This is a genomic window from Labrys sp. 22185 (assembly GCF_052045555.1).
Classification (GTDB): domain Bacteria; phylum Pseudomonadota; class Alphaproteobacteria; order Rhizobiales; family Labraceae; genus Labrys; species Labrys neptuniae.
In genome coordinates this window covers 162,846-275,411 of record NZ_JBQEPH010000001.1, presented here as the reverse complement: position 1 = coordinate 275,411, position 112,566 = coordinate 162,846, and the positions used below count along the sequence as shown (strand labels likewise).

The following is a 112,566-nucleotide window of genomic DNA, read 5'->3' as shown; positions in this document are numbered from 1 at the left end:
GCGGCTATATCCGCGCGGATTTCGACCGGCCCGGCCTGAAATGGCAATTCCTGGAGGCCGAGGCAACCGATGGCTACGATCTGTTCGGCGATGGCACGCTCAAGATGATCTTCACGCCCGGCCATGCACCGGGTCACCAGTCCTTCCTGGTCACCCTGCCCAAGAGCGGCGCCATCCTGCTGGCTGTCGATGCCGCCTATACGCTCGACCATTGGAACGAGAAGGCCCTGCCCGGCTTCCTTGCCTCGACGGTCGATACGGTGCGCTCCGTGCAGAAGCTGCGGTCCCTGGCGGCGAAGACAGATGCCAAGGTGGTCACCGGCCACGACCCCGACGCCTGGCCGAGCTTCAAGCAGTCTCCGGGCTTCTACGACTGAGCCCGAGGGGCGCCTGGACGATCCAGGCGCCTCGCCAAGCTCGTCAAAAAGCGCGACAGCGATAGAATTGCATGTAGCGCCGCCGACGACCGCAATGATATTGGCGATCTTGCCCAATGGGTCCGTCGGGAGTTGCTGCCGTGAGCACTGGCAATCCTCTTTCCAGGCCGCCGGCCATCCCCGAACCGGCTTTCGCCGAGTTGCTCGCGGCCTATCGGGACCCGCGCCGGCATTATCATGATCTCGACCACATCGAAGCCATGCTGGCGGGCCTCGAATATTGCCGCGCCTTTCTCCATGATGCCAAGGCCGTGGAGCTGGCAATCTGGTTCCACGATGCGATCTACGACGCCGCGGCCCCGGACAATGAGGAGCGCAGCGCCGACCTCGCCCGGCAGGTTCTCGGGGGGCAGCTCGATCCAGAACGGCTGGAGCGGGTCACGGCGCTGATCCTGGCAACCCGGAAGCATGAACTCGCCGACCAGGGCAGAACACAGGAGCCGGCCCGCCAGGAACGATCGGACATGGCCTATTTCCTCGATCTCGACCTGCAGATCCTCGGCGCGGAGGCGGCGCGCTTCGATGCCTATGAGGCGGCGGTGCGGCGCGAATATGTGCATGTGACCGAAGCAGCCTGGCGCATCGGGCGGGCGGCCGTGCTGCGGCGCTTCATGGCCCGGCCGCGGCTCTATTTCAGCAACCTTTTCGCCGAAAGGCTGGAGGAAAGAGCGCGCGCCAATCTCGCGCGCTCCCTCGCAAAGTTGTCGGAAGGCAAGCCGCCTCAGGCCAGCGTGTAGCTGGTCTTCACCGTGGTGTAGAACTCGGCAGCGTAGCGGCCCTGCTCGCGCGGGCCGTAGCTCGAACCCTTTCGCCCGCCGAACGGCACGTGATAGTCGACCCCCGCCGTCGGCAGATTGACCATCACCATGCCGGCCTGGACATTGCGCTTGAAATGCGTGGCGTATTTCAAGCTGGTGGTGGCGATGCCGGCGGAAAGGCCGAATTCGGTGTCGTTGGCGGCAGCCAGCGCCTCGTCGTAATCCTTGACGCGCACCACGGCGGCGACCGGCCCGAAGATCTCCTCGCGAGCGATGCGCATGTCGTTGCTGGCACCGGTGAACAAGGCCGGCGTCAGATAGAAGCCGGGTGCCTCGCGCTTCACCAGATCGCCGCCGAAGGCGAGCTTGGCGCCCTCGTCCTTGCCGATCTTGATGTAGTTCAGGTCCTGGTCGAGCTGGCTCTGGTCAACCACCGGGCCGATATGGGTGCCGGCCTTCATAGCATCATCGACGGTGATGCCCTTGAGACGCTCGACGAGGGCGGCAACGAAGGCATCGTGGATGCCGTCGGTGACGATCAGGCGCGAGGAGGCCGTGCAGCGTTGGCCGGTCGAGAAGAAGGCACCGTTGACGGCGGCTTCCACCGCCACCTTGACGTCGGCATCATCGAGCACGACGAAGGGGTTCTTGCCGCCCATTTCGAGCTGCACCTTCTTCATCGGCGAAGAGGCGACGCAGGTCGCGGCGATCTTGCGGCCGGTACTGACCGAGCCGGTGAAGGAGATCGCATCGACGTCGGGTGAGGACAACAGCGCCTCGCCGACCACCGAGCCGCGGCCCATCACTAAGTTGAACACACCGGCCGGCAGGCCGGAGCGGGCGATGATCTCGCCCAGCGCATGCGCGGTGGCCGGCACCAGGTCGGCCGGCTTCAGCACCACGGTGTTGCCGTAGCAGAGCGCCGGGGCGATCTTCCAGGCCGGAATGGCGGCGGGGAAGTTCCAGGGCGTGATCAGGCCGACCACGCCGATGCCTTCGCGCGTCACCTCGACGCCGACGCCGGGACGGACCGAGCCAATGATCTCGCCGGCCAGGCGCAAGGCTTCACCGGCAAAGAAGCCGAAGATCTGGCCGGCCCGCGCCACCTCGCCGATACCTTCGGGCAGGGTCTTGCCTTCCTCGCGCGACAGGATGGCGCCGAGTTCCTCCTTGCGTGCCAGGATCTCGTCGCTGATGCGCTTGAGCACGTCATGGCGCTCCTGCAGGGTCGAGCGGCTCCAGCCGGGGAACGCAGCCTTGGCGGCAGCAATGGCCTTTTCGGCTTCGGCCTTGGTCGCCCGGGGGAAGTGCCCGACGATCTCGGCGGTGTTGGAGGGATTCACGTCCGGCGCGAGATCGGACGAGGCGACCCATTCGCCGGCGATGAAGTTACGGGCATGCAGTGTCATCGGGAAGATCCTAGAGATAACGAAACCGGCCGGACATTAGTCTAACAAATGCCCGGCGCAAACCGGCAGCTTGACGCGGCCGGCAATTTTCTGGCAGCGGCGGTCAGGCAGCCGCGACTGCCGTCACGCGCTGGCGCACGATCAGGAGGGCGATCAGCGCCGCCACGATACCGGTGAGGCCCGAGAAGAGGAAGGCCTCGACATAGCTTCCCTGCAGCACCCGCATATAGCCGGCCAGGGCCGCTGCGCTGGCAGCGCCGATCTGGTGGCCCGCCGCGATCCAGCCGAACACCACGGGGGCGTCGCGATCACCGAAGGCTTCGTTGGTCAGGCGTACGGTCGGCGGCACGGTGGCAATCCAGTCGAGGCCGTAGAACACGCCGAAAATGGTGAGCGTATAGATGTTGAAGCCGCTGAAGGGCAGATAGATCAGGGCGATGCCGCGCAGGCCGTAGTAGATGAAGAGCAGCTTGCGCGGATCGTAGCGATCGGTCAGCCAGCCCGAGAAAGTGGTGCCGAAGAGGTCGAAGATGCCCATCATCGCCATCAGGCCGGCGGCCTGCACTTCCGGGATGCCCATGTCGCCGCAGAAGGAAATCAGGTGCATGCCCACCAGGCCGTTGGTGGTGAAGCCGCAGATGAAGAAGGTGGCGAACAGGTACCAGAAGGTGCGCGTGCGGGCTGCCCGCACCAGCGCGCCGAGCGAGGCATCGATGAGGCCAGTCTGGGCCTGTGGCGGCTCGATCGGCGCGGAGGGATCGGCGCCATAGGGGCGCTGGCCGATGTCACTGGGATGGTTGGGCACCAGGAAGAAGGCAAGCGGAATCAGGACGGCACAGGCAATCGCCACGGCCGCGACCACCAATTGCCAGCCGCCGATCTCGGAAAGCTTGGCAAGACCAGGCTGGAAGATCAGCGTGCCCGTTGCAGCACTGGCCGCCATCAGCCCCATGATCAGGCCGCGATTGGTCTTGAACCAGCGATTGGCGACGGTGGCACCCAGCACCATAGCGACGCAGCCCGACCCTAGCCCGGAGAGCACGCCCCAGGTCGCGATCAACTGCCAGGACTGCGTCATCAGAAGGCTAAGGCCGATCGAGGCGGCCATCAGCGTCAGAGCGATGACCAGCACCCGGCGGATGCCGAACTTGTTCATCAGGGCGGCGGCGAAGGGGCCGACCAGGCCATAGAGCAGGATGCCGATCGACCCCGAAAGCGAGATCGTGTCGATACCCCAGCCGAATGCCTTGTGCAGGGGCTGGAGCAGCAGCCCGGGCGCGGCACGCACACCGGCCGCCACCAGCAGGGAAAGGAAGATGACGGCGACGACGACGAATGCATAATTCTGGCCGAAGGGCCGGCGGCTGACGCGCTGCATCGGGAGACCTGTAGGATGTCGAGATTGACTTGATACGTACCGGTCTGTAACATCGTTGTCGGAAATTGGAAAGAGGCAAATGACCGGATCCGCAAACGCCGCTTCGCCACCGCAGCCACGCGCGGCGGAACGCATCCTCAAGACTGCGCGCGAACTCTTCTACAAGGAGGGAATCCGGGCTGTCGGCGTCGATACCATCGCCTCGGAAGCCGGCGTGACCAAGCCGACGCTCTATCGCTGCTTCAATTCGAAGGATGAACTGGCGGCCGCCTATGTCCGGGTCTACGACGCCGAGTTCTGGGCCCGCTTCGAGGGTGCGGGCGTCGGCTTCGAGAACGACCCGCGCACCCATCTGCGCAACTACCTGGCAGGCCTCGGCGAAAGGGCAACCCTGGCCGGCTACCGCGGCTGCGGGCTGAGTAACGCCGCCGTGGAATATCCGGAGGAGGACAATCCCGCCCGCATGGTCGCCGAGGGCGGCAAGGTGTTGCTGCGCGAACGCCTGGAAGGCATGGCCGAGCGCATGGGCGCCAGGAATCCGGGCTTGCTCGCCGACGGGCTGCTGCTGTTGATCGAAGGCGCTTTCGTCAGCGGCCAGATCTTCCACGAGGGCGGGCCGGCCGGTTCGGTCGCGGTAATCGCCGACATGCTGATCGAGGCAAGCCTGAAGGATTGAGCCGGAGCGCGCGGGACGAAAGGCGCCCAATCGATTGCCGGCCTTCCTCGCGATGCTTCCGAGCTTTCACTGCGCCGGTATTGCTGCCTGCAGCTCAGCCTTGGCCTTGGCATGTCCCTGGTCCGCAGCCTTGCCAAACCAGAACAAAGCCTGCTGCTTGTCGCGGGCAACGCCCAGCCCCCGCGCATATAGGGTGCCGAGCGCATATTGCGCGCTGGCACGCCCCTGATCGGCCGCCTTGCGCAAGAGGTCCGCAGCCATGACGTAATCCTGCGGCACGCCCCAACCATTGGCATAAAGCGTGCCAAGGCCATCCAACCCGGCGGCGTCACCCTGCTCGGCCGCCTTGCCGAGCCAGAAGGCAGCCTGGAAATAGTCCTGCGGCATGCCCTGACCGTTGGCATAGAGGGCGGCGAGATTGACCTGCGCGGTGACATGGCCCTGGACGGCCGCCTTACGGTAGAACGCTGCAGCCGTGGCTTGGTCCTGCACTACGCCCTGACCCTTGGCATAGAGCGCGCCGAGGTCGTTCTGTGCATTGGCGTCGCCCTGATCGGCAGCCTTGCGATAGAGCGCCACGGCCTCGACATAGTCCTGCCTCACCCCCTGCCCGTTGGCACAAAGGCGACCGAGATTGAATTGTGCCTGGGCATTGCCTCGGTCAGCAGCCTTACGGAAGAGAGCCGCGGCCTTGATATAATCTTGCGCCACGCCCCAGCCATTGGCGTAAAGCACGCCTTGGGCGTTCAGAGCGTGGAGATCGCCTTGGTCGGCGGCCTTGCGAAACCAGAGGGCGGCCTCATCCTGGCGTTGTGCGACGCCCTTGCCCTGCAGATAAGCCGTGCCGAGATTGAACTGCGCCTTGGCATTGCCCTGTTCGGCGGCTTTGCGGTAGAGCGCGGTCGCCTGTCCCAGGTCCAGTGTGACACCCCAGCCATTCGCATGGAGCATGCCCAGGCTGTTCTGCGCGTCGGCATCACCCTGCTCGGCCGCCTTGCCATAAAGGCCACCGGCCAAGACATAATCGCGCGGCACGCCGCGACCGTTCTCATAGAGATCACCGAGATAGTATTGTGCCCTGGCCAGGCCCTGCGCGGCGGCTTTACGTTTACGATAGAGCTCCCTGGCTCGGGCATAATCTTGCTTCACCCCCCAGCCATTGGCATGAAGCACGCCCAGGTCCACCAGAGCGTTGAGATCATTCTGATCCGCAGCCTTGCTCAGCCAAAAGGCTGCCTGGGCATAGTCTCGTGCCATCCCCTGGTCATTGGCGTAGAGAATGCCGAGGTTGTACTGCGCCCTGGCAAAGCCTCGATCAGCGGCCTTGCGATAGAGTTCGGCAGCCTTGGCATGGTCCTGTGGCACACCGTACCCGAGGGCATGGAAAGAACCCAGTTCGTTCAACGCCCCCGCATCCCCTTGATCCGCGGCCTTGCGAAACCAGAACGCGGCCTGCCCATAATCCTGGGTGAGACCTAGCCCCTTTTCATAGAGGAAGCCGAGATTGTATTGCGCTCCGGCGTGTCCCCGTTCGGCGATCTTACGGAGAATGTCGGCCGCCCGACCATAGTCCCGCTTGACGCCCTGGCCCTCGACATAGAGGGCAGCGAGGCTGTTCTGGCCATCGGCATCCCCCTGGGCCGCCGCCTTGCCGAGCCAGGCTGCCGCCTGCTCGTAATCCCGGGCCACGCCCTGGCCGTTTCGATAGAGCAGACCGAGATTGGTTTGGGCACCAGCATGGCCCTGATCCGCGGCCTTGCGATACCACAAGGAGGCTTGGCCGTAGTCCAGGGGCATGCCCAGTCCCCTGGCATATTGGAGCCCGAGATTGAACTGCGCCTCGACATGGCCCTGCTCGGCCGCCTTGCGGAATAGGGCGGCCGATTGGGTATAATCGCGCGGCCCGCCCAGCCCCTCGGCAAAGAGAACGGCGAGATTGTTCTGCGCCAAGGCATCTCCCTGAGCGGCTGCTTTGCGATACAGCTCGATAGCTTGGCCGTAATCCTGGGCGACACCCCGGCCGTCGGCGTAGAGCAGGCCAAGATTGTACTGTCCGCCGGCATGGCCTTGAGCAGCCGCTTTGCGATAAAGGGCGGCAGCTTGCGCAATTTCCTGCAACACGCCCCGACCACTGGCGTAGAGGGAACCTAGGCTGTTCTGCGCAGCGGCATTGCCCTGGTCTGCCGCCTTGCGGAACCAATCGGCGGCTTGGCTGGCACTTTGCGTGACGCCTTTGCCTTGAAGATACATCTGGCCGAGACCGTATTGCGCCTCGGCGTTGCCCTGGTTGGCAGCTCGGCGGAACCAGAAGGCGGCCTGGCCATAATCTTGAGCCAAATCCTGCCGTCCCTCAGCGTAAATGGTGCCGAGGGCAATCTGCGCCTTGACATGCTCCCGCTCGGCCGCGCTACGGAAAAGGGCTACTGCCTGGGCATTGTTTTGTACCACGCCTTGGCCGCGTTCATAGAGGATGCCGAGATTATACTGGGCCTCGCTATCCCCCCGCGCCAGTGCCTTGCGAAACAATATGACGGCCTGACCGAAATCCTGCGGCATGCCCCAGCCTTTGGCATGGAGAAAGCCGAGAGCATTCTGCGCTCCGGCATGTCCCAGGTCAGCAGCCTTGCGATACCAAAAAGCTGCCTGCCCATAATCCTGGGGCACCCCTTCTCCCTTGAGGTAGAGGGAAGCAAGATTGTATTGCGCGTTGGCATTGCCTTGATCGGCCGCCTTGCGCATCCAGGCGGCGGCCTGAACGTCGTCTCGCGCAACGCCCCGACCTTCATGCAGCATCACGGCGATCTTGAGCTGGGCACTCGCATCGCCTGTTTCGGCTTGCGCCTTATAAAGCCTGAAAGCCTCGGCATGATTGCCTTGGGCATAGATATCGTCCGCGATACCAGCTTGGGCCGGATCAAGCAGAGTCCAGAAAAGCAATCCGCAGATCAGAACGCCGATCCTGCGCATGGCCAATCCCCCGAGCAAAATCCCAACGACTTTCGCAGCAATCTTGATAGTTGAAAAATACCCTGCAAGTGTGCCTTGAATTACACTTGTCGGACACGACGGCCCCCCGGCTCACGCCGCGCCGAAGCGGCGGCGATAATCGCCCGGGGTCAATCCCATCGTCCGCACGAAGATCTTGCGGAAGGAAACCGGATCGCCATAGCCGACATTCCAGGCGATGCGGTCGAAGGAAAGCCGCGTCGTCTCCAGCATGTCGCGGGCCTTGGCAACACGCAATTGCTGGCAATATTCGATGGGCCTCAGGCCCGTGGCCTTGCCGAAACGGCGCAGGAAGGTGCGCCTTTCCAACCCGGCCCTGGCCGCCATGGCGTTGACGTCGACGTCGCCGGCATAGGCCTGCTGGAGCCAGTGCTGAACCGCGAGGATCGCTCCGTCGCCGTGGTTGAGCCGCGGCGAGAACACGCTGTAATGGCGCTGCTCGCGCCCCTGCGGATCCACCAGCATGGCGCGTCCCGTCGCCACCATCACGCTGGTTCCGAGCAATTTCTCCACCAGTTTCAGGCCGAGATCGGTCCAGGACATCAATCCGGCGGCAGTGATGATGTCGCCGTCGTCGATCACGATCTTGGCCGAATCCACCCTGACCTTGCCGAAGCGCTCGGCGAGATCATCGGCGTAGCTCCAGTGGGTGGTCGCCTCGCGCCCGTCGAGCAATCCGGTTTCCGCGAGCAGGAAAGCGCCGATGCAAACCGAGGCCAGCACACTGCCGCGACCATGACAGTTGCGCAGGAATTCGGCGAGGTTGGAGGTCCAGGCGTCGCTCGGCGGCTTTGCCAAGCTCGGCGGCAGGATGATCATGCTTGGGATCGCGTCGTCCGCGCCGTCGCGATTGCGGATCTGGCCGCCGGCATCACACTCCCAATGGCTCACTCGCAGCAGGGGGCCACTGCCTTCCCTGCGCTCCCGCGCGATTCTGTCGGCGATGGCGAAGAGGTCGGTCAGACCATAGAGCGCGGCCAGTTGAACGTCGGGATAGGCCAGCAGGCCGATCTCGGAGGGAGCCGAGGTCATTTGTCACTTTCGCCCTGATTTTTGTCACATGTGCCAATCGGCATTCTGCCCCGCGCGTCCTATTTCAGCAATCACGACATCCTTTGAAACTGGAGAAACACCCCATGTCCAAGCGTGCCTTGATCCTCGTCGATATCCAGAACGACTATTTCCCGGGAGGCAAATGGACCCTGTCCGGCATCGAGGCGGCCACCGCCAATGCCGCGCGCCTGCTGGAGGCGGCCCGGACGAAGAACGACCTCGTGGTGCATGTGCGCCATGAAGCGGCCAAGGCGGATGCCCCCTTCTTCGTGGCCGGCACGCCGGGCGCCGAGATCAACCCGGGTGTCGCCAACCGCGCCGGCGAAGAGGTCGTCGTCAAGAACTTCCCCAACTCCTTCAGGGACACCAACCTCAAGAAGCTGCTCGACGATGCCGGCGTCACCGACCTCCTGGTCGCCGGCGCGATGAGCCATATGTGCATCGAGGCGACGACCCGGGCGGCAGCCGATTTCGGCTATGCGGTCACCGTTGCCCATGATGCCGCGGCCACACGGGACCTGGAATTCGGCGGAGTCACCGTACCGGCGGCGCAGGTCCATGCCGCCGCCATGGCATCGCTCGCCTTCGGCTACGCCAAGCTTGCTTCGACGGATGAACTGCTGGCGGGTTGAGGCAGCAAGAAAAGACGCAATGACGGATGAGGGATGTTGGCGCATATCTCGGGGACGGTCTTGTGTCACCCCTCATCCGCCCCTTTGGGGCACCTTCTCCCGCAGGGGGAGAAGGAAGATTGCGTCTTATTCGTCTGGACCAAAAGCTGCTGGCCCCGCGGCACCCGACAAGCCCACGCCCCTCACATACCCCAGCGCAGGGCCGGGGTATGCACTGGCGCATCCCACAGCGCCTTAGCCTGGTCGTCCAGCACCGAGAGCGTCAGCGAGCAGCCGGCCATGTCGAGCGAAGTGACATAGGAGCCCGTCAGCGAGCGGGCGACCTTGATGCCCTTGCCGTCGAGCCATTTGCGGGCCCTATCCTGCATCAGATAAAGCTCCATCAACGGCGTACCGCCGAAGCCGTTGACGAAGAGCAGGACCTCGGTGGCCGAGGTCAGCGAGAGGTCGCCGACGATGGCGCCCAGCATCTCGTCGACGATGGCATCGGCGGAAGCCAGCTTGACGCGGCGACGGCCCGGTTCGCCATGGATGCCGACGCCCATCTCCATCTCGTCCTCGCCGAGGCTGAAAGTCGGCTTGCCGGCGGCCGGCACCGTGCAGGAGGTCAGCGCTACGCCCATCGAGCGCGTATGGCTGTTGACGCGCGCACCCAGGGCCTTGAGGCTCGCGAGGTCGTCGCCACGCTCGGCCGCGGCGCCCAGGATCTTCTCGACGATCAGCGTACCGGCAACGCCGCGCCGGCCGGTGGTCCAGGTCGAATTCTCAACGGCGACGTCGTCGTCGAGGATCAGGCTTTCGACGGGGCCGGAGGCCATCTCCGCCGCCATGGCGAAGTTCATCACGTCGCCCTCGTAGTTCTTGACGATATAGAGCGTGCCCGCACCGCCATCGACGGCCTCGGCCGCCGCCATCATCTGGTCGGGCGTGGGCGAGGTGAAGACCTGGCCCGGACAGGCGGCATCGAGCATGCCGAAGCCGACGAAGCCGGCATGCAGCGGCTCATGACCGGACCCACCGCCGGAGATGAGGGCCACCTTGCCGGGCTTGACCTGGCGGCGGCGCACGAATTTGCGCTCCTCGCCCAGGGTGACGATGTCGGCGTGCGCGGCCGCGAATCCGTCCAGGCTCTGCGCCAGCACGTCGTCGACAGCATTGATGAGCTTCTTCATTCCATGGGCCTCCATATTGTTCGTGGTTAGATCGGGCCGCTGCAGGAACCGATATTCGGACTCAACTCCGAACCTGGCTTTCTCCAGGCTAATCCGGAACCGGTTCCTCCTCCCCCTTGGCCTTGCGATCGAGTGCGCGCGTGTAGTGGACGAGGCTGGCGACGAAATCGAGAATGGCCTTGTCCATCGCCTGGTTGCGTCTGACATCGCCAAGATCCGGCAAGGTGAGTGTCAGGCTGCGCCCTTGGGCCGGCTTGCCCTGGGCCTGCGTCCGCCCCGGATGGGCGGTCTGATAGGCCTTGAGGAACTCCGCCCTCTCCGTCGGGGCGAGGTGGCAGACCTCGAAAATGACATCGAGGTGCTGGGCCGGAATCGGAATGGGATAACCGGGATTGGTGATCTGCGAAATGAAGGACCTGTTGGTGCCGAGGGCGGCTGCCAGTTTCAACCTCGTGCCCGAGGGGCGATTGTCCAGCGCGCGTCGCAGCAGCGCCTTATAGGCCGCTATCGAACGCGTGCTGACATCCCGGGCGTCAGACATGTTTGAAATCCACGATCGCGGCCTTGACGGCGCCCACCAAAGCGGGGGGTACGGATAGGCAGGTCAGGCCGACGCCGATGAGCTTGGGCACCAGGCGCACCTCGCCCGCGGCATCCCCACAGATCGAGACCGGAACCTTGCGCGCCTTGCCGGCACCCACGGCGCGAGCCATCAATTCGAGCACGGCCGGATCGCCAGCGTCGTTGAGGCCGGCGACGTCGGCGATGTCGCGCGCCGCTGCCATGGTGTATTGCGTGAGATCGTTGGAGCCGATCGAATAGAAATCCGCCGGGAAGCGCAGGGCGCCGAGGGCTGCCGCGGGAACCTCGACCATGATTCCAAGCGGCGGCCGGCGGCAGGGCGTGCCTTCGGCGATGAGGGAAGCCACCACCTCGTCGAGCAGGGCGGACGCCTCGGCCAGTTCTCCCGGCACCGTCACCATCGGCAGCATGATGCGGATCTCGTGATGCAGGCTGGCCCGCGCCAGGGCCCTGAGTTGGACGCGGAAGGTTTCCGGGCGAGCCAGGGACAGCCGCAATCCGCGCAGCCCAAGGAAAGGATTGGATTCGCCGTCGCTAGTGACGCCGGCGATCGGCTTGTCGCCGCCGGCATCGAGGGTCCGGATCGTCACCGGCCGCCCATCGGCCCAGGCGGCGATGGCGACATAGGCGGCATATTGCGCTTCCTCGTCCGGCAGGGGCCGGCCAGGCTCGAATAGGAACTCGGTGCGCACCAGGCCGATACCGTCGCAGATCTCCGGCGAGATGCCCTTGAGATCGTCCGGCGAGGCGACGTTGATCATGATGTCGACCCGCGTGCCGTTGGGCAGGAACACCGGCTCGGCCTTCATGGTCTCCGCGCGGGCATCGGCTTCGTGCCGGCGTGCGAGGGCAGGGCCGAAATCGGCGAGCGAGGCACTGTCGGGATCGAAGGTCACAGTTCCAGCCGCCCCGTCGACAATGGCCTGGCTCGCTTCCTCGAGCGCTCCGAGCCCGGTCACCATCGGTACGCGGCGACTGCGGGCGAGCATGGCGACATGGGAGGATGGCGAACCGGCGCCCAGGGCAATCGCGCCGCCCTTGCTCCAGTCGACCGACAGGAACAAAGACGGCGGCAGGTCTTCGCCCACCAGCACGGAACCGGGCGGCACCTTCTCGCTTTCGGCCGCACCGGTGAGATGGGCGAGCACGCGGTCGCGGATATCGGCAAGGTCGGTGCCGCGGGCACGGAAATAGGCATCCTCGCTGCGTTCGTAATCGGCGATCTCCGCATCGAGGGCCGAGCGCCAGGCGTGGACGGGGGGAACGCCGGCGGCGATCGCGTCGAAGGCCCCCTCCGACAGGGCCTCGTCCTCGAGCATGGCGATCTGGAAGCCGATAATGTCGGCTCCCTCTTCATCGACGGCCTCGACCAGGGACACCAGATCGACCAAGGCCGAATCGATGGCGGTGCGCAAGGCGGCGTCGCCATCTTCCTGCGCCGGTGCCTTCCTTTCGGTCCGCGGCTTCGGCTTGCCGATCGTGAAGACGGGGCCGGAGGCGAGCCCCGGCGAGGCTGGACGTCCCGATATCCGCCGCTCAGTCATGGCCGCCCCCTGCTCGGGAGAAAATCGCGATTTCCCCAAAACGCAATTCTTCCACCTCTTTGTTTCGGTGCATTTTCTTAGGCGAAAAGCTGGTCAACTTTTCTCGAAAATGCCCCCCGCATCGTCACTCTTCCCCGAACTTTTCCTCGATCAGTCCCAGAATGGCTGACAGCGCCGCCTCGGCGTCGGGCCCGTCCGCCATAAAATGCAGCACGGTGCCCTTGGGCGCCTTCACCCGCATCACCTTGACCGGGCTCTTGGCGTCGACCCAGGGCCCCGCCGCATCGGTGGCCAGCTCGATGCTCGATTGGAAGCTCTTGGCGAGCTGGGTGAGCTTCACGCTCGGCCTGGCATGCAGCCCGATAGCGTTGGTCAGCTCGGCCTTGCCCGTCAGTGCTCCATTCATATCCGGCATATCAATCCTATCCATAGAGATCTTCGGCGGCGGAGCGGACCGCGGCCAGGGAGGAATTGCCGGAGGCCTCGGTCGCGGCGATCACCGCTCCCTCGACCACCGGCGCATTGCAGATGACCACAAGGTCGCGCTTATGCTCGTCGAGCATCTCGACGGCCATTTCGGCATTGGTCTCGGCACCGCCGAGGTCGACGAGGACCGCGACGCCCTCTTCGGACCAGACGCTATCGATGGCGGTGATGATCTTGACGACATCGGTGCCGAGCCCGCCCCCGGGATCGCCCCCCGTCCAGGCGACGCGCACGCTCTCGCCCACCATCTGCCTGACCATGTCGGCCGCGCCTTCGGCGACCTTGGGCGAATGCGATACGATCACCAGACTCACGGTCATGACATCAGGCCCTGTTTGTTGAGTTCGTCTGCCACCGTGGCGATGATCAGCGAGGAGGAGCGAGCGCCCGGATCCATGTGGCCGACGGAGCGTTCGCCCAGGAAGGAAGCGCGCCCGCGGATCGCCTGCATCGGCACCGTCCTGTCGGCGGCGGCGATGGCTTCCGCCTTGAGCGTGGCGGCATCGGCACCGGCTGCCAGGGCGGCCTGGACGGGGACGAGGACGTCGAGCAGCGTCTTCTGCCCGGCCTCCGAACGGCCGCGCGCCTTGACGGCCTCGACGGCCTTGGCGAAGGCGGCGATCACCGCTGTCCGATCGGGTTCGCCACCCACCGTCTTGCCCAGTTCCATGAAGAAGGTGCCGAAAAGCGGGCCGGACGCGCCGCCGACCTTCATCACCATCGCCATACCGGCCGCCTTGAGCAGGTCCGGCCAGGGTTTTTCGGCAAGACCGGGCAATTCGGCAGTGACAGCCTCGAAGCCCCGCTTGAGATTCAGCCCATGGTCGCCGTCACCGATCGCCTGATCGAGCGCGGTGAGCTCTTCGGAATGTTGGATTATGGTTGCCGCAACCGCGCGAATGAGCTGCTCTCTTGCTTGGCTGTCCATCGCCCCGCCTCCGCCCCGCACTCTTGCGACGGCCGGCACTGCCGGCTCGCAGTTTGCTTATTTGTTTAGTTGATCACCTAATCCTAAACATTGCAAGCCAAATTGTCGCTTGTTCTACGGGGCGCAGGCATTGGCAATGCTGCACCGCACTGAACATCGATCGGAGGGTTGCCTGACAGGGCTCCAGCCCCCGCAACAGGCATGCCCGGCCCGGCATTCCGTCATATTGCTGTGTCCGCCGCCGCCTAATGAGATGCCTATCTTAAGGTCAGTATTGGTGCCATATCGCCATTGACGAAGCTTGCCCGGACGGCCAAGACTAGAACCAAGCAAGATTTAGAAGCGCCAGGGGAAACGCTCCGCTTGATGGCAACAGATACAGTCCTGAAAGCCGAAGGCCTGACCAAGGATTTCAGGGGATTCCGGGCCGTCGACGGCGTCGATCTCTCGGTCATGCGCGGAACGGTCCATGCTTTGATCGGTCCGAACGGCGCCGGCAAGACCACTTGTTTCAATCTCTTGACCAAGTTCCTGTCTCCGTCGGCCGGACGCATCACCTATAAGGGGCATGACATTACCGGCATGAAGCCCGCCGCCGTGGCCAGGCTCGGCCTCGTCCGGTCCTTTCAGATCTCGGCCGTGTTCGGCGAAATGAGCGTGAACGACAATATCCGCATCGCCCTGCAGCGCCGCCGAGGCCACTCCTATGATTTCTGGCGCTCGCAGCGTGTTCTCGACGGCCTGAACCCCGAAGCCGCCGAACTCGCCGACAGCGTCGGCCTGTCATCCTTTCTCGCAACGCCGGCCAAGGAACTCTCCTACGGCCGCAAGCGCGCTTTGGAGCTCGCGACGACCCTGGCGCTCGATCCCGAAATGCTGCTGCTGGACGAACCGATGGCCGGCATGGGTCACGAGGATGTCGAGCGCACCACCGAGCTGATCCGCAAGATCGCGGCGAGCCGCACCATCCTGATGGTCGAGCACAATCTTTCCGTGGTCGCCACCCTCTCCAACACCATCACCGTGCTGGCGCGCGGCAAGGTGCTGGCGCAGGGCGACTACAAAACCGTTTCCGGCGACCCGCGCGTGGTCGAGGCCTATATCGGGAGTGGCCATGCCTGACCCCGTGAAAAAGCCTGATCCCCTGCTGCGGGTCCGAGGCCTCGAGGCCTGGTATGGCGAGTCCCATGTGCTGCATGGCATCGATTTCGACGTCAATCCCGGCGAGGTCGTGACCCTGCTCGGCCGCAACGGCGCCGGCAAGACCACCACGATGAAATCCATCATCGGCGTGATGGCCAAGCGCAAGGGCTCGATCCGTTTCGGCGGCCGGGAGACCATCGGTCTCGGCTCCCGCCACGTCGCCCGCCTGGGTATCGGCTATTGCCCGGAGGAGCGCGGCATCTTCGCCAGCCTGTCGGTGAAGGAAAATCTCGAACTGCCGCCGGTGGTGAAGCCCGGCGGCCTCAGCGTGGACGAGATCTTCACCCTGTTTCCCAATCTCAAGCAGCGCCTCACCAGCCAGGGTACCAAGCTCTCGGGTGGCGAGCAGCAGATGCTGGCCATCGGCCGCATCCTGCGCACCGGCGCCAATCTCCTGCTGCTCGACGAACCGACCGAAGGCCTCGCACCGGTCATCGTCGAGCAGATCGGGCACACCATCGCCAGCCTCAAGCAGCGCGGCTTCACTATCATCCTGGTCGAACAGAATTTCCGCTTCGCCTCGACCGTGGCGGACCGCCACTATGTCGTCGAGCAGGGCAAGGTGATCGACATGATCCCCAATGCCGAGCTGGAAGCCAACAGCGACAAGTTGCACGCCTATCTGGGCGTGTGACGCCAATGATGCCAAATCTCCGATTTGGCGAAAATCGTTAGAGAGAACCGAGAGGTATTGAAAATTCCTCTCGGTGTAAAAAGCTGAACGGGAGACGCTTATGATTTCAAAACGGACCCTGCTCGCAGCAGCAGCCCTCGCCGCGGTATTCGCAGGCTCGGCGCTGGGGCCGGCAAGCGCCGAGGATATCGCAGTCAAGCTCGGCATCCTCAACGACCGTTCCGGCGTCTATGCCGACCTGTCCGGCGAAGGCTCGGTGATCGCCGCCAAGATGGCGGTTGAGGACTTCAAGGCCGCCGAAAAGGGCCTGAAAGTCGAGATCGTTTCGGCCGACCACCAGAACAAGCCCGATATCGGCGCCGGCATCGCCCGGCAATGGTACGACCAGGATGGCGTCGATGCCATCTTCGACGTGCCGACCTCCTCGGTGGCGCTCGCCGTCAGCCAGGTCACCAAGGAAAAGAACAAGATCTTCATCGATTCCGGCGCCGGTTCCACCGAGATCGCCGGCAAGCAATGCACGCCCAACACGCTGATGTGGACCTATGACACCTATGCCCTGGCCAAGGGCACGGGTGGCGCCATGGTCAAGCAGGGCGGCGACAGCTGGTTCTTCATCACCGCCGACTATGCCTTCGGCAAGTCGCTGGAGGAGAATGCCACCGCTATCGTCACGGCCGCGGGCGGCAAGGTGCTCGGTTCGATCAAGGCTCCTTTCCCGACCTCTGACTTCTCCTCCTTCCTGTTACAGGCCCAGTCCTCCGGCGCCAAGGTGATCGGCCTTGCCAATGCCGGCGGCGACACCGTCAACGCCATCAAGCAGGCCGCCGAATTCGGCATCACCCAGGGCGGCCAGAGCCTGGCCGGCCTGTTGATCTTCATCTCCGACGTGCATGCGCTCGGCCTGCAGGCGGCCCAGGGCCTCGTGCTGACGGAAGCCTTCTATTGGGACCTCAACGACGGCACCCGTGCCTGGTCCAAGCGCTTCGCCGAACAGAGCGGCGGCAAGATGCCGACCATGGTGCATGCCGGCGTCTATGCCGGTGTCCTGCACTATCTCAAGGCGATCGAGGCGGCCAAGTCCAAGGATGCCGGCAAGGTCATGGCCCAGATGAAGGCGACGCCGACCGACGACCCCCTGTTCGGCAAGGGCGAGGTCCGCAAGGACGGCCGCGTCACCCACGACATGTACCTGTTCCAGGTCAAGAAGCCCGACGAATCCAAGGGGCCGTGGGATTATTACAAGCTGCTCGCCACCATTCCGGCGGGTGAGGCCTTCCAGCCCATGGCCGAGGCCGGCTGCCCGCTGGCGAAGTAACTAGTAACTAAAGAGCCGCTCGGCGCGTGGCGAAGCGTGCCACGCGCCTTCGGCCCCATCTCGCCGATGACGAAGCAGACGATGGTGAAGGACCCATAAGGTGACCACGATTTTCGGCATTCCCCTGCAGGGCATCATGGCCCAGCTCGCGCTGGGCCTGATCAATGGCTCCTTCTACGCCTTGCTCAGCCTCGGCCTTGCCATCATCTTCGGCCTGCTCAACGTCATCAATTTCGCCCATGGCGCCCTCTACATGATGGGTGCCTTCGCGGCATGGATGCTGCTCAACTATGCCGGCATCGGCTTCTGGCCGGCCCTCATCCTGGCACCACTGGGCGTCGGCCTGGTCGGCATCGCCATCGAGCGGCTCTTCATCTCCAGGCTCTACCAGCTCGACCATCTCTACGGCCTGCTGCTCACCTTCGGCCTGGCGCTGATCATCCAGGGCCTGTTCCGCAATTATTACGGCGTCTCCGGCGTGCCCTATACCCTGCCGCCTGCGCTGACGGGGCCGGTCAATCTCGGCTTCATGGTGCTGCCGAAGAGCCGTGTCTTCGTGATCGCCTTCTCGCTCGCCATCTGCCTCGCCACCTGGCTGGTGATCGAGAAGACGCGTCTCGGGGCCTATCTGCGTGCGGCGACCGAAAACCCCAGGCTGGTCGAGGCCTTCGGTATCAACGTGCCGATGCTGCGCATGCTGACCTATGGCTTCGGTGTCGGTCTCGCCGGGCTGGCCGGCGTGCTGGCGGCGACCACGTCCAACGTCAATCCCAATATGGGCTCCGACCTCATCATCGTGGTCTTCGCGGTGGTGGTGATCGGCGGCATGGGCTCGATCCTCGGCTCGGTGGTGACAGGCTTCGGCCTTGGCCTGATCGAGGGCATCGTCAAGAATTTCTACCAGCAGGGCTCGGCCACCGTGGTCTTCGTGGTGATGGTCATCGTGCTGCTCGTCCGGCCTGCCGGCCTGTTCGGGAGGGCTTCCTGATGGCAGCCTCGATCCAACCGGCCGCCGCAATCCGCGGTGCACCCCTGCTGGGCGACCGCGGCGTGATGCTGCTGATCGTCGTGCTGATCGCCATCGCCCCCTTCGTCGCCTATCCCGTCTTCGTGATGAAGGTGCTGTGCTTCGGCCTGTTCGCCTGCGCCTTCAACCTCCTGCTCGGCTATGGCGGCCTGCTCTCCTTCGGCCATGCCGCCTTCTTCGGCATGGCGAGCTATGCCAGTGCCCACGCGGCCAAGGTCTGGGGCCTGACGCCCGAGCTGGCGATCCTGTGCGGGGGCGCCGTCGCCGCCGTTCTCGGCCTCGTGGTCGGCTCGCTCGCCATCCGGCGCCAAGGCATCTATTTCGCCATGATCACCCTGGCGCTGGCCCAGATGGTGTATTTCTTCGCCCTGCAGGCGCCCTTCACCGGCGGCGAGGACGGCATTCAGGCGGTGCCGCGCGGCAAGCTTTTCGGCCTCCTCGACCTTTCCGACGACAAGGCGCTCTATGTCCTGGTTGCCGTGATCGTGCTGCTGGGCCTGTTCGTCATCCACCGTATCGTGCATTCACCCTTCGGCCAGGTGATGAAGGCGATCCGCGACAACGAGCCCCGCGCTTTGTCGCTGGGTTATGATGCCGAACGTTTCAAACTGCTGATGTTCACCCTGTCGGCCACGCTGGCCGGCATCGCCGGCGCCACCAAGGCGCTGGTGTTCCAGCTTGCCTCGCTCACAGACGTACACTGGTCGATGTCGGGCGAGGTCGTGCTGATGGCCCTTGTCGGCGGCACCGGCACGCTGTTCGGGCCGATGCTCGGCGCCTTGTTGGTGGTGGCGATGGAGACCTATCTCGCACCGCTCGGCTCCTGGGTGACGGTAGCCCAGGGCGCCGTGTTCGTCATCTGCGTGCTCGCCTTCCGCGATGGCATTGCGGGCACTTTGGGCAAACTCTTGCGCAGGAGCAGCTAGCGCAAAGTGCGATTTCCTTGAATCGCACTTTCTCCCTATCTCTTTGTTTTGACGCGTTTTCTTAATCGAAAAGTCTAGCAACTTTTCTGGAAAACGCTCTAAACGCTATCGCCGCCCTCCTCAGTCAGGAGAGCGGTGTTCGAGCCGTTCCGTGGCGAAGGCGGCCAGCCCGGCGATGCCGAGCGCGGCGCCAGTCGCGGCCGTGACCATCCAGCCACCGGCATGGTAGGTCAGCGTACCCAGCACCGACCCGAGGGCCCCGCCGACGAACACCGTCGTCATGTAGAGGGCATTGATACGGCCGCGGACCGCCGGAGCCGTCGAGAAGATGGTGCGCTGGCTGACGATCTGGTTGGTCTGGACCGCCGCATCGATCACCAGCGTCGCCACGATCAGCACCAGAAGAGACAGGATGTGCTCGCCGAGAACCGTTGCGAGAAAGGCGAGCGCCAAAGAGGCCATCGCACCATAGGTCGCCATGCGGCCATGCCCGTGATCGGCAAGGCGACCCGCCAGCGGTGCTGCCAGCGCGCCGCCCGCCCCGGCGAGGGCGAAGAGCCCGATCGCATAGTCGGACATGCCGAAACGTTCCGTCAGCATCAAGGGCGCAGCGGTCCAGAACAGGTTGAAGGCGCAGAACAGCAGCATCTGATAGAGGGCGCGGCGACGCAGGATCGGCGTATTCCGCACGAGGCCGGGCAGCGAGGCCAGCACCGCCCCGTAATGGCTCGTGCCAGACGGCTGGTAGCGCGGCATCATGCGCCACAGGACGGCGCCGATCGCGATCATCAGCACGGCGGATGCCAGGAAGACTGCCCGCCAATTCAGATAGGCCGCCATGAAAAGGGCGGCCGGCCTTGCCAGCATGATGCCGGTGATCAGGCCCGCCATCACCAGGCCGACCGCGCGTCCGCGCCGCTCGGGCGGAACGAAATGGGTGATGAAGGGCACCAGGATCTGGGCACCGGCCGAGAATATGCCGATGGCGAGCGAGGCGAACAGGAAAGCCACGACACCTTGCGCGCCAGCCGCCAGGAGCAGGCTGGCGGCCGCACAAACGAGCGTCGCCAGGGCCAGGACCTTGTTCTCGATGAGATCGGCCAAGGGCACCAGCAGGATGAGCCCGAGGCCGTAGCCGATCTGGGTGAGGCTGACGATGGCGCCAGCCAGGTCCGGGCCGATGCCGATCTCGGGCGCGATCTTGGCCACCAGCGGCTGGGCATAATAGAGATTGCCGACGATGGCCCCAGTTGCGACTGCCAGGGTCAGGACCAAAGCGGGAGCAGCCTGCCGGATGACGGCGGAGGCGGTGTTTTCCATCTGATGCATGTGATTCACGGCAGGCGGTTTCACGGCGCGTATTTGCCGACTAATGAAACGATACGTATCGTTATGATTGAATAAAACGATACGTTTCGTTATGTCAAGATGGGGAGGCACCGCATGGAGACGAAAGCCACGCAGCCAAGGCGCCGCTCGATCGGCGCCCGGCGCAATCCGCAGACCGAGACCGCTATCATCGAGGCCGCACGACAGCTTCTGGCGGATCGGGGCTATGCCGGATTTTCCATCGAGGAGGCTGCACGGCGTGCCGGCGCCGGCAAGGCCACCGTCTATCGCTGGTGGCCGACCAAGGCCGATCTGTTCATGGCAGCCTATGGAGCCGAAAAGGCTCGGGCGATCAGCCTGCCTGACACCGGCAGCCTGATCGAGGATCTGGTGCAGCACACCGCCGATCTCTGGCGTTTCTGGCGGACACCGCCCGGCGGTGCCTTCAGGGCGCTGCTCGCCGAGGCGCAAGCGAGCGAGGCAGCGGGCTCGCGACTGCGCAACGAGTTCCTGCCCGTGCTGTTCCGGCCAGTGCGCCATCTCTTCGAGCGGGCAGCAGCGCGCGGCGAATTTCCCGCCCAACTGATCGATGAACGCATCGCATTGTGGGCAGGGTTCAACTGGTATCACCTACTGACCTGGCAGATCGACGCCGACGAGGCACTCCTGCGCCGGGTCGAGACGCTCGTTGTCTCTACCGAGATCCGAGCCGGATAGGCGGTCCGCTTTCCTACAGCTTCACCCAGACGCCGCCCTTCTTGGAGGATTTCACCGCCGCCTCGATGAAGGCCATGCCGGCAATGCCGTCGTCGATACCGGGGAAGAGCACGGCCGGATCGAGCGCCTCGCCACTGCGGGCGGCCCGGATGGCGCGGGCGATTTCGGTATAGATATTGGCGAAGCCTTCGAGATAGCCTTCGGGGTGGCCCGGCGGCACGCGCGTCACCCGCGCCGCATCCTCGCCGGCCGCGGCCGAGCCGCGAGTGATGATGCGGGTCGGTTCGCCATGCGGGGTGAAATAGAGATAATTCGGGTTGTCCTGGCGCCAGTGGAACCCGGCCTTCTCGCCATAGACGCGCAGCATCAGGCCATTCTCGTTGCCGGGCGCCACCTGGCTCGCCCACAGCGCCCCGCGCGCGCCATTGGCATAGCGCAGCAGGATCTGGACGTTGTCGTCGAGAGCCCTTCCCGGCACGAAGGATGTGAGTTCGGCCAGCAATTCCGAAACCTCCAGACCGCCGACAAACTGGGCCAGGTTGAAGGCATGGGTTCCGATGTCGCCAATGGCGCCGCCGGCGCCGGACCGCTTCGGATCGGTGCGCCAATCGGCCTGTTTCTGGCCGGTGTGCTCGATCGGCGTGGTGAGCCAGTCCTGCGGATATTCGACCTGGATCAGGCGGATGGCACCGAGCTCACCCGACTTCACCATCTCGCGCGCAGCGCGGATGAGAGGGTAGCCGGTGTAATTGTGGGTCACCGCGAAGATCACGCCCTTGTCGGCGGCGAGCTTCTTCAGGCGCAGGGCGTCCTTCAGCGTCGTCGTCACCGGCTTGTCGCAGATGACATGGATGCCGGCCTTGATGAAGGCCTCGGCCGCCGGTGCATGCATGTGGTTGGGCGTGACGATGGAAACGGCCTCGATGCCGTCCTTGCGCCGCTTTTCCTTGCGCGCCATCGTCTCGAAGTCGGGATAGATCCGGCTCGGATCGAGGCCGAGCGCCTCGCCCGAACGCTGGGCCTTCTCGGGCGTGGACGACAGGGCGCCCGCCACCAGCACATAATCATCGTCCATGCGGGCGGCGAGGCGATGCACGGCGCCGATGAAAGCGCCCTCCCCGCCGCCGACCATGCCATAGCGCACGCGCCCGCCTGCCTTGCTGTCCGAACGGCCCTCGATCGCCATCTGTTGTCTCCCTGATTGCAACACCCTCCCCTGGATGTCCGCAACTCAAGTGAGTTGCGGACATCCAGGGGAGGGTAAAACTCGCGCCTCGCAGGCCTAAGCTGATGCTTGCCTGCCTACCTGCCCAGGCCGAGCATGCGCCGCACCGCCTTGCGATCGGTACCGCCGCCGGCGAAATCGTCGAAGGCCTTCTCCGTCACCCGGATGATGTGGGCGGCGATGAAGGGCGCCCCTTCCGCCGCGCCGTCTTCGGGATGCTTGAGGCAGCATTCCCATTCGAGCACGGCCCAGGAAGCGTAGTCGTATTGGGCGAGCTTGGAAAAGACGCCGGTGAAGTCGACCTGGCCGTCGCCCAGCGAACGGAAGCGCCCCGCCCTCTCCGTCCAGGAGGCATACCCCGAATAGACGCCCTGGCGGCCCGTCGGATTGAACTCGGCATCCTTGGCATGAAAGGCCTTGATGCGCTCGTGATAGATGTCGATGAAGGCAAGATAATCGAGCTGCTGCAGCACGAAATGCGATGGATCGTAATTGATGTTGGCGCGCTTGTGCCCCTTCAGCCTGTCAACGAAGCGCTCGAAGGTGGCACCATCGAACAGGTCCTCGCCCGGATGCAGCTCGTAGCAGACGTCGACGCCGACCTCGTCATAGGCGTCGAGGATCGGCTTCCAGCGCTTTGCGAGTTCGCCGAACGCCTCATCGATCAGGCCGGCCGGCCGCTGCGGCCAGGGATAAGCGAAAGGCCAGGCCAGGGCGCCGGAGAAGCTGACGCTGGCATCGAGGCCGAGATGGCGAGAGGCTGTCGCGGCAGCCTTCAGCTGCTCCACGGCCCAGGCCTGCCGCTCTCTGGGCTTGCCGCGCACTTCCGGCGGCGCAAACCCGTCGAAGGCCTCGTTATAGGCCGGATGCACGGCAACCAGCTGGCCCTGCAGATGGGTCGACAATTCGGTGATGGCGAGGCCGTGCTTGGCGACCACACCGGCAATCTCGTCGCAATAGGTCTTCGACTCCGCCGCCTTCTTGAGATCGAACAGACGGCCGTCCCAGCTCGGGATCTGCACGCCCCTGTAGCCGAGCGAGGCGGCCCATTTGCAGATGGAATCGAGGGAATTGAAGGGCGCGGCATCGCCCGCGAACTGGGCGAGAAAGATCGCCGGTCCCTTGATCGTGGCCGCCATGCTGCGTCTCCTAAGGTGATGCCTTCGGGCCGCAGAGTCCGGAGCCGCTCTAGGTGCCGGCTCGCCCCCTCGGCCTGGGACCATTTGTCTGACCTGTCCCTCGGCTTGCCTCACCATGGCAAATCCTTCCGGACTGTGCAACGGCGATTTGATGTACGTACACCAGGGAAGGCCGAGACTATCTACGACCTCCCTTCAGACGCGCCGGCAGGCTGGGTCTAGCCCACAAGACAAAGGCCGGACATGAAGCCCGGCCTTGCTCAAACACAGCGATAGGCGAAATCGACGTCCGCTCAGGCTTCCGACATGCCGGGGCCGAGGACGACCACGCGGCCACCGAGAGGGGCGCGGCTGTAGAGGTCGATCGCGTCCTGGACGATCATGCGGATGCAGCCCGAGGAGGCGTTGTGCCCGATGCTGTAGGGCTCGTTGGTGCCATGGATACGGAAGAGCGTATCCTTGTTGTTCTGCCACAGATACATCGCGCGTCCGGTGATCGGATTGCGCGGTCCGCCGCGTACGCCGACACCGCTCTGCAACTGGGTGAGGCTCGGCTTGAGATCGGGACGGCGGGCGATCATTTCCTTGGGCGGATACCAATCGGGCCACTCGCGCTTGTAGCGGATTTCCGCGGTGCCCGACCAGCCGAAGCCCTGCTTGCCGACGCCGACGCCGTAGCGCATCGCCCGTCCGCCACCCATGACGTAGTAGAGGTAGTGCGCCCTGGGATCGACGATAATGGTGCCCGCCTGCTCGCTGGTCGGATAATCGACCTCGGCGCGCAAGAATTGCGGGCCGATACGCTTGGTATCCACGGCCGGCACGACGAATTTACCGTCGGTCTTCTGACCATAGATCGCCTTGTAGTCATAGGTGCCCTCAGGCGTAAGGGGCTGTTCGGGCTGCGTGATCTCATCAGTCGGCCGGCCATCTACCGGCACCGCCGGCAGCGTTGCCGGATCGGCCGAAGCCACGACGACCGGCTTGATTGCGGCTGAATCGGTCACGCAACTGGCCAGGCCAAGGCCCAGCCCAGTCAGCGAAGCGCCCATGAGAAAGACGCGGCGGGAGAGAGACGACATTACACATCCTACTGGGATCGGGAGAACCGGCACTTACAATAAGCAAGACTTCCGTGTTCGGCTGTGCCTTTGCTGCAACGTTCCGAATTTCTTTATATCGCGTTCTCGTGAACGTACCGCCGTTCACATTGGCTTCATCTACGCCTTCCAGATTACGTGGGGTGTGCCTTTGAGCACATGGCGCCCCCAATGAAGGCTTGACCCATCTCTCGCCCGCCTGCACAAGGCGCGCATGGCCCCTCCCCTGCTCTTCCTGCGCGATGTCCAACTGACCTTTGGCGGCACCCCGACCCTCGAGGGAGCCGATCTGTCGATCGCGCCCGGCGAGAGGCTCTGCCTCGTTGGCCGCAATGGCTCCGGCAAGTCGACCTTGCTCAAGATCGCTGCCGGCCTGATCGAGGCCGATCGCGGCGAGCGTTTCGTGCATCCCGGCGCCACGGTGCGCTATCTGCCGCAGGAGCCGGATTTAAGCGGCTTTGCCACCACGCTCGCCTATGTGGAGGCCGGCCTTGGGCCGGGTGATGACGATTACCGCGCGCTCTATCTGCTCAATGAGCTCGGCCTGACGGGCGAAGAGAGCCCCGACAATCTCTCCGGCGGCGAGGCCCGGCGCACGGCGCTGGCCCGCGCACTCGCCCCCGAGCCGGACATCCTGCTGCTCGACGAGCCCACCAACCATCTCGACCTGCCGGCCATCGAGTGGCTGGAAAAGGAAATCGGCTCGTTGCGCTCGGCCCTGGTGCTGATCAGCCACGACCGGCGCTTCCTCGAAAACCTGTCGCGCGCCACCGTCTGGCTCGACCGTGGCCAGACCCGGCGCACGGACCGCGGCTTTGCCTTCTTCGAGGAGTGGCGCGACCAGGTGCTGGAAGAAGAAGAGCGCGACCGCCAGAAGCTCGACCGCAAGATCGTGGCGGAAGAGCATTGGGTGCGCTATGGCGTGACCGCCCGCCGCAAGCGCAATGTCCGCCGCATGGCCAATCTCGCCGCCCTCAGGCAGGAGCGCCGCGATGCCCGCCGTGTCACCGGCGCGGTGAAGCTGACGATGACCGAAGGCGAGGAAAGCGGCAAGCTCGTCGTCGAGGCAATCGGCGTGAACAAGAACTGGGGCGGTCCGCCGATCGTCAAGGATTTCTCCATCCGCATCGCCCGCGGTGACAGGATCGGCATTGTCGGCCCCAACGGCGCCGGCAAGACCACTTTGCTCAACCTCCTGACCGGTGCCATCCCGCCCGACAGCGGCGTGGTGAAGCTCGGGGCCAGCCTGCGGATGGTGACGCTGGACCAGCGCCGCGAGAGCCTGGACCCGCAGACGACCCTCAGCGACACGCTCACCGGCGGCGGGTCGGACTATGTCGAGGTCGGCGGCGAGCGAAAGCACGTCATCGGCTATATGCGCGATTTCCTGTTTCCGCCCGAGCAGGCGCGCACGCCGGTTTCGGTGCTGTCGGGCGGCGAACGCGGCCGGCTGATGCTGGCGCGCGCCCTGGCCAAGCCCTCCAATTTCCTCGTCCTCGACGAACCCACCAACGATCTCGACCTGGAAACACTCGATCTCCTGCAGGAGATGATCGGGGACTATCAGGGCACCGTCATCGTCATCAGCCATGACCGTGACTTCCTCGACCGGGTCTCGACCTCGATCCTGATGAGCGAAGGCGACGGGCGCTGGACGGAATATGCCGGCGGCTATAGCGACATGGTGGCCCAGCGCGGCGGAGGCGTCGCCCGCAAACCGGCCGAGAAGGCGGAAACGCCCAAGCCGGCCGTCGCGGATCAGGCAGCGGCCGGTTCGGCGCCAGAGCGCAGCGGCAAACGCAAACTCTCGTTCAAGGAGAAGCACGCCCTCGAGACCCTGCCCGGCAAGATCGACCAGCTTGCCGCCAAGGCAGCGAGCCTGCAGGAGCGGCTTGCCGACCCCGACCTCTTCGCCAAGGATTCGAAAAAATTCGCGGAGCTCAGCCAGCAGCTTGCCAAACTCGAAGCCGAGAAGGCGCATGCCGAGGAGGAATGGCTGGCACTGGAGATGCTGCGGGAGGAAATCGAGGGATGAGTGGGCTTCGCAACAAGCCCCGATAAGAACTATTCCATAGTAATATCAAAAGCTTGCAATCTCTCTGGAAAGGCAACAAGGGTGTGTTCCCCGGAGCAAGGCGCGTTCAGATGGAGACGCTGTTTTGCCCGATCCCGTTGGTTCGCCGCGTCTTTGCGATTCTGGGCGATTTCTCCAGACGGCAAAACGCCTTAGCTTTCCGGAACGACCCATGTCTGCCTTCCGACGTCTTGCACTGATCCTGGCTTTGCTCGGAGCGCCCCAGGGAGCGCTTTTGGCGGTCTCGCCCGCCTGGGCCCAGTCCAAGCCGGCTCCCGCCGCTGCGCCGATCACCGATGCCAAGAGCTGGCACGCTGCCCTGCTCCGGCAGGTGGGGGCCAATACCCTGTTTCCGAACCTGCCCCAACCACCCGTGAAGGAAGGCGAGACGCCGCCACCCCTGCCATCGGCGCAGGTCACGGTCCAGTTTGTCCTCGATCGCAACGGCCAGGTGCTGTCGGCAACGGTGGTCCAGGGCTCCGGCAAGAGCGAGTTCGACCAGGCCGCGCTCGACGCGCTCAAGCGGGCCGCGCCCTTTCCCAAACCGCCGGCCAATGTGAGCGGAGAGACCTTTCCGCTCCGGCTTCCAATTCAATTCAGGGGCGGACCGCAGCCCCAGAACCCGCCCAAGGCCAAGCCGCCCCGCCCGAATTGAGTGCGAATCCCCTGCATCGGGGTTGTCCGCAGTTGCAGCGGAACCAGCTGAAGGATCGGCGCCGGGCCTTTCGTGATGCCCTTTTTGCGCAGCGCCTTGCCGAGATCGCGTTCCAGGTCGGCGACAAGGCCCGGGACGAGACCTTCGTCATTCTTGACAAACGCCATCGGCAGCTTTTCTGCTGACTGTGACCGATATCGATCGAGATCACGCTGCCGTCATCTTTCCTCCCTAGAGCGTTTTGCGATTTGGCGGGATGGCCAATTCCTCACTCCCTTGTCGCAGGGCCCGTCATGATCACCACACATCGCTTGTGCCCGACGACCAAGGACAGGCTGCTGCCCCACACACTGCAGCCAGGTGAGCCCCTCACGGGGGATGTCCTGTGGATCGACCTGCTCAACCCGACGCGCGAGGAAGACCAGCAGGTCGAGGCGCTGCTCGGCATCTCCATCCCCACCCATGAGGATATGGACGATATCGAACCCTCCGAGCTGATCTGGTCGGAGAACGGCACGCGCTACATGACCACCCGCCTCCTGGTGAACGTCAACACCAGCGAGCCGGACATTTCGGCGGTGACCTTCATCCTCACGGCCAGCGTCCTGGTGACGGTGCGCTACAGCGAACCGAAATCCTTCACCACCTATACGGGCCATGCGGTCAAGGCCGGCGGCTGCGGAGGCAGTCCCGAGGCGATCATGGCCGGGCTGATCGATGCCGTCATCGACCGCGCGGCCGAGGTGCTGCAGGACACCGGCGAGCGCCTCGACGCGCTCTCGCGCGGCGTGTTCAAGGAATCCGTCAAGCAAGGCAATCGCAACGCCACCCTGCAGCGCACCTTGCAGGCGCTCGGCCGTCATGGCGACCTCGTCTCGAAATCGCGTGAAAGCCTGGTCTCGATCGAGCGGGTACTGTTGTGGTTTTCGGCGGGCCTCAAAGCCGCCAAGGTGCCCTCGGAGCTGCGCGAGGAAGTCAAGATGACGTTGCGCGACCTGCAATCACTCGAGGAACACGCGACCTTTCAGTCCGGCAAGATCCAGTTCCTGCTCGACGCCACGCTCGGCCTCGTCAATCTCGAACAGAACAACATCATCAAGCTCTTTTCGGTGATGGCCGTGATCTTCATGCCACCGACATTGGTGGCCTCGGTCTACGGCATGAATTTCGAGAACATGCCGGAACTCAAATGGGCGCATGGCTACCCAATGGCCCTGATCCTGATGGTGGTGGTCGCCATCGCCCCCTATGTGTTGTTCCGCTGGAAGAACTGGCTGTAGGCCCCCATCATCCAGCGGCGGGGCGGACTACCTTTTCGCTGCAGGCCGTGCCAGGGCGGCCCGGCCGCGCGAGGTGAGGCAATAGCCGATGGCCCGGTAGCCCGCCTTGATCACCGCGATCGAATCCATCTGGCTGGGCAATTCCGATCGCGTTTTCTGCGAGCCGTCGGGCAAATGGAAGACGGCCTCGCACCAACCGAACTTCCGGCACATATGGCCGGCCTGCCCGCTGATCGACGGTCTCAGTTCGCCCGCTTCTAGAGCCGCCAGATAGGCTCGTTCACGAGGGGTCGGATCACGGTCCGGCAAGGGCATGAAGTTCATGACGGTCCCTATCGTCGCTTTCGATGATGCCGGCACCTGCCGAGCCGTGAAGACTTGAGAATGACCAGCGCCCTGACAGGGGCACCGGTGCTGTGTCCAAAGCAGTTGAAAGGCATTGGATGTTTCCGCTCTATTCCGCCGCCGCAGCCGTTCCCCTGCTGCCGTGGCCGTTCTCCAGCGCGGCGGGCACGCCGGCCTTCCCCGTCTCGTCCTTCGGCCCCACGAGGGGACCGAAGAGGAAGGAAATGCCACGCGTGAGATCATCCATGACCGCATAGAAGGACGGTACGAAGATCAGCGACAGCAGGGTCGAGACGATCAGGCCGCCGATCACGGCAATCGCCATCGGTGCCCGGAACTCGCCGCCATCCCCATGTCCCAGCGCCGTCGGCACCATGCCGGCCACCATGGCGATGGTGGTCATCACGATCGGCCGCGCGCGTTTGCGCCCGGCATCGATGATGGCGTCATGGCGGTGCATGCCATGCTTGACCCGCTCCACCGCGAAGTCGACCAGCATGATGGCGTTCTTGGTGACGATGCCCATCAGCATCAGGATGCCGATCACCACCGGCATCGAGATCGAGTTGTGGGTGGCGAGCAGCGCCAGGACCACGCCGAGCATCGACAGCGGCAGCGAGAGCAGGATGGTAATGGCGTGGAAGGGGCTGCCGAGCAGCAGCACCAGCACGCCCGCGACCATCAGAAGGCCCGTCCCCATCGCCATGGCAAAGCCCGAGAACACCTCGGCCATCACTTCGGCGTCTCCGGTGGGCGCGAAGACCACGCCCTTGGGCAAGTTCTTGGCCTCGGGCAAGGCCATGGCCAGTTCCAGCGCCTCGCCGATCTCGAGCCCCTTGCGCAGGTCGGCGCCGATCTTGACCTGCCGCTCGCGGTCGTTGCGCTCGATCGAGGTCGGCCCCTGGCCGAACTCGACATCCGCCACCGCCGAGAGCGGCACGCTGCCGCCCGAGGCCGTGGTCAGGCTGAGCGCTTCGATCAGGCCGAGATTGCCGCGGGATTCCTCGGTCAACTGCACGCGGATCGGCACCAGCCGGTCCCCGGCATTGAACTTGGCCAGATTGGCGTCGATGTCGCCGATGGTCGCCACGCGCACAGCCTCCGAGATCTGCTCGGTGGTGATGCCATAACGCGCGGCATCGTCGGTTCGCGGCAGGATGCGCACTTCCGGCCGTTCAAGACCGGTATTGGCAGCGACATTGTTGAAGCCGGGCACATGGCGCATGGCGCCTTCCAGGCGCGACGACGCCAAGGCGAGGGCCTTCGGATCATTGCTCTTCAACGCCAGGTTGACGTCGCGCTCGCCATTGTCGTTGACGCGCCAGGCCCGCATGTCGGGAATGGCGGTGAGGATGCGCGCAATGTCGTCCTGGATGGCGAGCTGGTGGCGTGCGCGTGTCTCACGCTTGGTGAGCTTGACGTAGATCGCCGCGCGCCGCGGGTCGAGCTGCCCGGTCGGCGAAGTGCCGCCGATGACGAAGACCTGCTCGACTTCCGGGATCTTGCGGATGGCGGCGACCACCTCGTCGGTCTTGGCCTGGGTATTCTCGAGCTTGCCGCCCGGCGGAATCTCAGCGGAGATGACGACGCGGGCATTGTCCTCCGGCGGAATGAAGCCCTGGGGCAGGAGGCCCATCAGACCGAAGGTCACGATCAGGAGCCCGAAACCGGCCACGATGGTCAGATAGGGCGAGAACCAGCGCGCCAGCGTCATTTCCAGGAAGCGGGTATAGGCCCGCATGATCACGCCGTCGCGCGCCTCGACATGGGCATGAGGCCTGAGGAAATAGGCCGTCATCATCGGTGTGATCAGGCGAGCGACAAGCAGCGAGAAGAACACCGCCACCGCCACGGTCAGGCCGAACTGCTTGAAATATTGGCCGACGATGCCGCCCATGAAACTCACGGGCGCGAAGATGGCGATGATCGTCATGGTGATCGCCATCACGGCGAGGCCGATCTCGTCCGCCGCCTCGATGGAGGCGCGGTAGGGCGACTTGCCCATCTTCATGTGCCGGACGATGTTCTCGATCTCGACGATGGCGTCATCGACCAGGATACCCGTGACCAGCGTGATGGCGAGCAGGCTGACGAGATTGAGCGAAAAGCCCATCATGCTCATCGCCCAGAAGGTCGGAATCGCCGAGAGCGGCAAGGCGATCGCGGCGATCAGCGTGGCCCGCCAGTCGCGCAGGAAGATCAGCACGACGATGACGGCGAGAATGGCGCCTTCCACCAAAGTCTGCATCGCCGCTTCGAAATTGCCATAGGTCGAGGCGACGCCATCGTCCACCACCGCATAGCTGACCTCGGGATGGGCCTGGTGCAGCGCCTGGATCTTGGCGGCGACGGCCGCCGCGACCGTGGTGTCGCTGGCGCCCTTGGAGCGGAAGACAGAGAAGGCGACGATCGGCGTCGAGCCATTGATGCGCGCAAACGAGGTCTGGTCGGCATAGGCGTCGGTGATGTCGGCGATCTCGTTGAGGCGCACCTGCCGGCCGCCGGGCAGCGTGATCTTGGTCTCCTTGAGTTCGTCGACCGTATGAGCGCCGGCCAGCGTCCGGATGGCCTGTTCGCGATTGCCGACCTCGCCCTTGCCGCCCGACAGGTCGACCGTGGTCGCCTTCAGCACACGGTTGACGTCGGCGGCGGTAATGCCGAGCGAAAGCAGGCGATCGGGATCGACGGCCACCCGGATCTCGCGCGTCACGCCGCCGATGCGGTCGACACGGCCGACGCCACGCAGGCTCTGCAGGTCCCGCTTCACCACATTGTCGACATGCCAGGACAGCTGCTCCAGCGTCATGCCGGGGGCCGTAGCCGAATAGGTCATGATCGACTGCGACTCGATCTCGAGGCGCGCAACCACCGGCTCCTCGATGTCACGGGGCAGCTCGGTACGGATCTTGGTCACCGCATCCTTCACGTCGTTGAGAACGCGGTCGGTGTTGGTGCCCAGCCAGAACTCGATGGCAACCGTCGAGGTGGAGTCGGTGATGGTCGACTGCACATGCTTGACGCCGGCGACACTGGTGACCGCGTCCTCGATCTTGCGCGTCACCTGGGTCTCCAGCTCGGAGGGCGCCGCGCCGACCTGGGTCACCGTCACCGTGATGACGGGGATATCGATATTGGGGAATTTGGTGATCGGCAGATTCTGGAACGAGACCCAGCCAAGCGCCATCAGTACCACGAACAGGACGATCGAAGGCACCGGATTGCGAATGGACCAGGCCGAGACGTTGAAAGACATCGGCGCCTCACTTGGTCTCGGTCGCGGGCTGGGCGACGCCAGCCCCATCGACGGCGCTGACCTTGTCGCCATCGCGCACGAAGGTGCCCGCGGTAGCGATCACCTTGTCGCCGGCCTTGACGCCCTCGACGACCTCGGCCTGCTTTTCGGTACGCAGGCCGAGCTTGACCGGCGTGGTCGCCACGACACCGTCATGCACGATCTGCACCGTGGCGCCGTCCTCGGTATAGAGAACCGCCGATTGCGGTACGAGCACGCCTGTATGGTTGGCCACCGCCACGCTGGCGCGGCCAAAGGCACCGATCGTCAGGCCCGGTGCCTGGTCGATGGCGATGCGCACGCGTCCCAGGCGCGTGACAGAATTGACCTCGGGCGAGACCAGGCGCACGCGAGCCACGAAGGGTTCCTTGCTGCCCGCCGTGGTGACCTCGGCCGTCATGCCGGGCCGGATGCGCGCCAGCGTTGCCTCCGGCACATCCGCTTCGAGCTCGATGTCGCCGTCGCGAATGATACGGAACAGCGGATCGCCGGATGCCGACGCGATCGCGCCGATACGGGCGGCCCTGCGGCTGATCACGCCCGCCGCCGGTGCACGCACCTTGGTATGCTCGAGACGCACCATCAATTCGGAACGCTGGGCATCGGCGAGCTTCTTGTCGGCCCTGGCCACGGTCAGGGCGTGTTCGGCCGATGCCGCACGCGCATCCGCCATCTTGGCGGCGGCTTCGCGCTGGTCGAGCTGCTCAGCCGTGGTGTTGCCGGTCCGGACCAGGGCCTTGGAACGCGCATAAGCGCTGGCGGTCTGGTCCTGATTGGCCTTGGCCTCGGCGATCGCACTCTCGGCCTGGGCAATCGCGGCCTCTGCCCTGGCGGTCTGCGCCTCGTTCTGCGCGAGCGAAGTATCGATGGTGGTGGTCGAGAGCTCGGCCAGCACCTGGCCTTCGCTCACGCGGTCCCCTTCCTCGACCATGATCTTGTCGACGGCATAGCCCTCGATCTGGGGCGAGACCAGGATCTCCTCGCGTGCCACCAGATTGCCGGTCACCACCGCATGCTCGGTGATGGCACCGGTCGTGGCCGGCGTCACCGTGACGGCCGGTGGCTTGGTGATCACCACAGGCGGGGGCGGCGGGTTGAGACGGGCCATCAGAGGCTCGCGATAGGCATAGAGAACCGCGGCCGCGACGATGACGACAAGCATCAGGATGGTGAGCTTGGTGTACCAGGGTGTGCGGCGATATTCGACCGTCTCTCCACGGGATCGGCCGGACAGGCGCACCGCCGTCAGGCTTGCCTCGTCGGCAAAGCCTTCCTCCCGCCGCTGCCGCTCGCCATCGCGCTCGGGCCGGTTCTGCTTTTCAACCGCGGACATGGGGCTTTTCCTCTGAAACGGGCGGAGAGCCCGGAGAATCTGACATCACAGGCAAAGGACGATCGAGCGGGATCTTTCCCGACATCAGTGCGTCCATAACGTTCACCAGCAGCCGGAAGCCGTCCTCGACATCGAAATCCGGCTCCAGGGCGCGACGGGTGAACATGCCGTCTCCCATTGCCGAAAGCACGGTGATCACGGCCGCGCTGTCCACCGATGGGGGGATCTGCCCCGAGGCCTTGGCCGCTTCCAGGATCGCGACCATGAAGTCGTTCACCTCCTTGTCGACGGCCGCACACATCTCTGCAACCTGCGGGTTGCGGCTGGCCTCCGCCCAGATCTCCATGAACTGCACGCAGCGCTCGCGCGGCGTTTCAAGGAAATGCTTGCGTCCCAACGCGACGAAGGAACCCATGACATCGCTGGAACGCGCCACATTCATGAAATCGGCGCTGAAACGTTCGCGATCGCGCTCAATCAGGCCCGACACCAGAGCCTCTTTGGAGGAAAAATAGCGGTAGAGATTGCCGGCGCTCATGCCGGCTTCCCTGGCGACGTCCTGCATGGTGGTGCGGTGGAATCCGGTGCGCTGGATGCACACCTCGAAGGCATCGAGGATGTGATTTCGACGCGCGTCGACTCCCTTTGCAATCGTGGGAGGCGACGGCACCACCCCTGCTTCGATCACCACTATCACAACCCCAAATGAGAATGAACGTTCATTCTCGGTATCAGAGATTGTACAAGAAGCCAAGTCACACTCGTTCGGCCGGGCGGGATCATGCTTCCCATCCAACGGCGGAATTAAGGCGAAAGACGTATACCAGCACGGAAACAGCTGCAAAACCTGCCGAAACCAGCGCCAAAAGCCCCTCCGCAGCGCGAAAGGGCGTCATATTACAGTTAACTAGGAGTTATTGCCTCAGCACGTCACCCAGCCAGACCGAGTGTCCGGCCGGAGGCGGGACGGCGCGAACGCGCGATCAGGCCTCGAAGTCGAGCACCAGCAGACCGTCGACACCACCCTGCGTCGCGGCCACGAGAGCCTGTGCTACCGTGGCGTGATGCGGATGGGGCAGGTAGGCGTCGCGGGCCGCCGCGTCGACAAAGTCCACGGTGAAGGCGTGGCCATAACCGCGCGCCAGGCCCTCGGGGCTGTTGTCGCTGCCGATCTCTATCTGCAGGATTCCCGGAATCTTGGTCTTCATGCCCCGAATGGCAGTCAGCAACGTCTCCGTCTCCTGTTTCGACAGGTCCGGGCGCAGGCGGGCGAGAACGATGTGGCGGATCATGGTGTTTCCCTGCTCAGGAGCCGAAATTGACGGCGGGCAGCGGCTGCCTGCCGGCGATGAGATCGGCGCCCTTCTCACCGATCATGATGGTGGGCGCGTTGGTGTTGGAGGAATTGACGATCGGCATGATCGAGGAATCGCAGACACGCAGCCCCTCCAGCCCCCGGACCTTGAGCTCGGGCGTCACCACGGCCATATCGTCGATCCCCATCTTGCAGGTGCCGGCGGGATGGTGATCCGTCTTGCAGGTTCGGAAAGCATAGTCGCTCAGATCCGCCTCGCTGACCTTGTCCGGGCCAGGCATGCGCTCGGCAAGGATGAAAGGCTCCAGCGCCTTCTGGCGCAAGATCTCGCGCGCCATGCGCAGCCCCTCCAGCGACATCGCCTTGTCATAGGGATCGGACCAGTAATTGGGATCGATGAGGGGATGGTCGGCCGGATCGGCGGATTTGAGCCGCACGGTGCCGCGGGAGCGCGGCTGCAGGAAGGCCGAGTTCAAGGTCACGCCGGCATTGCGCAGCCGGGCGACGCCCGCCTCGATGCCCGAACCGGAACCGAGATGGAACTGGATGTCGGGCGAACGGGCGGCCTTGTCGGCATAGGCGAAGCCGCCGGTCTCGAACAGGGTCGAGGCCACCGGCCCCTTCTTGAACAGGAGATATTGCAGCCCGGCCCAGGCCGTGCGGTGGGGCTTGGCGACATTGTCATAGGTGTGGTCGCCCGTGCATTCGGCAATGACATAGAGATCGAGATGATCCTGCAGATTCTCGCCGACGCCGGGCAAGTCATGCACAACCTCGACGCCGACCTCTCTCAAATGGGCGGCCGGGCCGATGCCGGAGAGCATCAGCAGGCGCGGCGAGCCGATGGCGCCGGAGGAGATAATGACCTCGCGCTCGCAGCGTATCTGGCTCCTGCCGCCCTTTCCGGCAATCTCGACGCCGACGGCCCGCCCCTTCTCGATGAGAATACGGGTGACCATGCCGTCGGTGCGGACGGTCAGGTTCGGCCGCTTGCCCTCGATCGGCTTCAGATAGGCGGCCGCGGCGGAAGAACGCCGGGCATTGCGCACCGTGACCTGGTAATGGCCAACCCCCTCCTGGCTGGCGCCGTTGAAATCGGCATTGTAGGGCAGGCCATATTCCTGGCCGGCGCGGATGAAGGCCTCGTTGATCGGCAGGGGATTGATGGGAATGGAGACACCGAGCGGGCCGCCGGCACCATGATAGCTGTCGATGAAGCGCTGATTGTCCTCGGCCCGTTTGAAATATGGCAGGACCTCGGCATAGCTCCAGCCCTGGCAGCGATGCACATAGGCCCAGACGTCGTAGTCGCGCGGATTGCCGCGAGTGTAGATCTGCGCGTTGATGGAAGAACCGCCGCCCAGCACCTTGGCCTGGGTGTACCAGAGCACCCGTCCATCCAAATGTTTCTGCGGCACCGTGGACCAGCCCCAACTGGCGATGCCCTTGGTCATCTTGGCAAAGCCTGCCGGCATGTGGAAGAAAGGGTGGCTGTCGCGCCCGCCCGCCTCGATCAGGAGGACCTTGACCGCCGGATCCTCGCTCAGCCTTGCCGCCAGGGCACAGCCGGCCGGCCCGGCCCCGACGATGATATAGTCTGTCATGTCGAACTCTTTCCGGGTGCGCGGACGTCCCGTCCGCCCTTCCTCTCCGCAAGCACACCGCTTCCAAGAGCGTCCGTCGCGACAATCGGTAAAGCCGATTGCGCGGCTACGTCCGCGCACCCGGGCATCATCACAGCCTCGATATGGAGAGCGCGCCGTCGCAGGCGATGGCGCTGCCGGTGGCGAAGCCGAAGGAACTGCCGGCGAGCGCCAGCGCCATCTGGGCGACATCGGCGCCCTCCCCCCATCGGCGTGCCGGCACCACACCCTGGTCGATCACGGCCTGGTATTTGTCGGCGACCACGGCGGTCATGTCGGTACGGATCACGCCCGGGCGGATCTCAAACACGGGAATGCTGTCCGGCGCCAGCCTGACGGCGAGGTTCTTCACCCACATGGAGAGCGCCGCCTTGGAGACGCAGTAGTCAGCCCGCTCGGGCGAGGCCATTTCGGCGCTGACCGAGGTGATGAACAGGATGGAGCGGTTGCGCACGGGCTTTTGCGGCGGCGGCAGCTTCAGCATGGTGCGGGCCACCGCCTGACTGAGGAACATCGCGCCGCGCATGTTGACGTTCATCACCCGGTCGAAATCGCCCGGTTCGAGGTCGAGGAGATCCCCGCGGACCGGCGAGCCGATGCCGGCATTGGAGACGAAGCAATCGAGCCGACCATAGCTCGACAGGACCTCGTCGACCAGGCTCTGATGGCTGGCGAGATCCGCGACATCGTTCTGGAAGAAAAGCGCCGCGCCGCCCGCCTGGCCGATCGCCAGTTCGGCATCGTCGATGTCGTCATTGTCGATGATGTCGGTGAAGGCGATGTCGTAGCCGCCTTCGGCGAAGGCCACCGCGATGGCAAGGCCGATGCCGCGCCGGGCACCGGTGACGAGGACGACGGGACGGCTCATCGGTTCAACTCCGTTTCACGAATATGCTTGGCTGTCCGCAGGGACAGGGCAGCCACCGTCAGCGACGGGTTGACGGCGGCCGAGGTTACCAGGGTCGAGGCATCGGCGACGAACAAATTGGGATGGTCGAAAGCCCGGCCGAAGGGGTCGAGCGGCGCCTCGCTGGGATCGGCACCGATGCGGATGGTGCCGCATTGGTGCGACGGCGTCTTGCGGTCGAACAGATGGGTGAGCACGATCGGAAAGCCGGCTTGTTTCAGGGCTTGGCGCATCACGACCTTCAGCCCTTCATGCGCGGTCATGTTGGAGCGGCGCCATTCCAGCACGATCTTCTCGCCGTCCAGCCGGACGCGGCTGGCGGGATCCGGCAGGTCCTCGCTCATGATCAGGAAGTCGATGGTCTTGCGGGACACAGCGTTGAGGAGGAATTCGGGCACCTTGCGCAGGTCCGATTTCAGGATGGTACCGGAGACGCGGCCGAGCAGCTGGACATTGCCGAGCGGCGGGCCGCCCTTGCCGTCGCCGAGATAGAAATCATTGAGCGCGAAGGTCTTCTGGTAGATCGAATCGTTGGTGAAGCGCGGATCGACACCGATCATCGCCGACAGATTGTGGTTCATGAAATGCCGGCCCACTAAACCGGAGCCGTTGGCGAGGCCCCCGGGCGCGGAGGCCAGCAGGATCGCCGCCGAGCGCACCGCCCCGGCCGCCAGCACGACGAGCCGCGGCGTGACGCGCTTGAGCTCACCGCCTTCGAGATACTCAACCGCCTCGATACGCCTGCCGTCCGGAGCCGGGATCAGGCGGCGCACCTCGCAATGGTTCTGCAGGCGTACATTGGCATGTTCGAGAGCCGGCAGCAGCGCGCAGGTCTCCGCATCCATCTTGCCGGTGCGCGCATCGGGAAAGGCATCCCATGGCGTGCGGCCGTGCGAGAGCCAGGTGTCGATATCGACGCCGAGCGGCAGGGAGAACGGCTTCAGCCCGATGCGGGTGAGGCGCTCGCGGACCTCGGCGATCGCCGGTTCGTCGGGGACTGGCGGGAAGACGAAGTCGCCGCTGCGAGGCGGCTCCGTCGGGTCCTCTCCTGCCCTTCCGCGTACCTTGAACAGTCGCTCGGCCTCGTCGTAATGGGGAGCCAGCTCGCCGTAGCGGAACGGCCAGGCCGGCGCATCGCCATCGGCATGGGCGATGCCGTCGAAATCCTCGGCGCGGTAGCGCAGCAATACCGCGCCGTAGAATTTCGAATTGCCGCCATTGCAGTAGTAATTGCCCGGGTTGAACGGATTGCCGTCGCTGTCGTACCAGCTCTCTTCAGGGCGGAAGAAACCCCGCTGGAAGATCGCGCGGGCATCCCGGTTCTCCGGCCGGTCCGGCAATTGCCCGCCCTTGTCGAGGATGAGGATCTCCGCCCCGCTCGGCGCCAGGGCGTGGGCAATGGTCGCCCCGCCCATGCCGGCGCCGATGATGACGATGTCAGGCGAAGGCATGAAGGCTCCCCCATGAAAAGAAAGCGGCGGTGCCCCTCGTAACCGAGATGAGCAGGCGCCGAAATCCTTCCCCGACTTCGGGGAAGGTGTCATTTCGTAGAAATGACGGAAGGGGGAGCGTGGTGGTTACCAAGCCGGCAAGACAACAAGTCTGCGCCACTCGCCCCCACCCGACCCGGCTCCGCCGGGCAGCGCACACAACTTGTGTGCGCGACCTCCCCGAAGTCGGGGAGGGATAGTCGTGCCTCAATTGCCAGGTACGGGACTTATCCATGTGCTAGCCGTCAAGCAGAAGCCGACATCGACTGAACCTACAGCCTCTTCCCGCTCGCCGGATCGAACACCACCGCCTTGTCGAGGTTGAAGGCGAAGGGCAGTTCCTGGCCCGGTGCCACCACGGCATCGGAACGCATGCGCGCCGTGACCTCCTTGCCGCCGAGATGGGTGACGACGAAGGTGTCGGCGCCGGCCGGCTCCACCACGTCGACCACCGCGCTGACCGTCTCGATCGCCTTGGAATTGCGGTCGGCGCCGTCATGGTCGGTGATCGCCTCGGGCCGGATACCGAAGATCAACTCGCGGCCATCCTCCAGCGGCACGTCGGCGATATCCGCGGGCACCGGCAGGCTGACGCCGCCGCCACTCTTGTTGAGGATCTTCAAGACCGTCCTGCCATTCTCGCGCGCCGCCTTGGCCTGGATCAGGTTCATGGCGGGCGAGCCCATGAAATCGGCGACGAAGAGGTTGTTGGGTTTGTTGTAGATCTCGGCCGGCGTGCCGACCTGCTGCAGCTCGCCATCCTTGAGCACGGCGATCTTGGTGGCGAGAGTCATCGCCTCGATCTGGTCATGGGTGACATAGACGATGGTCTTGCCGGTGGTGGCATGCAGGCGCTTGATCTCGACGCGCATGTCGACGCGCAGCTTGGCATCGAGATTGGAGAGCGGCTCGTCGAACAGGAAGAGCTTGGGGTCGCGTACCAAAGCACGGCCCATGGCGACGCGCTGGCGCTGGCCGCCCGAGAGCTGCGAGGGCCTGCGGTCGAGCAGATGGCCGATCTGCAAGGTCTTGGCGACCTGGGCAACCGCCGTGTCACGCTCGGGCTTGGGAACACCGCGCATCTCCATGCCGAAGGCGATGTTCTGCCCCACCGTCATGTTGGGATAGAGCGCATAGCTCTGGAACACCATGGCGATGTCGCGCTTGGAAGGATGCAGGTCGTTGATCTTGTTGCTGTCGACCCGGATCTCGCCCTCGGTGATGTTCTCCAGCCCCGCAATGGTGTTGAGCAGGGTCGACTTGCCGCAGCCGGACGGCCCGACCAGCACGAGGAAGCCGCCCTTGTCGAGGTCGAGATTTATGCCCTTGAGGATTTCGACGGCGCCGTAGCGCTTCTTGAGATTGTTGATTTCGAGAAATGCCATGGGGTCAGCCTTTCACAGCGCCCGCCATCAGGCCACGCACGAAATAGCGGCCGGCGACGATATAGACGAAGAGAGTGGGAAGGGCGGCGATCATCGCTGCCGCCATGTTGACGTTGTACTCGACCGCGCCGGTGGTGGTGTTGACCACGTTGTTGAGCGCCGCCGTCATCGGCATCACGTCGCCGGTGCCGGCGAAGGCGGAGGCGAACAGGAAGTCGTTCCAGATGTTGGTGAACTGATAGATCACCGTGACCACGAAGATCGGGATCGAATTGGGCAGGAGGATGCGCCGGAAAATCTGGAAGAAAGAGGCACCATCGACCATCGCCGCCCGCACGAGTTCGTTGGGGAACGCCTCGTAATAGTTGCGGAAGAACAGCGTGGTGAAGCCGAGGCCATAGACCACATGCACGAAGACGAGGTTGAAGGTCGAGGACCCGAAGCCGACCGATGTGCCTATGGTCGACTGCAGGAAGGAGCCCATGCCGCCGAACTTGCCCAGCACCGTCGCCATCGGCAGCAGCACCGACTGGAACGGGATGAAGCAGGCGAACAGCATCATGGCGAAGACGATCTTATGGCCGGGGAAACGCCACTTCGTCAGCACATAGCCGTTGAGCGCGCCGAGGATGGTTGAGATCGCCACCGCCGGCACCACCATCTTGAGCGAGTTCCAGAAATAGCCCTTGATCCCTGCACAAGTGAGGCCGACGCAGGTCTCGTTCCAGGCCTTCAGCCAGGGCTGCACCGTCGGCGAGCTGGGCAAGGCGAGCATGTTGCCGCCCTGGATCTCGTCCATGGTCTTGAACGAGGTGGTCAGCATCACGAAGAGGGGCACGAGATAGACGAAGGCGAAGATCAGCAGCAGGCCGTAGATCACGACGCGGCTGACCCAATTGGAGCCGACCGGCCCCGCAACGTCCCGGGTGGCGGCGCTCATCACTTCTTCTCCCGCAATTCGGAATAGAGATAGGGCACGATGATGGCGCTGATCGTCATCAGCATGATCACGGCGCTGGCCGAGCCGATCGCCATCTGATTGCGCTTGAAGGTGTATTCATACATGAAGTTGGACGGCAGCCAGGCCGAGCCGCCGGGCCCGCCCGATGTCAGGGCAACCACGAGGTCGTAGGACTTGATCGCCATATGGGCGAGCACGATGAAGGCGGACAGGAAGACCGGCCGCAGGATCGGGATGACGATGCGCCAATAGACCTGGAAGGTCGAGGCACCGTCGATCTGGGCGGCCTTCAGCATCTCGCCGTCGACGCCGCGCAGCCCCGCCAGGAACATCGCCATCACGAAGCCGGAGGCCTGCCAGACGCCGGCGATCACCACCGTGTAGATCACCCGGTCCTTGTTCTTGATCCAGTCGAAATGGAAGCTGGTCCAGCCCAGATTGTGCAGGGTCGCCTCGAGGCCGAGGCCGGGGTCGAGAAACCATTTCCAGGCCACGCCGGTGACGATGAAGGACAGCGCCATCGGGTAGAGATAAATCGGCCGCAGGATGCCCTCGCCCCGGATGCGCTGGTCGAGCAGGATGGCGATGAACAGGCCCAGCACCAGGCAGATGCCGACATAGAGCACGCCGAAGATCGCCATGTTGGTGATCGAGTAGTACCAGCTCGATGGCGGGTCGCTCTCGAAAGTCCAGCCCCACAGGCGCTGATAGGCAAGGCCTCCCGTCAGCTCATAGTTCGGGAAGGTCTTGGAATTGGTGAAGGACAGATAGACCGTCCACAGGATGAAGCCGTAGACGAACACCAGGATCGCGGCGAAACTCGGCGCCAGCACGATCTTGGGCAAGGCATCCTGAAGTTTCTCGCGCAAGCCCGGGCGAGGCGGCGCGCTTGTCGTAGCCAATGTCATGAAGGTTCCCCGCTTATTGTTCTTGTGCCCCAGAGAGCCTATCGACCGGGCGCAAAAACGGCGCCCGGTCGGTTCGCTTCTAGTGGAAACGCTCGCTTCAGCGCTTACTTGGCTTCGTCGATGGCCTTGACCAGCTGGGTGACGGCCTCGTCCGAGGTCTTGATCTGGCCGTTGAAGAACTTGTCCACCACGTCCTTGTAGGCGGTGGCGACGGCCGGCGTGGCGCCATAGCCCTGGGCGAGCGAGCCGAACAGCGTGCCGCCGTCATTGGCCTTCTTCAGATCGGCTATGCCCTTCTTGCCGCAAGCGTCGAAGTCGGTGTCCGGCACGTCGGTGCGCGCGGGAACCGAACCCTTGACCACGTTGAAGGACGACTGGAACGACTTGGACAGCGTTGCCTTAGCGAGCGCGAGCTGGGCTTCCTTGCGATCGTCGGGAACCGCGAACATGCCGAACATGTCGGAGTTGTAGACGACGCTGCCATCCGTGCCCGGGAAGCGCATGCAGATATAGTCGGTGCCCGGGGTCTTGCTGGCGGCCTTGAATTCGCCCTTGGCCCAGTCACCCATCACCTGCACCAGGGCATCGCCCTTGATCACCATGGCGGTGGTCAGGTTCCAGTCACGGCCCGAGAAGTTGGGATCGACATAGGCCTTGAGCTTGGCCAGATTGTCGAAGGCCTTCTTCATGGTGTCCGACTTCAGAGAGGCTTCGTCGAGGTCGTTCATCGCCTTCTTGTAGAATTCGGGGCCGCCCGTCGAGAGCACGACCGAGTCGAACATGGTGGCTTCCTGCCAATCCTGGCCGCCGAGGGCGAGCGGCGTCACGCCGGCAGCCTTGGCCTTATCGAGCAGGGCGATGAAGTCGTCGAAGGTCTTCGGCTCGGTGCCGCCGATCTTGTCCATCACGGCCTTGTTGATCCACAGCCAGTTGACCGAGTGGACGTTGACCGGGACGGCGACCCACTTGCCGTCATAGACGGCGAATTTCTGCAGCGGTGCCGGCACGGCCTTGTCCCAGCCTTCCGACTTGGCAAGCTCGGTCAGGTCGCCCATCTTGCCGGCGGCAGCATAGTCGAGCACGGTATAGCCCAGCATCTGGGACGCCGTCGGATTGTTGCCGGCTGCGACCATGGCCTTCAGCGCGGTCATGGCAGCATCGCCGCCGCCGCCCGCGACCGGGACGTCCTTCCAGGCATAGCCTTCCTTGGCCAGATCCTGCTTGAGGACGTTGAGCGCGGCTGCCTCGCCGCCCGACGTCCACCAGTGCAGCATCTGCACTTCCTTGGTCTGTGCCTGCGCTGCCCCCACGAAGCCGAGGCTGGCGGCGGCGAGCGCCACGCCCGCGATCAATTTGGTACGAACGGTCATCTAATCCTCCCATGACCTTATGATGCCGGATACGTTCCGGCGACGTCTCAATCGCCTACCGTGGCAGCCACCAGGCCGTGCGCGGTCCGCAATGAAGATGCATCGTCTTTTCCTCGGTGTAATCCGCCGCGGCATTGCGGCCGAGTTCCCGTCCGATCCCCGATTGCCGGAAGCCGCCGAAGGGCAGTTCGGCGGCGCCGTCCATGAAGGTGTTGGTCCAAACCGTGCCGACCTTGAGGCGCCTGGAGATGCCGACGGCCTTGTCGAAATCCCGGCTCCAGACACTGGCCGACAAACCGTAATCCACGCCATTGGCGATGGAAACGGCTTCGTCGGCGCTGGCGAAACGCATCACCGTCGCCACCGGCCCGAACACTTCGTCGCGGGCGATCGCCATCGAGGCGCGCGCGCCGGCCACCACCGTCGCCGCCATGAACTGGCCGGCCTCGCTTTCCAGGCGGTTTCCTCCCAGCGCGACCTCGGCTCCTTCCGCCCGGGCGTTGGCGACATGCCCCTCGACCTGAGCCAGATGCTGCGGCGAAATCAGCGCACCGACCAGAGTGGCCGGATCCAGCGGGTCGCCGACCACGACCTGGCGGGAGCGCTTGACGAATTCGGCCTCGAATTCGGCTGCGATGTCCTGATGGACCAGCAGGCGACTGCCGGCATTGCAGCATTCACCGGCGTTGAAATAGGAACCGAACACGGCGGCATCGAGCGCGGCGTCGAGATCGGCGTCCGGGAAGATCAGTTGCGGGTTCTTGCCGCCGAGCTCCATCGACAGCTTCTTCAGCGTGCCCGAGGCTGCCGCCATCGCCGCCTTGCCGACCCGGGTCGAACCGGTGAAGGAGACCATGTCGACCCGGCCATCCGTGGTCATCGGCCCGCCGATCTCGGGGCCGTAGCCGGAAAGGATGTTGATCACGCCTTCCGGCAGGCCGGCCTCCGCCAGCAAATGGCCGAGCAGCAGGGTCGAGCCCGATGTCATCTCGCTCGGCTTGACCACGGCGGTGCAGCCGGCGGCAAGCGCGAAAGGCAGCTTCTGGCTGACGATCAGGAAGGGGAAGTTCCAGGGCGTGATGATGGAGACCACCCCGATCGGCTCGCGCATCACCAGGCCGAGCTTGTTGGCACCGATAGTGTTGTAGCTCTCGCCATGCAGGTCGCGGGCGAGGCCCGCCGCATAGCGCCAGATGTCGACGGCGCCGGCCATCTCGCCGCGGGCCTGGCTGATCGGCTTGCCGGCTTCGAGGCTGTCGAGCGTGGCGAAGATCTCGAGCCTTTCCTCGATCAGGTCGGCGACCTTGTGGAGGAAGCGCGAGCGCTCCGCCCCGGTCAATGAGGGCCATGGCCCGTCATCGAAGGCTTTGCGCGCCGCAGCGAGGGCGCGATCGAGATCGGCGGCACCTGCCTGCGGATAAAGGCCCACCCGCTCGCCATGACCGGGGCTGAGGCGTTCGATGGTCCGCCCCTCGGCGGCAGGCCCGAAGGTTCCGGCGATGAAAAGCTGGTGCTCGCGGGGAGTGCCGGCGAGTGCGGCGGCGAAACGGGCCTTGTCGAGGCGGACGGCGATCGTCACGGTCATTGTCCCTTGAACTGGGGCGTGCGCTTCTCGACGAAGCTGGCGACGCCCTCCTTGAGATCGTCGGTGTAGGAAACCAGCGATCCCGCCAGGATTTCGATGGCGGCGGCAGCATCCTCGCCCTCCGCCGCATTGATCATCTGCTTGGCCACGGCATTGGCGATGGGCCCGCGCCCGGCGATCTTGCGCGCAAGCTCGCGCGCCTGCTCAAGCCCCTGGCCCCTTGGCGCGATCTCATCGATCAGACCGAGCTGCAGCGCCCGCTCGGCCGTGACGATCTCACCGGTCAGGGCGAGGCGGCGCACGGCGGCCGCGCCGAAGCGGGTGACGAGGCGCTGCGTGCCGGACCAGCCCGGCACCATACCGATACCGGTTTCCGGCAGGCCGAACTTGGCCTGTTCCTCGGCGATGCGGATGTCGGCCGTCGCTGCCAATTCGAGGCCTCCACCCAGCGCATGTCCATTGATGGCTGCGATCAGGGGCGCACGCAGCCGCGTCAGGCGGTCGAAGACGCGATGGCCATCGCGCACCCAGCGCTGGCCCATATCGAGGGGCGAGAGCTTGCCCCAGGCGGCAATGTCGCCGCCCGCGCAAAAGCCCTTGCCCTCGCCGGTGAGGATGGCGGCACGGACGGAACCGTGGGCGTCGATCCGCTCGGCCGCGATAGCCAGCCCCGATATCATCGCCTCGTCGAGGGCATTGAGTTTTTCGGGACGCGCCAGCGTGATGATGGCGATACCGTCTTCGATGTCGAGACGGACGGGATCAGACATGGCGGTCCCTCGATAGCATTGCTCCAACACCCCTCATCCCCCTGCCGGGACCTTCTCCCGCAAGGGGAGAAGGGAATTGATTTGGTAGGCGAAGTGCAGACCAGTAACCGCTCGAATACGACAACCTCGCCCAGTCAAACCCCTTCTCCCCTTGCGGGAGAAGGTCCCGGCAGGGGGATGAGGGGTGAAGGCACCGACCCATCACGCCTGTCCTCCCCTCAAATCCAGCCCGATCGCTTCCGGCTGGAACAGAGCCGCATCCATCACCCTGAGATCGTCGGCGACACCAAGCGGGAACTCGGCCTGGGCCAGGATGTCGCGCTGGAGGTCGGCGCCGGGCGCAATTTCCGTGACCACGATGCCCTTGTCAGTCAGCTTGAGCACGCAGCGCTCGGTGACATAGGTGATGTCCTGGCCCTGGGCGACGGCGCGGCGACCGGAGAAGGAGACATGCTCCACCGCCTCGACCAGTTTCCTGACCTTGCCTTCCCTGGCGATGACCAGCGCGCCGTTTTCGACGGCAAGGCCGGCGGCGGCGGTGAAGAAGCCGGAGAAGATGATGCGCCTCGCCCGGGCCGTGATGTCGACGAAGCCACCCGCCCCCGCCGTCACATGCGGGCGCACACCGAGCTTGGAGACGTTGACGCTGCCCTCGCGGTCGATCTGCAGGAAAGAGAGCAGCGAGGCATCGAAGCCGGCGCCCTGGAAATAGGTGAACTGATAGGGCGAAGGCATGATCGCCTCGGCGTTGGAGGCACAGCCGAACTGGAAGTCGAGCAACGGCACGCCGCCGACGGCGCCCTGTTCGATCACCCAGGTCACCTCGCCATGCCGGCCCTCCTCGATCAGGATGCGCGGCACATTGGCCGAAATGCCGAAGCCGATATTGACGGCATCGCCGTAACGCAATTCCTGCGCCACCCGGCGGGCGATCACCTTGGAAACGCCGAATTCGGGGATCTCGAAGCTCGACAGCGGCCGGAAGATCTCGCCCGAGATCGCCGGCTCGTAAGGCGTCTGCGTGGTCTGCATCTGGTCCGGCGCGACCACGATGGCATCCACCAGCACGCCCGGCACCAGCACGTTCTGCGGCTTGAGCGTGCCACTCTCGGCGAGGCGCTTCACCTGGGCGATGACGATGCCGCCATTGTTGCGCACGGCGAGTGCCTGGTCGAGCGGGCCGAGATAGCCGCCCTCATGCTCATAGGAAAGATTGCCGCGCTCGTCGGCCGTGGTGGCGCGGATGATGGCGACATCCGGCACGATCGTCCTGAAATAGAGCCAGTCCTGCCCGTCGAACTCGACCTTGCGCACGATCGGCGCCTCCGCCGCCCGCTGGTTCATGGCACAGCCCTCGCGAGCCGGATCGACGAAGGTGTCCATGCCGATCTTGGTGAGCACGCCGGGGCGCTTGGCCGCCGCCTCGCGATGCATGTCGAACAGGATGCCGGAGGGGATGTTGTAGGCGGGGATCTCATTGCCGGTGATCATCTTCCAGATCGCCGGCGGCTCCGCAGACGAGGGACCGGAAGGATAGGAGCCGCCAAGGATACGGGCGAGCAGGCCTGGCCTGGCGATATGATCGACGCCCTTGATGCCCCACATGTCACCAGCTGCGATGGGGTGCAGGGTGGTGAGGTTGCGCGGGTGCCCGGAGGCGTCGAAGCGGCGGCCGATGGCGGCGAGCGTCGCATCCGGACAACCGAGACCGGAGGAGGAAGAGACGGTCACCACGGCATTGTCGGGGATGAGCGCGGCAGCCTGGTCGGCGGAAAGGACTTTCGGGAAGGCCATCGGATCAGAGCCCCGGCTCGACGGCGACTTCGCGGCCCGTTTTGGCCGATTTCAGCACGGCCAGGGCCAGGGCCATCGAGCGGATGCCATCCTCGCCGGTAGCCGACGGCGTTCCCTTGCCGCGCACGGCGTTCTGGAAATTGGCGACGCTGCGGACATAGAGGTTTTCCGGCTCGAAGGGCAGCTTGTGCTCGCCGGACGCATTGCGCAGCACCACTTCGCCGACAGGCTTTTGCGTCATGCAATCGGTGCCGATCAGGGAGCCTTCGCTGCCGTGCACTTCGAAGCCCGTCTTGGCATAGGCGGTGGTGAAGGCATCGTGGAACTGAGCCAGCAATCCGCTCTCGAAACGCACCACGCCCATGACGCCGTCCTCGATGCCTGTGCCGCCCATGCCACCCTGCTGGGTGAAGGCGGTTGCCGCCACCGGCTCCTCGCCGAGCACGAAACGCAGCGTGTCGGCATCGTGTACGGTGATGTCCATCACCACGCCCGAGCCGGCCTTGGCATCCTTGATGCGCCAGCCCTGCAGATGCGGCGGCAGGTAGACGGCGTGGAAGACCCGGGCGAACAGCGGCTTGCCGATCTTGCCGGAGGCGACGGCATCGCGCATGGCACGGAAGGCGGCGGCATTGCGCAGATGGTGGTTGGTAGCCATGACGACGCCGGCTTCCTTGCAGGCGGCGACCATCCGGTGGGCATCGGCCAGCTTGAGGGCCAACGGCTTTTCGCACAGCACGTGAATGCCGGCCTTGGCAGCTGCCAGGGTCTGCGCCTTATGCTTTTCGTTGGTGGTGGCGATGTAGACCGCATCGATATCCTTGGCGAGCAGGGTCGCAAGGCTGCGGGTCGAATGGGGAATGCCGTTCGCCTCGGCGTAGGCCTTGCCGCGCTCCGCGTCGGAAGACATCACGCTGACGACCTCGCCACCCGTCTCGCGAATGGCCCCGATCATCCATTCCCTGGCGATGGTCGTGGCGCCGACGATCCCCCAGCGCAAGCCTCGTTTTGAAGCTGCCACGCTCTTACCCGACGCTGGCTGGGCCATTATGCCGTCTCCTTCAAGATAGTACGTCCATGAGCGCCGCAGGATTCACGCACCACCAGACGGGTCGTGCCGATGAAGGACATCGCTTCCGGATCGGCGCCGTCGATCAGGCCAAGCAGGCTGCGGGCCGCGCGCGTGCCCATGATCCTGGTATCGGCATTGACGGTGGTGAGGGGCGGGGCGTTGTGCTCGGCCTCGACGATGTCGTCGAAGCCGATCACCGCGAAATCGACGCCGACGCGGATGCCGCGCAGGCCGAGGGCGCGGGTCGCCCCCATCGCCACGATGTCGTTGTAGCAGAAGGCTGCCGTCGGCCTGTGGGGGCTCGCCAAGGCCGCCGCGATGGCTTCGGCACCGCCGGCCCGTGTCGGCATGGCCTCGCAGATCAGTTCGTCGGTGAGCGGCAGCCCAGCTGCGATCAGCGCGTCCCGATAGCCGGAAATGCGCTCCTTCTGGGTGGTCATGCTGCCGAAGCCGCCGAGAAAGGCAATGGAGCGGTGGCCGAGCTTGATGAGATGGCTGACGGCCTCGCGGGCGCCGGCACGGTTGTCGGGGCCAATATAGGGCAGGCTGCTGCCCTCGACCCGGCGCATGGTCAGCACCATCGGCAGGGAACGCGGCAGGGTCTCGGCCAGCGACCAGACATCCGTGCCGCGGGCCGGGCTCATGATGATGCCGGCGACGCCGTGCTCGCGCAGGGATTGCAGCACCCGGGTCTGCCGCTCGACATCCTCGTTGGTGTTGGCCAGGATGGGCACGAAGCCCATATTGTGCAGCCCATCCTCGATGCCGACGGCGAGTTCGGTGAAGAAGGGGTTCATGAGATCCGAGATCACCATGCCCACGAAGCTGGAGCGGGCGGTGCGCAGGCTCGCGGCCGAGCGGTTGTAGACATAACCGAGCTGGTCGATGGCCCTGATAACGCGATCCCGCGTGGCCGACTTGACGAGGGGGGAATCCTTGAGCACCAGCGACACGGTCGATTTCGACACACCGGCGGCTCTGGCAATATCGACGATCGTCGTGGCCCGGCTTACGCCGCGCTTGCCTCCGCTCATCCTCGCGCTCCCTCGGCCGACCTCTTGAACCGGGTCAGTAAGCGATATTTTTGGAACGTTCCTATGAATATGTCAATACCGCTTTCGAGTACCCATGAACTCATTGAAATAAAAGAATAAACATTCCCCCGCGTGAAATATTCTTGACTTTGGAACGTTCTAATCGACATGCTTATCCCCAAGGCGCGACGCCTTGGCCTATTTTCACCGGCATCCTGTGACGATCTTGTCGGGGCGCTGCTTTGCAGCCGATTCCCCCGCAAACGCCGGGCATCGGACGAAAAATGGCACGGGCGTCAAAGAAGCCGGATGGGAGAGGAACGAGGAGAGGCCGATGAGCGCACTGATATTGCCTACTGTCGACGGCAGCCTGGAGGCCTATCACTACGGGCCGTCCTCCCCCTACCCGCTCGTCCATACCGGCAATTTTCCGCGCACCCTCTATGCAGCCGCCCATGTCGTGGCCGATCCCCGCCGCCTCGAGGACCCTTGGCGTCGGCCGGCGGTCGACTGGGAGGCGACCTTGCGTTTCCGCCATCATCTATGGGGGCTGGGTTTCAAGATCGCCGAAGCCATGGACACCTCCCAGCGTGGCCAGGGCCTGGACTGGCCTGCCGCCGCCGAACTGATCGAACGCTCGTTGGCCGAGGCCCGCAGCCGGCCGGGCGCGGACCTCGCCTGCGGCGCCGGCACCGACCAGCTCGCCCTCGAAACCGCCACCACGCTCGACGACGTCATCCGGGCCTATGAGGAACAGATCGCCCATGTCGAGAAGCATGGCGGGCGCATCATCCTGATGGCGAGCCGCGCTCTCTGCCGCCTTGCCAAGGGACCCGACGACTATCTCACCGTCTATGGCCGGCTGATCGAGCAGACCCGCGACAAGGTGATCCTGCATTGGCTCGGCGAAGCCTTCGACCCCGCCCTTGCGGGCTATTGGGGCTCGCAGGCGTTCGAGCCGGCCATGCAGACGGTGCTGGAACTGATCCGCAGCCATGCCGGCAAGATCGACGGCATCAAGATCTCCCTGCTCGACGCACAGAAGGAAGTCACCCTGCGCCGGCTGCTGCCGGAGGGCGTGGCGATGTATACCGGCGACGATTTCAACTATGGCGAACTGATCCAGGGCGATTTGCAGGGCTTCTCGCACGGGCTGCTCGGCATCTTCGACCCGATCGCGCCGGCCGCCGCCGCGGCGATGGACCGGCTCGCCGCCGGCAACGAAGAAGGCTATCGCGTCATCCTCGACCCGACCGTGACCCTGGCCCGCCGCCTGTTCGAGGCGCCGACCCAGTTCTACAAATCCGGCGTGGTGTTCCTGGCCTGGCTCAATGGCTTCCAGTCGCATTTCCGCATGGTCGGAGGCGCCGAGTCCGCCCGCGGCATCGTCCATTACGCCGACCTCTTCCGCCTGGCGGACAAGGCCCAGCTTCTGGTCGACCCCGAAAAGGCCGCCCACCGCATGAAGCTGCTCTGTGCCCTGAACGGTATTGGATAACTCCCCAAGCGCCCGTGACGGACCATTACGGCGCTGCGCCCCGTGCTATGCAAAGGGCGATCGATCGGAGTTGTCATCACCATGGTCATGGACATCCTGGCACGGGCGCGGAACCTTTTGCTGTCGCCGTCAGCCGAATGGCGAATTATCGCCGCCGAGGCGACCAGCGTCGAACGCATCTATCGGGACTATGTCCTCCATCTCGCCGCGATCGGTCCGATTGCCGGCTTCATCGGCACCTCGCTGATCGGCATCGACGGCGCCCGCATCGGCTTGGTCAGCGGCCTTGTTCTGGCCGTCCTGCGTTACGTGATCACCCTCGCCATGCTCCATGTCATGGCAATCGTGATCGATCGGCTGGCTCCCCATTTCGGCGGCAGGTCCGACTTCCTCAGCGCCTTCAAGCTTGCCGCCTACAGCATGACGGCGGCCTGGCTCGCCAACATCTTCACGATCGTTCCGGCCCTGGGACTGCTCGCCATCGTCGGCCTCTACAGCGTCTATCTCCTGTTCGTCGGCGCTCCCGCGCTGATGCGGATTCCCGCCATGAAGACGCCGATCTATACGATCGCCGTGGTGCTGATCGGGCTACTTCTCAACTTTCTGGTGGGTTCTGTGTTGGCGGCATTGCTCGTGCCGCCCTTTTTCCCGGGCTGAGGGATTTGGCTCGACAGGAACCGGTAAGCGGGATAGAAAGAGCTTAATTTAGAACTATTCTAATCTAGGTTCACCATGAAACGTTTTTCCGATCTGAACGAGGCCGAGATCCTGGCGCTCGCCATCTCCAACGAGGAGGAGGATGCGCGCATCTATCTGCAATTCGCCAATCGCCTGCGCGCCGATTTTCCCGGTTCCGCCAAGATCTTCGAAGCGATGGCCGAAGAAGAGCGCGGCCATCGCCACCGCTTGCTGGAGACTTATACCGCCAAGTTCGGCGATACCCTGCCCTATATCACCCGACAGGACGTCAGCGGCTTCCTCAAGCGCAACCCAATCTGGCTGCTCGACAATCTGCGCATCGACGCGGTGCGCGAGCAGGCCGAGACCATGGAGCTGGAAGCCGCCAGCTTCTATGCCAAGGCGGCGGAACGGGCCCATGACGTCGAAATCCGCACCCTGCTGGCCGATCTCGCCGAAGAGGAAAAGCGCCACGAAAGCCTGGCCGAGACGCTGGAATCCAAGCTGCCGGCCGACCAAAAGCGCAGCGAGGACGAGACCTCCCGGCGCCTTTTCGTGCTGCAGATCGTGCAGCCCGCCCTGGCCGGGCTGATCGACGGCTCGGTCTCCACCCTCGCCCCGATCTTCGCCGCCGCCTTCGCCACCATGAACTCCTGGGACGCCTTCCTGGTCGGCCTCGCCGCCTCGATCGGCGCCGGCATCAGCATGGGTTTGACCGAAGCCCTGTCGGACGATGGCGAGATCACCGGGCGCGGCCACCCCTGGGTACGCGGTGCGGCCTGCGGCGTGATGACCACGGTGGGCGGCCTCGGCCATACCCTGCCCTATCTCATCCCCGATTTCTGGGTGGCAACCGGCGTCGCCGGCTGCGTGGTCGTCTTGGAACTCATCGCCATCGCCTGGATCCGCACCCGCTTCATGGCCACGCCCTTTACCTCGGCGATCGTGCAGGTCGTCCTCGGTGGCATCCTGGTGCTGCTCACCGGCATCCTGATCGGCAGCCAGTGAGGGGCGCGCTTAGAAACAAGTGTGCTGTCATCCCCGGCGAGGCCGTAGGCCGAGGCAAGGGGATCCAGGAGCCGATAGGGGCAATTTGTGGCCCCTGGATTCCAGTCACAAGCGCAGCTTGTGACGATACCCTCGCCCTCTCTCGCTTCACTCGCGAGCGGCTCCGCCGGGGATGACAGTGCGATCCGAGCAATTATTTTTCCGCGAGTCTCAAGCGCCCCCGCAGATACCCTCACCCCTGTTTCCACATCCAGCGCAGATAGAGATAGAGCAGGAGGCCGCTGACGAATGGGCCGATCCCCGGGATGAGCAGGGGGAAGATCAGGATCGCGGCGATCACGAGCAGGCGCTTGGGCGTAAAGCGCAGCTTCCTGCCGGCCCGTGGGCCTGAAGCCCCCTGTGCCTGTCCCGTCGCCTGGCTTGCCGGCGACGGCGAAGTTTCGGAGGTGGCGCGGCGCAAGGCACTTTGTGCCACGGCCTGCCGAGCGGCCTCCGCCTTCCGCTGCGCCTGTTCGGCCTTTTTGGCCTCTCCGCGCGCGAGAGCCGCCAGCACGGGATCGAGAGCCGGCGCCGGCCTTTCCGCCGGCAGCCAATGATTGCCCGCAGGCGCCCGCCCGGCCGCAGCGGCGGCGCGGAAAGCCGCCGCACCGCCTGGCTGCTTCGACCTCTCAGCTGGCGCGGCATGCGCCGCAGCAAGACGGCGGGCACGTTCCAGCAAACCGGCTCCCTGTTGCGGATCCACCATGGCCGCGAACTGGCCAAAGCCGAGCAAGGAGCGCACCACGTCCTTGCCCGGGCCGAAATGGCGGCCAGCCGGCCCGTGTCGTTCCACCTGCTGCAGCACCGCGCGATAGCGACGCAGGAGGGAACGGGGCACGGCGACCCGTTCATTGACCGTGAGGCCCGTGACCTCCTGATGCCCCGAGCGGCGCATGACGCGGGTCTTGTCGGGATGAATGATGAAACCCTCACCGACGACGATCCCCTGCACCGCCTTCAGCAAGGTCCCGATCTTCCTCGCCGCTTCACCGGACGCCGAGAAAGTGAGGTCGTCGGCATAACGGCTATAGGTATAGCCGAGTGTCCGGGCGAGCCCCTCCAGCCGCCGGTCGAGCCGCCGGCAGACGAGATTGGTAATGGCGGGGCTGGTCGGCGCGCCCTGCGGCAGCAGCCTGGGCCCGTCAGCGACGAAATGGCGTTCGCCGTCCAGTTCCACCTCGTCGACCTTGGGCTCGGTGCAGAGCAAGGCGAGCGGAATCGCGGCCGCCTCGCTATAGCCCAGCGCCTCGAACAGTCCTTTCACGCGCCCATAGGTCAGGCTCGGGAAGAAATCCTTGAGGTCGAGATTGACGACCACGTCCTTGCCGACATGATTGCGCGCATTGGTCAGGATCGAGCGCCCGGGCACGAAGCCATGCGCCGCCTCATGCAGGCCGGCCTTGGCGAGGATGTTGTCGAGCACCCAGTATTGCGCCCGCTTCAAGCGTGGCATCGGCGCCGAGATCAGGCGCTCTCCACCCGTTTTCTTGGGAATGCGGAAGCGCTGATAATGGCTGACGCTCGATACGGCGCGGTTGAAGGTGAGAAAGCGCAATTCGCCGAGAGAAATGCCGATCCGGTCGGCCAGCACCTTGGCATCGGCGATTTCAGGCAGGCCGGGCAATCGAGGCTTCTCGGCTTTCGTGGCGCCCAGCCCGGCGGACACACCCTCCCCCAGATAAAGCACCTCGCGCTGGCGCCTGACGTGCCAGGCCTCGGCCCGGTCCTGGCGCGCCTGGGCATGGCGCCGCCTGGTCTCGGTCCTCCGCGCCAGGGCCTCGGCCTTGCGCCGCTTGTGCATCTCCTTGATCGCCCGCTCCGGATCGCTCCACAGGGCATTCTGGCGCTGAAGCTCACCGAGCTCGCGCATGGCCTCGCCGCGCTCGCGGATCGCCTCGGCCGCAGGGCTCGGTGCGGCCGCACCATCCGGCCAGAAGCCGAGCCGGATCATCTCTTCGAGGATGACCTCGTCCTTGGAGGATTCACGGATGCGGTCATAGAGTTCCTGCCGGGTCAGGGTTCCCGGTGCGACACTCTGGTTCATGCCGCCTCCCGCCATTGGGGACGAAGGAAGGCATCGCCATGGGGAACCGGAAGGGGCGCAGGCCGGGTTGCCTTCGTCTCGTCCAAGGACTGGATCAATCCACTCGAAGCGGGGACGCCTACCGGTGCGCTATTGGGTTCAAGGAACCCAATCTGCAATAGCGCACCGGTAGGCAGTCCCCGCCCAGTGAAGATTGGGCCAGTGATGCGTGCACGGTCATGTTGCAAGGACGGCGATACGCCGCCCGGGTTGCAAGGTCCTGACCGGCCCGCGCCCTTCCGATAAGTGAGGTAAGCGCATCCGCTCACCGATTTCAAGCCAAGGTGCTGTTCCCGGCGGAACACAGGTGAGAAAGTCCCAACATGCCGGCACACCGGCCCTGGCGACGCCTCGGTAAACAAGGGAAGCCTCATGCCGCATCTCCCTTGTCCTGCGCCACGCCCTCGACCTCGGCATGGAAGATGCGCCTGAGCGCCAGCATGTGCTCGCAGGGTCCGCGCATCATCTTGTTGTGTCCGTAGAAGTGACAGCTGCAGCGCGCCTCGACCAAGCGGTCGTCCGCATCGATGGTGAGCGCGACGCTTTCCTTGCGGGCATTGTCGAGCACCGTGCCGGTGACGATGCGCCGGCCCTGATTGCGGTCGACGCCGGCGATGGTGACGAGGTTGGCCTCGACCAGGCGGTCAGCGCTGGCCTCCTGCTCGCTGGCGAAACGCAGCTGCGACAGCGCCAGGGGCTCGCGCGTGAGCTCGCGCCGGCGATAGATGCCCTTGTCGAGGTCGAACATCACCCGCCCTGCCTGGGTATAGGCGGTGAGAGCGGCCTGCACCATGCTTTCCTCCAGGCCGAGATCCCGGGCGAGGTCCCGCGCCGGTGCGGCATGCCGGTCCCCGAGTGCGGCGAATACGCGCTGGGCCGTATCGGCATCCACCTTGTGACGGGGAGCCAGCAGGTCGAACTGGCCGGCCGAGGACCAGTCATTGGCCGTCCAGCCGGAAAGGCCGAGTGTGAAGCGGATGCCGCCGAAATCGACCACGAAGAAGGCAGGAAGCCCCGTGCCGGTGAGATGCACGCGCACGCTGCGGGCAAGCGGCAGCGCCCTTTCCAGGATGGCAAGACGGCGCCGGCCCCAGATCCGGATCTCGCCCCCTTCCCGCCCCCGATAGATCGAGCGCCGGAAGGTGAGGCGTTCGCCCCAGGGCTCGACCACGACCTCGACCGGCGCGTCGGGCTTGAGCAGGAAACGCAGCGAGCGCGGACCGACACGCTCCTTCCTGCGGGCAAGGGTGCCCAGGATATTGGCGAGATCCATCGGATGGAGGTCGAAGACATGAGCCGGCAGGGTCATGGCACTCGAGACCTGCAGGAAGCCGCGCACCCAGCTGTCGGGCAGATCAATCTTTTCTTCGCGAAAGGCGTTGTCGTCGGCGGTCTGCACTTCGAAGCCGGATGGGTCGATGCTCAGCGTGGTGTCGCGATAGGTACGGATCTTCTGGAATTCGTCATAGAGCGCATGGCTGTAGTCGATATTGGTGGTGCCGAACGCCATCTCGCCGAGCTGCTCGAACACGTCATGATCGCAGGACAGGCGCCCATAGCTCGATTCGTCCAGGCTGAAGCACTCGAAGAAGATCTCGTCCGGATGCACGGTGATGACCGGATCGAGCACGATCCAGGCATCGCGATTTTGCTTGTAGAGATAGTTGAAATAGGCCTGCCGCGCCGTGAAGAACGGTTTCATCAGGCGCTGGCTCTCGTCATCGAGCGAGCGTATGCGCTGGCGCAGCGTCTCGATGCGCGGTTTGAGTTCCTCGCGGCGGGCGGCCGCCTCGGCCAGCAACGCTGCCTCGTTCTGCTTCAGCCATTCGAAATAGGCGGTACGATCGCGCGGCTTGAACCGGAGATCCGAGACCACGACATGGTGCAGCGCGGAGATCGCCTCGCGAAAGGCCAGGTGCCGCACAACCTTGCCACTGAAGAAGGCCGGCTGGCGCAGCGTATCGGGCGCGAAGCCGAAAGTGGACGCCGCCGCATCCGCGCTCGCGCGGCTTTCGCCGAGAAAACGATAGACGAAATTCATGCCGCACTCTCCTGCGAGGCGGTACGCATCGCCTGGCGGGCCGGTGCCACCCGGACGGGCAAGGCGATTTCCGGCCACCGGCGAGCGATGTCGGTGAGGATGGCCAGTGCCGGCGCCCGGTCCTTGGCAACGGAGCTGAGAGTTACATCATGCAGGAGGCGCCAGATCGCCTGCGCCCTGTCCTGGCTGCCGAGCGCCTCGCGCCGGAGCGCGGCGAACACGCGGTCCTTGGCGATCCGGCCACGATTGACCTGCATCAGGATGATGCGGGCCTGCGTCAGGAAAGTCGCGAACATTGTCGGATCCGCAAGGCTCTGTCCGGTGATCAGTTCGGTGACGAAGAGATGGAAGCTGCCGGAGGGGTGTTCGAGCACACGCGCGAGCACCATGCCGGCATCGCCCGAATCCAGGCTTCGGCGCAGCAATTGGCGCGCACTCTCCTGCACGGCCGGTGAGGTGGAGTCGGCCATCACCGCCAGCGCTGCGGCCGGCAAGGCTCCATCCGGCCAGTTCAGCAATTGCCGCGTTGCGGGTACGCGAATGTCTTCCCACTCGCTTTCGACCAGCAGCACCGCATCTTCAGGGGCGGCCAGGAAGCGGGCCTGGTCAGCCTCGAAGGCGTTCAGAGCAAAGGCCCGTACCGCCGCGAAGGGATGATTGCCGAGCCGGGCCAGCTGCTTGATGGAAAAGCGCGAAGCGTCGGTTTGCCCGAGCGCCCGAGCACCAAGCAGCCGCGCACCTTTTGCTCGCGCCTGCAACAGGCGCCAGAGCGTCGACATGTCCAAGCCGGCGAGAAAACCGGGCAGGCTCGCGGCAAAAAGCTCGACCATGTCAGCCGCATGCCCGTCGGAGGGTTCGGCACGGAACAGACCATCGATCAGCCGGTCCCTGAGGGCTTCGGCAAAGCCGGGATCATGCGCAGCAAGCCGGGTTATCAGCGGGCGGGCCGCGGCGCGCAGATCCGCATGGGCGCCGGTGGCGGCCGCCAGGATGGTCTGGCCCTGCGCTGCGAGCTCGGTGTCGTCGAGCCGCGCGAGCAGGCGCATCGAGGCGGACCGCACCGGCAGTGATTCGGCTGTGAGGACCGCCTCCCAGAAGGGACGCGGCAGCTCGCCGGGACGAATCGGCGTGACGGCGAGCAGCTCGATCGCGGCCCCCTGCACCACGCTCGCCCTGTGGCCTGTCAGGGCCTCGATGGCGGCCGGAGGCAGCGGGCAGTCATGCGCCGGCCAAAGAGTAGGCAGCAGGGACAGGGCAAAGCGCAGGCTTGCCAGGTGCCGCTCGTCCGGTTCGGCCGGCAGGCCCCCGAGCCAGGCTGCGAAATCCTCGGTCAGGCGGACCCGCTGCTGCCGGCTCGGCGGGCGCTGTTCCAGCCAATCGCGGGTCTCCTGCTGCATGCGTGCCTGCGGGGTGAGCAGGGCAGCCAATGCCAAAGCCGGTTCGGACCAGGGCCATTCGGGACGCCCGCCGATCGCCCGGATCGCCAACATGTGGGCTTCGGTGACGTCGGCCTGCATCAGGGCCGCGATCAGGGTGGCATCAGCCTTGCCCTCGTCGATCAGGCGGCGGGCAAGCGATACCGCCAGGCCAAGCACTTCGGCATAGGGCGAGGTCAACAGATCCGGGATCGCGGCAGCATCCATCGCCACCGGTCGTGCAGGCCCCTCCCGCAGGGCCTGCACGGCAAAGAGCGCCGCGGCCTGGTAGCGTGCCCCTGCGGCTACCCGCAGCAGGCGTTGCGGCTGGGCGTCCCACAAGGCCGGAAACGCCTCCCCGCGCCCATCCGCGCCCGCTTCGTCGGCAACCGAGAAACTCAACCTGTTCGGACGGAAGCGCACACCGGGCTGGTTGCGATGAAGCAGCTGGCCAAGACTCCAGATCCGCCGCAGCGCGGGATGGTAGAGCGTGCGCCGCTGATATCGCCCATCGACCTGCACGAAATATTGCTGCTCATAGGCCTTCTCGCCATCGGCGTCGCCGAAGGCCAGCAACAGGTCGCACGCCATCGCCGTGAAGGCATCCTGACCGAGTTCGCCGCGCTTGCGCAGGCTGCGCCAGGCCCGGCGTTTGAAGTAAAGCAGCGTCTGCTCCGACAGTGCGACGCGCGGCGTGACGCTGGCCTGCTCCTCGCTGAGCTTCACGGGCTTGCGCTGGCCCGGGAGCCAGACCTGGCCGCGATAGGCGTAGCGATACATCGGCGTGGCCAACTCGAACTGGCGGGCCGTTGCCGCAAAGAGCGGACCATCATCGGTGAGATCGGCATATTTGAACAAGCGCCGCAGCACCTGCACGAAGGGAGGCCGGGCGGAAACGACGGCGAGCCCCGCCAGCAGGGCCTTGCGGGCCGTGCCGTCGACAAGCGCGCGATGGGCAAGGGCAATCAGGAACTGGTTGGCGAAGCCAGGCTGCTGCGTCGCAGCGGCAAGCAGCACCTCGACCAGGGCAGGACCGTTGGCAGCAGCGATCGCCGCCTCGATGGCCGCCGCCTGCGCGCATTGTCGGCCCTGGGCAGTACGAGGCGTGGCGGCTGACGGGCCGGGCCGAGGAGATCGCTGGCAAGGGCATAGGCGGCATAGTCTCGCGTCACCGCGCTGACATTGGTCTCGGCGATGCCGGCCAGGAGCCCGGCCGCATCGGCGCCGCCGCAACGCGCCAAGGCATGCACCAGGCTGTAGCTCGCCTGGCTCGGGCCGAGCTTTTCGGCAATGGCGGCGAGCTGCGGCCAAGCGGCCTTCAGGCGGATGACGCCGAGGCGCCAGAACAGGCGATCACGTTCCTTGGCGGGCCAGGGCGAGCGGAGGCAGGAGGCAAGCTGGTTGAGCAACTCGCCATCGCGCCCGCCAACGGGAACCTCGCCCGCCGTTTGGGAGGCCGTAATGGCTGGAACGTCCTCGCCCATGCGGCGATAGCCGTCATTCACCTTTGAAATGACGACACTGTCATAAAGCTTTTCTGCCGACGCCAATACAACCGGAGAAGGTGTCTTCGTACCATCCCGCAGCGTCTTTCCACGCCTGCCATATCGAAAATTGACGAGATAGCGCTCTTCAACTTGTGCGTGTTCGAGATCGACGAGATCCACCTCGTAGATCTTGTCTGATGTCCCCTCCTTCATCCATAGGCGGACAGAACGGACGAGTTTCATTACCACCCCATGGATGCATATTTCGATGAAGGTGTGGCAAGTTCCGCCTCCGGCGTCAATCGGCTGCATGCATCAGGCGATACCGAGGAAACACCGCTGACAGGCCAGCGCGGCATCATGGCCGTTGCCGTCGGCGCGCCGGCACGGGATAAGGGAGCTTTCCATCCCGTGATCGGACAAATGCAATGCCTGATATCGACGTCTATCGCCGCGAACTCGCGGCCGCCTTCCGCCTTGCCGCGAAGTTCGACTTCAACGAGGGCATCTGCAACCATTTCTCGGTGCAGGTCCCCGGCGCCGAAGAGCGGTATCTCTTCAATCCTTATGGGGTTCACTGGTCGGAGATGCGTCCGGCCGACCTTCTCCTCGTCGATGGGCAAGGGCAGATCCTGGAGGGCGAAGGCGAACTGGAGGCGACGGCCCGCAACATCCATATTGCCGGGCATCGCGCCAATCCGCGCCATCTTTGCCTGCTTCATACCCATATGCCCTGGGCCACCAGCCTCACCATGATCGAGGGGGGCCGGCTCGAAATGGCGCACCAGACGGCGGCCCGCTTCTACGGCCGTACCGCCTATAACGACGAATTCGGGGGCTTTGCCTCGGGTGAGAAGGAAGGCGAGCGCATCGCCAGCTCCGCCAAGTCGGACCAGAAGGCCGACATCGTCTTCCTGGCTCATCATGGCGTCATCGTCGGCGGTCCGTCCGTCGCAACGGCCTTCGACGATCTCTATTATCTCGACCGGGCCTGCCGGCAGCAGGTGCTGGCCATGTCGACCGGCCGGCCACTCAAGCTCATTCCCCAACAGGTCATCGAGAGCACCGCGCGCGAATGGATGACCGTGCTCGATCACCAGGCCAAGCTGCATTTCGACGCGCTGATGCGGATCGACGGCCTATGACCACCCTGCGCTGGATCCGGATCCGCCAGAACGCCAGGGCAGAATTGTGGAAGCTCGACAAGCCGCTGCCCGAGGGCGGCGTGGCGACCTTCTATCGCGGCCGGCTCTTCGAACAGAAGGGTGGCGAGCGGATAAAGCTGGACGAGGAAGCCAAGTTCACCGAGGCCGAGCCGGCCTTGGCCTGGTTCGAACGCCAATAGAGCTCCCAAGGCCGTTTGCGCATAGCATGAGCCATGCGCTGAGCGTGGATGACCGGCGGACGCGCCCTGCACGGCCGATGATGTAGTCACTGCCGCCCTTCGCAGGTGCAGCATGGACTGTCCTGCTCTTCTTCACGGAATCGGCTCGAGCAATAATCAAAGAAAAAGCCGCCGGGAACCATCCCGGCGGCTTCGCATTCCGTAACGGACGCTAAGCTCGATTAGCGAGCGGCGCCGCGAGCAATTTCCTCGATACGGCCACGGAAGATGCCGAGATCAGCAAGCTCGCGGTCATCAAGAGCCGAAAGAGCCTGAAGGGTACGGCGATAATTGCGATAGGCCGTGAAACGAGAAGCGATCGAAGAAACAAAACCGAAGAGAACCATGACACTTACTTTCCAGAGAGATTGATTTGTTGCAGTGCATATACTCCTCTTTTGCACCGCACGGTAAAAAATCGCACAGACCGGCGCGTATGCCCGGTATGCGGCGGCTGCATGGATTTTGTGCATAGCGCTTAGCAATGGGGCAACATTCTGCCTCAATCGAATGCCCCCAGCCCGATCCGAGGCGGATTCCGCCTCCGAATTGCCGCAGGGGTAACCAAGCTGATAGGATCACCACCAAAATAAAGCCGGCAACACAAGCCAGCCACAATTGCGCCTTTCCATCGACGAAAGCCCGGTTGGGCTGGGTCGCCGTCAATCAGGGAGCCTGCCCGTGGCCAAGGAGACATCCGACATCCTCGCCATCGACATTGGAGGCACCGGCCTCAAGGCGGCGATCGTCAATCCGAGCGGGCAGATGCAGGGAGAGCGGGTGCGGGTGCCTACGCCCCATCCCTGCCCACCCGATCTGCTGGTCGAGACACTGGTCGAGTTGGTCGCGCCCCTTTCGGCCTATGGCCGCATCTCGGTGGGCTTTCCCGGCCTGGTGCGACATGGCCGCATCCTCACCGCACCGCACCTCGCACCCGAAGGCTGGGACGGCTTTCCACTCGGGCAGAAGCTCGCCGCCCAACTCGGCAACAAGCCGATACGGCTGATCAACGATGCGGAGGTCCAGGGCCTCGGCCTGATCAAAGGCAAGGGTATCGAGCTTGCCTTGACCCTGGGTACAGGCGCCGGCACGGCCGTGTTCCGCGACGGCGAGCTGATGCCGCATATGGAACTGGCTCACCACCCCATCACCCGCACCAAGACCTATGACGACTATATCGGCGAGGCGGCACGGGAGAAGATCGGCAACAAGCGCTGGAACAAGCGGCTGAGGCATGTCATCGACGTGCTCTTCGTGCTATTCCACTATGACCACCTCTATCTCGGCGGCGGCAACACCAAGCATGTGAAGCTCGCGCTGCCGGCCAATGTCACGCTCGGCTCCAATGATGCCGGCCTCGACGGCGGCGCTGCCCTGTGGCGCCTGAAGAATTTCCACGAATCCGAGGAAGCGCCCGAACCGTCTTCCAGGACCAGGACATCGCCCAAGGCCAAGGCGCCCGCCACGGCCAAGCCCGCTGCCACGGCCAAGTCCTCCCGCAAAGCCAAGATAGCCGACAAGGCCACCCCCATCGGCAAGAAGACCAAGGCATGAGCGAGACTGCCTCACCTCCCGGAGCCCCTGGCGTCGAGCCGCGCTGGACCTCGGCGGCCAAGAGCGGCATCGGCACCGCCGGTTCCGCGTCGAGCCGGGTCTGGTTTGCCCTCAGCCATGGCATCCTCAACGAGATCTATTATCCGCGCATCGACCTTGCCTGCATCAGGGATTGCGGCCTCCTCGTCACGGCCGCGGACTATTTTTCTGAAGAAAAGCGCGACGCCGACGGCGATATCCGCATGGAGAGCGACGGCACCCCCGTCTTCGAACTCGTCAACACGGCGCAGGACGGGCGCTACCGCATCCGCAAGACCATCCTGGCCGACCCCTTCCGCGACAGCCTGCTGCAGGACATCCGCTTCGAAGCCCTGAAGGGCGAGGCCGAGGATTACGGCCTGCACGTGCTGCTATCGCCGCATCTGGTCAATCAGGGCAGCCGCAACACCGCCTGGGTCGACGACTACAAGGGGCACGGCCTGCTGATGGCCAGCGGCAGCTATGGCTATTCGCTCGCCCTCGCCGCCTCGGTTCCCTGGCAGGCCCGCTCGGCCGGCTATGTCGGTTTTTCCGATGGCTGGCAGACCCTCAAACGCGGCGAAGGCGTGAATTCCGACTGGCTTCGCGCCGAAGACGGCAATGTCGCGCTGAGCGGCACGCTCGACCTTCGCGGCAGCCAGGGCCGCGTCCTGCTCACCCTCGGCCTCGGCCTGCGACCGGAGGAAGCGGCCCTCAACGCCATCGCCAGCCTGCAGCAGGGGCTCGAGCCCGCACGCCGGCGCGTGCGCGCGATCTGGCAGGGCTGGCAGGCCGGGCTTGAGGATCTCGATCATGTCAGCCCCGCCCGGGGCACCAGCTACCGCACCAGCACCGCCGTGCTCGCCGCCCATCGCACCGGCGCCTTCACGGGCGGCGCCATCGCCAGCCTGTCGACGCCCTGGGGCTACAACAAGGGCGATAACGACCTTGGCGGCTATCATCTGGTCTGGCCGCGCGACCTGGTCGAGACCGCCGGCGGCTTCCTGGCGGCCGGAAGCCCGGCCGACGCGCGCGGCATCCTCGACTATCTGGCCGCCATCCAGGAGGGCGACGGCCATTGGGCCCAAAACAACTGGATCGACGGCCATCCCTATTGGGACGGCATCCAGATGGACGAGACCGCCTTTCCCATCCTGCTCTTCGACATGCTGGTGCGTGCCGGCAGCCTGGATGCGGCGGAGGCCCGTCGCTTCCTGCCGATGGTGGAGCGCGCGGCGAGCTTCGTGCTGCGCAACGGCCCCGTCACCGACGAGGACCGCTGGGAAGAGGACGCCGGCTATTCACCCTTCACGCTTGCTGTCGAGATATCAGCCCTCCTCGCCGCCGCCGACGCCATGGACGCAGCGGATCGCCCGGATGCCGCCACGCTACTGCGGGAGACAGCGGATGAATGGCATGCCGAGATCGATGCCTGGACCTTCGCCAGCGATACCGACCTGGCGCGCACACTGGGCATTCCCGGCTATTATGTCCGCATCGGCCCCGGCGACAGCGAGGATGGCCCGGGCCTCGGCGGCACCGTCGCCATCAAGAACCGCTCCGCCCAGGAAGCCGTGCTCAGCGCCAAGATGCTGCTCAGTCCCGATGCCCTCGCTTTGGTGCGCTTTGGCCTCAGGGCCGCTGACGACCCGCGCATGGTGGCGACCGTGAAGGCGATCGACCATCTCCTGAAAAGAGACCTGCCCAGCGGCCCCTGCTGGTATCGCTACAACAATGACGGCTATGGCGAGCACGAGGACGGCTCGGCCTTCGACGGCACCGGCGTTGGCCGGCTCTGGCCGCTCCTGACCGGTGAAAGGGCGCATTACGAGCTCGCCGCCGGCAGGCCCGAAGAGGCCCGGCGCCTGCTGGCCGCGCTCGAAGCGTCGGCAGGGCCTGGCGGCCAGTTGCCCGAACAGATCTGGGACGGCCCGGACCTGCCGGAGCACGAACTCTTCCTCGGCAAGCCGACCGGCAGCGCCATGCCGCTGGTCTGGGCCCATGGCGAGCATATCAAGCTGCTTCGCTCGCTGCGCGACGGGGCTGTGTTCGACACCCCGCCCCAGACGGTCGAACGCTATCTCAAACGCAAGATCGTCAGCAACCGCCGTTTCTGGCGGCTCAACCACCAGCGCCACACCATCGCCCCCGGCCAGATCCTGCGCATCGAGCTCACCGACCTATCCGCCCTTCGCTGGAGCTTTGACGGATGGGCGAGCCACGACGAGGGCCGAACCCATGACGCGGGCCTGTCCCTCCACGTCCTCGACCTGCCGACCTCGGCCCTGTCCGCCGGCAGCGAGATCCGCTTCCGCCTCGCCCCGATCGGCGGCCCCTGGCTGGAGGCGGATTATCGGGTCACGGTGGGATGAGAAAGTGCGTTCTTCTCGGCTAAGGTCGCGGTGCCCCTCACCCGCACCCTCTCCCCGCGGGCGGGGCGAGGGGACTTTGGCCGCGCATTTCATAGCGCAAGCATCCCATCTCGCCCTGCCGTCGCGCGAGATGAAAGATCTGAGGGTTAGTCGCGACGCTTGCGCCCCCTCGCCCCGTTCTTACGGGGAGAGGATAGCGGTGAGGGGCAGCGCCCCCTGCAAAAGAAGCAAGCAGCCGCCCTACGACCCCGCCCCCGTCAGGGCCGATGCCATCATCCAGACGGCGACCAGAGCCAGCATGAAAGCATAGACGAAGCCCTGGATCCGCATGGCCTGTGGCGAGGAGAAGCGCCAGGCCAGCCACATCGCCCCGAGCGTCCAGACGAAATGCGAGACCAGGCTGAGCACGGTGAGGGCGATGGCGATGATCAGGGCGTTGGCGACCAGGCCTTTATCCGCCAACTGGAACTGGGCGTAGATGATGAGCAGGAGCGTTAGCCCCTTCACGTTCAAGCCCTGTACCAGCATGCCGCCCCAAAACCCCATCGGCGACGCATCGGTGGCTGTCGGCGCGCTCAGTGCCGAACCTCGCGCCATCTCGAAGGCGATATAGAGGACGACCAGCGCCCCGACGAGCTGCGCCATGGTAAGCAGGCCGGGATAGTTGACCAGGAAGCCGGTCACACCCAAGCCCACCACGAAGGCAGGCAGGAACACCATCAGGTCCATGCCGAGGATCATCGGCACCGAGCGCGCCACGCCATGGCGGCTGCCCGAGGCCGCGCAGAGGAAATTCGTGGGCCCGGGACTGAACATCAGCGGGAAGACGAGCAGGAACAGTTTGACGAAGGCTTCGACACTCACCGGACGGCTCCGCCGTCATCCTGCCGAGAGTTCATCGCCGCCCCTTTTTTCCGTTTTACAGCCGCCCGCACCCATACGACAATCAACCTCGTTCAGGCCTGCGGACACCCGGTTCGAACGGATCATACAAACATGTCGGGATTTCCCGAAGTCATCATCATCGGCGGGGGCATAGGCGGACTGGCCGTGGCCAACGCCCTGACGCAGGCGGGCATGAGCTGGGAGATCTACGAGCGCTCGCCGCGCATCGGGCTTGGGGGCACCGGCCTCACGCTCTGGCCCAATGCCCTCAGGGCGCTCGGCCGGCTCGGCCTCGACCACGGCGTCCAGACCCTGGCCGACCCGTTGGAGCTGGGCGAGATCTATGATTGGCGGCAAAGGCCGCTGAAAACCATCCCGCTCACGCCGGTGCGCGAGCGCAGCGGCCTGCCTCTACTCTGCCTGCGCCGGGTCGACCTCTATGCCGAGTTGCTGCGGCCGCTCGATCCCGCCAGGATCCATACCGGTAGCCGCTGCACCGGCTATCGGCGCGAGGCGGAGGGCGCCAGCCTGACCTTCGAGGACGGCACCACGCGCCGCACGCCCCTGGTGGTGGCGGCCGACGGCGTACGCTCCTTCCTGCGCGATGCCATGATCGGCGCCTCGCCCTTGCGCTATGTCGGTTGGATGACCTGGCGCGGCGTCGCCAAGCTGTCGCCCGGCAGCTTTCCGAAAGGCCGCTACCGCGAGTTCTTCGGCCGCGGCAGCCGCTTCGGCGTGTTCTGGATCCGCGACGACTATGTCTACTGGTACGGCACGCTCAACAGCGCCGTGCACGACAAACCCGCCATCCATCCCGCCCACAAGGCCGAGGCCCTGGCGCATTTCGCGGACTGGCCGCCCCTCGCGCATGCCGTGATCGGTGCGACCGATCCGGAGGACCTGGTGCGCACCGGTGTCTATGACACCCTGCCGCTCCCCCGCTGGACCGACGGCGCCCTCACTCTGCTCGGCGATGCCGCCCATCCGATGACGCCCGATCTCGGCCAGGGCGCCTGCCAGGCCATCGAGGATGCCCTCGCTCTGGCGCAATGCCTGAAAGCCGGGCCCGACCTTACCAAGGCTTTGGAGACCTATCAGGCCATCGGGCTGGCGCGCACCACGCCCCTGGTCGCGCGCTCGCGCAAGATCGGCAAGATGCGGCAATGGCAGACGCCGGTAACGGCCACGCTGCGCAACACCATCATGCGGCTGATGCCGCAAGGCGCCATCCTCAAACTGTTCGAAACCTGATGGCCGATGGCAACGGAAACCGAACGGGGCACTGCGATGAATAGAACCGCCGGCATCGTGTGCCTCGTCTGCGCCCTCAGCTATGCGGCGACCGGCGCCACCTTCTTTCTCGACCCGACCTCGCAGTTCAAGACCGGCACGCTCGACTATTGGAACGCGCTGGCGGGCGCGCCGCTCGGGCGCCAGGCCTTCCTGATGGCCTTCGCTTTGGCCGGCCTCACCGCTTTCTGCGCCATGGGTGAAGTGCAGCGCCTGATCGGCCCCACGAGCGGCCTCGCCCGGCTTGCTGCCTCGCTCGGCCAGCTCGGCTTCGGCGTCACCGCCGTCAGCTATATCCGCCTGCTCGGCGGTGAGGCTCAACGCGCGCAGGCCTTTGCGGCAGGTTCGGACGCGGTGCGGCAGTCGATCACCTCCTTCTCCCTCGTCCTCGACCCGCAGGGCTGGCTGATCTTCTTCTTGAGCGGACTGAGCCTCCTGCTGTTCGGCGCGCTAGGCTGGCGGTTCGGTACCCTCCCCAAGGCCCTCGCTGTGCTCGGCATGGCTGGTGGGCTGCTCTATATCGTCGCCTTCATTGCACGCGCCAACCAGCAGATGCTGATCGTCGACGTCGCCGCTGGCCTTGGCGGCGTCATCGTCGGCCCGCTCTGGTGGGCCGGCCTTGCCCTGCGCTTCCTCAGATCCGGCGATCAGGCCTCGGCGAGGCGGTAGGGCTCGAGGCCCTCGCATTCGACCCTGCGCTGCCACTCCCTGAGGGCACGCACATGGTAGAACGGCACGTGGCGGGACCAGAGGTCGCGCCAGTGCGTGAACACCGGCTGGATGCCCCTGATCATCCGCAGCACAGGCTCGTCGCCTGACTTGTCCCATTGCCGGGACACGGTGCAGAAGCCGCCATGGCTGGAAAGCGCCAGATTGAACAGGAGGCGGTAGAGCGGCCTCGGCAGGAGACGGCCGAGATGCCGGCGCCAGGTCGGGCCGGTCGCCGCCCCCGCCCCGTCGGCGAAATCGGTCAGCAGCACTTCCGCCTCGACCCGGATCCGGGCCAGACGCGCAATGCGGACCACGAAGCCCACGCAGCTTTGATCGAGCAGGTCGAAGCCAAGCTCGCCGTCCCCCTTGCCGCGCTGGAGCCCCACGATGCTGGCACAGAGGCCCTCGAAGGCAGGCCGGGACAAGGCGATGCGGGTGATCAGCGGGTTCCAGGCGATGCGGTCATATTTGTCCGGCAGCAGCAGCATGCCCGGCATACGCAGGCCGGGGAAATCATCCGGCTCGACGCCGGTGCTCTCATCCGGAAAGAAGCCGATCGGGCGAACACCGCCCTCTTCGTCGACCAGCCGGATGAAGGCGTGACCGTGATCGCGCACCAGCCCCGGCACCTCCGCCTTGCAGACGGAGACGATCTCCAGGACGGGTGTTCCAGGGCGCTCGGCCTCGGTGAGCCAGCGCACGGGCCGGAGCTCCGTCCACAGGGCCCGCTCGTCGATCGGGCCCCGCTTGCCGAGATCCAGCCGATCGGCCTTGCGCTGCCGCCACAGCATGGCTCATTCCGCGGCAACGGCCCAATCGGCCCGCCGCAAATAGCTGCGGTCGGAAACGACATGCAGGTTGCGCGCCTCGAAGCCGGCGACGAACTCCTCGTGACTGGCGAAGTAATGCATGAACTGCTCGCCCGACATCACCTCCTCGAAGGTCGGCGTCGCCTCGGCAACGCCACGCACCCGCTCGAACATCGTATCGAGTTCCGATTGCTTGAAATCGAGATAGGCGCCCGGCGAGATCTGGACCAGGGTCGAGGTGAAGCAGCAGGCCGTCTCGACGCAGTCGGTCTGGATATCCGGCGGCACACGGCCATTGGCGAAGACCCAGGCCATGCGGTCGGGAAAAGCCAAAAGATAGATGGCGGCGATCAGCTCGAAATTGCCCTGCGTGTCGAAGTCGAACTCGCTGGCGGGGCGGTTGTCGCTCGCCTGGGTCAGGATCGGGTTCCAGGCCGGCATGCCGATGATCAAGGGCTCGACCGCATCGCCGTAATGCTCGATCAGCCGGCGGCCATGCAGGACGACGGAAAGGATATCGGCCTCGGTGACCTTGGACAGGCCGATCATGGCGCCGAGGCCGGCCTGCAGGCCGGCTCGGATGGCCAGTTCCTGGGAGCGCAGCCGGTGCAGGAAGCCGACGGGCTCGTCGGTCTTCTTCTGCAGGCGCAATTGCTCGTCGACGCCCCAGGCTTTCGGCCCGCTCGGGATGTGATAGCCATAGAGCTCGCGGTCATAGGTCTCCTGCCAGGTCAGCACGCAGTCGAGCCCCTCCTGCCGGAGGTCGCGGTAATGCTGCTCATGCATCGGCACCAGGCAGACCGAGACGCGCGCCTCGGGGTTGACCGCCGACGTTTCTTCCTTGAGGCCGCGCACCAACCCCTTGAGGTGCTGCTGCAACAGGGTCAGGTCGTCACCGCCGGCGATCTCGAAATGCGAGAAACCCTTGCGCGCCAGGATGCGCGCCTGCTCGCGGATGGCGGTTTCGGTGATGGAAAGGCGCACCATCTCCTTGTTGTCGGCGCGCCAGCCGCAGAAACGGCAGGTGCTGGCGCAAAAGGAGGTCACCTCGATCGGCACCATCGTCGCCACGCTCTGGCCGAAGGTTCTCCGGCGCTGCATGCGGGCCGCGTCGACAACCATCGTGCGAAGTGCCTGATCCGGTCTTTGACGCACGAGGTGGAGAAGAGTGCCCGTTTCCTCAGGCAATAAACCCGTCAACGGCTCCCTATTCTCCAAGATGTTCGAGATGAGATCAGCGCGCTCAGATGCCGTTATATCGGCAGATATTTCATTCCCTTTAAATAACTTTAGAGAACTATCAAAAATCGAGAGATAGAAAGAAGAAGAAATTGGTTCAATCATCAGATTCCCTCCAATTTCACTAGCCAAGCGAAGATCAAATCATGAATTCGAGCAACATGCAATGTTCTCCCTGCCGCTTCCAGCGCCCACTAGTGTTGTGGCATCAGTAGAAACAGGGATAATAGTACCAGTACAGCCTCTTGGCTCAAGGCCGAGGTACCTCCGAAAACTGAAACAGTCACCATCGTGATGGAAATCCACGCGCCGGACTCTCTGGCGGCCAACCGCTCGCCGACGAATGTCGTCCCCCCGATTCGCGCAACAGGCGAAAAAATACGTCAGCATTATTGACATATTTTTTCGCAGGGAGGATGCTGCACGCAACATGAGCATCGCGCCCTGAAATTGGGCAGGCGATGCGATGGCCATATGACGGCAAGCACCTCGCGGCCGTCTGTCAGGAGAACAGGACCTTGGACTGGGAAGCGATCTTCGCCACGCGGGCGGGACGGATGCGTGCCTCGGAAATCCGCGAACTTTTGAAACTGCTCGAGCAGCCGGACATCATTTCCTTCGCCGGCGGCATTCCCGACCCCGCTCTGTCTCCGAACGAAGCGTTCCGGACGGCCTATGCCAGCGTGCTCGGTGATGTCAGCGCCGGCGCGGCGCTGCAATATTCCACCAGCGAGGGCTTTCCGCCCCTGCGCGACTGGGTGGTCAGGCAGATGCGGCGCATCGGCGTCGCCTGCGGGCCGGACAACATCCTGATCACTTCGGGGTCGCAACAGGCGCTCGACTATCTCGGCAAGCTCTTGCTCTCGCCCGGCGACACTGCCCTCGTCACCTGGCCGACCTATCTCGGCGCGCTGCAGGCCTTCAATGCCTATGAGCCGCGCTACGACAGGCTGGCGCCGGTGGAAGGCAACATGACCCCCTCGGCCTATGCCGATGCCGCCGCAAAGGCAGGCGGCCGGGTGAAGTTCGCCTATCTGACCCCGGATTTCGCCAACCCCACCGGCGAGACACTGGACCGGGCCGGGCGTGAGCGCGTGCTCGACCTCGCGCGCGAACTCGACATCGTGGTGATCGAGGACACAGCCTATCAGTCGCTACGCTATGACGGCGCCGACGTGCCGCCGATCCTGGCGCTCGACATCGCCCGCGAGGGCGGTATCGATGCCACCCGCACCATCTCCTGCGGCAGCTTCTCCAAGACGCTGGCGCCGGGCCTGCGCATGGGCTGGATCTGCGCCGCCGCCGGCGTGATCAAGAAGCTGGTGCTGATGAAGCAGGCTTCCGACCTGCACAGCCCCACCATCAACCAGATGGCGATGCACCACGTGGCCGAGCACGCCTTCCCGGCCCAGGTCGAGAAGATCCGCGGCGCCTATCGCCATCGCCGCGACCGCATGCTGGCGGCGCTGGAACGCCACATGCCCGAGGGCGTGCGCTGGTCGCGCCCCGAAGGCGGCATGTTCGTGTGGGTGACGCTGCCCGATGGCATGGATGGCGCCCGCCTGCTGGCCCGCGCCATCGAGACCGCCCGCATCGCCTTCGTGCCCGGCCGAGCCTTCCATGCCGACGGCTCGGGCGCCAACACGATCAGGCTCTCTTTCTCGCTGGCCAATGACACCGCGATCGACCAGGGCATCGAACGGCTCGGCCGCGTCATCCGCGAAGCTGGCGCGGCCTGATCGCAGCGGCCCTGTTTCCTCTGTTATCAGCTTCGGAATGTGCTTAAATCCGAAGCGGGTACAGTCCACGGAACGGGATCATGACGGCAGAACCGACGAGACCGGCGCTTTCCAATCGCCTGCTGGATTGGACCGGCCTCGGCCTGCTCTATGCCCTGCTCCTGGCTGTCCCGTTTTTCGGCGCGCGCTGGCTCGGTGAGATGCTGCCCTCGATCTTCCATCCGATCGGCCGCATCGTCGCCAATGCCGTGGTGATGCCGTTCTTCTATCTGTGCCTGCATCTCATCCTTCGGCGCTTCGGCGCGCGGGTGCAGAACTTCATCATGCTGGTGGTACTGATCTACGGCATCGCCACCTATATCGAACTCCAGCGAGCTTTGCGGACAGGCGACAACAATGCCTGGTTCAGCGCCTTCGTCGCCGCAGTCTATACACTCGGCTTCGCCGCGCTCACCATCAACAGCCTGATCGCCTGGCGGCGCGAAAAACGCGCCGAGCGCCTGGTGGCAGAGCGTGAAGAGGCGGAACGGCAGGCCGAGGCCTTCGCCAAGGCTCGGCAGATCGGGCCCTGACGCAGCCTGTACAGGCCTGCCGGAGCCAGCGCTCCGGCCTTCGATCCACAGAAGCAAGGCTCGATCCCGCGCGATTCCGCCGGATCGAAAAACCTGCCAGCACAAGAAGAGTGGAATCTGCGGCATCCGGCAGTGCCCGCCGATGTAGGATGTTTCGTCGGGGACGCGCGAACCAGCCCTGGGGGCCGGCCGCAACCTCACAAGCACAACAAACAATCACATCGGGAGGATCTGATGTCACTGAAAGTACTGGCCGGGCGGGTAGCGCGCTGGGGTCTCGGCGCCGGTGCCGCGCTGTGCATGGCGTTCTCGTCTGCACCGTCGCCGGCAGAGGCGGCTCCAAAGACGTTCTACTGGATCTCCCATGGCTCGGCAGCCGACCCGGTCTGGACCTATTTCCTGGCCGGCGCCGAGCAATGGGCCAAGGACACCGGCAACAAGGTCAACACCTCCTTCCACAATGGCGACGTCGCCTCGCAGCAGGAGGCCATCCGGGCGGCGATCGCGGCGGGCGCCGACGGCATCGTCACGGCCAGCCCTGCCGCCGGCAGCCTGGTCAAGCCGGTCGAGGAAGCCAATGCCAAGAACATCCCGGTGATCGCCTTCAACTCCGATGACAAGACGGTCCGCTTTTCCACCTTCGTGGGCGGCGACAACATCAAGGCCGGCGCCGACCATGCCCGCTACCTCGTCGAGAAGGGGCTGGTGAAATCGGGCGACTTCGTCTGGATGCCGGTGGAGGTGCCTGGCGCGACCTATGGCGCCGACCAGGAAAAGGGCATCGCCAGCGTGTTCAAGCCGCTGAACATCAGCTGGGAGGTCACCGATTCGACGCTCGACCAGGCCGACATCATCTCGCGCATGAGCGACTACCTCACGGCCAATCGCAGCAAGATCAAGGCGATCCTTCCGCTCGGCGATCTCGTCTCCGGCTCGATCAAGCGCGTGTTCGACCAGGTCGGCGTGAAGCCCGGCGAAATTCCGGTGGTCGGCTGGGGCAATTCGCTCGATACCGCCAACGAGGTGCAGGACGGCTATGTTCTGGCGGCGGCCTGGCAGGACCCGCAGGCCCAGAGCTATCTCGCCCTCTCGCTCGCCGCCATGCAAGCCGGCGGAATCAAGCCCGGCTTCGACATCACCACCGGCTCGATGTACGAAAAGGACAAGGCCGCCGACTTCATCGCCTTGATGGGCGGCAAGAAGTAGAACCGGCGCAATTCCAGCCGGAAACGGCCTCAAAAGCAAAAAGCGGCCCCGAAGGACCGCTTTTTTGTTTTTCCCCGAAGGGTCCACTGGAGCGGGCGAAGGGATTCGAACCCTCGACCCCAACCTTGGCAAGGTTGTGCTCTACCCCTGAGCTACACCCGCATCCGTGGGCCGCAGATGCTCGTTGCATCGGCGTGGGCGCTCTATGCCAAAGCCCGTGACGGATTGCAACAGGCAAGTTTCAGTTTTTTTGCATTGCGTGATCAATCCACAGGCCATGTGATCATCGCCGGGGGTGACGCGGACGCCGTTTCGTGCCAAAAGCGCGCCAATTCCCGATGATCTCCCCGTTTTCGGGGCTTCAAACTTTTCTGCGGTTCCGCCTTGAACGATCTGTCACACACTTCGGCTCTCACCCCGCTCGCCCGCGAAGTCGAGCGGCGGCGTACCTTCGCCATCATTTCCCATCCGGACGCCGGCAAGACCACGCTGACGGAAAAGCTGCTGCTGTTCGGCGGTGCGATCCAGCTCGCCGGCCAGGTCAAGGCCAAGGCCGAGAAGCGCAATACCCGCTCGGACTGGATGTCGATCGAGCGCGAGCGTGGCATTTCGGTGGTCACCTCGGTGATGACCTTCGAATATGAGGGCCTGGTCTTCAACCTGCTCGACACACCGGGCCATGAGGACTTCTCGGAAGACACCTATCGCACGCTCACGGCCGTCGATTCGGCGGTGATGGTGATCGACGCGGCCAAGGGCATCGAGGCGCGCACACGCAAACTGTTCGAAGTCTGCCGCCTTCGCGACATTCCCATCGTCACCTTCATCAACAAGATGGACCGCGAGGGCCGCGATCCCTTCGAACTGCTCGACGAGATCGAGAAGACCCTGGCGCTCTCCACCGTGCCGATGACCTGGCCGCTCGGCCGCGGCCGTGACTTCGCCGGCACCTATGATCTCCAGGCCAGCCATGTCCGCCTGCTCGACAAGGACACCGCGCCGATCCCGGTCGAGGCTGGCGATGCCGCAGCACTGGCCCGCGCCGTGCCCTCGATCGATGCCGAGGCGGCTTCGGAGGAAATCGCACTGGTGCAGGAAGCCTGCGGCGAATTCGATCTCGCCGCCTTCCGCGAAGGCCATATGACCCCGGTGTTCTTCGGTTCGGCCATCAAGAATTTCGGCGTGGGCGACCTGCTCAAGGGCCTGGGCGACTATGCGCCCCAGCCGCGCGACCAGGCAGCGGCCACCCGCATGGTCGAGGCGACGGAGGACAATCTCTCCGCCTTCGTCTTCAAGATCCAGGCCAACATGGATCCCAATCACCGCGACCGCATCGCCTTCGTGCGGCTGTGCTCGGGCAAGCTGACGCGCGGCATGAAGGTGAAGCAGGTGCGCACCGGCAAGTCGATGAGCCTCAACGCGCCGCAATTCTTCTTTGCCCAGGATCGCGCGCTGGCCGAGGAGGCCTATGCCGGCGACGTGGTCGGCATTCCCAACCACGGCGCATTGCGCATCGGCGACACGCTCACCGAGCGCGAGGAGATCGCCTTTCTCGGCGTGCCGAGTTTCGCCCCGGAAATCCTGCGCCGGGTCCGCCTGCCCGACGCCATGAAGGCCAAGAAGCTCAAGGACGCCCTGCAGGACCTCGCCGAGGAAGGCGTTGTGCAGGTGTTCCGTCCGCGCGACGGCTCGCCGGCCCTGGTCGGCGTGGTCGGCGCCCTGCAGCTCGACGTGCTGCAGGGCCGGCTCGCCGCCGAATATGGGCTTGAGATCCGCTTCGAACCATCCGAATTCGCGCTGGCGCGCTGGATCTCGGCGCCGACGAAGCCCGAACTCGACAGCTTCGTTTCGTCCCACAATTTCTCGATCGCCGACGATCTCGACGGCGATCCGGTGTTCATGGCCAAATCCGCCTTCGACCTGCGCTATCAGGGCGAACGGTCGCCGGCCATCGTGTTCGCCGACATCAAGGACGTGAAGAAGGCGAAGTAAATCTGAGGGGCGGCTCTGCAGAGCCGCCCCGGCTGGTCTCGCTCCATCAATACGCCGATGGAGCTGAGAAGCCTTCCGTCACGCAGGTACTTCTTCCAGCGCCGGATAGTCCGTATAGCCCTCGGCACCCTTGGCATAGAAGGTCGCGGCGTTCCAGGGGGTGAGCGGAGCGCCAAGCGACAGTCGCTTGGGCAGGTCCGGATTGGAAATGAAGAGCTTGCCGAAGGCTGCCGCATCGGCTGCGCCGCTCTCAACCAGGACCTCGGCACTTTCGGCCGTCAGCTTCTCATTGGCGATGAACACGCCCTTGAAATTGCTGCGGATCACCGGGGCGACGCTGGAGCCATCGGAATATTCGCGGGCGCAGATGAAGGCGATCCCGCGGGCATCCAATTGCCGGGCGACATAGCCGAACAGCGCCGGCGCATCGGAATCGCCCATCGAATGCGAATCGCCGCGCGGAGCCAGATGCATGCCGACGCGATCGGCACCCCAGACCGAAATCACCGCGTCGGTGACCTCGAGCATCAGCCGCGCGCGGTTCTCGATCGAACCGCCATAGGCGTCGGTGCGCTTGTTGGTGGAATCCTGCAGGAACTGGTCAAGCAGATAGCCGTTGGCTCCGTGGATCTCGACGCCGTCGAAGCCGGCTTCCTTGGCATTGGCCGCGCCCTGGCGGTAGGCCTCGATGATGGCGGGAATCTCGTCAAGCTCGAGTGCGCGTGGCGTGACATAGGGCTTTTCAGGCCTGATGAGGCTGACATGGCCGTTGGGTGCGATGGCGCTCGGCGCGACCGGCAAGGCCCCGTCGAGGTAGACCGGATCGGAAATGCGACCGACATGCCAGAGCTGCAGGGCGATGCGCCCGCCGGCCTCGTGCACGGCCTTGGTGATGACCTTCCAGCCCTCGACCTGTTCGCGCGACCAGATGCCGGGCGTGTCGGGATAGCCGACGCCCATCGGCGTGACGGCGGTGGCTTCGGTCAGGATCAGGCCGGCCGAGGCGCGCTGGACGTAATAGTCGCGCATCAGCGTATTGGGCACACGACCCTCGCTGGCCCGGGTGCGGGTCAAGGGGGCCATGATGACGCGGTTGGGCAGGTCGAGCGCGCCGATGCGAATAGGGTCGAGCAGCGAGGGCATTGAAAGAAACCTTGTTCCAAATGGCTTTTCTGGGCGATCGATTGACACTCCCGCACCTGGCTTACACAGACTTAAATGGTGGTCGGCTCGCCAAGGCGTTAAAGTTTCAAAGTTCGATGTTCGTCGAATATAGGTAGAAGAACGCATGAAGCAACACCCTCACCCCGATGTGAACGACATCAATCTGATCGGCGTTCTGGCCGCCCTCGGTGATCCGGTGCGATTGCACATCGTCACCACGCTGCTCGCGGAAGGCGAGAAGGGGTCGACGGAATTCGATTGTCAGGTCGCCAACTCGACCCTGAGCCATCACATCAAGCAATTGCGCGAGGCCGGCATCGTCAGCCACCGCAAGGAAGGCACGCGCTGCTTCGTGTCGTTGCGCCCGGACGTCGAGGAAAAGTTCCCGGGATTGCTGCAATCCGTACTGAAGTTTGCCGACTAAATTTCTTGTCCGGAACAGTTATTCCGAGCAGAAGCGCGCCCGGTAGGCAGCAGGGCTGACGCCCACACGGCGCCGGAAATGGTGGCGCATCGTCTCCAGCGAATTGAAGCCGCAGCTTGCGGCAATGTCGCCGAGCGAGGCGCCGAGATTGCGCTCGAGTTGCTCGCGGGCCAGCCGCACGCGCTCGGCCACCAGCCATTCACCCGGCGGCAGCCCCGTCGTCTCCTCAAAGCGGCGCTGGAAGGTACGCTGGCTCATGCCTGAGCGCGCCGCAATCGTCTCGATACGATGGGGGACGGCCAAATTCTGCCGCAGCCAGTCGATCAAGGGAGCCAGCCGGGCGGATTCGCGCTCGCGCGGCACCGGCCGTTCGATGAACTGGGCCTGGCCGCCGTCGCGATGCGGAGGCACCACCAGGCGACGCGCCACCGTGTTGGCGGCATCCGGGCCGAAATCGCGCCGGATCACATGCAGGCAGAGGTCGAGAGCGGCAGCGCTTCCAGCGGCGGTGAGCACATCGCCGAGATCGACATAGAGCCGGTCCGGATCGAGCGCGATGCTGGGATGGCGCGCGCCGATATCGGCCGCATAACGCCAATGCGTCGTCGCCTCCCGACCATCGAGCAGGCCGCAGGCGGCCAGCACGGCAATGCCCGAGCACAGCGACATCAGGCGGGCTCCGCGCCGATGTGCGAGCTTGAGGCTGTCGATGAGGTCCGCTGACACGGGGCTGCCGATACCGCGCCAGCCCGGCACGATGATGAGATCGGCCTCCTCCAGCAGTTCCAGGCCGTGATGCGGCTCGACCGTCAGCCCACCCGCCGCATGAAGCGGCCCCGGCTCGATGCCGCAGGTGGCATAGCGATACCAGGAGGGCCCCATCTCCGGACGCGGCAGGCCGAACACCTCATAGGCCACCCCGAACTCGAAGGTGCAGAGGTCGTCGTAGACGAGCACGGCCACGAGGGGACCGCTGAGGGAAGAGGTGCCTGGCATGATCTTGACGGAATGTGCCAGTCCGGCCACGGCGACGCAAGGGATTGTCGGTTTCAACCTCCTTGGAGGGGCGATCTCCAGATCGACCTCTTAGAAACGCTGAGTATGCGGGTAAAGAGGTCGATCTGGAGACCGACCCTCCGCTACCCCTCAGTCCTGCCGGACTTCGTTGCGGCGCATGCGCTGCTCCAGCCGGCGCACCAGGAGGGTCAGGCCGATGGTCATCGTGAGATAGAAGAAGGCCACCACCGTATAGGTCTCGAAGAAGCGGAAGGTCGAGGCCGTATAGGTCTTGCCGTTCTGGGTGATGTCGGCAATGCCGAGCACGGACACCAGCGAGGAATCCTTCAGCATGGAGACGAGGTCGTTGCCGAGCGGCGGCGTCATCGTCTTGAAGGCCTGTGGCAGCACGATGAGGCGCATGGTCTTGAAGCGCGTCAGGCCGAGGGCCTGGGCCGCCTCGAACTGCCCTGCGGGGATGGACTGGATGCCGCCGCGCACGATCTCGGCGATGAAGGCCGAATAAGCCAGGGTCAGCGCGAAGACCGCCCGCCACTCGAAGCTGAAATCGCGGATGGTGATCTCAGGCATGAAGCCGGCGGCGATGGCCGAGCCGAACAGCGCGACATAGCCTTCGATCAGCGCCGGGCCGACCGCAAAGGCGATGTAATAGAGCAGCACGATCATGGGCACGCCGCGCATGATCTCGACATAGGCCTTGAGCCCCTCGCCCAGCCAGCGCGACTGCGACACCAGCCCGAGCGCGAGAATGGTGCCGAGCACCAGCGAAGCGGCGAAGGCGATCACCGTGACCCGGATGGTGACGAAGAGCCCCTGCCCCACCACGCCGAAGATGATGCGATATTGCTCGCTGGCCAGGCCGCCGATCAGGACGACGGTCCCCAGCACGATGAGGATCACCAGCCACCAGGGCACTTTCGACAGGAAGGAGGGCGGCGGCGGTGGCGCGTGAGACGTCGTCATATGAAGGCAGGAAGATCCGGGAGTAAGGCAGGCGGCTCAAGGGGCGAAGCGACGGACAATTTGGTCATTGCGAGCGGAGCGAAGCAACCCAGGCTTCGCCGCCCGCAGAAAACTGGATTGCTTCGCTCCGCTCGCAATGACGCCATGGCAGAGGGTGGCCGATCCCGGCTCAGTTCGCGGTCTTGTAGTCGAAGAACCACTTCTTATCGAGCGCCTTGGTCGTCCCGTCCGCCTTCATCGCGGCCAGGGCGGCATTGACCGGCCCGATGAGGTCGGAGCCCTGCTTGAGGATGAAGCCGAATTCGTCATGGCCAAGGCCGTTGCCGACGATCTTGAAGCTGTCGGGCGAGGCGGCGATGTTGCCTTCGGCGCCGGCCTTGTCCATCAGCACCGTGTCGACGTCACCCGATTTGAGCGCCTGCACCGAAGCCCCGAAGGTCTCGAACAGCTTGAGGCGCGGGCTCTTATCATTGCCGCCGAGCAGATCGGTGACCGAGACGAAGAAATTGGTCGTGCCGGACTGGGCGCCGACGAACAGCTTGTCGTCAGTCGCGAAGCTCTTGGCGTCGGTGAAGCGCTTCTCGTCGGCCCGCACCAGCATGAACTGCTCGGACACCATATAGGGGTCGGTAAAGGCGATCTGCTTCTTGCGCTCGTCGGTGATGGAGATGCCGTCCATGCCGATGTCGAACTGGCCGTTCTGCACCGCCTGGATCATGGCGTCCCAGGACGAGGTCTTCCATTCGATCTTGGCATTGAGGCGCTTGCCGATCTCGTTGATCGCGTCATATTCCCAGCCGATGCCCTGCCCCGTCTTCGGATCGGTGAAGTTCAGCGGAAAATAGGCGTTCTCGGTGACGGCGACGATGGTGCGGCCCTTCAGGTCGGGCAGCGTCTGGGCCTCGGCCGGTCCCTGGGCCAATCCAAGGGGAACGGCCATGGCGGCGATGGCCCCGAGGGCGAGAAAGGTGCGGCGAAGCATCGGGAAACTCCGGTGTGGCAGGCTCAAGCCGCAACCTTGCCACGCGGGTTTCATGCCGAACAGGGGATTTTCGCGGTCCCCACATGGAAAAGGCGGGAGCGCGGACATCCTGTCCGCCCTTGCGGCGGCTCGTAGGTGAAGGGAAAGAGCGGGCTAGAAGCCCGCGCTCCACTTTTATTCCGCGATCTTGGTGGCAAGCAGCGCCACCGTCTTGCGATAGAGCTCGCTACCGTTCCAGGCCTTGAGGGCATCGAAATTCGGCTCGCCGGGGTTCCAGCCGGCGCCGCGCTGCCAACGGCCAGACAGGAACTTGGCAACCGAGCCGATCACGTCGGCCTGGCTCTTGACCAGATCCTTATGGCCATCGCCGTCGAAATCCACCGCATGCTTGAGATAGGAGGTCGGCATGAACTGAACCTGGCCGATCTCGCCGGCCCAGGCGCCGCGCATTTCGTGCAGCGGCACGTCGCCCTTGTCGACGATGGTGAGGGCAGCAATCAGTTCGGGGCGGAACTTGTCGCCGCGCCGGCAGTCGAAGGAGAGCGTCGCCAGCGAGCGGATGCTCTCGAACTTGCCGACATTGGCGCCAAAATCGGTCTCGAGGGCCCACAGCGAAGCGATGATCGGCGCCTGCACGCCATACTCGGCCTCGGCTTTGTCGAATACCGCCTGGTATTTCTTGATCACCTGCTTGCCGCGCTTGATGCGGTAGGCATTGACCATGCGGCCGGAGAACTCCTCGAAGGTCTGCGAAAAGGTCTTCCGCTGGGCGCGGTCGAGCCCGATGACCTTGGGATCGTAGGTGACGCCGTCCAGCGCGGCCATGCCCTGGGCGCCGATGCCCCTGGCCGCAGCATCCTTCTTGAAGTTGTCGAGCCAGGCCGGGAAGCCGGCGGGATCGGTCGGCGTGGTGCAGGCCTGGACTTGAGGCTGGGGCTGCGGCTGGGCTTGCCCCTGTGGCTGGGCTTGGGGCTGCGGCTGGGCGGCGGGCTGCGCCTCGGGTTGCGGCTGGGCTTGAGGTCCAGGCTGGCCTTGAGGCTGCGGTTGAGCTTGAGGCTGTGGCTGGACCTGAGGCGACGAAGGTTGCGGCTCCGTCTGGGCCAGGGCGGGCGAGGCCATCAGCAACAGGGCAGCAAGCAGGGGGGCAGTGCGCATGAAACCATCTCGGAGGGAAGAAAAGCCACAAAAGCCAAACAAGAATGCGCAAAATGTGGCGGTTGCCGGGAAAGAGCAAGGCCTGCCCGAGATGCGCTTGGAAGGCAGGTTCCTCATGACGGCAATCGCGGCGTGACGCAAGAGGGAAAGCGGCAACCGGCGGAGCGTCGCATTGTTGCGGGCGCGAATCTGTGGCACGGGATGCGTTTTCGGACCTATGGGTCCGTCGCGAGGAGCCATGGCCTATCGTCCCGTTCTGTGTGCAGGGGGTTGCGTCATCGACCGTGTCGGCGAGACCGCCGATGCGAAGGAACGCCTCTACACCTCGAACATCGGCTCGATGCGCGCCAGCCTGGGCGGTGTCGCCCGCAACGTGGCTGAGAATCTCGCGCGCCTGGGCATCGATGTCGGTCTCGTCTCGCTGGTCGGCGACGATCTGGAAGGCCGCCGCGTCGTCGAGGAGAGCAGCCGGGCCGGCATCGACATGAGCGCCGTCACGCTGGACGCCGGAGCCACCACCGCCTCCTACACCGCCATCTTCAGCGGCGAGGGTGAGTTGGTGATCGGTCTCGCCGACATGGCGATCTTCGACCGGATCGAGCCCCAAACCATCGCCGCCCGTATCGCAGCCTTCCCTGCGACAGGGTTCGTTTTCGCCGATGCCAACTTGCCGCCAGCCGTATTGCAGGCAGTGGCGCAGGCGAAGGGACCCCGGCCCCTCGCCTGCGTGCCCGTTTCTGTGCAGAAGCTCGCCAAGCTCGTGCCCATCCTGGCGGCGATCGACATCCTCTTCCTCAATCTCTACGAGGCACGTGCCCTGCTCGGCAGCGCGGAGGAAGCGGAAGCACTGGCTGCAAGGCTCGCGGCAGGCCCGGTGCCACGCGGGTTGCTCACGCTCGGCCCACGCGGAGCCCTCGCCTGGGATGGGGGACAGGTCTCCGCCATCGCTGCGCTTCCATCCCGCCCGACCAACGTCAACGGTGCCGGCGACGCGATGGCCGGCGCCACGCTGGCACGCCTTGCCGCCGGCGACACCTTTCTCGCGGCGGCGCGTTGCGCCATGGCCGCGGCAGCCCTCACGGTCGAATCGCCCCAAACCGTACGCGCCGACCTGTCCATGCAGTCCGTGCTGGCCCGCTACAACCATTCTCAACCAACCGAAACGATAGCACCATGACGTCCATTACCCATTCCGCCGCCGTCGCAGCCGCCCTCAAGGCCGGCAAGCCGGTCGTCGCGCTGGAATCCACCATCATCACCCACGGCATGCCCTGGCCCCAGAATGTCGAGACGGCCCGCAAGGTCGAGGCCGCCGTCAGGGCCGGAGGCGCCGAGCCCGCAACCATCGCCGTGCTCGACGGCGTCATTCATGCCGGGCTCGAAGACAGCCAGCTCGAAGCCATGGGCCAGGCCACGGGCTTCCTGAAGCTCAGCCGTGCCGACCTCGGCTACGCTATCGCCACGGGCAAGAACGGTTCCACCACCGTGGCCGCCACCATGATCGCCGCCGACCGGGCCGGTATCCGCGTCTTCGCAACGGGCGGCATCGGCGGCGTGCATCGCGGCGTCGAGAAGACCTACGACATCTCGGCCGACCTGCAGGAACTGGCGCGCACGCCGGTCTGCGTCGTCTGCGCCGGCGCCAAGGCCATCCTCGATCTTCCGAAGACGCTGGAGACCCTGGAGACGCTCGGCGTGCCGGTCGTCGGCTACGGCTCCGACGAATTCCCCGCCTTCTGGAGCCGCAAGAGCGGCCTGGCGGCACCCATGCGCCTCGACGATCCCGCCGACATTGCCGCCCTGATCCGAGCCCGCGCGGAACTGCGCCTCGACGGCGGCGTGCTGGTGGGCAACCCGATCCCGCTCGCCGACGAGATCGCCGCCAACGAAATCAATCCTGCCATCGAAGCGGCCGTGGACGAAGCCGATGCCATGGGCATTTCCGGCAAGGCTCTCACACCTTTCCTGCTCTCGCGCATGCTCGACCTCACCGAGGGTCGCAGCCTGATCGCCAATATCGCCTTGGTGGAGAACAATGCGCGCCTGGCGGCGAAGATCGCAGCCGCGCTGTAACACCATCCCGGTCCTTGGCGGGAGCGACAAATGCTCCCGTCATTCTACGGCTTGAGCGGCGCGCCGATCGACTAGGTATGGCCGAAGGGATCCTTGAGCTGCCCGTAACGGCTGCCCCAGAACATGTCCTGGATCGGCATGGCGACGGTGGCACCACGATCGAGAGCGCGCTGCCACCATCGGTCGGCGTCGTCGACCTCGATATGGATGGTCACGCCATGCGGCGGCGTGGTGGCCATGCCGAATTCCGGAAACAGGTCCCACATCATCACGTCGCAGCCATTGATGCGGATATGGGCATGCATCAGCCGCTTGCCATCCTCGTGATCGGCGCGGCTGACCTCCTCGGCACCGAAGGTGTCCTTGTAGAAGTCGATGGCGGCCTTGGCACCATCGATGGTCAGGCACGGCACGATGCCGTTCAGCTTGGTCATGGCTCGCTCCTGTAGACGGCCCTCTGCCTTGCCATGCCAGCCATAGCGTCGAAATGCGTTGAGAGCGTGGTCAGCGCGGCCGGGCTTCCTGGCCTGCCTGTGCCGCCTGGTCCTGCGCAGCCGGATCGTTCGCCGCCTGGCGCTCCGGCCCGGGTACCACGCCAACGGCCCGACGGGTTGCCGCCTCGCGGGCGATTTCGGCAGCGACCTGCGCCATTTCGCGACGCAGGAGGCTGTTGTCGGCCTCGATGCGCAGCCAGGATTCATGGGCTTCCTCGCGAAGAGCGGCAAGCTCAGCCTGCAGCCGGGCCCGCTCGATCTTCAGAGCGCCAATTTCTTCCTCGGCGGCGCTCGGTTCCGCACTGCGGCGCAGGCGGTTGAGCTCCGCGATCAGTTCGGCCTCCCGTCCGGCGGCCAGGGCCAGCCGGGCATCGCGTTCGGCCAGCAGGGCATCCTTGCGGCGCAGATCCGCCTCCCAGTCCGAAAGCCGGACCAGGCTGTCAGATCGCTCGGTTTCGGCTGCCTGCCTCTTGCCTGCCATCGCCTGCAATTCGCGCTGCAGCGAGGCTGTCCGCGCCTCGAGTGCGGCGATCGCAGTATCGCGCCGCATCAGCTCGATTGACTGGGTGGCGAGGCGGTCATCCTTACCGGAGGCCAGTTCCAGCGCCTCCTGCAATTCGTGCTGATGCAGAACCGCACTATCCTCCGCCGCATCGAGCTTGGTACGAAGAGCAACCAATTCGATGCGCAGGCCGTCATTGCTTTCCTGCGCCGTGGCAAGCTCGCGGCCGTGATCGAGGGCCTCGTCATCGCGCAGCGCAATGGTCACTCGCGCCGCCGCCAGCTCCGCCTTCAGCGCCGAAACCTCCTGCTGGGCGGCAAGCACGTCGCGCTGGCCATTGGCCGCACCATCTTCCAACTGACCAAGCCTTGCGGCATCGGCTCCGAGCAGGGCCTCGAGCCGGCGCAGCCTTTCACTCTGACGGCCATAATCGGCCATCAGTTGATGCCGCCGGGCCCGCTCATGCTCCGTTTTCTGTTCGAGGCGACGGTGCCGCATGGCCGCTTCCGCCCGAACATGATCCTGGGCAGCCCGCACCTGCGCCATCGACAAGGGCAACGCCGTTTCCATTTCACGACGGATCAAGCGACGCGCACGTCCCCAGATCGCAGGCACCATGGCCAATGCGGCCAAGGCAGCGAGCGCTCCTCCGAGGAAAAAGGCAATCGCATAATCAAGCACGGCAGTGTCTCAGTACGGCGATATCTTCGCCGTACTATACGTCAATTCGACGACAATGCAGGATGAAAACGCACAGCGTGCTTAAAATCGCACTTGGATGTCCGGCCGGCGTCCATTGCGTACGGTTTATATAGATGATCTGACCGCAGCATTGGTATCCGTGTTTCCCTACCGGGACGAGCACAAGAAACTGCCCTCGGATGCCGCACAGTCGTGCGGGATCAGAAGGGGTTCCACGTGGCCGACGGCGTGAATTTGAGATAGCCTAGATTGATGCCGAGACGGGCACCGACGCCGGACTTGATGGGCACCACCATCATATTGCCATCACCCAGCGCGGTCATGCCGAAACCGCCGATGATATAGGCCGAACCGGCAATCCCGGGGAAACGGCTGTAGATCTCGTCGATCCGGTCCATATTGTAGACCAGCATCATGGTGCGCGCGCCGTCGCCGCCGAAATCCCACCCCACGGAGGGGCCCTGCCAGTAGACCTTGCGGTCGCCGACATTGCGCGTGAACATCGTGCCCTCGCCATAGCGAAGCCCGCCGATGAAGGCGCCCGACCCTTCCTGGCCGAGGATGTAGCCATTGGGTTCACCCCAGCGCGCCACGGCCTTCTGGATGGTGAGCGCCAGGTCCCTGGACACGGTGCCGAAGAAACGGTGGCCGGAATTGACGAGTTCGTTGGAGGAGATGCGCTCCGGCCGCTCGGACTGTGCAAGCGCCAGGGAAGGAGAGACGAAGCCGGTCGCGGACAGAGCCATGCCGGCCATCATGGTAAGAGCCTTGCGGCGGGGAAGAATATCGTTCATCGCGAGCCTCGTTGGCTTAGGCCTCTGTAAGCCCTGTTTTGGGCCTCTGTGAGCCCTATTTTGTGGCCTATCAGCGTTAACAAATTGCTTCCAAGAGCAAAGTGCATCCGAATGGCTGCTCTCCTTGCCCTCGTTCTTCGTTTCGACGCGTCCGCGCGGGTCCCGGTGAGGCCACCGGGTCACAAGAGGCCTTGGCGATACGACCACGTGATTCCAGCAGGCAAAACGCCCGGAAACATGGCCGCATCTGCGCGGGATTGAGGCAAGGGAGCGGGTGCTGCAAGGCGGCGGCTCGGCATCGGGCCGAAGCACCGGGCAAGGCCCTGACCATGGTTATCTTCGAGGAGCGTCCTGGCCCCAGGCCACGAAGGCGACATTGCGGAAGCCGGCAGCGGCCTTGCCATAGAGAAAGTCTTCGCCATCGGGCATCAGCACCTGCCCGCCCGCGGCGGAGAGCACGGCATGACCGGCCGCGACATCCCATTCCATGGTCGGCCCGAAGCGCGGATAGACATCGGCGACACCTTCCGCCACTCGGCAGAACTTCAAGGAGGACCCGGCTTCGCGCCGGTCCGCAATGGCATATTCGGCCAGAAAGGCTTCGCTCTTGGCGTCGGGATGAGAACGACTGCACAGCGCCGTCAGCCCCTCGACTGGGTAAGCCCGCGTCGAGATCGTCTCTTCGGCGCCGTCCCGCACGCGCCAGGCGGTATCACCGCCCGCGTAAAGCGTGTCGACCGCCGGTGCGAACACACAACCGGCAACGGGCCTGCCATCTTCGATCAGGGCGATGTTGACGGTGAACTCGCCGTTGCGGTTGAGGAATTCCTTGGTGCCATCGAGCGGATCGACCAGGATGAAGCGCCTGCCGACATCCGGAATCACCCCCTTGGCGGCGCACTCTTCCGCCACCACCGGCACGTCGGGCATGACATCCGCCAGCCGCCGCAGAATGATCGCCTCCGCCACTTCGTCCGCCTCCGTCACCGGCGAGCGGTCGTCCTTGATGCGGGCGTCGCATCCCTTGGCATAGACTTGCATGATCGCGGCGCCCGCCTCACGGGCGATCTCGGCAAAGGCATGCGCAATCGCGTCCGGGCTGGAAAGGGGCGAGGGTGAAGTCTGAGCGGTCTGGGTCAAAAGGGCCTCCGATAGCAGCGGCCTGTTTAGTCCTGATTGGCGTCGTACCGCAAGAATATTGGGTCTGCCGCTCATTTTTGCACCCCCTTCGCCAGCGCGCCTCAGGGTTGCAATCAGGGCGGAACGGGACATGCCGGCACCTCGCGCCTTCACATCCCGCGCCGCAGAGTCTATCTGAAAAACAGGTTCTCGAGACCTGATTCTCTTCCGATTTGCCTTTCTCTCCTGAATTATTCTGGGTGCTGCGATGACCGCTGGTTTTCAACTCGATGCGCTTGATCTGGCCGCCCTGCTCTGCTCTCGCGTCTGCCATGACGTGATCAATCCGGTGGGCGCCATCGTCAACGGGCTCGAAGTCCTCGAGGACGAGGACGATGCCTCGATGAAGGCTTTTGCTCTCGACCTGATCAAGAAGAGCTCCCGGAACGCCTCGGCCCGCCTGCAGTTTGCGCGGATCGCCTTCGGCGCCGCCGGCTCGGCCGGGGCCTCGATCGACCTCGGCGATGCCGAGAACGTCGCCCGCGGCTTCATCCAGGACGAGAAGGTGACGCTGAGTTGGTCGGCGCCGCGCCAGTTCATGCCCAAGAACAAGGTCAAGCTCTTGCTGAACCTGCTCGTGGTCGCCACCACGACCATTCCGCGTGGCGGCTCGATCAATGCCAAGGTCACCGGCGATCCCGAGGCGCCGACCTTCGAGGTCGTCTCGCTTGGCGGCAATTCGCGCATTCCGCCCGGGCTGATCAGCCTTCTGGCGGGCGAGCCCGAAAACGGCACGCTCGATAGCCACCTGATCCAGCCCTATTACACCGGGCTGATTGCCCGTGCCGCCGGCATGTCCGTGGCCATCGAGACGATCGATGGCGGCGTGCGCATCACCGCTGCACCTGTGTGAGGAAGCATCCATGCCCCGCAAACTGATCTCGACCGGGTCCCCGCTCGAACGCAGCGCCGGCTATTCCCGCGCCGTGGTGCAAGGCGACTGGTGCTTCGTCTCGGGCACCACCGGCTATGACTATGCCAGCATGACGTTGCCTGACGACGTTGCCGCCCAGACCGAGAATACGCTTGCGACCATCGAAACAGCGCTGGTCGAGGGTGGTTTTGCCATGAGCCAGGTGGTACGTGCGACCTATTATGTGACCAGCACCGACCATGTGGAGACCGTGATGGCGGTCACCGGCCGGGTCTTTGGGGAGATTCGACCTGCGGCCACCATGCTGATCTGCGACCTGATCAAGCCCGAGATCAAAGTCGAGATCGAGGTCACCGCGTTCCGCGGCTGACGGTATTTTGCTTTAAGTCTTTGTTTTGAAGGCCGATTGCAGGGAGTGTGCCTCAATGCGCAGCGTGCTGATCCGCCTGTGTCTGGCTAGCGCCATACTAACTGTCGGCCAGGAGTGGTCGCAAGCGCAAGACAGCCAGGCCAAGCCGCCGGAGCCTCCTGCTCCCTCCCAGCCCATCGCACCCGACGACCGCGTGCTGTCCTTCGTCGCCGGCAATCCCGATTGCACGGAGATCACCGACGAATGCATCATCTGCGCGGTGGTGAATGGCAAGCCGATGTGTTCGACCCCGGGCATTTCCTGCGTGCGCAAGGATTTGCGCTGCACCAGCACCAAGCCGCCGACGCCCAAGCAGTGAACGGCGGCCCTGCAGTCTCCAAATCCGAGGCTGGCTGGGATTTGCCCACCTCGACTTCCATGGCGTTTTGCGATTTGGCGGAGTCACCTGGATTCGCAAAGGCGCGTCGAAAAAAGAATTAGAGCAAACAACCGTCCAGTCTTGAACGCGCTTGGCTCTATTGGGCAGCGATGCTGCGCTCGCTGGCCTTTTCGCGATCGTCGAGGGTCTCGACCATCTTCAGATCGTCCAGGGCATCGGCGAGCGCACTTCGGGCATCTTCCAGCTTGATCTTTAGATCGTCGGCCGAACCCCGCAGATTATCCCTGCGTGCCGTAGCTGCGCGGGCATAGGTCGGATAGGCGAAATGGCTCGGATCGATGATGCCGGCCTTGGCTTCCTCGGCCTTGATTTCGCGGTCGAGTTCACCCGCCATGCGTTCGAACTCGGCCACCATGGTTTCGATCTGGATGACCTGGCGGCGTCTCTCATCTGCCTGGAAGCGCTTGAGACGAATAAGGGTATCGCGCGACTTCATTACTCACTACTCCATCAGCCGCATCGGCCCGCCGCCCCTACCATGGGGGGCAGGCCGCACAATCGGATCGCCAGACCCATCGGCCCAGCGAAGACCCACACCATCCGGCATGGACGTGAATTCTTCCTTACTCGCCGCAAAAAAGCCGCGAACCAAGGCGGGACAGTCGACCGCCAAGAAAATCGCACGCCATGATTTACCAAGTCGGCACACCACTTCTCCATGCCCCCGCCTCTTTTCTTAAGATTTCTCCTGGGGGCCAATGGTTGCAGCGCGACTACCGAATCCGACCCCAGCTATGCTTCACAGAAGGCGGGGACAGCAAAATTAATACTGCGTTCACTTGTTTCTAACAGCTTGAAGAAGCAGGCGGATTCGATGACGCGGCTCCACCGTGAAGCGTCCAGCCGCTTTCGTCGCCGATGAAGCAGGCACCGCTCCCACTGCACGGGCGGCACGATCGAGGAAAGCTGTTGATTCGCTCTGAATCCCTAAGAAGCTGCCCCGACGGTAACCATTAATTTACCTGCCTCGTTAATGATCCCTAACAACGGTCAACGAACTCACCGCCACGTTTGTCGAAATTCTGCGGCGAATGGGTGAGTCGGTTGAATCGCTTAGGCGAGTTTCTTCATGTGAATGTTGACGCTTGTCGCTCACCGAATCTGTCTTTCAGGCAATGTGTTACAGGGAGTTTTGGACCTTGTTTTCAAGTTTCGCTTGCATGAGAGAATCACAATTTGTTAACCATGCCTGCGTAGCGTCGCGGTTGATCATCGACGAGGTGACTTCACCGTGCCGTCTGCGCATTCGCGACGGCGGTCGACCCTCCGAGGCCGCAGTGGGGGATTGAGATGCGCGTACTTCTAGTCGAAGACGATAGCGCCACGGCGCAAAGCATTGAGCTGATGCTCAAGTCAGAGAGTTTCAACGTCTACACGACGGATCTGGGCGAAGAAGGTGTCGATCTCGGCAAGCTCTATGATTACGACATCATTCTGCTCGACCTGAACCTCCCCGACATGTCGGGCTACGAGGTCCTGCGCTCCCTCAGGGTGGCCAAGGTCAAGACTCCGATCCTGATTCTGTCAGGCCTCGCCGGCATCGAGGACAAGGTGAAGGGCCTCGGCTTCGGCGCCGACGACTACCTGACCAAGCCTTTCCACAAGGATGAGCTGGTTGCCCGCATCCACGCCATCGTTCGCCGCTCCAAGGGCCATGCCCAGTCGGTGATCGCCACCGGCGACCTCGTGGTCAATCTCGACACCAAGACGGTCGAGGTCCATGGTTCGCGCGTGCATCTGACCGGCAAGGAATATCAGATGCTCGAGTTGCTCTCGCTGCGCAAGGGCACCACGCTGACCAAGGAGATGTTCCTCAACCATCTCTATGGCGGCATGGACGAGCCGGAACTGAAGATCATCGACGTCTTCATTTGCAAGCTGCGCAAGAAGCTGGCCAACGCCACCAACGGCACCAACTACATCGAGACCGTCTGGGGCCGCGGCTATGTGCTGCGCGAGCCCAACGAGATCGAAGAGCGCATCGCGGTCTGACGCTGCGCAACCCCACGAGCGAGATGAGATGGCCGGGCTCAGTCCCGGCCTTTCTTTTTGCAAGGCCGGCAACCACCTTGGAATGGCTTGACATCAAGGCGATGAACGAATGGCCTATGGTGTCCGTTCCCGCCTTCGCTGAACCGCCCTGCCCCGGAAGTCCCCATGACAGTTTCTTCTACCGCCCCCCTCGGCATTCTCGTCCCGCTCGCCCAGGAGGCCGAAGCGCTTTTCGCCCTGATGAAGCAGGATGGCGCCACGCAGACGCAGCGCATCGGCGGCAGGGACTATCACAGCGGCCATCTCTTCGGCCGCCCCTGCGTGCTGACGCTCTCGCGGGTCGGTAAGGTCGCAGCCGCCACCGCCGCTGCCGGCCTCATCCATACCTACCAGGTCGGCGCCATTCTCAATGTCGGCGTGGCCGGCGGCGCGGCCCGATCGGTGAAGGTCGGCGATATCGTGGTGGCCGACGCCATGCTCCAGCACGATCTCGACGCGCGGCCGATCTTCCCGCGCTACGAGGTGCCCCTGACAGGCATGTCCCGCTTTAGCGCCAATGCGGCCATCAGCAACAGCCTGTCGGGAGCGATCGAGGCCTTCCTGGCCGAGGATCTGCCGCAGCTTTCCGCAGAGATCCGCGAACGCTTCGCTCTCGCTGCTCCCCGCCTGCATCGTGGCCTGATCATCAGCGGCGATCAGTTCGTCAACGGTCACGCGGCGGTCTCGGCCCTGCGAAACGACATTCCGGACGCCTTTGCCATCGAGATGGAAAGCGGAGCCGTGGCGCAGATCTGCCATGACTACGGCGTTCCCTGCGCCGTGCTGCGCACCATCTCCGACAGCGCCGATGACAATGCCCATGTCGATTTCCCAGCCTTCCTCGCCACGGTCGCCAGTTTCTACTCCCACCACATCCTGCGGCGCTTCCTGCAGCGCACCGACTGGTGACTGGTTCAAAGGGCCTGTGCATAGCGGGCCCGTGGCGGACTGGCCGAAGCTGAACGGCATGCTATAAGGACGCCGTGCATTCAGCGGAGCGTGACGATGGTTGGCAGTCAGTATGGCGTCTGGGCGGCTCGCAGCGCCCTGTTGGCAGGTGTGGTCACCCCGGCGCTCCTTCTCGGCGGCTGCACCAGCAGCATGATTACCGGTGTCTATGGCACGCCGACGGAAACGGCGACACCCACGCAGACCGCCTCCCAGGGGCCGCTGCGGGTGGATTTCGATCCCGACACCGAGTGCCCGCAGATCAACATTCCCACCGGTGCGGCGGCCTATGGCCCTCCCAACGCGCAATTCTCGATCACCAATTTCGCCCGCGAGTGCGATCTTGCCAGCGGCAATACCGTCACCATCAAGATCGGCGTGGAGGGTCATGTCGCCTCGGCCGGAGGCGGCGGCTATTCAGCCCCGGTGCGCATCACCATCCGCGACCGCGACGAGAAGCCCGTCTACACCAAGGTAATCCGCGTCTCCGCCGCAGCAACGCCTGGCGGCGGTCCGGGCAGTTTCCGGGTGGTCGACACCTCGGCACCGATCACCATCGGCCTCGAGCAGCCGCTCAGTTCCTACGACATCGTGATCGGTTTCGACGGCAAGGGCGGCACTGTCACCAAGAAAAAGCGCCGGGGTTGAATTCCTCTGACCTTTTCTGATCGCGCCCCATTCTGTTGGGTTGACGACAGGAAAGGCCAGGGATAGCTTCCCGGCATTCGGCCGATCCCCGCGGAAGAGTTCGGTCTGATTCTCTTGAGGAATCACGGACCGGCGCCGAAGGAGCAACCGCCCCGGAAACTCTCAGGCAACCGGACCGCGGGGGAACGAAACTCTGGAAAGCGGCACGAATGTGCGAGCATTCGGGCTCACCGAAGGGCGTAAGTGGTTCCCCAGGGTGCGGAATCGCGAAATCTCTCAGGTAACCGCGACAGAGGGGGCACAACCGGACATCCGTCCGGCGTGCACCCTTTTGCCGGAGTACCCATGGCCGAGCCTACCGCAAGTCCAGATCAGCAAACGCTCCTGAAGACCCCCCTTCATGCTGAGCATGTCGCCCTCGGCGCGCGCATGGTACCGTTTGCCGGCTACGACATGCCGGTCCAGTACTCCACCGGAATCATCGCCGAGCACAACCACACGCGCAACGCCGCCGGCCTGTTCGACGTATCGCATATGGGGCAGGCCTATCTCATCGCCGACAGCCATGAGGCCGTCGCTGCGGCCCTGGAAACCCTGGTGCCGGCCGATATTCTCAATCTACCGCCCGGCCGCCAGCGCTATACCCAGTTCCTGAACGACGAAGGCGGCACGCTCGACGATTTGATGGTGGCGCGCTCGACCGACCCCGCCGAAGACGGCAAGCTCGGCCTGGTGGTCAATGCCGGCTGCAAGGACGCCGATTTTGCCCTGTTGCGCGACAAGCTCGGCGACAGCGCCCAGTTGGTCGTCGCCGCGGACTACGCCCTGCTCGCGCTGCAGGGGCCTCTCGCTGCCGCCGTGCTGGCCGATCATTGCCCGGACGCTGCAGCCATGCCCTTCATGGCTTCCCATCGCTCGACCTTCGACGGCATTGCCATCGGCCTCTCCCGCTCGGGCTATACCGGCGAGGACGGCTATGAGATCTCGGTTCCCAACGACAAGGCCGTCGCCCTGTGGCGCATGCTGCTGGCCGACGAACGGGTCAAACCGATCGGCCTTGGCGCCCGCGATTCACTGCGCCTGGAGGCGGGCCTGTGCCTCTATGGCCATGAGCTCGATCCGACCATCTCGCCGATCGAGGCCGGCCTGCTCTGGTCGATCCAGAAGCGGCGGCGCGAACAGGGCGGCTTTCCAGGCGCATCCCGCATCCAGCGCGAGATCACTGTCGGCCCGGCGCGCATCCGCGTCGGCCTCAAGCCGGAAGGTCGCGCGCCCGTGCGCGAAGGCGCAGCGCTGAAGAACCAGGCCGGCGAGGCCATCGGTATCGTCACCTCGGGCGGCTTCGGCCCCACCGTGGCCGGGCCCATCGCCATCGGCTACGTGCCCCCCGCTTTGTCGGCCGTAGGTACCGGCCTCACCGTCGAATTGCGCGGCAAGGACGTGCCGATCGAGGTCGCGCCCCTGCCCTTCGCCCCACACCGCTTCCATAGATCGTAAAGGGATTTCAACGTGACCGGTTGCGTTGCCCCTCACCCGTACCCTCTCCCCGCAAACGCGGGGCGAGGAGACGTTGGCGCATTTCATCCTTCTGCACCGTTGATATCTCGCACGACGCCCGAGACACCTCTCGCCCCGTTCTTACGGGGAGAGGGTACGGGTGAGGGGCAGCGCGACGCACCCCACACTGAGTTCATCGATTTTCTTTCCTAGTTCCTGTCAATCGATCCCACCAGAGGACAGTCCTATGCCGACGATCAAATTCACCAGCGACCACGAATATGTGTCCGTCGAGGGCGACGTCGCCACGATCGGCATCACCGACTACGCCCAGTCGCAGCTCGGCGACGTGGTGTTCATCGAGCTTCCCGCCGCCGGCAAGGTGCTCAAGCAGGGCGACGAAGCCGCGGTGGTGGAATCGGTGAAGGCCGCCAGCGAGGTCTATGCGCCGGTATCCGGCGAGGTGCTGGAAGTGAACGAGGCCCTGCCCGATCAGCCTTCCACCGTGAACGAGGATCCGCTCGGCAAGGGCTGGTTCATCAAGATCAAGCTCTCCAACCCGGCCGAACTCGACGCCCTCATGGACGATGCGGCCTACAAGGCCCATATCGGAGCCTGATCCATGCGCTATCTACCCCTGACCGCCGAGGATCGCAGCGCCATGCTGGCGAAGATCGGCGTCAACGGCATCGACGATCTCTTCGCCAGCGTCCCCGCCGACAAGCTCTTGAAGGCGCCGCCGGTGCTACCGAATGCCAAGAGCGAAATGGCGGTCGAGAAGATCATGACCGCCTTCGCCTCGCGCAATGTGACGGCGTCCTCGGTGCCCTTCTTCGTCGGGGCCGGCGCCTACAAGCATCATGTGCCGGCGACCGTCGACCATCTGATCCAGCGCTCGGAATTCCTCACCTCCTACACGCCCTATCAGCCCGAGATCGCCCAGGGCACGCTGCAATATCTCTACGAATTCCAGACCCAGGTCGCGCTGCTGACCGGCATGGAAGTCGCCAATGCCTCGATGTATGACGGCTCGACCGGCACGGCCGAGGCCGTGCTGATGGCCCACCGCATCACCCGACGCTCCAAGGCGATCCTCTCCGGCGGCCTGCATCCGCACTATACCGACGTGGTGCACACCATCTCGAAGATGGCCGGCCACCATGAGGTGGCCATGCCCGCCGATGTGGACGGCAGCGAGAATCTGATCGCCGAGATCGACGGCGAAACCTCCTGCGTGGTGGTGCAGAACCCCGACGTCTTCGGCAATCTGCGCGATCTCACCCCGATCGCACAGGCCTGCCACAAGGCCGGCGCCCTGCTGATCGCGGTGTTCACCGAGGCGGTCTCGCTCGGCCTCGTCAAGTCGCCGGGCGAAATGGGCGCCGATATCGTGGTCGGTGAAGGCCAGTCCATCGGCAATGCCCTCAATTATGGCGGGCCCTATGTCGGCCTGTTCGCCACGCGCCAGAAATATGTGCGCCAGATGCCGGGGCGCCTGTGCGGCCAGACCGTGGACGCCGAGGGCCGGCGCGGTTTCGTGCTGACGCTCTCCACGCGCGAGCAGCATATCCGCCGCGACAAGGCGACCTCGAACATCTGCACCAATTCGGGCCTGTGCGTGCTCGCCTTCACCATCCACATGGCGCTGCTCGGCGAGAAGGGCCTGCGCAGGCTCGCCCGCGTCAACCATGCCAATGCAGTGAAGCTAGCCGACATGCTGGCCAAGGTCGATGGTATCGAGATCATCCAGAAGAGCTTCTTCAACGAGTTCACCATCCGGGTATCAGGCAGTGCTGCCTCGCTGCTGGAGAAGCTGGCAGCCCGGGGCATCCTGGGGGGCGTGCCCTATTCGCGCCTGTCGCCCAATGCCGAGCTGAAGGATCTCCTGATCATTGCCTCCACCGAAGTGAACACCGACGAGGATCGCACCGCCCTCGTGAGCGCCCTGAAGGAGCTGGTCTGATGCTGAACCGTCAGGGACGTCCCTCCTCCCCCGGCGAGGGCGCGGAGGCCATCAATCCCACCTTCACCGGCAATCGCGCCCTCATCATCGAGGAAGCCTTGCTGTTCGAGACCGGCCGCATCGACGTGACCGGCGTCGACGTCGAAGAGGTCGAGGATTTCGAGCCGAGGCTCGGTGCCTTCGAACGCAAGGATCCGATCGGACTGCCCGGCTTCGCCGAACCGGAGGCGATGCGCCATTTCGTGCGCCTGAGCCAGAAGAACTTCGGCATCGACACCGGGCTTTTCCCGCTCGGCTCCTGCACCATGAAGCACAATCCGCGCCTCAACGAGAAGGTGGCGCGGCTGCCGGGCTTTGCCGACATCCATCCGCTGCAGCCGATTTCGACCGTGCCCGGCGCGCTGGCGGTGATCGACCATCTCGCCCATTACCTCAAGACCCTCACCGGCATGCCGGCCGTGGCGATGAGCCCGAAGGCCGGCGCGCATGGCGAGCTCTGCGGCATGATGGCAATCAAGGCGGCCATCGCGGCCAAGGGCGAAGGCGAGACGCGCAAGGTCGTGCTGGTGCCCGACTCGGCCCATGGCACCAATCCGGCCACCGCGGCCCTGATCGGCTTCACGGTGGCATCGATCCCCGTGCGTCCAGACGGCACCGTCGATCCGGCCGAGATCAAGAAGGCGCTGGGGCCGCATGTCGCCGCGATCATGCTGACCAACCCCAACACCTGCGGGCTGTTCGAACGGGACGTGCGCGCCATCGCCGATGTGGTGCATGAGGCCGGCGCCTATTTCTACTGCGACGGCGCCAATTTCAACGCCATCGTCGGCAAGGTCCGCCCCGGCGATCTCGGCGTCGATGCCATGCACATCAATTTGCACAAGACCTTCTCGACGCCTCATGGCGGCGGCGGGCCGGGTGCGGGACCGGTGGTGCTCTCCGACAAGCTCGCGCCCTTTGCGCCCTTCCCCTATGTCGTCAATGCCCGCGTGCTGGTCGAACGGGCCGAGGAAGTGATGAATGGCGAGACGCCCTTCGGCCGCCTCACCGCCTTCCACGGCCAGATGGGCATGTTCACGCGGGCGCTGACCTACATGCTCTCGCATGGCACCGACGGCATGCGGCAGGCCTCGGAGGATGCGGTGCTCTCCGCCAACTATGTCCGCACCGGCCTGGCTGATCTGATGTCGGCCCCCTTCGGCGACCAGCCCTGCATGCACGAGGCGCTGTTCGACGACACCTGGCTCAAGGATACCGGCGTGACCACGCTCGATTTCGCCAAGGCGATGATCGACGAGGGCTATCATCCGATGACGATGTATTTCCCCCTCGTGGTGCATGGCGCCATGCTGATCGAGCCGACGGAGAGCGAATCCAAGGCCTCGCTCGACCTCTTCATCGCCACGCTGCGCGACCTTGCGCTGTCGGCCAAACGCGGCGAGACCGAGCGCTTCTCCGGTGCCCCCTACCACGCCCCGCGCCGGCGCCTGGACGAAACCCGTGCCGCCCGCCAGCCCGTGCTGCGCTGGACGCCGCCGGAGCCGATCAAGGACGCAGCGGAATAGAAAACGATCATGCCCGCCGGGCACAAGCCCGGCGGGATTTTCACATCACCGGGCAAGGCATGGGCTTCTTCCAGCTCTTCATCGACCGCCACCTCGATATCGAGGCGATCCAAGGCGCCATCCGGGACTATTTCGGGCCTGAGCGGGCGATCGCCTATTTCAGTTCCAAGGACGAGATGATTGAGAGCTGGGGAGCGGGTAGCGACACGCCGCTCGACGTCCATGTCGTCGTGGAAGCTCTGAGTGAAACCTATCCACTCTTGATCGAAGTCTGGCAACCCGGCCCGGACTCGCTCGAAGAGGAGCGGCGCTTCGCCATCTATTTTTCGAAAGCCGCGAACTGCCGCTCGATCATCACCGACGAGGAACTGAACCCATATAGCTGGTATTGCGTGCATCCATCCGGGACGGTCGAGACGGTCTACCTCACAGATGCCGATATGGGCGTGAAGGAGTAACAGCAATAAAGCGAGGATGAAGCTATCGTTTTGGTAGGAACGGATGCGGATACATGAAATAAACATGCAAATCCTCTCTTACCAGCATAACAGCCCATAGAATGGCTATCATACAAAGCCCTGTCATAACGATTGCTAACGAACCAGTAAACGCCAAAACAATCGCAACCATCAATGCAATAGGAAGCAATAACAACATATTATATTCTTCCTTTAAGTTCAAATCTATACCTTTTCTAAATATATCCTTTAAGATGAAGCGCGCCCTAATTACACTTACGGTCAAAAGTAAAATATTTGCAACAAGCCCCCACGAGAAAAAATCAAAGAAATCGTAATTTCTATAATATATAGATATAATTAATATGCCGATATTTATACTTACCGCATCCAAGATAAAATCCCAAACTGCGGGCGATATAACGACCCCGAGAAATCTAACCTTTAAAGCTTGCTGCTCCCCACTCACTGGCATCAACGCAGCAAATTCGCGATCGGCTGACTTATCCTGGTTGAATTTCGAAACCATTTCATCTTGTTCTCGGGTCGACGAGTTAAATACAGCGAAAAAGAACCACATAAAATTCGGAGATGGATTTATCTTTTCAGCAAGAAAATAGTCGAGACCGATCATTATGCCTGCGACTATGCCAACACTGACGAAGCGGCGACGGAGTCCGGCCACTGCCTGTCGCCATCCAAAGCCAATGTTGAGATCTCTCCACAAGAGACAGCGCAGTGCTTCCGCGGACGATATCGGCTTTTCTTCCGGAGTTCCGGGCTCAAAGACAAAAGCTGAACCACCCGGCACCGCCTGCTTGCGTTCGGCAGGCTGGATTTGCGCCAGCAGCGCCTTTCCAATGGCCCTGATAAAAGTCTCAACATTGCGTTCAATCGCCTGCGCGGGAACTATTCTTGTCAACGTAGATACCGGCCAATAGAGCCGGGTGGCGACAACGATCAGGCATAATGTCAGTATCAATACAGCCCATTCGAAGAAATACGGAACTCCTGCCTGTCGCCCTACTTCTTCGAGCCCAAACAGGGCTGCAGCGAAACCGACGAAAACACCTGCTGTCACCCTTAGCTGCCTCTTCTTGTCGGAGCCTATTCGCAAGGCGACCAAGCCGCCCGTGACAAAGCAAGCCTGAATGACGCAAGAAACCAGTCCTTCGGTCAAAGAGAGTCGGCACAATCCGATGATCAAGGACGGCAGAGCGATCTGGGCGGCCGCGGAAAGAAGAAGTCCCTCGATGGCATAGCGATCAAGGTGAGGAACGAGCAGGCTCTTTGCCACCTGTAAGCGGCGTCGGGCCACTTCTAAGGCATAGTACCAACACGCTGCAGAACAGATGAGGTAGATGGGTAACACACGGGTGTAAACGTGACCGTCGAGGCGCAGCAAAGGAGATATAATGAAGAGCGCCACACACCAGAACAGATAAGAAAGTGCGGCTGTGGGGTCGCACCCCAGCGTCGATCTCAGCCAGATCTGCTCCCGCTTCATTGCGCAATCTCCACGAAGAGATCCTCGATGCCGAGCGTTCTGACACCCGCCCGGCGAGCGAAATCGGGCCAGTCTTCGGCCGGCGAGCGCCGAAGCAGCAGCGAGATGGCACCATCCGTCAGGGTCCGGCGATGAAGCTCTCCCACAATGGCGCCTTCCGGCAGCGCATGGGAGGGCAGGACCACATGCGCCACGCATTCCTTGAGATCATCCGTCGGAGCATCCAGGATGAGACGCCCTTGATGCAGGAACAAAATACGCGACGCCACACGTTCGAGATCCGACACGATATGCGTCGAGAACAGCACGGTTGTTCCGCCTTCACCGGCGCGGCCCACGATGTCGCGCAAAAGGTCCCGGCGGGCCGCGGGATCGAGCGCGGAGGCGGGCTCGTCCAAGACCAGAAGCTCTGGACGGGTGGCCAGGGCCCGCACCAGTTCGACCTGTTGACGTTCTCCCGGCGAAAGTGCCGAGAGCTTGCGATCAATCGGGATCTGGGCACGCCTCAGTTCCTCGTTCACATAGTCTCGATCCAACCTCGGATAGAGCCGAGCGACGAAGTGCATCATCTGCTTGACCGACATCCATTCGAGTGCAGTCGGGGTCTGTGAAACATAGGCCAGACGTGCCTTGACATCGTCGCCCATCGTCAGTGCCGCTTCGCCGAGGACCCAGGACATGCCGGCCTCGACCTCGATCAGGCCAAGCAAGGCCCGGATCAGCGTCGACTTGCCGGCGCCGTTTCGCCCGACGAGCCCGACGATCTCGCCGGGCTCTATGCGCAGGCCGACATTGCTGAGGGCCTGCTGCGTACCGTAGAACTTGCTCAGCCCGGCCGCTCGTATCGACGTCGCTGCCGGGATCGACTGTATCGACGCAAAACCCGTCATTGTTTCCCCTCCAGCAAGGCCGCAAGCCGCCGCAATATGACGTCGCCGGGCAATTCCAGTTCGCGCGTCTGGCGCACGATTTCTAAGAGATGAGGTTCGATCAACCCGAGGCGCTGGTCGAGCGATGCGGCGCGTGGGGACGACGTCGCGACGATCATGCCCCGCCCCTGCAGACGATCCAGATACCCTTCGGTTTCCAGCAAGGAATAGGCGCGCGATACCGTCATCGGATTGATGGCGTGAAAGGCTGCCACGTCCCGGACGGAGGGTAACGACGCACCCTTCTGCAGTTGGCCGCTCACGATCATCCGGCGCAACTGACCGGCGATCTGCCGATAGATCGGCTCGGCGGCACCGGGCAATATGGTGAGGTCGGAAGCGTCCATGTGTATCAATATAGCAATACACTTGCGGCGTGCAATCGCCATGAAGAGGAATGGTGGCCTCAGCCCCTGTTGTGCTCGCTCACCTTCACCCGCCCCGGGGCGAAATGGGCCTCCAGCACCGGCAAGGCCCGGCGGGGATCGCAGCGCCCGCACATGAAAATATCGAGAGCGGCATAACCGGTCTCGGGCCAGGTGTGGATGCTGATATGGGATTCGGCGAGCAAAGCGACGCCGGTGAGGCCGCCGGTGTCGCCGAAACCGTGCAGCTTGACACCGAGCACCGTGGCGCCGCAGGCGGCCGCGGCCTCGCGCAAGGTATGCTCGATGCCCGCGGCATCGGTGAGGCCCCGGCAGTCCCAGAAATCGATGAGCAGATGCAGGCCGGGGGCAAAGGCCTGCGGCTGGTTTGAGCTTCCCTCCGCCAGCGAGGCCACCCCGGCTCCTGAGGTTTCAGCTTGCGCTTTCAACCGCTTTCCCTTGTGTGCCCACGCCATCATGAAGTCCGCGACCGTTGGTCATCCCGCGCGCGGTGCGGCATGAAATGCTGCGCCGCAGATGCGGGATCGGATGCAAGACGAGCCTCACTGGTCTTGCGATCCCGTGTCTGCGCAGCAATGCTTCGCATTGCGGCGCGCACGGGATGACAACTTTGGATTTGTGTTGTGGAGAGTAGCGCCATCACAGCACCGTTTCGAAGGGATGGCCACTATAGGCCATGGCCTTCTCCGCCGCACGCACGCCATGCGTATAGGCTTCCTCGAAGATGGAAACGCCGCTCATGTCGGAATGGGCGGTGAAGATGGGCGGCCGCTGCTGCAGTCCGGCCCGCCGCTGCCCACCCCAGATGAAACCCGGCACTGGCCGGATCATGGCATGGCCCCAGACCCAGACATCGGCCCGCTCGACATGGCCTTCGAGCTCGGGATGCACGGCCAGGAGTTCCTTCAGGAAGGTCGCCTGCCATTCTTCCAAGGGGCGGGCGAGCGCCTCGCGGCGGGCGTCCTCGGGCGGCAGGTGGCTGATCGGCCAATAATAGGTCAGCACCGTCCTGGTCGGGCGCATTTGCGTGATCTGGTGGGTGGCGACGACATAGCCGAGCAAGGGGCTGTCGAAGACGACATTGTCCCAGCTCAGATTGGCGCCGGTGCCGCCGGGCAGGCGGCTCAGCGTGATGTTGGCGACGGCCCAGGGCGCGTAGGAGAAACCGGCGGCAAGGTTCTGGTCGCGCAGCAGCCGCGCCGTGACGAAGTGCGGTGTCGCCAGGATGGCCGCCTTCGCCACGATGCGGAAGGCCTTGTCTTGAGCCGCGTCCCAGACGTCGACGGCCACCCCATTGCCTTTCGCTTCGACGGCATGGGCGAGCGAGCGCGTCCTTATGCGCGGGCCGAGCGCATCGGCGAGGCGACGCGCCAGATAGCCATTGCCCTCCGGCCAGGTCACCAGGCCCTGGTCCTCGGCATCGGCGCCGCGGCCATTGCGGGCGGCGAAATAATGGATGCCGGCCCAGGCCGAGACGTCGCGCGAGCGCGTGCCGTAGTCGTCGCGGCAGCAATAGTCGACATACCAGGCCAGGGACGGCGAGCGATAACCCTCCCGCTCCATCCAGGCCGCCATGGTAAGGCCGTCGAGCGCCATCAGATCGGCGTCCTGCGAGCTCAGGTCGAGCGGAATGGCGAAGGCGCGCCGGCCGTCGCTGCCGATGCGCTGGCGAAACGCCTTCATCGCCGCAAAGAAACGCTTGCCGTCGGCCTCCTCGTCGGCATCGAGGCCGATGGCGGGCATCAGGCCTTCCTGCCAGCGTCCATAGCGATAGAGCCGCTCCGAAGGATCCGCACAGAGGGCGTATTCGTCATAGATGGCCGTGCCCTTGGCGTCGTAGCCGGTGATGATGCCGAAATCCTGGAACAGCGCCCTGACCGCCCTGGCCTCCTCGGTGAGCAGCGGCACGTAGTGGGCGCCCCAGGGAAAGGAACAGACCTCGTTGCGGCCGCTGGCGGCATTGCCGCCGGGAGCAGCCTCGAGGTCGAGCAGCAGGAAATCGTCATAGCCCGCCTTGGCGAGACGATAGCCCGCGCCGAGGCCCGCTATGCCGCCACCGACGACGAGGATGCCGGTTTTCAGCGTCTCTCCCGGCGCCGGGAAGCCGCCGCTCCGCAGCCTGTGACCGATGCGGGAAGACGCGCCCACCAGATCCCCGGGCACGGAACCGCCCTCGCCGCCGCCCGGCACCCCCTTGCCCGCCAGCAAGTCTCCGCCCACCAGCCCGGCGCCGGCCAGGCCGAGCGAGGCGGCCCCCAAAGCGAGGAATTGCTTGCGGCTGATCCGGATCATGATGAAGCTCGCCCCGAAGGCGGCAAGATCGAAGCCGAATGTCTAATAGATGAGGTAATTGCCCCACTCCTCGTCGAAATAGCGCACCAGCGGCTGGTCATCGAGGCGCTGGATGGCGGTGGCGACATGGGCCATGTCGGGCGGGAACTGGAACATCGCCTGCATGGTCGGCAGATCAAGGAAGCGCAGCCCCTCAGGCAGGCGGTCCGGCGGGCGATAGGGTGAGAAGGAGCCGATGATGAAACCCCATTCCCCGAAGGACGGCACGAAGAGGTGATAGGCCGCTGTCTGGAAGCCGGCCGCTGCCAGCGTGTTGTTGACGCACCAGAAGGATTTACGCGCGACCAGAGGCGAGGTGCTCTGGATCACCACCAGGCCGTCCTGGTTCACCGCCGACTTCAGGAGGCGGTAGAAGGTGAGCGAATAGAGCTTGCCGATCGAGAAATTGGACGGATCGGGCAGGTCGATGATCACGGCGTCGAAGCGCATCTCGGCCGTCTTCCGTTCTCGCAGCCAGAGGAAGGCGTCGGCGTTGATGAGGGTCAGCTTGGGCGAGGACAGCGAGCCGCCATTGAGGCCCGTCATCATCTCGTTGTGCGAGAACAGGCGCGTCACGGCCGGATCGAGATCGACCATGGTGACCGCTTCGACCGCCGGGTATTTCAGGACCTCCCGCAGGGCCAGCCCGTCGCCGCCGCCAATGATCAGCACCTTGCGCGGCGCCTTGAGGGCGCTCATCACCGGATGCACCAGGGCCTCGTGGTAGCGATATTCGTCGAGCGAGGAGAATTGCAGGTTCGAATTGAGGAAGAGGCGGATGTCGCGCTGCTGGCGCGTGACCACGATACGCTGATAGGGCGTGGACTCAGCGTAAACAACCGTGCCCGGATAGGCGCTCGCCTCCGCAATCGACTGGATGCGCTCGGACCAGACGAAGCCGGCGCCGAGCAGGGCCAGGACCACGAAGGCGGCGGCCTTGTGCGCGCCGCGGCGGAGGATGGGCGCCTTGATGGCGTAGAGCACCCAGATCGCCACCAGCGTGTTGAGGATGCCGAACAGGAAGGCCGAGCGGATCAGGCCGAGATAGGGCACCAGCACCAGCGGGAACAGCAGGGAGGCGAAGAGCGCACCGATATAGTCGAAAGTGAAGACCTTGGAGACCAGGTCCTTGAAGGCAAGCCGTCCTTCCAGGATGCGCAGCAGCAGCGGGATCTCGATGCCGACCAGGATGCCGATCACCCCAACCAGCGAATAGAGCCAGAGCCGGAAGGAGGCGACATGGTCGAACAGGATGAAGAGGGCGGCGGCCGAACTGCCGCCGACCGCCCCCACCAGCAGCTCGATGCGGACGAAATGGCCGAGAAGGTCGCGCTCGAGATAGCGTGACAGCCAGGAGCCCACGCCCATGGCGAAGAGATAGGTGCCGATGATGGTGGAGAACTGCGTGACGGAATCGCCGAGGAGATAGCTCGCCAGCGTGCCGGCGATCAGTTCGTAGATCAGCCCGCAGGTCGCGATCACGAAGGCGGAGAAAAGCAGCAGGATTTCCACGTACGCGCCTTACATCAATCTGCGTTGAGACTGCTTCTTCCTCGGACCGCAGGCGTCTCGCCTGCTCTTTCTATCGGCCTGTCGCGACGCTTCCAAGAGCAGGCGAGACGTCTGCGGTCCCAGGAGAATCGACGCCCTCAGCCATGGATGGCCGAGGCGATGATGATTGCGATGCCGAGCGCCACCGCACCCAGGAAGATCGCCATCGCGGTGTTACGTTTCTCGCATAATTCCTTCCACACCTGCACCTTCGGGGTCAGCAGGTCGAGCAGCCAGAAGGCGATGACGAAGACGATGAGGCCGATGCCGGAATAGACCAGCGAGGCCACCACATATTTCAGTTCGATCAGGCCAGAGACATCCATGAAAGCCCCCTATTTATGATATGAATAGCCGCCACCGCCGGAGCTTCTGCCGCCGCCGAAGGAGCCGCCATCGTCGCTGCTCCTGATGCCGCGGCTGGTGGTCTGCTTGCCGTGCCACATATTGGCCAGCGAATAGCCGCCAAAATTGCCGAGAGCCATGCCGAACACGACGGCCCCGGCGAAGATCATCTGAATCCTGCTCACGTGTCCTCGCTGCTGGAACTGCTGCTGGAATCGTCGCTCGATGAGGAACCACCGCTGTCGTCGTCATCGTCACTGCTCGACGACCACCAATTGTCGGTCCCGGAATCGGAGCTGCTGCTGCCGGCGGCGGCAACGAAACCGCCCGCCGCCAGGTTGCCGGACACTGATGGCGCTTCCTCATCGATGCCGCCCTGCTCCCAGCGCGACTGCTCGAAGCGCCGGTCGCGGAAGAAGCCGAAGCCGGCGCCGAGAGCCAAGAGGCCGACGGCACCGAGATAGTTCGACCAGATCGGCACGGCGTGCCGGACCGTGACGGTGAATGTCTCCGAAGGTAGAGGATTGGCGGGCGCAGGGGCAATGGTGGGCTGCGAGGAGGGGAAACTGCCGCCCTGGCCATTGTTGCGCAACCAGGTCTGCAGGTAATCCTCGCGCGCCACCATCGGCACGGTCTCCGCCACCTTGGTGAACAGGCCGGCATTGGTGTCGATCAGCAACTTGTAGGTGCCTGCCGGCACCGGCGACAGCAATTCGCTGGTGCGCTCGGTGACCCGCCCGCTGCTGTAGTTCTCCAGCCCCTGGGAGGCATGATAGCTCTTGTTGGTCTCGACATTGACCAGGGCGACGTCGAGCTCCAGCCAATCGTCTTTCAGTTCGGCGCTGGTCTCGAACTCGACATTACCCCGGCCGTCCAGGCGGAAAGGTTCGGAGGCGAAGGTCTTACCCTTGTCGGCGGAGGTCAGGGTGAAGGTCTGCGAGGCGACCTGACGCCCGGGCGAGAGGGCGAGCGAGCCGAACTGCAACAAGGTCGCCACTCCGAGCGCTGCGAGCGGCACCCTCAGCCAGCGCCGGTGCGGGTTGGGCTGGTTGACGCCGGGCCCGTCGCGCTCGTCCGAGAGCGGCAGCTTGAAGGCCTCGGCCACCAGGCTGGGTTCGAGATAGACGCCTTCGGAGACGATGATCTCCTCGTCATTGCTCTCGACCATCAGCCGGTGAGGCGAGGCGATATAATCAGCCGTCTCGGTGACGTCCGCCGTGGAAGCACGCCAATAGAATTCGCCGGCGACATATTTGGTGAGCGCCTGTCCCTTGCTGAAGAAGGCATAGCGCCGCCCCTCGACCGTAAGGTCGATGGTGCTGCCCGCGGCCGGCACGTCGCGGGTAAGCATCTTCACCAGCGTCCAGTGGCCCTGCTCCCGGACCAGGAAACGATAGCCCCGATAGGGGTTGAACAAGAGATATTCGATCCATTCGTAATATCCCGTGCGATCGCTCCGGCGCATATAGCCGACGACCTCCCACTCGACGTCCTGCAGCCGCCCGCGGGAACCGATGGGAATCTCCGAAGGCTCGAGCGCCGCCTGGGCCTTCTGGATGATGCGCAGATTCTCGTCGGCGACGTCGATCAGCGAGGAACACTGGCTGCAGGTGGCGCTGATCGACTGGCCGACGGCGCGCAAGGTCACCGCCCCACCGCAATTGGGGCAGGCAAAGGTTCGTGGCCGGCCGGGCGGCCTTGGCGCGGGTACGGCCGGCGATGGTGCTGGCGGCGCGAGAGGCTCGTCCATCACCAGCCCTCCAGCGGCCTGAGATTGGAGAAGCGCAAGGCGTCCCATTCGAGATAACGGCCGAGATAGGCACTTGCCTCCTTGCCGTCATGTTCGAGCGTGGCGAATTCGCCATCGGCACCGACGCAATCGATCGACACGGTACGCCGCCCTTTGGGTGCGGCGAAAGGCAGTTCGCCTTCCGAGCCCAGGCAGGTCGCCAGCTTGATGTCGACCGCCCTGAGCTGGACGCCATTTATCGTTACCGAGAAGCCCGGCCTGATGCCGGCGGCACCGGTCTCGTTCCCCTCCAGCAGCGGCCGGCAGCGCTCCAGCGCCTCGCGCACGCCACCCCAGGAGTTCTCCTCTGCCTCCAGGCTCACCGAGAAGAACCCCTGCGCCTCGCCGATCCAGCCCTCCCGCCCGTCATCCATCAGCATGTGCCATTCGTTCCACAACCCGTCGCTCCAGCCGATCTTCAGGCGTCCGATGATGGTGAAGGACTGGCCGTCGAACATACCGCCAGTGCCGAGCTGGAGGGGGCTCATATCGTCGGGCAGCGCCGCCATCACCCCGAGCGAGGTCACGTCGACATCGGTGCGCACCACCATGGACTGGCAATAGGCACAGACGGCATAGACCGACTGCGCCGACCGGAACACGACATCCGCTCCGCAGGAAGGGCAGGCGAATTTACGCATTGGGCCTCGTATGGATCACGGGATTGACCGGCCTGTTCGGCCAAGCAGAGTTTCGCAGCGAGCAGGGCGAAGTCCGGTCTATTTGATCCGGGATAGCAGTTCGGCCTTCTTGGCGTCGAATTCCTGCTGGGTGAGGATGCCCTTGGCCAGTAGTCCGCCGAGTTTTTCGAGGAGCTGGATCGGATCCTCCGCCGGCTGCGGGGGCGCTGCCGGCGCCGAGGGAGCCTGCGCCGGCGCCGCATTGGCAAAGCCCTGGGCCATGGCCCGGCCGATCGCCATGCCGGCGCCGAGCCCTGCCCCTGCTCCTGCCAGGCCCCCCGGATTCTCGGCGGCAAGCGGGATGGATTCGGCCGTCTGGAACTGGGCGTAGCGATTGAGATCGCCCAGCATGTTCATGGAACTGGCCTTGTCGAGGATACGCTGGAGTTCCTCCGGCAGCGACAGGCTCTGGACGTAGAAGCTCTTGACGTCGATGCCATAGTCACGCAGCGCCGGGCGGATGGCTTCCGCCAGCTTCTGGGAGAAAGCCTCCTGGTTGGCGGCCATGTCGATGAAGGCGACATTGCTCTGGCCGAGCGTCGAGGCGATGGCCGTGAGCACGGCACCGCGAAGCTGCCCCTCGATCATCTCGGAGGTGCAGCGCTCGGCCGTACCGACCAGCCGCGACCAGAACGCGCCGACATCGCCGATCGCATAGGAATAATTCCCGAAGGCGCGGATGCGGATCGGGCCATATTCCTTGTCGCGGATGGTGAGGGGCTGGGTGGTGCCCCATTTGCGATCGATCTGGTCCTTGGTGTCGAAGAAATAGACATCCGATTTGAAGGGCGATTCGAAGAACTTGTCCCAGTTCTTCAGATAGGTCAGCACCGGCAGGGTCTGGGTGGTGAGCGTATAGGTGCCGGGGCCGAAGATATCGGCGATCTTGCCTTCGTTGAAGAAGGCCGCCTTCTGCGTCTCGCGCACCACGAGCTGGGCACCGTTCTGGATTTCCATGCCGGACATCGGGAAGCGGTAGGCCAGCAGGCCCGGCTCCTCGGCCGTCCACTGGATGACATCGATAAATTGCTTGGAGATGAAGTCGAGAATGCCCATGCCCGTATGCTCCATACCGACGGATCGCAAGCCGCAGACAGCCTATCCTACCTAGCATGCGTGGCAATGGGAAAGAGTAACCCACGGGACAGTTACAGTCCGCATCAATATAGAAATGCGCAGGACCCGCTCCCCTCGAAGAATGGCGCCGGCCTCCCGCCTCTTTTTGCGGGAGAATATGACAATCAGCGACGGATCAAGGGCATCGTTGCGATCGATATCGTCTTTTCGTGTGTTTCCGCCCGCCGGCCTCCCAAGAATGCTGGCGGGGATGTCGAGTCCTGCCACAGGAGAAGATGCCGTGATCCCGAACCTTGCTGCGGGCCAATGGAACCAGTGTCCCTGCCGAACGTGACATTAACGCACCAATTGGTTACTTAATTTTGGAAACCGTCGCAGCATTGTTTGCACCCATTCCAAAAACGTGAAAAAAGCACGATCACTCCAAGCTCTTTCAAACCACCGGAGACTACTCGATGACCGACAGTGCCGATCTCGGCCCCCGCGAGGCGATGGAATACGATGTCGTCGTGGTCGGCGCCGGACCTGCCGGTCTGGCGGCCGCGATCCATCTCAAGCAGCTCAATCCCGAAACCAGCGTGGTGGTGGTGGAGAAGGGCTCGGAGGTCGGCGCCCATATCCTCTCCGGCGCGGTGATCGATCCGATCGGCCTCGACAAACTGCTGCCGGAATGGCGCGAGGCGGACGATCGCCCGCTGGTGACCGAGGTCACCGAGGACCAGTTCTATTATCTCGGCCCGTCCGGCGCCCTGCGCCTGCCCAATTTCGGCATGCCCAAGCTGATGTCGAACCACGGCAATTTCGTCGGCTCGCTCGGCAATGTCTGCCGCTGGCTGGCGACCCAGGCCGAAGCCCTCGGCGTCGAGATCTATCCCGGCTTTGCCGCCGCTGAAGTGCTCTATGACGATAAGGGCGCGGTGAAGGGCATCGCCACCGGCGACATGGGCATCGGCCGCGACGGCCAGCCCAAATCCGGCTTCACCCGCGGCATGGAACTCCACGGCAAATACACCCTCTTCGCCGAGGGTGCCCGCGGCAGCCTGACCAAGACGCTGATCGCCAAGTTCAATCTCGCCGACGGCCGCGAGCCCCAGAAATACGGCATCGGCATCAAGGAGCTCTGGCAGATCGATCCGGCCAAGCATGTGCCGGGCCGGGTGCAGCATTCCTTCGGCTGGCCGCTGGATTCGAAGACGGGCGGCGGCTCCTTCCTCTATCACCTTGAAAACAACCAGGTGGTGGTGGGTTTCGTCATCCACCTCAACTACACCAATCCCTATCTCTCGCCCTTCGACGAGTTCCAGCGCTTCAAGCACCATCCGCTGATCGCGCCGACCTTCGAGGGCGGCAAGCGCATCGCCTATGGCGCGCGCGCCATCACCGAGGGCGGCTACCAGTCGGTGCCCAAGCTCTCCTTCCCGGGCGGCGCCCTGATCGGCTGCGCGGCCGGCTTCGTCAACGTGCCGCGCATCAAGGGCAGCCACAATGCCGTGCTGTCGGGCATGCTGGCGGCCGAGCACCTCTCCAAGGCGCTGGCCGAGGGCCGTTCGCATGACGAGCCCGCCTCCTATGAGGCCGCCTGGCGCTCCAGCGAGATCGGCCGCGACCTCTACAAGGTGCGCAACGTCAAGCCGCTATGGTCCAAGCTCGGCACCTTCGCCGGCGTGATCCTCGGCGGCATCGACATGCATCTCAACGAAAAGCTCGGCTTCTCCCTGTTCGGCACCCTCAAGCATGGCAAGCCCGACTATGCCACCCTCAAGCCGATCGCCGAGAGCAAGCCGATCGACTATCCCAAGCCGGACGGCAAGCTCTCCTTCGACAAGCTTTCCTCGGTGTTCCTGTCCTCGACCAATCACGAGGAGGACCAGCCGATCCATCTCACGTTGAAGGATCCCAAGGTCCCGATCGAAAAGAACCTGCCGCTCTATGGCGAACCGGCCCGGCTCTATTGCCCGGCGGGTGTCTATGAAGTGGTCTATGGCGACGAGGCGGCCAAGAAGGATCCGCGCTTCGTGATCAACGCGCAGAACTGCGTGCACTGCAAGACCTGCGACATCAAGGATCCGGCCCAGAACATCAACTGGGTGACGCCGGAGGGCGGCGGCGGCCCGAACTATCCGAACATGTAAACGGAGCGTCTACGGGTGAAGGCGCTTCTTTACGCCGGCCTCGGGCTCGTTCTCCTGGGCGTCGGCCTCTATCTGCAGTTCGGCACGGCCGAGGTTTCTCCGGCCGACAGGCTGCGTTGCGAACAGGCGATCGAGAAGGTCTATGGCGACAGCGACGAGGCCAAATATACGCTCCTGCCCAAATGCAACGAGCCCGGCATGGTCGCCATGATGGATACGAGGATCGGCGGCGCCGGCGCCGAGCAGGCCGCCCAGGCGATTGCGTCCGCCAATCGCAGCGATCTCGTCGGCATCCTTATCAATTGCGCCCTGATCGGTGCCGGTATCGGTGCCCTGGGTGCGGCGGCCGCAGCCTTCCGCCAGTCGAAAAAGCAGGCCGCCTGACGGAGGAAAAAATGGGGCGGGTCTTTAGACCCGGCCCCCTGTATTACCTCAAGCATAGATCGCCTTCACGCTGGCCTTGTCGAGCAAATCGCGTGTACGGGGCGTCTCTTCGGTAACCAGCGTATCGATCGCCGACAGCGCAGCGAAATGGTGTGCTGCCGCAGAACCGAACTTATCCGGGGTCGCCACCGCGACGATCTCGGCAGTGGCCTTGATCATCGCGGCCTTGATCGCAGCCTCGTCATAGCCGGCGGTGGTCAGCCCGAACTCCTCATGAATGCCGTGCACGCCGATGAAGCACAGATCGGCATTCACCGCCTGAAGCTGGTCGAGCACGCGCGCACCCAGGACCATCTGGCTGCGCTTGTCGAAGACGCCGCCGAGCAGGATGACCTCCAGATGCGGATGCTCGGTCGTGGCCGTCGCCACCAGTGGACTGTTGGTGACGATGGTCGCCCTCAGATCGCGCGGCAGCTGCCTGGCCACTTCGAGATTGGTGGTGCCGCCGTCGATGAGGACCACCTGATCCGGCAGCACGAGCCCAGCCGCCACCCGGGCCAGGCGCGTCTTCAAGGCCGCCGCGATCTTGTAGCGCCCCTGGAAGGGCAAGCCTCCCGGCGAGACCGGCAGGGCAGCGCCGTGGACGCGCTTGATCAGGCCTTCGGCCGCCATGTCACGGAAATCGCGCCGAATGGTGTCCTCGGATACCTCGAAATGCGCCGAGACCTCCTGCGTCGACAGCCTGCCCTTGGCCTCCAGCTGCGACAGGACAAAAGCCCGCCGTTCGTCAGGCGTGGATTCGATCGGCATGACGATTCCTCAATTGCACGTTTATGACGATATCGGTAGATACATGAACACCTATCACAGCACCAACCGATGGATCCAGCATGAAAGAGCTCCTCCTGAAGGGGAACGTCATCCTCGAAGACGCCATTCACGAAGACGCCGTCATCCGCTGCGTGGACGGCCGGATCGCCACGATCGAGCCTCATGCTCGCGAGCATGAAGGCAAAGGACTGCTCGATTTCAGCGGCCGCTACCTGTCGCCGGGTTTCGTCGACATCCACGTGCATGGCGGCGCCGGCGCCGACTATATGGATGGCACGGTGGAAGCCGTGCGGCGGACCAATATCGCCCATGCCCGGCACGGCACGACCTCGATCTTTCCGACCACGACGACGGGATCCTTTGCCCAGCTCGATGCGATGGTGAAAGCGTGCGAAAACGTGCAGGCCTCGTGGACGCCCGCGGACGGCGCCCGCATCGCCGGCATCCACTTCTACGGCCCCTATTTCGCG

The 112,566-nt window shown here is 64.3% G+C and carries 105 protein-coding genes, 1 tRNA gene, 1 pseudogene and 1 riboswitch (2 of these 108 running past the window's edge); of the genes and pseudogenes, 44 read left to right on the top strand and 63 right to left on the bottom strand.

What is annotated here, in order from left to right:
• On the top strand, positions 1-377 hold the final stretch of the coding sequence (gene attM, locus ACTJKX_RS01285; RefSeq protein ID WP_440724115.1) for an AttM family quorum-quenching N-acyl homoserine lactonase. The gene continues 415 nt to the left of window position 1, outside the view; the window shows 377 of its 792 coding nt (coding positions 416-792); its start codon lies beyond the left edge, outside the window; its stop codon occupies positions 375-377.
• Between the two features lie 140 nt (positions 378-517).
• Positions 518-1,174, top strand: coding sequence for an HD domain-containing protein (locus ACTJKX_RS01280; protein WP_311933634.1), 657 nt, complete (start codon positions 518-520; stop codon positions 1,172-1,174).
• Here the strand turns inward: ACTJKX_RS01280 and ACTJKX_RS01275 are convergent.
• Together ACTJKX_RS01275 and ACTJKX_RS01270 are read right to left on the bottom strand one after the other, a co-directional pair.
• Positions 1,159-2,604, bottom strand: coding sequence for an aldehyde dehydrogenase family protein (locus ACTJKX_RS01275; RefSeq protein ID WP_311933636.1), 1,446 nt, complete (start codon positions 2,602-2,604; stop codon positions 1,159-1,161). The two genes, ACTJKX_RS01280 and ACTJKX_RS01275, sit on opposite strands and share 16 nt — an antisense overlap.
• A gap of 103 nt (positions 2,605-2,707) precedes the next feature.
• Positions 2,708-3,982, bottom strand: a complete 1,275-nt coding sequence (locus ACTJKX_RS01270) for an MFS transporter (RefSeq protein ID WP_311933638.1) — start codon at positions 3,980-3,982, stop codon at positions 2,708-2,710.
• A gap of 79 nt (positions 3,983-4,061) precedes the next feature.
• On the opposite strand from ACTJKX_RS01270, the gene ACTJKX_RS01265 reads away from it, so the two are divergent.
• Entirely contained in the window at positions 4,062-4,658 is a 597-nt protein-coding gene (locus tag ACTJKX_RS01265) for a TetR/AcrR family transcriptional regulator (protein WP_311933641.1), read from the top strand.
• A 66-nt stretch (positions 4,659-4,724) separates the two neighbouring features.
• On the opposite strand, the gene ACTJKX_RS01260 is transcribed toward ACTJKX_RS01265, so the two are convergent.
• The 3 genes and pseudogenes from ACTJKX_RS01260 to ACTJKX_RS01250 form a co-directional block, all read right to left on the bottom strand.
• A complete protein-coding gene (locus ACTJKX_RS01260) occupies positions 4,725-6,995 on the bottom strand; it encodes a tetratricopeptide repeat protein (RefSeq protein ID WP_440724497.1) in 2,271 nt (756 codons plus the stop codon).
• 102 nt (positions 6,996-7,097) lie between these two features.
• Positions 7,098-7,451 (bottom strand): annotated as a pseudogene (locus tag ACTJKX_RS01255) (tetratricopeptide repeat protein); the annotation flags it as partial.
• Positions 7,452-7,736: 285 nt separating this feature from the next.
• Positions 7,737-8,696: a GlxA family transcriptional regulator gene (locus tag ACTJKX_RS01250; RefSeq protein WP_367624179.1), complete on the bottom strand. Its 960-nt coding sequence runs from the start codon at positions 8,694-8,696 to the stop codon at positions 7,737-7,739.
• Between the two features lie 104 nt (positions 8,697-8,800).
• Here ACTJKX_RS01250 and ACTJKX_RS01245 point away from each other — a divergent pair, with 104 nt between their 5' ends.
• Positions 8,801-9,349 (top strand): cysteine hydrolase family protein, encoded by a 549-nt coding sequence (locus tag ACTJKX_RS01245; protein ID WP_367624180.1) that lies wholly within the window; start codon positions 8,801-8,803, stop codon positions 9,347-9,349.
• A 182-nt stretch (positions 9,350-9,531) separates the two neighbouring features.
• Here the strand turns inward: ACTJKX_RS01245 and dhaK are convergent, their stop codons facing one another.
• From dhaK to dhaL, 6 genes are all read right to left on the bottom strand, one after another.
• The gene (dhaK, locus tag ACTJKX_RS01240) at positions 9,532-10,521 is read right to left on the bottom strand and encodes a dihydroxyacetone kinase subunit DhaK (protein ID WP_394310350.1); all 990 of its coding nucleotides are present in this window, start codon (positions 10,519-10,521) and stop codon (positions 9,532-9,534) included.
• 88 nt (positions 10,522-10,609) lie between these two features.
• A complete protein-coding gene (locus tag ACTJKX_RS01235) occupies positions 10,610-11,062 on the bottom strand; it encodes a hypothetical protein (RefSeq protein ID WP_394310352.1) in 453 nt (150 codons plus the stop codon).
• Complete coding sequence (locus ACTJKX_RS01230) at positions 11,055-12,647, bottom strand: putative PEP-binding protein (protein WP_394310353.1); 1,593 nt, start codon at positions 12,645-12,647, stop codon at positions 11,055-11,057. The genes ACTJKX_RS01235 and ACTJKX_RS01230 overlap by 8 nt, the downstream gene beginning before the upstream one ends.
• Positions 12,648-12,771: 124 nt before the next feature.
• The gene (locus ACTJKX_RS01225) at positions 12,772-13,053 is read right to left on the bottom strand and encodes an HPr family phosphocarrier protein (RefSeq protein WP_394310703.1); all 282 of its coding nucleotides are present in this window, start codon (positions 13,051-13,053) and stop codon (positions 12,772-12,774) included.
• 16 nt (positions 13,054-13,069) lie between these two features.
• Positions 13,070-13,453, bottom strand: coding sequence for a dihydroxyacetone kinase phosphoryl donor subunit DhaM (gene dhaM / locus ACTJKX_RS01220; protein WP_440724114.1), 384 nt, complete (start codon positions 13,451-13,453; stop codon positions 13,070-13,072).
• Entirely contained in the window at positions 13,450-14,061 is a 612-nt protein-coding gene (dhaL, locus tag ACTJKX_RS01215) for a dihydroxyacetone kinase subunit DhaL (RefSeq protein ID WP_311933659.1), read from the bottom strand. Before dhaL ends, dhaM begins: the two co-directional genes overlap by 4 nt.
• A gap of 366 nt (positions 14,062-14,427) precedes the next feature.
• Here dhaL and ACTJKX_RS01210 point away from each other — a divergent pair, with 366 nt between their 5' ends.
• The 5 genes from ACTJKX_RS01210 to ACTJKX_RS01190 all read left to right on the top strand — a co-directional run bounded on the left by ACTJKX_RS01210 (position 14,428) and on the right by ACTJKX_RS01190 (position 19,169).
• Positions 14,428-15,183, top strand: coding sequence for an ABC transporter ATP-binding protein (locus ACTJKX_RS01210; RefSeq protein ID WP_394310357.1), 756 nt, complete (start codon positions 14,428-14,430; stop codon positions 15,181-15,183).
• Positions 15,176-15,898, top strand: coding sequence for an ABC transporter ATP-binding protein (locus ACTJKX_RS01205; RefSeq protein WP_367624184.1), 723 nt, complete (start codon positions 15,176-15,178; stop codon positions 15,896-15,898). Before ACTJKX_RS01210 ends, ACTJKX_RS01205 begins: the two co-directional genes overlap by 8 nt.
• 100 nt (positions 15,899-15,998) lie before the next feature.
• Complete coding sequence (locus ACTJKX_RS01200; protein WP_367624185.1) at positions 15,999-17,216, top strand: ABC transporter substrate-binding protein; 1,218 nt, start codon at positions 15,999-16,001, stop codon at positions 17,214-17,216.
• A gap of 100 nt (positions 17,217-17,316) precedes the next feature.
• Positions 17,317-18,204: a branched-chain amino acid ABC transporter permease gene (locus tag ACTJKX_RS01195; RefSeq protein WP_394310361.1), complete on the top strand. Its 888-nt coding sequence runs from the start codon at positions 17,317-17,319 to the stop codon at positions 18,202-18,204.
• Positions 18,204-19,169, top strand: coding sequence for a branched-chain amino acid ABC transporter permease (locus ACTJKX_RS01190; RefSeq protein WP_440724113.1), 966 nt, complete (start codon positions 18,204-18,206; stop codon positions 19,167-19,169). The genes ACTJKX_RS01195 and ACTJKX_RS01190 overlap by 1 nt, the downstream gene beginning before the upstream one ends.
• 120 nt (positions 19,170-19,289) lie before the next feature.
• On the opposite strand, the gene ACTJKX_RS01185 is transcribed toward ACTJKX_RS01190, so the two are convergent.
• Positions 19,290-20,498, bottom strand: a complete 1,209-nt coding sequence (locus tag ACTJKX_RS01185; RefSeq protein ID WP_440724112.1) for an MFS transporter — start codon at positions 20,496-20,498, stop codon at positions 19,290-19,292.
• Between the two features lie 114 nt (positions 20,499-20,612).
• Here ACTJKX_RS01185 and ACTJKX_RS01180 point away from each other — a divergent pair, with 114 nt between their 5' ends.
• A complete protein-coding gene (locus tag ACTJKX_RS01180; RefSeq protein WP_311933673.1) occupies positions 20,613-21,215 on the top strand; it encodes a TetR/AcrR family transcriptional regulator in 603 nt (200 codons plus the stop codon).
• A gap of 13 nt (positions 21,216-21,228) precedes the next feature.
• On the opposite strand, the gene ACTJKX_RS01175 is transcribed toward ACTJKX_RS01180, so the two are convergent.
• The 3 genes from ACTJKX_RS01175 to ACTJKX_RS01165 form a co-directional block, all read right to left on the bottom strand.
• Positions 21,229-22,401, bottom strand: coding sequence for a Gfo/Idh/MocA family protein (locus ACTJKX_RS01175; RefSeq protein WP_367624188.1), 1,173 nt, complete (start codon positions 22,399-22,401; stop codon positions 21,229-21,231).
• 116 nt (positions 22,402-22,517) lie between these two features.
• The gene (locus ACTJKX_RS01170) at positions 22,518-23,579 is read right to left on the bottom strand and encodes a sugar phosphate isomerase/epimerase family protein (RefSeq protein WP_394310368.1); all 1,062 of its coding nucleotides are present in this window, start codon (positions 23,577-23,579) and stop codon (positions 22,518-22,520) included.
• A gap of 293 nt (positions 23,580-23,872) precedes the next feature.
• The gene (locus ACTJKX_RS01165) at positions 23,873-24,661 is read right to left on the bottom strand and encodes a L,D-transpeptidase (RefSeq protein ID WP_311933680.1); all 789 of its coding nucleotides are present in this window, start codon (positions 24,659-24,661) and stop codon (positions 23,873-23,875) included.
• A gap of 232 nt (positions 24,662-24,893) precedes the next feature.
• Between ACTJKX_RS01165 and ACTJKX_RS01160 the strand changes: the two genes are divergently transcribed.
• The 4 genes from ACTJKX_RS01160 (at position 24,894) to ACTJKX_RS01145 (ending at position 28,688) form a co-directional block, all read left to right on the top strand.
• Positions 24,894-26,714, top strand: a complete 1,821-nt coding sequence (locus tag ACTJKX_RS01160) for an ABC-F family ATP-binding cassette domain-containing protein (protein ID WP_440724111.1) — start codon at positions 24,894-24,896, stop codon at positions 26,712-26,714.
• A gap of 211 nt (positions 26,715-26,925) precedes the next feature.
• Entirely contained in the window at positions 26,926-27,408 is a 483-nt protein-coding gene (locus ACTJKX_RS01155; protein ID WP_440724110.1) for an energy transducer TonB family protein, read from the top strand.
• Between the two features lie 32 nt (positions 27,409-27,440).
• Entirely contained in the window at positions 27,441-27,593 is a 153-nt protein-coding gene (locus tag ACTJKX_RS01150) for a hypothetical protein (RefSeq protein ID WP_440724109.1), read from the top strand.
• Positions 27,594-27,701: 108 nt separating this feature from the next.
• Entirely contained in the window at positions 27,702-28,688 is a 987-nt protein-coding gene (locus ACTJKX_RS01145) for a magnesium transporter CorA family protein (protein ID WP_440724108.1), read from the top strand.
• Positions 28,689-28,715: 27 nt separating this feature from the next.
• Here the strand turns inward: ACTJKX_RS01145 and ACTJKX_RS01140 are convergent, their stop codons facing one another.
• From ACTJKX_RS01140 to ACTJKX_RS01060, 17 genes are all read right to left on the bottom strand, one after another.
• Positions 28,716-29,012, bottom strand: coding sequence for a hypothetical protein (locus tag ACTJKX_RS01140; protein WP_440724107.1), 297 nt, complete (start codon positions 29,010-29,012; stop codon positions 28,716-28,718).
• Positions 29,013-29,142: 130 nt separating this feature from the next.
• Entirely contained in the window at positions 29,143-32,286 is a 3,144-nt protein-coding gene (locus ACTJKX_RS01135; protein WP_415083412.1) for an efflux RND transporter permease subunit, read from the bottom strand.
• A 7-nt stretch (positions 32,287-32,293) separates the two neighbouring features.
• Positions 32,294-33,658 (bottom strand): efflux RND transporter periplasmic adaptor subunit, encoded by a 1,365-nt coding sequence (locus tag ACTJKX_RS01130; RefSeq protein WP_415083414.1) that lies wholly within the window; start codon positions 33,656-33,658, stop codon positions 32,294-32,296.
• The gene (locus tag ACTJKX_RS01125) at positions 33,645-34,454 is read right to left on the bottom strand and encodes a TetR/AcrR family transcriptional regulator (RefSeq protein WP_440724106.1); all 810 of its coding nucleotides are present in this window, start codon (positions 34,452-34,454) and stop codon (positions 33,645-33,647) included. Before ACTJKX_RS01125 ends, ACTJKX_RS01130 begins: the two co-directional genes overlap by 14 nt.
• Positions 34,455-34,641: 187 nt before the next feature.
• Positions 34,642-34,950, bottom strand: coding sequence for a Dabb family protein (locus tag ACTJKX_RS01120; protein ID WP_311933698.1), 309 nt, complete (start codon positions 34,948-34,950; stop codon positions 34,642-34,644).
• A 13-nt stretch (positions 34,951-34,963) separates the two neighbouring features.
• Positions 34,964-36,577, bottom strand: a complete 1,614-nt coding sequence (locus ACTJKX_RS01115) for a GMC family oxidoreductase (RefSeq protein ID WP_440724105.1) — start codon at positions 36,575-36,577, stop codon at positions 34,964-34,966.
• A gap of 130 nt (positions 36,578-36,707) precedes the next feature.
• Entirely contained in the window at positions 36,708-37,484 is a 777-nt protein-coding gene (locus ACTJKX_RS01110; protein ID WP_440724104.1) for a 3-ketoacyl-ACP reductase, read from the bottom strand.
• Positions 37,481-38,974, bottom strand: coding sequence for an FAD-dependent oxidoreductase (locus tag ACTJKX_RS01105; RefSeq protein WP_440724103.1), 1,494 nt, complete (start codon positions 38,972-38,974; stop codon positions 37,481-37,483). The genes ACTJKX_RS01110 and ACTJKX_RS01105 overlap by 4 nt, the downstream gene beginning before the upstream one ends.
• 311 nt (positions 38,975-39,285) lie before the next feature.
• Positions 39,286-40,398, bottom strand: a complete 1,113-nt coding sequence (locus ACTJKX_RS01100; protein ID WP_440724102.1) for an ABC transporter ATP-binding protein — start codon at positions 40,396-40,398, stop codon at positions 39,286-39,288.
• A gap of 4 nt (positions 40,399-40,402) precedes the next feature.
• On the bottom strand, positions 40,403-41,338 hold the full coding sequence (locus ACTJKX_RS01095) for a carbohydrate ABC transporter permease (protein WP_440724101.1): 936 nt from the start codon (positions 41,336-41,338) through the stop codon (positions 40,403-40,405).
• Complete coding sequence (locus ACTJKX_RS01090) at positions 41,338-42,267, bottom strand: carbohydrate ABC transporter permease (RefSeq protein ID WP_311933708.1); 930 nt, start codon at positions 42,265-42,267, stop codon at positions 41,338-41,340. Before ACTJKX_RS01090 ends, ACTJKX_RS01095 begins: the two co-directional genes overlap by 1 nt.
• A gap of 104 nt (positions 42,268-42,371) precedes the next feature.
• Entirely contained in the window at positions 42,372-43,637 is a 1,266-nt protein-coding gene (locus tag ACTJKX_RS01085) for an ABC transporter substrate-binding protein (protein ID WP_311933710.1), read from the bottom strand.
• 55 nt (positions 43,638-43,692) lie between these two features.
• On the bottom strand, positions 43,693-45,216 hold the full coding sequence (locus ACTJKX_RS01080) for an aldehyde dehydrogenase family protein (protein WP_440724100.1): 1,524 nt from the start codon (positions 45,214-45,216) through the stop codon (positions 43,693-43,695).
• A gap of 2 nt (positions 45,217-45,218) precedes the next feature.
• Positions 45,219-45,992 (bottom strand): enoyl-CoA hydratase/isomerase family protein, encoded by a 774-nt coding sequence (locus tag ACTJKX_RS01075; RefSeq protein ID WP_440724099.1) that lies wholly within the window; start codon positions 45,990-45,992, stop codon positions 45,219-45,221.
• A gap of 201 nt (positions 45,993-46,193) precedes the next feature.
• The gene (locus tag ACTJKX_RS01070) at positions 46,194-47,786 is read right to left on the bottom strand and encodes an acyl CoA:acetate/3-ketoacid CoA transferase (protein WP_440724098.1); all 1,593 of its coding nucleotides are present in this window, start codon (positions 47,784-47,786) and stop codon (positions 46,194-46,196) included.
• A gap of 4 nt (positions 47,787-47,790) precedes the next feature.
• Entirely contained in the window at positions 47,791-48,834 is a 1,044-nt protein-coding gene (locus tag ACTJKX_RS01065; RefSeq protein ID WP_440724097.1) for a Gfo/Idh/MocA family protein, read from the bottom strand.
• The gene (locus ACTJKX_RS01060; RefSeq protein WP_440724096.1) at positions 48,834-49,892 is read right to left on the bottom strand and encodes a LacI family DNA-binding transcriptional regulator; all 1,059 of its coding nucleotides are present in this window, start codon (positions 49,890-49,892) and stop codon (positions 48,834-48,836) included. The genes ACTJKX_RS01065 and ACTJKX_RS01060 overlap by 1 nt, the downstream gene beginning before the upstream one ends.
• Positions 49,893-50,226: 334 nt before the next feature.
• On the opposite strand from ACTJKX_RS01060, the gene ACTJKX_RS01055 reads away from it, so the two are divergent.
• The 3 genes from ACTJKX_RS01055 to mbfA all read left to right on the top strand — a co-directional run bounded on the left by ACTJKX_RS01055 (position 50,227) and on the right by mbfA (position 53,076).
• Entirely contained in the window at positions 50,227-51,390 is a 1,164-nt protein-coding gene (locus tag ACTJKX_RS01055; protein ID WP_440724095.1) for a dihydrodipicolinate synthase family protein, read from the top strand.
• Positions 51,391-51,471: 81 nt separating this feature from the next.
• Positions 51,472-52,047, top strand: a complete 576-nt coding sequence (locus ACTJKX_RS01050) for a Yip1 family protein (protein ID WP_440724094.1) — start codon at positions 51,472-51,474, stop codon at positions 52,045-52,047.
• 75 nt (positions 52,048-52,122) lie between these two features.
• A complete protein-coding gene (mbfA, locus tag ACTJKX_RS01045) occupies positions 52,123-53,076 on the top strand; it encodes an iron exporter MbfA (protein ID WP_440724093.1) in 954 nt (317 codons plus the stop codon).
• Between the two features lie 232 nt (positions 53,077-53,308).
• On the opposite strand, the gene ACTJKX_RS01040 is transcribed toward mbfA, so the two are convergent.
• The 4 genes from ACTJKX_RS01040 to ACTJKX_RS01025 form a co-directional block, all read right to left on the bottom strand.
• On the bottom strand, positions 53,309-55,159 hold the full coding sequence (locus tag ACTJKX_RS01040; RefSeq protein ID WP_440724092.1) for a reverse transcriptase family protein: 1,851 nt from the start codon (positions 55,157-55,159) through the stop codon (positions 53,309-53,311).
• Between the two features lie 409 nt (positions 55,160-55,568).
• Positions 55,569-57,239, bottom strand: a complete 1,671-nt coding sequence (locus tag ACTJKX_RS01035) for an SWIM zinc finger family protein (RefSeq protein WP_440724091.1) — start codon at positions 57,237-57,239, stop codon at positions 55,569-55,571.
• On the bottom strand, positions 57,236-59,671 hold the full coding sequence (locus ACTJKX_RS01030) for a hypothetical protein (RefSeq protein WP_440724090.1): 2,436 nt from the start codon (positions 59,669-59,671) through the stop codon (positions 57,236-57,238). Before ACTJKX_RS01030 ends, ACTJKX_RS01035 begins: the two co-directional genes overlap by 4 nt.
• Positions 59,620-60,384, bottom strand: coding sequence for a hypothetical protein (locus ACTJKX_RS01025; protein ID WP_440724089.1), 765 nt, complete (start codon positions 60,382-60,384; stop codon positions 59,620-59,622). The genes ACTJKX_RS01030 and ACTJKX_RS01025 overlap by 52 nt, the downstream gene beginning before the upstream one ends.
• Positions 60,385-60,569: 185 nt before the next feature.
• On the opposite strand from ACTJKX_RS01025, the gene ACTJKX_RS01020 reads away from it, so the two are divergent.
• Together ACTJKX_RS01020 and ACTJKX_RS01015 are read left to right on the top strand one after the other, a co-directional pair.
• A complete protein-coding gene (locus tag ACTJKX_RS01020; protein WP_311933729.1) occupies positions 60,570-61,286 on the top strand; it encodes an aldolase in 717 nt (238 codons plus the stop codon).
• Positions 61,283-61,486, top strand: coding sequence for a hypothetical protein (locus tag ACTJKX_RS01015; protein ID WP_367624203.1), 204 nt, complete (start codon positions 61,283-61,285; stop codon positions 61,484-61,486). Before ACTJKX_RS01020 ends, ACTJKX_RS01015 begins: the two co-directional genes overlap by 4 nt.
• A gap of 221 nt (positions 61,487-61,707) precedes the next feature.
• Here the strand turns inward: ACTJKX_RS01015 and ACTJKX_RS01010 are convergent, their stop codons facing one another.
• Positions 61,708-61,872: a DUF1127 domain-containing protein gene (locus ACTJKX_RS01010; RefSeq protein ID WP_082979645.1), complete on the bottom strand. Its 165-nt coding sequence runs from the start codon at positions 61,870-61,872 to the stop codon at positions 61,708-61,710.
• Between the two features lie 334 nt (positions 61,873-62,206).
• On the opposite strand from ACTJKX_RS01010, the gene ACTJKX_RS01005 reads away from it, so the two are divergent.
• Together ACTJKX_RS01005 and ACTJKX_RS01000 are read left to right on the top strand one after the other, a co-directional pair.
• Entirely contained in the window at positions 62,207-63,079 is an 873-nt protein-coding gene (locus ACTJKX_RS01005) for an ROK family protein (protein ID WP_440724088.1), read from the top strand.
• Positions 63,076-65,469 carry a glucan 1,4-alpha-glucosidase gene (locus ACTJKX_RS01000; RefSeq protein WP_440724087.1) on the top strand — a complete coding sequence of 798 codons (2,394 nt, stop codon included), beginning with the start codon at positions 63,076-63,078 and terminating at the stop codon, positions 65,467-65,469. The genes ACTJKX_RS01005 and ACTJKX_RS01000 overlap by 4 nt, the downstream gene beginning before the upstream one ends.
• A gap of 240 nt (positions 65,470-65,709) precedes the next feature.
• Here ACTJKX_RS01000 and ACTJKX_RS00995 read toward each other — a convergent pair whose 3' ends face one another.
• On the bottom strand, positions 65,710-66,333 hold the full coding sequence (locus tag ACTJKX_RS00995) for a LysE family translocator (protein ID WP_440724086.1): 624 nt from the start codon (positions 66,331-66,333) through the stop codon (positions 65,710-65,712).
• Positions 66,334-66,465: 132 nt separating this feature from the next.
• Between ACTJKX_RS00995 and ACTJKX_RS00990 the strand changes: the two genes are divergently transcribed.
• Positions 66,466-67,605, top strand: a complete 1,140-nt coding sequence (locus ACTJKX_RS00990; RefSeq protein WP_440724085.1) for an FAD-dependent monooxygenase — start codon at positions 66,466-66,468, stop codon at positions 67,603-67,605.
• A 36-nt stretch (positions 67,606-67,641) separates the two neighbouring features.
• On the top strand, positions 67,642-68,313 hold the full coding sequence (locus ACTJKX_RS00985) for a DUF4386 family protein (protein WP_440724084.1): 672 nt from the start codon (positions 67,642-67,644) through the stop codon (positions 68,311-68,313).
• Here the strand turns inward: ACTJKX_RS00985 and ACTJKX_RS00980 are convergent.
• Together ACTJKX_RS00980 and ACTJKX_RS00975 are read right to left on the bottom strand one after the other, a co-directional pair.
• On the bottom strand, positions 68,292-69,146 hold the full coding sequence (locus ACTJKX_RS00980; protein ID WP_440724083.1) for a hypothetical protein: 855 nt from the start codon (positions 69,144-69,146) through the stop codon (positions 68,292-68,294). The two genes, ACTJKX_RS00985 and ACTJKX_RS00980, sit on opposite strands and share 22 nt — an antisense overlap.
• 3 nt (positions 69,147-69,149) lie before the next feature.
• On the bottom strand, positions 69,150-70,286 hold the full coding sequence (locus ACTJKX_RS00975) for a radical SAM protein (protein ID WP_367624210.1): 1,137 nt from the start codon (positions 70,284-70,286) through the stop codon (positions 69,150-69,152).
• Positions 70,287-70,960: 674 nt separating this feature from the next.
• On the opposite strand from ACTJKX_RS00975, the gene ACTJKX_RS00970 reads away from it, so the two are divergent.
• From ACTJKX_RS00970 to ACTJKX_RS00960, 3 genes are all read left to right on the top strand, one after another.
• Positions 70,961-72,142: a PLP-dependent aminotransferase family protein gene (locus ACTJKX_RS00970; RefSeq protein ID WP_440724496.1), complete on the top strand. Its 1,182-nt coding sequence runs from the start codon at positions 70,961-70,963 to the stop codon at positions 72,140-72,142.
• An 80-nt stretch (positions 72,143-72,222) separates the two neighbouring features.
• Complete coding sequence (locus ACTJKX_RS00965) at positions 72,223-72,714, top strand: hypothetical protein (protein ID WP_440724082.1); 492 nt, start codon at positions 72,223-72,225, stop codon at positions 72,712-72,714.
• Between the two features lie 300 nt (positions 72,715-73,014).
• Positions 73,015-73,920, top strand: coding sequence for a substrate-binding domain-containing protein (locus ACTJKX_RS00960; protein ID WP_068286440.1), 906 nt, complete (start codon positions 73,015-73,017; stop codon positions 73,918-73,920).
• An 87-nt stretch (positions 73,921-74,007) separates the two neighbouring features.
• On the opposite strand, the gene ACTJKX_RS00955 is transcribed toward ACTJKX_RS00960, so the two are convergent.
• Positions 74,008-74,082, bottom strand: a tRNA-Gly gene (locus ACTJKX_RS00955).
• Between the two features lie 222 nt (positions 74,083-74,304).
• Between ACTJKX_RS00955 and ACTJKX_RS00950 the strand changes: the two genes are divergently transcribed.
• Positions 74,305-75,912: a peptide chain release factor 3 gene (locus tag ACTJKX_RS00950; protein WP_440724081.1), complete on the top strand. Its 1,608-nt coding sequence runs from the start codon at positions 74,305-74,307 to the stop codon at positions 75,910-75,912.
• Between the two features lie 78 nt (positions 75,913-75,990).
• Here ACTJKX_RS00950 and ACTJKX_RS00945 read toward each other — a convergent pair whose 3' ends face one another.
• Complete coding sequence (locus ACTJKX_RS00945; protein WP_440724080.1) at positions 75,991-77,055, bottom strand: alkene reductase; 1,065 nt, start codon at positions 77,053-77,055, stop codon at positions 75,991-75,993.
• 145 nt (positions 77,056-77,200) lie between these two features.
• Between ACTJKX_RS00945 and ACTJKX_RS00940 the strand changes: the two genes are divergently transcribed.
• The gene (locus ACTJKX_RS00940; protein WP_440724079.1) at positions 77,201-77,500 is read left to right on the top strand and encodes an ArsR/SmtB family transcription factor; all 300 of its coding nucleotides are present in this window, start codon (positions 77,201-77,203) and stop codon (positions 77,498-77,500) included.
• Positions 77,501-77,518: 18 nt separating this feature from the next.
• On the opposite strand, the gene ftrA is transcribed toward ACTJKX_RS00940, so the two are convergent.
• From ftrA to ACTJKX_RS00920, 4 genes are all read right to left on the bottom strand, one after another.
• Positions 77,519-78,517 carry a transcriptional regulator FtrA gene (gene ftrA / locus ACTJKX_RS00935; protein ID WP_440724495.1) on the bottom strand — a complete coding sequence of 333 codons (999 nt, stop codon included), beginning with the start codon at positions 78,515-78,517 and terminating at the stop codon, positions 77,519-77,521.
• Positions 78,518-78,646: 129 nt separating this feature from the next.
• On the bottom strand, positions 78,647-79,480 hold the full coding sequence (locus ACTJKX_RS00930; protein WP_440724078.1) for an amino acid ABC transporter permease: 834 nt from the start codon (positions 79,478-79,480) through the stop codon (positions 78,647-78,649).
• Positions 79,481-79,649: 169 nt separating this feature from the next.
• Positions 79,650-80,462, bottom strand: coding sequence for a transporter substrate-binding domain-containing protein (locus tag ACTJKX_RS00925; protein WP_394310408.1), 813 nt, complete (start codon positions 80,460-80,462; stop codon positions 79,650-79,652).
• A 174-nt stretch (positions 80,463-80,636) separates the two neighbouring features.
• Complete coding sequence (locus ACTJKX_RS00920) at positions 80,637-81,617, bottom strand: lytic murein transglycosylase (protein WP_440724077.1); 981 nt, start codon at positions 81,615-81,617, stop codon at positions 80,637-80,639.
• 238 nt (positions 81,618-81,855) lie between these two features.
• Here ACTJKX_RS00920 and ACTJKX_RS00915 point away from each other — a divergent pair, with 238 nt between their 5' ends.
• Both ACTJKX_RS00915 and ACTJKX_RS00910 read left to right on the top strand, forming a co-directional pair.
• Positions 81,856-82,794: a carbohydrate kinase family protein gene (locus ACTJKX_RS00915; protein ID WP_440724076.1), complete on the top strand. Its 939-nt coding sequence runs from the start codon at positions 81,856-81,858 to the stop codon at positions 82,792-82,794.
• Positions 82,791-83,690 (top strand): pseudouridine-5'-phosphate glycosidase, encoded by a 900-nt coding sequence (locus ACTJKX_RS00910; RefSeq protein ID WP_311933766.1) that lies wholly within the window; start codon positions 82,791-82,793, stop codon positions 83,688-83,690. Before ACTJKX_RS00915 ends, ACTJKX_RS00910 begins: the two co-directional genes overlap by 4 nt.
• Before the next feature lie 71 nt (positions 83,691-83,761).
• Here ACTJKX_RS00910 and ACTJKX_RS00905 read toward each other — a convergent pair whose 3' ends face one another.
• The 4 genes from ACTJKX_RS00905 to cysQ all read right to left on the bottom strand — a co-directional run bounded on the left by ACTJKX_RS00905 (position 83,762) and on the right by cysQ (position 87,322).
• Entirely contained in the window at positions 83,762-84,124 is a 363-nt protein-coding gene (locus ACTJKX_RS00905; RefSeq protein WP_440724075.1) for a VOC family protein, read from the bottom strand.
• Positions 84,125-84,194: 70 nt separating this feature from the next.
• Positions 84,195-85,367 (bottom strand): hypothetical protein, encoded by a 1,173-nt coding sequence (locus tag ACTJKX_RS00900; RefSeq protein WP_440724074.1) that lies wholly within the window; start codon positions 85,365-85,367, stop codon positions 84,195-84,197.
• A 221-nt stretch (positions 85,368-85,588) separates the two neighbouring features.
• Positions 85,589-86,182, bottom strand: a complete 594-nt coding sequence (locus tag ACTJKX_RS00895; protein ID WP_068286233.1) for a DUF1134 domain-containing protein — start codon at positions 86,180-86,182, stop codon at positions 85,589-85,591.
• Between the two features lie 333 nt (positions 86,183-86,515).
• Positions 86,516-87,322: a 3'(2'),5'-bisphosphate nucleotidase CysQ gene (gene cysQ / locus ACTJKX_RS00890; protein WP_311933770.1), complete on the bottom strand. Its 807-nt coding sequence runs from the start codon at positions 87,320-87,322 to the stop codon at positions 86,516-86,518.
• A gap of 247 nt (positions 87,323-87,569) precedes the next feature.
• On the opposite strand from cysQ, the gene chpT reads away from it, so the two are divergent.
• From chpT to ACTJKX_RS00875, 3 genes are read left to right on the top strand one after another with little or no spacing between them, the layout of a single operon-like run.
• Positions 87,570-88,214 (top strand): histidine phosphotransferase ChpT, encoded by a 645-nt coding sequence (chpT, locus tag ACTJKX_RS00885; RefSeq protein ID WP_311933772.1) that lies wholly within the window; start codon positions 87,570-87,572, stop codon positions 88,212-88,214.
• A gap of 10 nt (positions 88,215-88,224) precedes the next feature.
• Positions 88,225-88,605, top strand: coding sequence for a RidA family protein (locus ACTJKX_RS00880; RefSeq protein ID WP_440724073.1), 381 nt, complete (start codon positions 88,225-88,227; stop codon positions 88,603-88,605).
• 55 nt (positions 88,606-88,660) lie between these two features.
• Complete coding sequence (locus ACTJKX_RS00875; protein ID WP_311933774.1) at positions 88,661-88,963, top strand: hypothetical protein; 303 nt, start codon at positions 88,661-88,663, stop codon at positions 88,961-88,963.
• A gap of 157 nt (positions 88,964-89,120) precedes the next feature.
• Here ACTJKX_RS00875 and fliJ read toward each other — a convergent pair whose 3' ends face one another.
• Positions 89,121-89,480, bottom strand: a complete 360-nt coding sequence (gene fliJ, locus ACTJKX_RS00870; RefSeq protein ID WP_440724072.1) for a flagellar export protein FliJ — start codon at positions 89,478-89,480, stop codon at positions 89,121-89,123.
• Between the two features lie 854 nt (positions 89,481-90,334).
• On the opposite strand from fliJ, the gene ctrA reads away from it, so the two are divergent.
• From ctrA to ACTJKX_RS00830, 8 genes are all read left to right on the top strand, one after another.
• Complete coding sequence (gene ctrA / locus ACTJKX_RS00865; protein WP_105861513.1) at positions 90,335-91,036, top strand: response regulator transcription factor CtrA; 702 nt, start codon at positions 90,335-90,337, stop codon at positions 91,034-91,036.
• A 165-nt stretch (positions 91,037-91,201) separates the two neighbouring features.
• A complete protein-coding gene (locus ACTJKX_RS00860; protein WP_394310416.1) occupies positions 91,202-91,984 on the top strand; it encodes a 5'-methylthioadenosine/adenosylhomocysteine nucleosidase in 783 nt (260 codons plus the stop codon).
• Positions 91,985-92,080: 96 nt separating this feature from the next.
• Positions 92,081-92,671, top strand: coding sequence for a hypothetical protein (locus ACTJKX_RS00855; protein ID WP_440724071.1), 591 nt, complete (start codon positions 92,081-92,083; stop codon positions 92,669-92,671).
• Positions 92,672-92,752: 81 nt separating this feature from the next.
• Positions 92,753-92,859: riboswitch (glycine riboswitch) on the top strand.
• Positions 92,860-93,016: 157 nt separating this feature from the next.
• Complete coding sequence (gene gcvT / locus ACTJKX_RS00850) at positions 93,017-94,168, top strand: glycine cleavage system aminomethyltransferase GcvT (RefSeq protein ID WP_440724070.1); 1,152 nt, start codon at positions 93,017-93,019, stop codon at positions 94,166-94,168.
• 247 nt (positions 94,169-94,415) lie between these two features.
• Positions 94,416-94,787, top strand: coding sequence for a glycine cleavage system protein GcvH (gene gcvH, locus ACTJKX_RS00845; protein WP_394310420.1), 372 nt, complete (start codon positions 94,416-94,418; stop codon positions 94,785-94,787).
• 3 nt (positions 94,788-94,790) lie between these two features.
• The gene (gene gcvPA / locus ACTJKX_RS00840) at positions 94,791-96,131 is read left to right on the top strand and encodes an aminomethyl-transferring glycine dehydrogenase subunit GcvPA (protein ID WP_440724069.1); all 1,341 of its coding nucleotides are present in this window, start codon (positions 94,791-94,793) and stop codon (positions 96,129-96,131) included.
• A complete protein-coding gene (gcvPB, locus tag ACTJKX_RS00835; RefSeq protein ID WP_440724068.1) occupies positions 96,131-97,696 on the top strand; it encodes an aminomethyl-transferring glycine dehydrogenase subunit GcvPB in 1,566 nt (521 codons plus the stop codon). Before gcvPA ends, gcvPB begins: the two co-directional genes overlap by 1 nt.
• Positions 97,697-97,755: 59 nt before the next feature.
• Positions 97,756-98,154 carry a hypothetical protein gene (locus tag ACTJKX_RS00830; protein ID WP_440724067.1) on the top strand — a complete coding sequence of 133 codons (399 nt, stop codon included), beginning with the start codon at positions 97,756-97,758 and terminating at the stop codon, positions 98,152-98,154.
• A 22-nt stretch (positions 98,155-98,176) separates the two neighbouring features.
• Here ACTJKX_RS00830 and ACTJKX_RS00825 read toward each other — a convergent pair whose 3' ends face one another.
• The 11 genes from ACTJKX_RS00825 to ACTJKX_RS00775 all read right to left on the bottom strand — a co-directional run bounded on the left by ACTJKX_RS00825 (position 98,177) and on the right by ACTJKX_RS00775 (position 108,728).
• A complete protein-coding gene (locus ACTJKX_RS00825) occupies positions 98,177-99,661 on the bottom strand; it encodes a hypothetical protein (RefSeq protein WP_440724066.1) in 1,485 nt (494 codons plus the stop codon).
• Positions 99,658-100,551, bottom strand: coding sequence for an ABC transporter ATP-binding protein (locus ACTJKX_RS00820; protein ID WP_394310429.1), 894 nt, complete (start codon positions 100,549-100,551; stop codon positions 99,658-99,660). Before ACTJKX_RS00820 ends, ACTJKX_RS00825 begins: the two co-directional genes overlap by 4 nt.
• Entirely contained in the window at positions 100,548-100,937 is a 390-nt protein-coding gene (locus tag ACTJKX_RS00815) for a GntR family transcriptional regulator (protein WP_394310430.1), read from the bottom strand. The genes ACTJKX_RS00820 and ACTJKX_RS00815 overlap by 4 nt, the downstream gene beginning before the upstream one ends.
• A 59-nt stretch (positions 100,938-100,996) precedes the next feature.
• Complete coding sequence (speD, locus tag ACTJKX_RS00810) at positions 100,997-101,371, bottom strand: adenosylmethionine decarboxylase (RefSeq protein WP_440724065.1); 375 nt, start codon at positions 101,369-101,371, stop codon at positions 100,997-100,999.
• 244 nt (positions 101,372-101,615) lie between these two features.
• Positions 101,616-103,268 (bottom strand): FAD-dependent oxidoreductase, encoded by a 1,653-nt coding sequence (locus ACTJKX_RS00805; protein ID WP_440724064.1) that lies wholly within the window; start codon positions 103,266-103,268, stop codon positions 101,616-101,618.
• 42 nt (positions 103,269-103,310) lie between these two features.
• Positions 103,311-104,819: a polyamine aminopropyltransferase gene (locus tag ACTJKX_RS00800; RefSeq protein ID WP_440724063.1), complete on the bottom strand. Its 1,509-nt coding sequence runs from the start codon at positions 104,817-104,819 to the stop codon at positions 103,311-103,313.
• 137 nt (positions 104,820-104,956) lie between these two features.
• The gene (locus tag ACTJKX_RS00795) at positions 104,957-105,184 is read right to left on the bottom strand and encodes a DUF350 domain-containing protein (RefSeq protein WP_311933802.1); all 228 of its coding nucleotides are present in this window, start codon (positions 105,182-105,184) and stop codon (positions 104,957-104,959) included.
• 9 nt (positions 105,185-105,193) lie between these two features.
• A complete protein-coding gene (locus ACTJKX_RS00790) occupies positions 105,194-105,388 on the bottom strand; it encodes a hypothetical protein (protein ID WP_440724062.1) in 195 nt (64 codons plus the stop codon).
• A complete protein-coding gene (locus ACTJKX_RS00785) occupies positions 105,385-106,953 on the bottom strand; it encodes a DUF4178 domain-containing protein (protein ID WP_440724061.1) in 1,569 nt (522 codons plus the stop codon). Before ACTJKX_RS00785 ends, ACTJKX_RS00790 begins: the two co-directional genes overlap by 4 nt.
• Positions 106,953-107,633, bottom strand: a complete 681-nt coding sequence (locus tag ACTJKX_RS00780) for a DUF4178 domain-containing protein (RefSeq protein ID WP_367624232.1) — start codon at positions 107,631-107,633, stop codon at positions 106,953-106,955. The genes ACTJKX_RS00785 and ACTJKX_RS00780 overlap by 1 nt, the downstream gene beginning before the upstream one ends.
• A 78-nt stretch (positions 107,634-107,711) precedes the next feature.
• Positions 107,712-108,728, bottom strand: coding sequence for an SPFH domain-containing protein (locus ACTJKX_RS00775; RefSeq protein ID WP_440724060.1), 1,017 nt, complete (start codon positions 108,726-108,728; stop codon positions 107,712-107,714).
• 476 nt (positions 108,729-109,204) lie between these two features.
• Between ACTJKX_RS00775 and ACTJKX_RS00770 the strand changes: the two genes are divergently transcribed.
• The gene (locus ACTJKX_RS00770; protein WP_440724059.1) at positions 109,205-110,881 is read left to right on the top strand and encodes an electron transfer flavoprotein-ubiquinone oxidoreductase; all 1,677 of its coding nucleotides are present in this window, start codon (positions 109,205-109,207) and stop codon (positions 110,879-110,881) included.
• A gap of 15 nt (positions 110,882-110,896) precedes the next feature.
• Entirely contained in the window at positions 110,897-111,265 is a 369-nt protein-coding gene (locus ACTJKX_RS00765) for a hypothetical protein (RefSeq protein WP_440724058.1), read from the top strand.
• Between the two features lie 48 nt (positions 111,266-111,313).
• On the opposite strand, the gene ACTJKX_RS00760 is transcribed toward ACTJKX_RS00765, so the two are convergent.
• The gene (locus ACTJKX_RS00760) at positions 111,314-112,075 is read right to left on the bottom strand and encodes a DeoR/GlpR family DNA-binding transcription regulator (protein WP_440724057.1); all 762 of its coding nucleotides are present in this window, start codon (positions 112,073-112,075) and stop codon (positions 111,314-111,316) included.
• 80 nt (positions 112,076-112,155) lie between these two features.
• Between ACTJKX_RS00760 and ACTJKX_RS00755 the strand changes: the two genes are divergently transcribed.
• Positions 112,156-112,566: the 5' end (the start) of an N-acetylglucosamine-6-phosphate deacetylase gene (locus ACTJKX_RS00755; RefSeq protein WP_440724056.1), read on the top strand. The gene runs 804 nt beyond the window's last position; the window shows 411 of its 1,215 coding nt (coding positions 1-411); its start codon is at positions 112,156-112,158; the stop codon falls past the right edge of the window.

Coding starts and splice junctions, on each gene's coding strand:
- ACTJKX_RS01050 (WP_440724094.1), top strand. CDS start 51,472: ATGGTCATGGACATCCTGGCACGGGCGCGGAACCTTTTGCTGTCGCCG.
- ACTJKX_RS00775 (WP_440724060.1), bottom strand. CDS start 108,728: ATGGGCATTCTCGACTTCATCTCCAAGCAATTTATCGATGTCATCCAG.
- gcvT (WP_440724070.1), top strand. CDS start 93,017: ATGGCCGAGCCTACCGCAAGTCCAGATCAGCAAACGCTCCTGAAGACC.
- ACTJKX_RS01235 (WP_394310352.1), bottom strand. CDS start 11,062: ATGTCTGACGCCCGGGATGTCAGCACGCGTTCGATAGCGGCCTATAAG.
- ACTJKX_RS01020 (WP_311933729.1), top strand. CDS start 60,570: ATGCCTGATATCGACGTCTATCGCCGCGAACTCGCGGCCGCCTTCCGC.
- ACTJKX_RS00855 (WP_440724071.1), top strand. CDS start 92,081: ATGGTTGGCAGTCAGTATGGCGTCTGGGCGGCTCGCAGCGCCCTGTTG.
- ACTJKX_RS00880 (WP_440724073.1), top strand. CDS start 88,225: ATGCCCCGCAAACTGATCTCGACCGGGTCCCCGCTCGAACGCAGCGCC.
- ACTJKX_RS00930 (WP_440724078.1), bottom strand. CDS start 79,480: ATGACGACGTCTCACGCGCCACCGCCGCCGCCCTCCTTCCTGTCGAAA.
- ACTJKX_RS00910 (WP_311933766.1), top strand. CDS start 82,791: ATGACGTCCATTACCCATTCCGCCGCCGTCGCAGCCGCCCTCAAGGCC.
- ACTJKX_RS01145 (WP_440724108.1), top strand. CDS start 27,702: ATGATCACCACACATCGCTTGTGCCCGACGACCAAGGACAGGCTGCTG.
- ACTJKX_RS00875 (WP_311933774.1), top strand. CDS start 88,661: ATGCGCAGCGTGCTGATCCGCCTGTGTCTGGCTAGCGCCATACTAACT.
- gcvPA (WP_440724069.1), top strand. CDS start 94,791: ATGCGCTATCTACCCCTGACCGCCGAGGATCGCAGCGCCATGCTGGCG.
- ACTJKX_RS00945 (WP_440724080.1), bottom strand. CDS start 77,055: ATGCCCTCGCTGCTCGACCCTATTCGCATCGGCGCGCTCGACCTGCCC.
- ACTJKX_RS00770 (WP_440724059.1), top strand. CDS start 109,205: ATGACCGACAGTGCCGATCTCGGCCCCCGCGAGGCGATGGAATACGAT.
- ACTJKX_RS01110 (WP_440724104.1), bottom strand. CDS start 37,484: ATGAGCCGTCCCGTCGTCCTCGTCACCGGTGCCCGGCGCGGCATCGGC.
- ACTJKX_RS00825 (WP_440724066.1), bottom strand. CDS start 99,661: ATGAAGCGGGAGCAGATCTGGCTGAGATCGACGCTGGGGTGCGACCCC.
- ACTJKX_RS00965 (WP_440724082.1), top strand. CDS start 72,223: ATGACGGCAGAACCGACGAGACCGGCGCTTTCCAATCGCCTGCTGGAT.
- ACTJKX_RS01225 (WP_394310703.1), bottom strand. CDS start 13,053: ATGAATGGAGCACTGACGGGCAAGGCCGAGCTGACCAACGCTATCGGG.
- mbfA (WP_440724093.1), top strand. CDS start 52,123: ATGAAACGTTTTTCCGATCTGAACGAGGCCGAGATCCTGGCGCTCGCC.
- ACTJKX_RS00920 (WP_440724077.1), bottom strand. CDS start 81,617: ATGCGCACTGCCCCCCTGCTTGCTGCCCTGTTGCTGATGGCCTCGCCC.
- ACTJKX_RS01085 (WP_311933710.1), bottom strand. CDS start 43,637: ATGACCGTTCGTACCAAATTGATCGCGGGCGTGGCGCTCGCCGCCGCC.
- ACTJKX_RS01060 (WP_440724096.1), bottom strand. CDS start 49,892: ATGAGCGGAGGCAAGCGCGGCGTAAGCCGGGCCACGACGATCGTCGAT.
- ACTJKX_RS01185 (WP_440724112.1), bottom strand. CDS start 20,498: ATGCATCAGATGGAAAACACCGCCTCCGCCGTCATCCGGCAGGCTGCT.
- chpT (WP_311933772.1), top strand. CDS start 87,570: ATGACCGCTGGTTTTCAACTCGATGCGCTTGATCTGGCCGCCCTGCTC.
- ACTJKX_RS00780 (WP_367624232.1), bottom strand. CDS start 107,633: ATGCGTAAATTCGCCTGCCCTTCCTGCGGAGCGGATGTCGTGTTCCGG.
- ACTJKX_RS01035 (WP_440724091.1), bottom strand. CDS start 57,239: ATGAATTTCGTCTATCGTTTTCTCGGCGAAAGCCGCGCGAGCGCGGAT.
- ACTJKX_RS01055 (WP_440724095.1), top strand. CDS start 50,227: ATGAGCGCACTGATATTGCCTACTGTCGACGGCAGCCTGGAGGCCTAT.
- ACTJKX_RS01170 (WP_394310368.1), bottom strand. CDS start 23,579: ATGGCGGCCACGATCAAGGGACCGGCGATCTTTCTCGCCCAGTTCGCG.
- ACTJKX_RS00895 (WP_068286233.1), bottom strand. CDS start 86,182: ATGAACGATATTCTTCCCCGCCGCAAGGCTCTTACCATGATGGCCGGC.
- ACTJKX_RS01090 (WP_311933708.1), bottom strand. CDS start 42,267: ATGACATTGGCTACGACAAGCGCGCCGCCTCGCCCGGGCTTGCGCGAG.
- ACTJKX_RS00990 (WP_440724085.1), top strand. CDS start 66,466: ATGTCGGGATTTCCCGAAGTCATCATCATCGGCGGGGGCATAGGCGGA.
- ACTJKX_RS00760 (WP_440724057.1), bottom strand. CDS start 112,075: ATGCCGATCGAATCCACGCCTGACGAACGGCGGGCTTTTGTCCTGTCG.
- dhaM (WP_440724114.1), bottom strand. CDS start 13,453: ATGACCGTGAGTCTGGTGATCGTATCGCATTCGCCCAAGGTCGCCGAA.
- ACTJKX_RS00785 (WP_440724061.1), bottom strand. CDS start 106,953: ATGGACGAGCCTCTCGCGCCGCCAGCACCATCGCCGGCCGTACCCGCG.
- ACTJKX_RS01065 (WP_440724097.1), bottom strand. CDS start 48,834: ATGGCCCAGCCAGCGTCGGGTAAGAGCGTGGCAGCTTCAAAACGAGGC.
- ACTJKX_RS01155 (WP_440724110.1), top strand. CDS start 26,926: ATGTCTGCCTTCCGACGTCTTGCACTGATCCTGGCTTTGCTCGGAGCG.
- ACTJKX_RS01200 (WP_367624185.1), top strand. CDS start 15,999: ATGATTTCAAAACGGACCCTGCTCGCAGCAGCAGCCCTCGCCGCGGTA.
- ACTJKX_RS01010 (WP_082979645.1), bottom strand. CDS start 61,872: ATGGTTCTCTTCGGTTTTGTTTCTTCGATCGCTTCTCGTTTCACGGCC.
- ACTJKX_RS00980 (WP_440724083.1), bottom strand. CDS start 69,146: ATGCTGTGGCGGCAGCGCAAGGCCGATCGGCTGGATCTCGGCAAGCGG.
- ACTJKX_RS00925 (WP_394310408.1), bottom strand. CDS start 80,462: ATGCTTCGCCGCACCTTTCTCGCCCTCGGGGCCATCGCCGCCATGGCC.
- ACTJKX_RS01265 (WP_311933641.1), top strand. CDS start 4,062: ATGACCGGATCCGCAAACGCCGCTTCGCCACCGCAGCCACGCGCGGCG.
- ACTJKX_RS01095 (WP_440724101.1), bottom strand. CDS start 41,338: ATGAGCGCCGCCACCCGGGACGTTGCGGGGCCGGTCGGCTCCAATTGG.
- ACTJKX_RS01120 (WP_311933698.1), bottom strand. CDS start 34,950: ATGATCCGCCACATCGTTCTCGCCCGCCTGCGCCCGGACCTGTCGAAA.
- ACTJKX_RS01105 (WP_440724103.1), bottom strand. CDS start 38,974: ATGCCTTCGCCTGACATCGTCATCATCGGCGCCGGCATGGGCGGGGCG.
- ACTJKX_RS00960 (WP_068286440.1), top strand. CDS start 73,015: ATGGCGTTCTCGTCTGCACCGTCGCCGGCAGAGGCGGCTCCAAAGACG.
- ACTJKX_RS00975 (WP_367624210.1), bottom strand. CDS start 70,286: ATGGTTGTCGACGCGGCCCGCATGCAGCGCCGGAGAACCTTCGGCCAG.
- ACTJKX_RS01040 (WP_440724092.1), bottom strand. CDS start 55,159: ATGAACCAGAGTGTCGCACCGGGAACCCTGACCCGGCAGGAACTCTAT.
- ACTJKX_RS01175 (WP_367624188.1), bottom strand. CDS start 22,401: ATGGCGATCGAGGGCCGTTCGGACAGCAAGGCAGGCGGGCGCGTGCGC.
- ACTJKX_RS01130 (WP_415083414.1), bottom strand. CDS start 33,658: ATGTCCGCGGTTGAAAAGCAGAACCGGCCCGAGCGCGATGGCGAGCGG.
- ACTJKX_RS00970 (WP_440724496.1), top strand. CDS start 70,961: ATGCGTGCCTCGGAAATCCGCGAACTTTTGAAACTGCTCGAGCAGCCG.
- ACTJKX_RS01165 (WP_311933680.1), bottom strand. CDS start 24,661: ATGTCGTCTCTCTCCCGCCGCGTCTTTCTCATGGGCGCTTCGCTGACT.
- ACTJKX_RS01230 (WP_394310353.1), bottom strand. CDS start 12,647: ATGACTGAGCGGCGGATATCGGGACGTCCAGCCTCGCCGGGGCTCGCC.
- dhaK (WP_394310350.1), bottom strand. CDS start 10,521: ATGAAGAAGCTCATCAATGCTGTCGACGACGTGCTGGCGCAGAGCCTG.
- ACTJKX_RS01100 (WP_440724102.1), bottom strand. CDS start 40,398: ATGGCATTTCTCGAAATCAACAATCTCAAGAAGCGCTACGGCGCCGTC.
- ACTJKX_RS00805 (WP_440724064.1), bottom strand. CDS start 103,268: ATGATCCGGATCAGCCGCAAGCAATTCCTCGCTTTGGGGGCCGCCTCG.
- ACTJKX_RS01180 (WP_311933673.1), top strand. CDS start 20,613: ATGGAGACGAAAGCCACGCAGCCAAGGCGCCGCTCGATCGGCGCCCGG.
- ACTJKX_RS00985 (WP_440724084.1), top strand. CDS start 67,642: ATGAATAGAACCGCCGGCATCGTGTGCCTCGTCTGCGCCCTCAGCTAT.
- ACTJKX_RS01015 (WP_367624203.1), top strand. CDS start 61,283: ATGACCACCCTGCGCTGGATCCGGATCCGCCAGAACGCCAGGGCAGAA.
- ACTJKX_RS01275 (WP_311933636.1), bottom strand. CDS start 2,604: ATGACACTGCATGCCCGTAACTTCATCGCCGGCGAATGGGTCGCCTCG.
- ACTJKX_RS01270 (WP_311933638.1), bottom strand. CDS start 3,982: ATGCAGCGCGTCAGCCGCCGGCCCTTCGGCCAGAATTATGCATTCGTC.
- ACTJKX_RS00940 (WP_440724079.1), top strand. CDS start 77,201: ATGAAGCAACACCCTCACCCCGATGTGAACGACATCAATCTGATCGGC.
- ACTJKX_RS01210 (WP_394310357.1), top strand. CDS start 14,428: ATGGCAACAGATACAGTCCTGAAAGCCGAAGGCCTGACCAAGGATTTC.
- ctrA (WP_105861513.1), top strand. CDS start 90,335: ATGCGCGTACTTCTAGTCGAAGACGATAGCGCCACGGCGCAAAGCATT.
- ACTJKX_RS00820 (WP_394310429.1), bottom strand. CDS start 100,551: ATGACGGGTTTTGCGTCGATACAGTCGATCCCGGCAGCGACGTCGATA.
- ACTJKX_RS01190 (WP_440724113.1), top strand. CDS start 18,204: ATGGCAGCCTCGATCCAACCGGCCGCCGCAATCCGCGGTGCACCCCTG.
- ACTJKX_RS01245 (WP_367624180.1), top strand. CDS start 8,801: ATGTCCAAGCGTGCCTTGATCCTCGTCGATATCCAGAACGACTATTTC.
- ACTJKX_RS01075 (WP_440724099.1), bottom strand. CDS start 45,992: ATGTCTGATCCCGTCCGTCTCGACATCGAAGACGGTATCGCCATCATC.
- dhaL (WP_311933659.1), bottom strand. CDS start 14,061: ATGGACAGCCAAGCAAGAGAGCAGCTCATTCGCGCGGTTGCGGCAACC.
- ACTJKX_RS01205 (WP_367624184.1), top strand. CDS start 15,176: ATGCCTGACCCCGTGAAAAAGCCTGATCCCCTGCTGCGGGTCCGAGGC.
- ACTJKX_RS01070 (WP_440724098.1), bottom strand. CDS start 47,786: ATGGCCTTCCCGAAAGTCCTTTCCGCCGACCAGGCTGCCGCGCTCATC.
- ACTJKX_RS01140 (WP_440724107.1), bottom strand. CDS start 29,012: ATGAACTTCATGCCCTTGCCGGACCGTGATCCGACCCCTCGTGAACGA.
- ACTJKX_RS01115 (WP_440724105.1), bottom strand. CDS start 36,577: ATGACAGACTATATCATCGTCGGGGCCGGGCCGGCCGGCTGTGCCCTG.
- ACTJKX_RS01000 (WP_440724087.1), top strand. CDS start 63,076: ATGAGCGAGACTGCCTCACCTCCCGGAGCCCCTGGCGTCGAGCCGCGC.
- ACTJKX_RS01160 (WP_440724111.1), top strand. CDS start 24,894: ATGGCCCCTCCCCTGCTCTTCCTGCGCGATGTCCAACTGACCTTTGGC.
- ACTJKX_RS01135 (WP_415083412.1), bottom strand. CDS start 32,286: ATGTCTTTCAACGTCTCGGCCTGGTCCATTCGCAATCCGGTGCCTTCG.
- ACTJKX_RS00915 (WP_440724076.1), top strand. CDS start 81,856: ATGGCCTATCGTCCCGTTCTGTGTGCAGGGGGTTGCGTCATCGACCGT.
- ACTJKX_RS01025 (WP_440724089.1), bottom strand. CDS start 60,384: ATGAAACTCGTCCGTTCTGTCCGCCTATGGATGAAGGAGGGGACATCA.
- ACTJKX_RS00795 (WP_311933802.1), bottom strand. CDS start 105,184: ATGGATGTCTCTGGCCTGATCGAACTGAAATATGTGGTGGCCTCGCTG.
- ACTJKX_RS01250 (WP_367624179.1), bottom strand. CDS start 8,696: ATGACCTCGGCTCCCTCCGAGATCGGCCTGCTGGCCTATCCCGACGTT.
- ACTJKX_RS00905 (WP_440724075.1), bottom strand. CDS start 84,124: ATGACCAAGCTGAACGGCATCGTGCCGTGCCTGACCATCGATGGTGCC.
- gcvPB (WP_440724068.1), top strand. CDS start 96,131: ATGCTGAACCGTCAGGGACGTCCCTCCTCCCCCGGCGAGGGCGCGGAG.
- gcvH (WP_394310420.1), top strand. CDS start 94,416: ATGCCGACGATCAAATTCACCAGCGACCACGAATATGTGTCCGTCGAG.
- fliJ (WP_440724072.1), bottom strand. CDS start 89,480: ATGAAGTCGCGCGATACCCTTATTCGTCTCAAGCGCTTCCAGGCAGAT.
- ACTJKX_RS00830 (WP_440724067.1), top strand. CDS start 97,756: ATGGGCTTCTTCCAGCTCTTCATCGACCGCCACCTCGATATCGAGGCG.
- ACTJKX_RS00815 (WP_394310430.1), bottom strand. CDS start 100,937: ATGGACGCTTCCGACCTCACCATATTGCCCGGTGCCGCCGAGCCGATC.
- ACTJKX_RS00860 (WP_394310416.1), top strand. CDS start 91,202: ATGACAGTTTCTTCTACCGCCCCCCTCGGCATTCTCGTCCCGCTCGCC.